The 115,343-nt window shown below is 45.3% G+C and carries 80 protein-coding genes, 1 tRNA gene and 2 pseudogenes (1 of these 83 running past the window's edge); 42 read left to right on the plus strand and 41 right to left on the minus strand.

Annotated elements, in window-relative coordinates; all coding sequences use genetic code 11:
• Positions 1–334: 334 nt before the first annotated feature.
• Positions 335–1,102: a hypothetical protein gene (locus QUA44_RS10465; protein ID WP_333255783.1), complete on the plus strand. Its 768-nt coding sequence runs from the start codon at positions 335–337 to the stop codon at positions 1,100–1,102.
• Positions 1,103–1,468: 366 nt separating this feature from the next.
• Positions 1,469–1,915, plus strand: a complete 447-nt coding sequence (locus tag QUA44_RS10470; RefSeq protein WP_333255781.1) for a hypothetical protein — start codon at positions 1,469–1,471, stop codon at positions 1,913–1,915.
• A 155-nt stretch (positions 1,916–2,070) separates the two neighbouring features.
• Here QUA44_RS10470 and QUA44_RS10475 read toward each other — a convergent pair whose 3' ends face one another.
• Positions 2,071–2,625, minus strand: a complete 555-nt coding sequence (locus QUA44_RS10475; RefSeq protein WP_333255780.1) for a cyclic nucleotide-binding domain-containing protein — start codon at positions 2,623–2,625, stop codon at positions 2,071–2,073.
• A gap of 329 nt (positions 2,626–2,954) precedes the next feature.
• The gene (locus tag QUA44_RS10480) at positions 2,955–3,938 is read right to left on the minus strand and encodes a DUF1517 domain-containing protein (protein ID WP_333255778.1); all 984 of its coding nucleotides are present in this window, start codon (positions 3,936–3,938) and stop codon (positions 2,955–2,957) included.
• Between the two features lie 531 nt (positions 3,939–4,469).
• On the opposite strand from QUA44_RS10480, the gene hemB reads away from it, so the two are divergent.
• Together hemB and QUA44_RS10490 are read left to right on the plus strand one after the other, a co-directional pair.
• Entirely contained in the window at positions 4,470–5,453 is a 984-nt protein-coding gene (gene hemB / locus QUA44_RS10485; RefSeq protein WP_333049296.1) for a porphobilinogen synthase, read from the plus strand.
• 609 nt (positions 5,454–6,062) lie between these two features.
• Positions 6,063–6,551, plus strand: coding sequence for a GNAT family N-acetyltransferase (locus QUA44_RS10490; RefSeq protein WP_333255776.1), 489 nt, complete (start codon positions 6,063–6,065; stop codon positions 6,549–6,551).
• 272 nt (positions 6,552–6,823) lie between these two features.
• Here the strand turns inward: QUA44_RS10490 and QUA44_RS10495 are convergent, their stop codons facing one another.
• The 6 genes from QUA44_RS10495 to QUA44_RS10520 form a co-directional block, all read right to left on the minus strand.
• Positions 6,824–7,759 carry a sensor histidine kinase gene (locus QUA44_RS10495; RefSeq protein ID WP_333255774.1) on the minus strand — a complete coding sequence of 312 codons (936 nt, stop codon included), beginning with the start codon at positions 7,757–7,759 and terminating at the stop codon, positions 6,824–6,826.
• 25 nt (positions 7,760–7,784) lie between these two features.
• On the minus strand, positions 7,785–8,378 hold the full coding sequence (locus tag QUA44_RS10500) for an L-threonylcarbamoyladenylate synthase (RefSeq protein ID WP_333255772.1): 594 nt from the start codon (positions 8,376–8,378) through the stop codon (positions 7,785–7,787).
• Between the two features lie 53 nt (positions 8,379–8,431).
• Positions 8,432–9,319, minus strand: coding sequence for a peptide chain release factor N(5)-glutamine methyltransferase (gene prmC / locus QUA44_RS10505; RefSeq protein ID WP_333255770.1), 888 nt, complete (start codon positions 9,317–9,319; stop codon positions 8,432–8,434).
• A 145-nt stretch (positions 9,320–9,464) separates the two neighbouring features.
• A complete protein-coding gene (locus tag QUA44_RS10510; protein ID WP_333255768.1) occupies positions 9,465–10,298 on the minus strand; it encodes a Tic22 family protein in 834 nt (277 codons plus the stop codon).
• Positions 10,299–10,449: 151 nt separating this feature from the next.
• Positions 10,450–10,523: transfer RNA gene (locus tag QUA44_RS10515), tRNA-Pro, on the minus strand.
• Positions 10,524–11,041: 518 nt separating this feature from the next.
• Positions 11,042–11,593, minus strand: a complete 552-nt coding sequence (locus QUA44_RS10520) for a GNAT family N-acetyltransferase (RefSeq protein ID WP_172187348.1) — start codon at positions 11,591–11,593, stop codon at positions 11,042–11,044.
• A gap of 245 nt (positions 11,594–11,838) precedes the next feature.
• On the opposite strand from QUA44_RS10520, the gene QUA44_RS10525 reads away from it, so the two are divergent.
• The 10 genes from QUA44_RS10525 (at position 11,839) to QUA44_RS10570 (ending at position 21,565) form a co-directional block, all read left to right on the plus strand.
• Positions 11,839–12,045, plus strand: a complete 207-nt coding sequence (locus tag QUA44_RS10525) for a hypothetical protein (protein WP_333255764.1) — start codon at positions 11,839–11,841, stop codon at positions 12,043–12,045.
• Positions 12,046–12,063: 18 nt separating this feature from the next.
• Entirely contained in the window at positions 12,064–13,155 is a 1,092-nt protein-coding gene (locus tag QUA44_RS10530) for an RNA-guided endonuclease TnpB family protein (RefSeq protein WP_333255762.1), read from the plus strand.
• Positions 13,156–13,369: 214 nt separating this feature from the next.
• Positions 13,370–14,095 (plus strand): hypothetical protein, encoded by a 726-nt coding sequence (locus tag QUA44_RS10535; RefSeq protein ID WP_006631881.1) that lies wholly within the window; start codon positions 13,370–13,372, stop codon positions 14,093–14,095.
• A gap of 126 nt (positions 14,096–14,221) precedes the next feature.
• A complete protein-coding gene (locus QUA44_RS10540) occupies positions 14,222–15,094 on the plus strand; it encodes an alpha/beta hydrolase (RefSeq protein WP_333255760.1) in 873 nt (290 codons plus the stop codon).
• Positions 15,095–15,393: 299 nt separating this feature from the next.
• Positions 15,394–16,536, plus strand: coding sequence for a heat-inducible transcriptional repressor HrcA (gene hrcA, locus QUA44_RS10545; protein WP_445243700.1), 1,143 nt, complete (start codon positions 15,394–15,396; stop codon positions 16,534–16,536).
• A gap of 179 nt (positions 16,537–16,715) precedes the next feature.
• Positions 16,716–16,844: a hypothetical protein gene (locus QUA44_RS10550; protein WP_333255756.1), complete on the plus strand. Its 129-nt coding sequence runs from the start codon at positions 16,716–16,718 to the stop codon at positions 16,842–16,844.
• A gap of 335 nt (positions 16,845–17,179) precedes the next feature.
• Complete coding sequence (metG, locus tag QUA44_RS10555; protein ID WP_333255754.1) at positions 17,180–18,787, plus strand: methionine--tRNA ligase; 1,608 nt, start codon at positions 17,180–17,182, stop codon at positions 18,785–18,787.
• A 91-nt stretch (positions 18,788–18,878) separates the two neighbouring features.
• A complete protein-coding gene (locus tag QUA44_RS10560; protein WP_006631885.1) occupies positions 18,879–19,484 on the plus strand; it encodes a LabA-like NYN domain-containing protein in 606 nt (201 codons plus the stop codon).
• A 217-nt stretch (positions 19,485–19,701) separates the two neighbouring features.
• The gene (gene lptC / locus QUA44_RS10565) at positions 19,702–20,898 is read left to right on the plus strand and encodes an LPS export ABC transporter periplasmic protein LptC (RefSeq protein WP_333255752.1); all 1,197 of its coding nucleotides are present in this window, start codon (positions 19,702–19,704) and stop codon (positions 20,896–20,898) included.
• Between the two features lie 85 nt (positions 20,899–20,983).
• Entirely contained in the window at positions 20,984–21,565 is a 582-nt protein-coding gene (locus QUA44_RS10570; RefSeq protein WP_333255751.1) for a Uma2 family endonuclease, read from the plus strand.
• A gap of 211 nt (positions 21,566–21,776) precedes the next feature.
• On the opposite strand, the gene QUA44_RS10575 is transcribed toward QUA44_RS10570, so the two are convergent.
• Positions 21,777–21,977: an ISAzo13-like element transposase-related protein gene (locus tag QUA44_RS10575; RefSeq protein ID WP_265239191.1), complete on the minus strand. Its 201-nt coding sequence runs from the start codon at positions 21,975–21,977 to the stop codon at positions 21,777–21,779.
• 121 nt (positions 21,978–22,098) lie between these two features.
• Between QUA44_RS10575 and QUA44_RS10580 the strand changes: the two genes are divergently transcribed.
• The 3 genes from QUA44_RS10580 to QUA44_RS10590 all read left to right on the plus strand — a co-directional run bounded on the left by QUA44_RS10580 (position 22,099) and on the right by QUA44_RS10590 (position 23,906).
• Positions 22,099–23,460 (plus strand): IS4 family transposase, encoded by a 1,362-nt coding sequence (locus QUA44_RS10580; RefSeq protein WP_333255747.1) that lies wholly within the window; start codon positions 22,099–22,101, stop codon positions 23,458–23,460.
• A gap of 89 nt (positions 23,461–23,549) precedes the next feature.
• Complete coding sequence (locus tag QUA44_RS10585; RefSeq protein ID WP_333309672.1) at positions 23,550–23,690, plus strand: hypothetical protein; 141 nt, start codon at positions 23,550–23,552, stop codon at positions 23,688–23,690.
• Between the two features lie 24 nt (positions 23,691–23,714).
• Positions 23,715–23,906, plus strand: a complete 192-nt coding sequence (locus QUA44_RS10590) for a hypothetical protein (protein ID WP_333255745.1) — start codon at positions 23,715–23,717, stop codon at positions 23,904–23,906.
• A 58-nt stretch (positions 23,907–23,964) separates the two neighbouring features.
• On the opposite strand, the gene QUA44_RS10595 is transcribed toward QUA44_RS10590, so the two are convergent.
• Entirely contained in the window at positions 23,965–25,869 is a 1,905-nt protein-coding gene (locus tag QUA44_RS10595) for an EAL domain-containing protein (protein ID WP_333255743.1), read from the minus strand.
• Between the two features lies 1 nt (position 25,870).
• Complete coding sequence (locus QUA44_RS10600; protein ID WP_333255741.1) at positions 25,871–28,669, minus strand: ATP-binding protein; 2,799 nt, start codon at positions 28,667–28,669, stop codon at positions 25,871–25,873.
• Positions 28,670–29,835: 1,166 nt separating this feature from the next.
• On the opposite strand from QUA44_RS10600, the gene QUA44_RS10605 reads away from it, so the two are divergent.
• Positions 29,836–31,041, plus strand: a complete 1,206-nt coding sequence (locus QUA44_RS10605; RefSeq protein ID WP_333309674.1) for an ISAzo13 family transposase — start codon at positions 29,836–29,838, stop codon at positions 31,039–31,041.
• Between the two features lie 313 nt (positions 31,042–31,354).
• On the opposite strand, the gene ffh is transcribed toward QUA44_RS10605, so the two are convergent.
• Positions 31,355–32,806, minus strand: coding sequence for a signal recognition particle protein (gene ffh, locus QUA44_RS10610; RefSeq protein ID WP_333250662.1), 1,452 nt, complete (start codon positions 32,804–32,806; stop codon positions 31,355–31,357).
• A gap of 161 nt (positions 32,807–32,967) precedes the next feature.
• On the minus strand, positions 32,968–34,374 hold the full coding sequence (locus QUA44_RS10615) for an NB-ARC domain-containing protein (RefSeq protein WP_333250660.1): 1,407 nt from the start codon (positions 34,372–34,374) through the stop codon (positions 32,968–32,970).
• A 692-nt stretch (positions 34,375–35,066) separates the two neighbouring features.
• Between QUA44_RS10615 and QUA44_RS10620 the strand changes: the two genes are divergently transcribed.
• Positions 35,067–35,846 (plus strand): Tat pathway signal protein, encoded by a 780-nt coding sequence (locus tag QUA44_RS10620; RefSeq protein ID WP_333250659.1) that lies wholly within the window; start codon positions 35,067–35,069, stop codon positions 35,844–35,846.
• Between the two features lie 126 nt (positions 35,847–35,972).
• On the opposite strand, the gene QUA44_RS10625 is transcribed toward QUA44_RS10620, so the two are convergent.
• From QUA44_RS10625 to QUA44_RS10650, 6 genes and pseudogenes are all read right to left on the minus strand, one after another.
• Entirely contained in the window at positions 35,973–37,466 is a 1,494-nt protein-coding gene (locus tag QUA44_RS10625; protein ID WP_333250657.1) for a tetratricopeptide repeat-containing serine protease family protein, read from the minus strand.
• Between the two features lie 311 nt (positions 37,467–37,777).
• Positions 37,778–37,906: pseudogene (locus QUA44_RS10630) on the minus strand (ISKra4-like element ISMiva1 family transposase); the annotation flags it as partial.
• Positions 37,907–38,271: 365 nt separating this feature from the next.
• Positions 38,272–39,444, minus strand: coding sequence for a TRC40/GET3/ArsA family transport-energizing ATPase (locus tag QUA44_RS10635; protein ID WP_333250655.1), 1,173 nt, complete (start codon positions 39,442–39,444; stop codon positions 38,272–38,274).
• 188 nt (positions 39,445–39,632) lie between these two features.
• Positions 39,633–41,441, minus strand: coding sequence for a mechanosensitive ion channel family protein (locus tag QUA44_RS10640; protein WP_333250653.1), 1,809 nt, complete (start codon positions 41,439–41,441; stop codon positions 39,633–39,635).
• 241 nt (positions 41,442–41,682) lie between these two features.
• The gene (locus tag QUA44_RS10645; RefSeq protein ID WP_333250652.1) at positions 41,683–41,877 is read right to left on the minus strand and encodes a hypothetical protein; all 195 of its coding nucleotides are present in this window, start codon (positions 41,875–41,877) and stop codon (positions 41,683–41,685) included.
• A gap of 77 nt (positions 41,878–41,954) precedes the next feature.
• Entirely contained in the window at positions 41,955–42,347 is a 393-nt protein-coding gene (locus QUA44_RS10650; RefSeq protein ID WP_333250650.1) for a DUF2358 domain-containing protein, read from the minus strand.
• Between the two features lie 69 nt (positions 42,348–42,416).
• On the opposite strand from QUA44_RS10650, the gene QUA44_RS10655 reads away from it, so the two are divergent.
• The gene (locus QUA44_RS10655) at positions 42,417–43,025 is read left to right on the plus strand and encodes a glutathione S-transferase N-terminal domain-containing protein (protein ID WP_333250648.1); all 609 of its coding nucleotides are present in this window, start codon (positions 42,417–42,419) and stop codon (positions 43,023–43,025) included.
• A 92-nt stretch (positions 43,026–43,117) separates the two neighbouring features.
• On the opposite strand, the gene QUA44_RS10660 is transcribed toward QUA44_RS10655, so the two are convergent.
• The 3 genes from QUA44_RS10660 to ahcY all read right to left on the minus strand — a co-directional run bounded on the left by QUA44_RS10660 (position 43,118) and on the right by ahcY (position 46,955).
• Positions 43,118–44,542: an NADP-dependent isocitrate dehydrogenase gene (locus tag QUA44_RS10660; RefSeq protein ID WP_333250646.1), complete on the minus strand. Its 1,425-nt coding sequence runs from the start codon at positions 44,540–44,542 to the stop codon at positions 43,118–43,120.
• Between the two features lie 366 nt (positions 44,543–44,908).
• Positions 44,909–45,523, minus strand: a complete 615-nt coding sequence (locus tag QUA44_RS10665) for a DedA family protein (protein ID WP_333250644.1) — start codon at positions 45,521–45,523, stop codon at positions 44,909–44,911.
• Between the two features lie 154 nt (positions 45,524–45,677).
• Positions 45,678–46,955: an adenosylhomocysteinase gene (gene ahcY / locus QUA44_RS10670; RefSeq protein WP_333250642.1), complete on the minus strand. Its 1,278-nt coding sequence runs from the start codon at positions 46,953–46,955 to the stop codon at positions 45,678–45,680.
• 278 nt (positions 46,956–47,233) lie between these two features.
• On the opposite strand from ahcY, the gene QUA44_RS10675 reads away from it, so the two are divergent.
• Entirely contained in the window at positions 47,234–47,542 is a 309-nt protein-coding gene (locus tag QUA44_RS10675) for a mechanosensitive ion channel domain-containing protein (protein ID WP_333250640.1), read from the plus strand.
• A 322-nt stretch (positions 47,543–47,864) separates the two neighbouring features.
• Here QUA44_RS10675 and QUA44_RS10680 read toward each other — a convergent pair whose 3' ends face one another.
• Positions 47,865–48,560: a PEP-CTERM sorting domain-containing protein gene (locus tag QUA44_RS10680; protein ID WP_333250639.1), complete on the minus strand. Its 696-nt coding sequence runs from the start codon at positions 48,558–48,560 to the stop codon at positions 47,865–47,867.
• Positions 48,561–49,186: 626 nt separating this feature from the next.
• Positions 49,187–49,786, minus strand: a complete 600-nt coding sequence (locus QUA44_RS10685) for a sulfite oxidase-like oxidoreductase (protein ID WP_333250637.1) — start codon at positions 49,784–49,786, stop codon at positions 49,187–49,189.
• A 311-nt stretch (positions 49,787–50,097) separates the two neighbouring features.
• Between QUA44_RS10685 and QUA44_RS10690 the strand changes: the two genes are divergently transcribed.
• On the plus strand, positions 50,098–50,331 hold the full coding sequence (locus QUA44_RS10690; protein WP_333250636.1) for a hypothetical protein: 234 nt from the start codon (positions 50,098–50,100) through the stop codon (positions 50,329–50,331).
• A 797-nt stretch (positions 50,332–51,128) separates the two neighbouring features.
• Here the strand turns inward: QUA44_RS10690 and QUA44_RS10695 are convergent.
• The 3 genes from QUA44_RS10695 to QUA44_RS10705 form a co-directional block, all read right to left on the minus strand.
• Complete coding sequence (locus QUA44_RS10695) at positions 51,129–51,824, minus strand: TrkA family potassium uptake protein (protein WP_333250634.1); 696 nt, start codon at positions 51,822–51,824, stop codon at positions 51,129–51,131.
• Between the two features lie 141 nt (positions 51,825–51,965).
• Positions 51,966–53,300, minus strand: coding sequence for a TrkH family potassium uptake protein (locus QUA44_RS10700; protein ID WP_333250632.1), 1,335 nt, complete (start codon positions 53,298–53,300; stop codon positions 51,966–51,968).
• A 113-nt stretch (positions 53,301–53,413) separates the two neighbouring features.
• Positions 53,414–53,551, minus strand: a complete 138-nt coding sequence (locus QUA44_RS10705) for a hypothetical protein (RefSeq protein ID WP_194065878.1) — start codon at positions 53,549–53,551, stop codon at positions 53,414–53,416.
• Here QUA44_RS10705 and QUA44_RS10710 point away from each other — a divergent pair.
• From QUA44_RS10710 to QUA44_RS10720, 3 genes are all read left to right on the plus strand, one after another.
• A complete protein-coding gene (locus QUA44_RS10710) occupies positions 53,545–54,498 on the plus strand; it encodes a methyltransferase domain-containing protein (RefSeq protein WP_333250630.1) in 954 nt (317 codons plus the stop codon). The two genes, QUA44_RS10705 and QUA44_RS10710, sit on opposite strands and share 7 nt — an antisense overlap.
• Positions 54,499–54,739: 241 nt before the next feature.
• The gene (locus QUA44_RS10715; protein WP_333250628.1) at positions 54,740–55,741 is read left to right on the plus strand and encodes a homogentisate phytyltransferase; all 1,002 of its coding nucleotides are present in this window, start codon (positions 54,740–54,742) and stop codon (positions 55,739–55,741) included.
• 203 nt (positions 55,742–55,944) lie between these two features.
• Positions 55,945–65,721, plus strand: a complete 9,777-nt coding sequence (locus tag QUA44_RS10720) for a tetratricopeptide repeat protein (RefSeq protein ID WP_333250626.1) — start codon at positions 55,945–55,947, stop codon at positions 65,719–65,721.
• An 87-nt stretch (positions 65,722–65,808) separates the two neighbouring features.
• On the opposite strand, the gene QUA44_RS10725 is transcribed toward QUA44_RS10720, so the two are convergent.
• The gene (locus QUA44_RS10725) at positions 65,809–69,108 is read right to left on the minus strand and encodes a glycosyltransferase (protein WP_333250624.1); all 3,300 of its coding nucleotides are present in this window, start codon (positions 69,106–69,108) and stop codon (positions 65,809–65,811) included.
• 176 nt (positions 69,109–69,284) lie between these two features.
• Here QUA44_RS10725 and cobA point away from each other — a divergent pair, with 176 nt between their 5' ends.
• The 6 genes and pseudogenes from cobA (at position 69,285) to QUA44_RS10755 (ending at position 74,440) form a co-directional block, all read left to right on the plus strand.
• Positions 69,285–70,883, plus strand: coding sequence for a uroporphyrinogen-III C-methyltransferase (cobA, locus tag QUA44_RS10730; protein WP_333250622.1), 1,599 nt, complete (start codon positions 69,285–69,287; stop codon positions 70,881–70,883).
• Positions 70,884–71,115: 232 nt separating this feature from the next.
• Positions 71,116–71,307 (plus strand): DUF2281 domain-containing protein, encoded by a 192-nt coding sequence (locus tag QUA44_RS10735; RefSeq protein WP_333250621.1) that lies wholly within the window; start codon positions 71,116–71,118, stop codon positions 71,305–71,307.
• The gene (locus QUA44_RS10740; protein WP_333250619.1) at positions 71,294–71,680 is read left to right on the plus strand and encodes a type II toxin-antitoxin system death-on-curing family toxin; all 387 of its coding nucleotides are present in this window, start codon (positions 71,294–71,296) and stop codon (positions 71,678–71,680) included. The genes QUA44_RS10735 and QUA44_RS10740 overlap by 14 nt, the downstream gene beginning before the upstream one ends.
• Before the next feature lie 226 nt (positions 71,681–71,906).
• The gene (locus QUA44_RS10745) at positions 71,907–73,097 is read left to right on the plus strand and encodes a tetratricopeptide repeat-containing serine protease family protein (RefSeq protein WP_333250617.1); all 1,191 of its coding nucleotides are present in this window, start codon (positions 71,907–71,909) and stop codon (positions 73,095–73,097) included.
• A 543-nt stretch (positions 73,098–73,640) separates the two neighbouring features.
• Positions 73,641–73,844 (plus strand): annotated as a pseudogene (locus QUA44_RS10750) (Uma2 family endonuclease); the annotation flags it as partial.
• Positions 73,845–73,915: 71 nt separating this feature from the next.
• On the plus strand, positions 73,916–74,440 hold the full coding sequence (locus QUA44_RS10755) for a restriction endonuclease subunit R (RefSeq protein ID WP_333250615.1): 525 nt from the start codon (positions 73,916–73,918) through the stop codon (positions 74,438–74,440).
• A 57-nt stretch (positions 74,441–74,497) separates the two neighbouring features.
• On the opposite strand, the gene QUA44_RS10760 is transcribed toward QUA44_RS10755, so the two are convergent.
• Both QUA44_RS10760 and QUA44_RS10765 read right to left on the minus strand, forming a co-directional pair.
• Positions 74,498–75,082, minus strand: a complete 585-nt coding sequence (locus tag QUA44_RS10760; protein WP_333250613.1) for a YdeI/OmpD-associated family protein — start codon at positions 75,080–75,082, stop codon at positions 74,498–74,500.
• 29 nt (positions 75,083–75,111) lie between these two features.
• The gene (locus QUA44_RS10765; RefSeq protein WP_333250611.1) at positions 75,112–80,259 is read right to left on the minus strand and encodes a CHAT domain-containing protein; all 5,148 of its coding nucleotides are present in this window, start codon (positions 80,257–80,259) and stop codon (positions 75,112–75,114) included.
• A gap of 205 nt (positions 80,260–80,464) precedes the next feature.
• On the opposite strand from QUA44_RS10765, the gene coaE reads away from it, so the two are divergent.
• On the plus strand, positions 80,465–81,202 hold the full coding sequence (gene coaE, locus QUA44_RS10770; RefSeq protein ID WP_333250610.1) for a dephospho-CoA kinase: 738 nt from the start codon (positions 80,465–80,467) through the stop codon (positions 81,200–81,202).
• A gap of 977 nt (positions 81,203–82,179) precedes the next feature.
• Positions 82,180–82,386: a heterocyst-inhibiting protein PatX gene (patX, locus tag QUA44_RS10775; RefSeq protein WP_333250608.1), complete on the plus strand. Its 207-nt coding sequence runs from the start codon at positions 82,180–82,182 to the stop codon at positions 82,384–82,386.
• Positions 82,387–82,697: 311 nt separating this feature from the next.
• Here the strand turns inward: patX and QUA44_RS10780 are convergent, their stop codons facing one another.
• Positions 82,698–84,104 carry a TldD/PmbA family protein gene (locus QUA44_RS10780; RefSeq protein WP_333250668.1) on the minus strand — a complete coding sequence of 469 codons (1,407 nt, stop codon included), beginning with the start codon at positions 84,102–84,104 and terminating at the stop codon, positions 82,698–82,700.
• Between the two features lie 271 nt (positions 84,105–84,375).
• Between QUA44_RS10780 and QUA44_RS10785 the strand changes: the two genes are divergently transcribed.
• Positions 84,376–85,944 (plus strand): HAMP domain-containing sensor histidine kinase, encoded by a 1,569-nt coding sequence (locus QUA44_RS10785; protein WP_333250606.1) that lies wholly within the window; start codon positions 84,376–84,378, stop codon positions 85,942–85,944.
• A gap of 380 nt (positions 85,945–86,324) precedes the next feature.
• Here QUA44_RS10785 and QUA44_RS10790 read toward each other — a convergent pair whose 3' ends face one another.
• The 5 genes from QUA44_RS10790 to QUA44_RS10810 all read right to left on the minus strand — a co-directional run bounded on the left by QUA44_RS10790 (position 86,325) and on the right by QUA44_RS10810 (position 98,446).
• Entirely contained in the window at positions 86,325–87,599 is a 1,275-nt protein-coding gene (locus tag QUA44_RS10790) for a response regulator (RefSeq protein ID WP_333250604.1), read from the minus strand.
• A gap of 18 nt (positions 87,600–87,617) precedes the next feature.
• Positions 87,618–90,365, minus strand: coding sequence for an ATP-binding protein (locus QUA44_RS10795; protein WP_333250602.1), 2,748 nt, complete (start codon positions 90,363–90,365; stop codon positions 87,618–87,620).
• Positions 90,366–90,978: 613 nt separating this feature from the next.
• Positions 90,979–96,462 (minus strand): AAA family ATPase, encoded by a 5,484-nt coding sequence (locus QUA44_RS10800; protein ID WP_333250601.1) that lies wholly within the window; start codon positions 96,460–96,462, stop codon positions 90,979–90,981.
• A 153-nt stretch (positions 96,463–96,615) separates the two neighbouring features.
• Positions 96,616–98,109 (minus strand): UDP-N-acetylmuramoyl-L-alanyl-D-glutamate--2,6-diaminopimelate ligase, encoded by a 1,494-nt coding sequence (locus QUA44_RS10805; protein ID WP_333250599.1) that lies wholly within the window; start codon positions 98,107–98,109, stop codon positions 96,616–96,618.
• 31 nt (positions 98,110–98,140) lie between these two features.
• Positions 98,141–98,446 (minus strand): glutaredoxin family protein, encoded by a 306-nt coding sequence (locus tag QUA44_RS10810; protein ID WP_332970331.1) that lies wholly within the window; start codon positions 98,444–98,446, stop codon positions 98,141–98,143.
• Positions 98,447–98,885: 439 nt separating this feature from the next.
• Between QUA44_RS10810 and QUA44_RS10815 the strand changes: the two genes are divergently transcribed.
• The 3 genes from QUA44_RS10815 to sbcD all read left to right on the plus strand — a co-directional run bounded on the left by QUA44_RS10815 (position 98,886) and on the right by sbcD (position 102,500).
• Complete coding sequence (locus QUA44_RS10815; RefSeq protein ID WP_333250597.1) at positions 98,886–100,160, plus strand: ATP-dependent DNA ligase; 1,275 nt, start codon at positions 98,886–98,888, stop codon at positions 100,158–100,160.
• A 374-nt stretch (positions 100,161–100,534) separates the two neighbouring features.
• The gene (locus QUA44_RS10820; protein WP_333250595.1) at positions 100,535–101,179 is read left to right on the plus strand and encodes an SMI1/KNR4 family protein; all 645 of its coding nucleotides are present in this window, start codon (positions 100,535–100,537) and stop codon (positions 101,177–101,179) included.
• 67 nt (positions 101,180–101,246) lie between these two features.
• Positions 101,247–102,500: an exonuclease subunit SbcD gene (gene sbcD, locus QUA44_RS10825; protein ID WP_333250593.1), complete on the plus strand. Its 1,254-nt coding sequence runs from the start codon at positions 101,247–101,249 to the stop codon at positions 102,498–102,500.
• 128 nt (positions 102,501–102,628) lie between these two features.
• Here the strand turns inward: sbcD and fmt are convergent, their stop codons facing one another.
• The 4 genes from fmt to QUA44_RS10845 form a co-directional block, all read right to left on the minus strand.
• Positions 102,629–103,639, minus strand: a complete 1,011-nt coding sequence (gene fmt / locus QUA44_RS10830) for a methionyl-tRNA formyltransferase (protein ID WP_333250591.1) — start codon at positions 103,637–103,639, stop codon at positions 102,629–102,631.
• Positions 103,640–103,747: 108 nt separating this feature from the next.
• Positions 103,748–104,032: a DUF2442 domain-containing protein gene (locus tag QUA44_RS10835; RefSeq protein WP_333250590.1), complete on the minus strand. Its 285-nt coding sequence runs from the start codon at positions 104,030–104,032 to the stop codon at positions 103,748–103,750.
• Between the two features lie 3 nt (positions 104,033–104,035).
• Positions 104,036–104,296: a DUF4160 domain-containing protein gene (locus QUA44_RS10840; RefSeq protein WP_333250588.1), complete on the minus strand. Its 261-nt coding sequence runs from the start codon at positions 104,294–104,296 to the stop codon at positions 104,036–104,038.
• A 181-nt stretch (positions 104,297–104,477) separates the two neighbouring features.
• The gene (locus QUA44_RS10845; RefSeq protein WP_333250586.1) at positions 104,478–107,666 is read right to left on the minus strand and encodes an SUMF1/EgtB/PvdO family nonheme iron enzyme; all 3,189 of its coding nucleotides are present in this window, start codon (positions 107,664–107,666) and stop codon (positions 104,478–104,480) included.
• Between the two features lie 50 nt (positions 107,667–107,716).
• Between QUA44_RS10845 and QUA44_RS10850 the strand changes: the two genes are divergently transcribed.
• Positions 107,717–107,854, plus strand: a complete 138-nt coding sequence (locus tag QUA44_RS10850; RefSeq protein ID WP_333250585.1) for a hypothetical protein — start codon at positions 107,717–107,719, stop codon at positions 107,852–107,854.
• A gap of 441 nt (positions 107,855–108,295) precedes the next feature.
• Here the strand turns inward: QUA44_RS10850 and QUA44_RS10855 are convergent, their stop codons facing one another.
• A complete protein-coding gene (locus QUA44_RS10855; protein WP_333250583.1) occupies positions 108,296–108,466 on the minus strand; it encodes a hypothetical protein in 171 nt (56 codons plus the stop codon).
• 109 nt (positions 108,467–108,575) lie between these two features.
• Between QUA44_RS10855 and QUA44_RS10860 the strand changes: the two genes are divergently transcribed.
• The 4 genes from QUA44_RS10860 to QUA44_RS10875 all read left to right on the plus strand — a co-directional run.
• Positions 108,576–109,031, plus strand: a complete 456-nt coding sequence (locus tag QUA44_RS10860; RefSeq protein WP_333309677.1) for a hypothetical protein — start codon at positions 108,576–108,578, stop codon at positions 109,029–109,031.
• A 170-nt stretch (positions 109,032–109,201) separates the two neighbouring features.
• Positions 109,202–110,542, plus strand: a complete 1,341-nt coding sequence (locus QUA44_RS10865; protein ID WP_445243655.1) for an ABC transporter substrate-binding protein — start codon at positions 109,202–109,204, stop codon at positions 110,540–110,542.
• Between the two features lie 721 nt (positions 110,543–111,263).
• The gene (locus tag QUA44_RS10870) at positions 111,264–113,777 is read left to right on the plus strand and encodes an MASE1 domain-containing protein (protein WP_333250579.1); all 2,514 of its coding nucleotides are present in this window, start codon (positions 111,264–111,266) and stop codon (positions 113,775–113,777) included.
• A 1,122-nt stretch (positions 113,778–114,899) separates the two neighbouring features.
• Positions 114,900–115,343: the beginning of a response regulator gene (locus QUA44_RS10875; RefSeq protein WP_333250577.1), read on the plus strand. The gene runs 3,276 nt beyond the window's last position; the window shows 444 of its 3,720 coding nt (coding positions 1–444); its start codon is at positions 114,900–114,902; its stop codon lies beyond the right edge, outside the window.

A 115,343-nucleotide genomic window follows, 5' to 3' on the forward strand; every position in this document is an offset into this window, starting at 1 on the left:
CTCGACTTTTTTTGACGCTTTTATTGATTTTAACTATTTTACACTTATTCGGATATTTACAAAACCGGGATGCTCCCTAGGACGCTTTCTCAACTGTCACAGCTTATTCTTCCACACCTCAAAAACCTACCCACAATCAAAATAACATTCCACGATTGAGATATAGCAAGTATTTCGCTGAAAAAGCCTGGTTGGTTGCAACCCTTCCCTCGCACTGTTACTCATAACTAATTAACCTGGATTAATAGGACGATTACTTAACTGTCACAGTTTCTGGCTCCAGACTAAAACAACCTACTCACAATCAAAATAACATTTCACAAAGGCTCTCTTTATGTACAGTTTTGCAGGTTTTGGTGCGGGTACTGGCTTATTTTTATTGTTGGTTTTTGCCATTCTGCAATGGCTGCACGTCCCCGCCGGCAGTTTTATTGATTGGGTAATTGCCATTGCTATTTTTGAATGGCTGTTGCTGATAGTTACTGTTCCTTGGAATGTCCATTTTGAAGCTAAAGAAGTTTTAGCGCAAGCGGCTGAATCTACTAAAAAAAATATTGCTGTCGATCATGAACAAGTCAAATACGTTAATGTATTAGTTCGCCGATCGCTCTTTGTGGCGATCGGCCTGCATCTCGGAAGCGCGATCGTACTTTACGCCCTAGCCGCCACTGGAATTAGTGCTGTGGGCTATCTCAGTTCCGGTGCTGCACTGCTGTTAACTGTAATGCGTCCAGCTATCCGAGGTTATCAATATTTAGCCCAGCGGCTGAGAACTATCCGCAGCCAATTTTTGTACCCCCGCGAAGATATTGTCGAACTCCGCAGCCGCTTTGCAAGCTTAGAATCTACAGTTAAAGATTTATCCAATCAATTCAGTTTAAATAATCCGAATTCGTGGGTGGCTGTCCAAGAGCGGGAGCAACAGGCCACCAAAATAGAATTAACTAATTTATCCGCATCTCTACAATCTTTGCAAGCGAAAAATCAGGCAGAACACACTAAACTGGCAAGAGATGCAGAAAGTGCGATCGCCCAGCTTACCGACGACGGACAATTTCTCAACCACGTCCGCGAAATCATCCGCTTCTATAAAGAAGCATAAAGTCAGACGATTTTAGATTAAAGAATTGAATAATTGGGAATGACTGATGACTATCTGGCTTGAGAACTGGCCTACCGTAAAACTCCGCCTCTAAACTGCTATCATTAGTCATTAGTCCAATTCCCAATCCTCAACCTGCAATTGCCAATTCCCTATCTTTAGATAGATGCCAAATATTCGCAGATAGTAAAATCTTACCTAAAAACATACTTGTATCAGTCTTCAGGAAGACTCAATCAAGGTATTTTCCCTAACAGCAATTTTTCGCAAACTATAACCAAAGATAGTTTGTTAATGAGTTAGCTTAAGCTTAATATTAAAGGATAAGCGAAAGACCTTTTTGAAAAAATAACTCAGGAAACAATCATGACTAATCGCCAACCAACACCGCCCGAGAGTGAAATTAGCAAATCAACACCAACCGACGAACAAATAGAAGCTAAGATGGAAGCCCCCCACTACGACAGGGGCATTACTCCTGCTGAGACAGCAGCGCGGCAAGAGCGCGAAGGCTCTAACTTCATGCACGCAACCACCGAAGCAAAGCAGAAAGGCGCCAAAACAGACGACCAAACTGATGACGAAAGCATTCATACCACAGATGGTTATACAGTAGACCAAGAAGGTCTGGTTAACAATTACGCGGTCGAACCGGAAATGTACATCAACGAACCGGGCGATTTGAGAGCAAAAGAAGAAGCCGAAGCCGCAGAACGCGCTCGAATTCTCGCAGAAATCAAAGATAAAAAAGGCGAGGAAGGAAAACTGACAATGGATTCAGACACCCGTAGCAAAGGGCCGGGAATTATCTAGATTGTGTGGTTGGTAGTTGCGTTTCAGCGCGCGAAATTGCAACTGCAAAGCAAAGGGGCGGGTTTTTATAGTTCCGGCAGTTATCGATCGATATTTCCGGTACAACCCGCCCCTATTTTGTTTTCACACCTAGCTCAAAAACGCCTTAAAATTCCTCAAGCTTTAACATTTTCCCTCAGCCAATTAAACTTAGCCTGAGCTAGCGCCAAATTTTCCAGGACGTTAGGATTGATATCCTCCCGTTCAAATTCGGGTTTATCTAATTCTATATTGCGCCCGTATTCTATATGTCTAATCGTACCGCGCATCCTGTCTGCCAGACACAGTGAAATTCCATAATAAAACCGGGAAGCAAAGCCCATATCGTTTTGAAGTTTGATTACTAACTGCCGCCTAGGAATTGCCAGCAAGTGAGTTTCTTCTATCGCCTTCACGGTTGCCAAAGGAGGGCGAGCGTCAATAAAAGAGACTTCTCCCACCAGTTCTCCGCTGGCTATTTTAGCAAGTTCTTTAGTCCCCTCAGCCTCGATCAAAACGCTCAAACTCCCATCCAAAATAATGTAGAGCGCATCTATCTGTCTCCCTTCATGGATCAAAATCCCGCCCGGATCTAGAACTTCCTTTTTGCCTTTTTGGACGATCCAGTTGATATCGTCATTATTTAACTGGCTCAAAATAAAAAGTGCTTTTTTTCTGCTGCTGTCGGCCATAAGTTTTCGCTCTCGATCGCTTCTTCTTTATATAAAATTTAGATGGCGCGCGATCGCAACTTCTTCCGAAGCAGTCCTCGCTCAATACAGTTTTTTTATCCTGCCCAACTTCTTCGCAAAACCCCTATGGGGCAGGCTTGACCCATAGCAGACGAATCACGCTGAATCATAATCTCTCAATACTAGCATTTGTTAAAGAATCTTTTTTAACTCGATCGACCTCCCCAACATCCCGCGAAATGCCCGTCTCAAAAACAATTGGGTTCACCCGCCCAGCTTTGCTGTGGCATGAGGCGCGGCAGACAATGCTCCGCGCCCAGTCTTGCTCACTAAATCGATCGTAAATCAGGATAGCCGGCCAACATATCGTCAGCAGTCAGAGTGTCCCCGTTCGCTTGAGGAGTCCACAGCACCTCAACCGCCAGCAACTGCTCGCTCGATACTCCCCCAATCTGACGCAAAGCTTGGCGCAAATCTTCAGAGTTTTTCACGGCTGGCAATTGCAATTTGCCTTGAGTACCCACAATCACCGTCACCACAATAAATTCCCCAGGATCTGAATTCAAATCAGAAGCAACCAGCGCCCCATTTTCCTGCAAACCTGGCAGGATATTGTTGCTCCCTGCTTGGCGGAGCTGATTGTTATAATTCGAGAGCGTTTCTTCAGTAAATTTACTGCGTTCTGCCAAAGAAAGTTGATTAAACTTAGCTTCGGCTGCTTCCAAGCGAGTTTGCACAGATTCAGCGCCCGCGTAAACCCAGTATTCAGGATGCCGCAGCAGCGCCAGAGTAGATTCTTGCAGCACTTGAGCGCGACCCGCGGCTGTGTCGGTATCCGCTTTTAGCGCTAGGGAGTCGAGCTCGGCTTGCAAACCGCGGGCCTCTGCTAGCAAACCAACTTGCAAGCGGGCCACAGATACAGTGGTAGTGGGGGCGCTGTTGCCGAGTTCGTCAGTTCCTCCCCCGGCGCGGCGGAAGCTTTGGACGAGGAAATTAGCAATCGAGATAAAAATCAAAATCGAGAACAGGCCGCCAAACCCGCCCCCAAAGCCAAAAAACGGCAGCAAGAACGGGAAACCGAAGCCACCTCCAAAGCCACCACCTGGGTAGTAGCCTCCTCCCGACGGCGCGTAAGTGCGACTAGGAGACGAGTAACTGCGCGCCGGAGCTCTAAAAGATCCGCCGCCGATACGTCCTCCACTGCGGGCGGCCAGAGCTCCATCAGCGTTACCGAGGGCTAGCGTCAGTACCAGACCGATCGCAAATAGTGATTTCAAAAGCGGTTTGATCTTTGAAATTAGTTGCTTGTACATAAGACCGTTACTATTCGATACATTTATAATTTACAGTCTATCCTCGCTTCTGGGCAGCCTGGTTATAGGTATGAAGCCAGCGAGATATCCGTACCAACCGATCCAACCACAGTTAGGCCTGAGTCTGCAAACGAGAAAAGCTAGAAAGGACTTGCATTCCTTACTACTTAATTCTTGCACCATTTTCAAGAGCCGGCTTTCCGGCCTGTTCCACAAAGACTGAATTTCTTTTGGGGAGTACGGGTTGGGAGCTTCTAGCCCACCCATAAAATGGTTATTGAGAATGGTGCAACATCTCAGTTACTAAGTAGTCGTGCAAAATTAATTACACAATATTTCGCGTGAAAGCCTTACCTAGCAAGAAGTCTTTATGTAATTAATTTTGTGTAGTTACTTACAAACAATCGACATCCTGGCTTTTACAGAACTTTACTTAAGTACAGGGCGATCGGCCAACAATAAGCTTTAGACTTTTAAAGAAACGCCGCGAGTCCTCAAAAACAGGGCTTTATCTACCGTAAAAAAAACATTATGTTTCCAACTCACCGCCCCCGCCGCCTCCGCAACCATCCCCAACTCCGCCGGATGGTACGCGAAAATATCTTGACAACCAGCGATTTAATTTACCCCCTATTTGCCGTACCGGGGGAAGCTTTTGCTAAAGAAGTCACATCCATGCCCGGAGTTTACCAGCTATCGGTAGACAAAATAGTAGAAGAAGCAAAAGAAGTCTACGACCTCGGCATTCCCGCGATTATTTTATTCGGCATTCCCGCAGATAAAGACACAGATGCTACAGGTGCTTGGCACGACTGCGGCATCGTCCAACAAGCGACGGAAGCAGTTAAAAAAGCCGTACCAGATTTAATCGTCATGGTCGATACTTGTCTGTGCGAATATACCAGTCACGGTCACTGCGGCTATTTGGAAGTCGGAGATTTAAGCGGCCGCGTCTTGAACGATCCCACACTAGAATTGCTGAAGAAAACCGCCGTTGCTCAAGCTAAAGCCGGTGCAGATATTATCGCCCCTTCGGGAATGATGGACGGTTTTGTCGGAGCAATTCGCGAAGGATTGGACTCCGCTGGATTTGAAGATATTCCCATCATGTCTTACGCGGCAAAATACGCCTCAGCTTATTATGGCCCGTTCCGGGATGCGGCAGATTCTGCTCCGCAATTTGGCGATCGACGCACCTATCAAATGGACCCCGGCAACGGCCGCGAAGCTCTCAAAGAAATAGCTCTCGACATTGCCGAAGGCGCAGATATGCTCATGGTTAAACCCGCTTTAGCTTATATGGACATCATCTGGCGGGTTAAGGAAGCAACTAACCTGCCAGTTGCTGCTTACAACGTTTCTGGGGAATATGCGATGGTGAAAGCCGCCGCCCTCAACGGTTGGATAGATGAAGAAAGAGTAGTGATGGAAACTTTGACAGGATTCAAGCGTGCTGGTTGTGATTTGATTTTGACTTATCACGCCAAAGACGCCGCGCGCTGGCTGCAAAACTGATTCACTTGATTAGAGATTAGAGATTAGAGATTTGACTCCACAGCACAATCTTCGGGTGTTTTCGTGGAGTCAATACCTCTCTCGATAGATGATTTTTGAGCGATTACGCACCATACAAGCCTCGCTTACCGATGGACGACCCTCTAAACCGGGTTTTTACCGTTTCGGTGGGCTGCAATATCAAATCCGTTGGCATCGGAATTATTCATCTCGATCTTCTCTGACTCTGTGTTCTCTGCGCCCTCTGCGGTTAAATCATTCCGATACAACCGCAATTGATCTAACGAAGTAGACGTAAGAAAAAACCCGGTTTCTCTGTAGACAAACTCCACACCCCTAAAAAATCAGTCATTCCCATCTAAAATCTCAAATCTAAAATCTCAAATGGTATGAGTTATCAGTTGGGAATTTTGACTCAAAGACTTTTTTACAAAATTTACCCCAAAAAGTATTAATAATCACCGAAATTAGTTAGAAAATATGTATGAATAAAAATAGTTTTGTAAATCGGGAATTCAACCATTGCTCGTTCCCAAGCAAAATCAATTTTCACCCCTGTAAAACAGTAAAAGTAACACAGTTTAGATACCACTTGAAGGCAGATTGAGCATGACATCAACGACTAGGGATTCCAGTCAGATTCAATTTTGTATAGGTCGCGATCGCGCAGACATCGTACAGATCCAAGAACTATTTAAAGCCGCCGCCTTTTGGGCGAGGGAACGCAAGATAGAAGATTGGGAAATTGCGATCGCCAACAGCGAACCAGTTGTTACAGTTTGGGACGGCTCACGGGCGATCGGCTTTGCCAGAGCCACCTCAGACGGCATCTATCGAGCCACCATCTGGGATGTCGCCATTCACCCAGATTACCAAGGTGCAGGACTCGGCCGCAAATTAGTCCAAACCGTCTTGAGTCACCCTCGAATGTGCCGAGTAGAGCGAGTTTACCTGATGACAACTTACAAACAAAGCTTCTACGAGCGCATCGGTTTTCAGCAAAACGCTAGCACGACAATGGTACTTGAAAATCAGCTCTTAGAAGAGAATGTCGAATTAGAAATTAGCAAGGGCGAATTGCTAACTGCTAATTGTTAAACAAGCACAAAACTTGCACCAAAATCAATATGTAGGGTGCTCTTCGGCGCACCTTACTACCTATCAATTACCCACAACCAGGACACGGCAGTGCCGTTTCCCTACAATTAATCGATCGATAGTTACATCTCTTGCGAGCATGATGGCAAGAGAGTCCTCGCCCGTTCTATGATTATTTTGGGGTAGGGAAACGGCATTGCCGTGTCCTCGGTTACTCGTGCAACCGGCATTGATATTAATCCGTTAAAAAGTCCGTGGCCGAACTTCCTTCATCACAAAGTTGCCAAAGGAATAGAACACTGAGTCCGGTTAAAATTGCACTCTTCAGACTCAGAAGGCACAGCCAGAACCTCCAACTTTCCGCTCATCAAACTTAAAAGAGTCTGATTCATCAATAACCTCATTCCAGAAGACACCTGAGAATTATCGCTGCTCTTAGTAGCATCACACTCCAAATCGTGCTTCAGCAAATCCCAAGACTCGCTCCAAGCACTCACTGAACGCTGATCGTCCACCCAAATGTGAACGTATCCAGATTCCGGCGAAGCATGGGCAGACACAGAAATACTCCCCTCCTCCATCTGAGCCACAGCAGTATCTACCAAATTGACTAAAACTTGCCTAAACCTCGGAAAATCGACCAATACATAAATCCCCGGATCTGGCGGCAATATCTCCAAACGAATGCCGCGATTAGCAGCTTGCAAGTAAGTTAAATCATCAACCTCGTCAAAAACCTTAGCTAACTGAATCGGCTCAATATCCATCCTGTCAGTGCCGTGTTCAGTTTTAGCAACAGAGATAATTTCATCTATCAACTTCACCAGCTTGAGTGCCGCGACGTGAGCTTGCTCGACAAACTCTCGTTCCTCAGCAGGATCGTCGCACAAATCCGAGAGAATTAATTGCAGGGTACCAATCATAGTGCTCAGGGGCGATCGCAACTCGTGAGAAGTTCGAGCCAAAAAACCCGCCTTAAATTGGCTCATCTCCGATGCCATCTGATAAGCCAATTGAGTTTGCTTAAGTTGCTCAGAAAGGGCATCAAACTTCTCTAAGTGAATTTCTTGAGGAGATGGGGCTACTTTGGGCGCCGGTTCGGGCTGTTGCGAGCTTTTTTGCCGCAGGCGCCAAATCAAACTGCTTCCCAAACCCAGCCCCAGTCCCATACCTAAATATATAAAGTTGCTCCAGCCGATCGGCGCCATATTGCTTTGCCTTGGAGTTTAGCTTTTAGCATTCTAACTCGATCGCGCCTTGTCGCAATATTTCCCACTCGCTGCCCGTCCATTTAGCCACAGTCGAAGGCAAACTCGAAGCTGTTGTCGCTGTTGCTAATTCCGAAGGAACTAATGTCAAGACTTCAGGAAACTGAGCCTCAATTTCTGCCACCGACTCCAGAGGCGCTTGGCCGGATAGATTAGCACTGGTAGTAGCCAAAGGGCCTGTCTGCTCTAGAATCTTTAGGGCAAGGGGAAAATTAGGCACTCGTACTCCGATTGTAGTGCGATCAATGGGATTGAGAGCCGCCGGGACTTTTGGCGAAGCCGGCAGCACCAAAGTTAGCGCCCCCGGCCAATAGGATTCGGCTACTTGCTGCCACAAGTTTAACTCTGCTGGACTTCCCTGCACGTAGGGCCATAAAGCCTGGGCGGATGCTGCCATCAAAATCAGCGGTTTGTCTTGACTGCGACGTTTAGCTGCAAAAATCAACTCCGAGCGATCGGGACGCGCAGCCAAAGCGGGTACAGTATCTGTAGGAAAACTGACGATATGATTGCCAGAAATTGCCCCTTGAACTAGGGCATCGATCGAAACTTGTGTCATACCATTTTAGATTTTAGATTTTAGATTTTTGAAGTACGACATATTCTTGAAACCTAACGTCGATACGCTAAGGCAAACCGATCGATTCCTGCTAAATCAGAAAATATCTGAACTTCACCGTAACTCCCGTGACTTTGCAGCATATCAGCTACCGCCGTTTCTTGTCCCGCCATCATCTCCACCAACCAAACTCCCCCGGATTCTAAATAATCGGGAGCCGTTTCTACCAAATGCCGGATGCAATCTAACCCGTCAAAACCACCGTCTAAGGCCAGATGAGGTTCGTGCTTCAAAACTTCCGGTTGTAGAGTCAGAACTGTGCTGCTGGGGATGTAAGGCGGGTTAGACACCATGCCGCTAACGCGACCTTTGAGAAATTCTAGCGGTTCCCACCACGAACCTTGATAAAAATTAATTCGCGATTCAAAGCCCAAATTCTCAGCATTTTGTTGAGCCACTGCCAAAGCTTCCCAACTGCAATCTACCGCATAAACTGTAGCATTTGTCAACTCAGAAGCCAAGCCGATCGCGATCGCCCCGCTGCCCGTTCCCAAATCCACCCAATGCGATTTGGGATTGACACCAGAGCTTTTAACAGCTTCCACAGCCAAATCGATCAGCAATTCCGTTTCAGGGCGCGGAATTAGCACCGCCGGCGTTACTTTGAGCGAAAAATGCCGCCAATGTGCAACTCCCGTTAAATACTGCACCGGCACCCGTTCCTGCAAGCGCCGCTGCCACAATTGAGCAAGTTCAGATAAAGACAACTTTAATTCAATTTTTGGCAAATCTTTAAACGACTCTAAACGCAGAGCCAACCTATCCAAACCAGCCAGCTCTTTCAGCAGCCAGTCGATTTCTGCTAGGGGAATGTCAGAGGCGATCGCCTCCGCCTTAGCTTGATTCACCCACTGCCAAAGCTCTAAACCAGAAATAAACATAGGACTTTTTAGTAACAGGTAATTTCTAATTACTAATTGGCAATTGGTAATTCTAATTGATAATTAGAATTGATAAATAGTAGGTTGAGTCAAGAAACCCAACCTACTAACTAATGACTGATGACTAATGACTGCTGACTAACTATTAGCGAGCCGGTTGAGGTTGACTCGGAGCTGGAGCCGATCGAGCTGGAGCCGGAGCCACCTGTGGATTTTGGCCAGCACCCGCAGGTTGGAGCGATCGCACAAATTCCAGCGACTCCCGCGACGGAATCAAAATCATTTGGGTCAAAAACGGGTCGTTCTCAGTACGCAAAGCTTCCAAAACGCTCTCCAAGTTCACCACCTCAATCTTAATTGTGGCGGTCACGTTCGGCTGCTGCTGCTTAAAACGATCGACCATGCCCTGTAAATCCTCCTTGTTAAAAAACAAAGGAATCACCTCTTGCTGGCCCCGCTGAATCGTCAAATAACCATTTTCCGCACCGCCTCTGGCCAAAAACAGAGGTACACCGTTGAACTCGTTAACTTGTTGACCAGTCTGCTGAAGTACAGTTTTAGCCGACTGCACCTGCTGCGGAGCCGGAACGAAAGCAAATTGCACTTCCTCCGGCTTGCCTTTATTTGCTTGAGTGAGCTGATAAATTTCGCCCAGGGATACTGGCATCACGCGCACCGAGGCCGCCAACTGAGGATTTCTGGTTTTCAGTTGATCTACAAAAGCTTGAGCATCTTTCTGGCTGATGAAAATTCCCGCCACGGAAGCATTACCAGTTTGACCCTGACCCTGCTTGGGAACAGAAGCGATCAGGGGCGCACCCTGAGCGTCTGTAACCGTAAATACCGGCACCGATCGCAATTTTTCCAAAATTTGTGGCTCCGGCAGTGCCAGTGCAGACATCTTGCCAATTGGGGAGGGGCCCAGCAGAGTGCTGCCGACAATTCCCAATATTGCGCCCAAACGAACTAATGATTTCATGTTTTTTCCATCAGGAGCGATCCTGAAACACATTAACGCAAAGACTCGCGCTTTCACACTATCGGCAAAAACTGCCTCCATTTGTTTTCATTTGACGAAATGTAAACATCAGAGACAGTTCTGCTTCAATCTATTATTTAACATTGTGCGATCGGGATGACAGGATTTGAACCTGCGACATCCTGCTCCCAAAGCAGGCGCGCTACCAAGCTGCGCTACATCCCGGTGTTATAGTTAGCTAACCTCTAACCATTAACACACAAAATTGCTTGCTTGTCAAGCTTTTTTAAATATTTAGCTCTCGATGCAGCTAAGGCGAAGTTTTTTTCAGGTTGTGGGGTTTGACCCCACCCAAAAACCGATACCAGCCCCTGACTCCTATCGTGATCTGCTCACAATTTTAGACCCTTCGACAAGCTCAGGGCAACGCCCTAGTTCAAGCTCCCAGATTCATCTGTTGAATAAATCTCAAATCTCAAATAGTTCCTTCGACTCAGGGCAACTCGACTGACGGGGACTTGACCCCTCGACTGAGCGCCGATCGTCTGAATCACTCGCCGAATGTCTCACCGAAGTGTCAAATCTCAAATCGACTGACAATACTTGCACAGCTTCATAACGGCGCTGATGCCGAGATACATCAAAGCCTAACTGACCACAGCGCACAGGTGCATTCAGTGTTGTCAGCGTCAATATTGTATTGTATATCCTCAACAAATCAACGCCGACCTGCACCTCGCTCGCTAATCTGGATACCAAAACATACCTTTAATCCCCTCTGGATCGGACATAAAGCCCAAATTGCGGTAAAAATCCACCACTTGAGGGTCAGCAAATAAGGTAATGTTGCTGATATCTTCACTGCGGAGTTTTTTAATGATGTATTTCATCAGCGCCTTGCCCATGCCTTTGCCCTGGTAGTCGGGATGAACTACCACATCCCAAAGCGTGGCATTAAAAGCATGGTCTGAAGTCGCTCTGGCGAAACCCACCAGCCGTCGCTGGCTGCCCCGCATCTCCCACATAGAGACGACTAGGAAGCTGTGCTGAATAGCTTTTTTGACTTTACGCAGGGGACGGCGGGACCAACCCACTGCATTACAAAGTTCTTCGAGTTCGTAGAGGTCAATGTCCCGATCGCAACTGAAAAAGATGCGAGCGTTGCCGCTGGCGGGTTTGCGAAACGTTGGGGAAAGCGGATCGCCTAACCCAACAGCCACATCTTCCTCAAAATCCGCTGTTTGGGGTACAGAGGCAGACTCAGAACTACTAAATAAGTTTTTCCAAAAACCCATGCAGGCGCGGTTAAGGTAGTAAAAGTTGGACGACGAGAAAGAGAACCAGACAGATAAACCCACTCCGATGGCGTAGGATCAATTGCCGGTAGCCTCTTGAGGAACAGTTTACGGTACACTCATCTTACGCCGAAAACAGCGATTTGTCGTCCAACATTGAGTCTGCGCTTTTTTGATTCTGTCAAGTTTGGTAGAACTGTTCTGCTAGCCAGTGCCCGGACAACCCGCTTTTAAGGTAAAATTTGTTGCCGAACCAGGACAGAGGCATTTTGGGAAATCCTTCTTTTGAGTGCCGCCGATCGCGCCGGAACTTATACCCTTGGTGGGAAATACCACTGGAATGGCGCAACCGCGACATTCGCGTGATACGTTCCAAAACAGATTTGGCTTCTGCTTTTACTGAGGAATACAAATTAATCCCGAAAAAACTAGCTAAACTTGTTCATAGTTAATCGCCCAAAGAGGTTTGTATGTTTTCTATCAAATTAGCCCTCAAATTGAATAATAGAGAAGCAACCTTGATGGCAAAACACGCAGGATTTCGGCGGGTTGTCTTTAACATGGGATTGAGTCTTCGGACTCAGATTTACAGTGAAGGTAAGTTTTCGGACTCAAAAGTAATTAACGAAGTCAAAAAAGTCTTGACCAATCGCGTCAAGAAAGAACCTGAATTTGCTTGGATGAATCAACTATCCAGCCGAGTTTATCAAAACGCATTAATTGATTTAAAAGATGCGTTTAGCAGATATCGCTCAGGAAAATATGGTCATCCCACATTTGCAAGTCGTCGAAATAAGCAATCATTTACTGTAGATTCGTCCAACGGAAAAGTTATACTCAGTCCTGGAAACACAATTAAAATTCCTACACTGGGGAAATTTCGACTTCATGAACCACTGGAATGTAGTTTTGTCTCTCAAACCTTTACCTTGTCAAAAGAAGGAAGCCATTGGTTTGTCTCTTTCTGTGTTGATGTAGAACGTTTGCCAATCCAGCAACTCCAAGATTCAATAGGCATCGATGTAGGGGTGAAAGTTTTTGCTACGTTGTCAAACAATCAAGTATTTGATGCGCCGAAACCGTTGAAGCGAGCGAAAACCAAGCTAGCAATATTGCAACGTCAGGCCTCAAAACAAGTAAATGGTTCTAACAATCAGCGGAAAACCTACAATAAAATTAGTCGAATTAATTCACGAATATCCGCCCGTCGCAAAGATTTCCTGCATAAGTTGACGACTTATTTGGCTAAGACTTTTAAGCTGATTAACATTGAAGACTTGAATGTAAAGGGGACGATGGCTAACCATAAGCTGGCGGCAGCTATATCCGACTTAGGGTTTTACGAATTCAACCGCCAACTGACTTACAAGTGTCAGATGTATGGAGCAAGTTTAGTGCTAATAGACCAATGGTTTCCTAGTTCTAAAACTTGCTCAAACTGTGAAAAAAAAGATATGCCACTGAATCTCAGAACTTATGATTGTCCTGTTTGTGGCCGCTCAATTGACCGCGACTTAAACGCCAGTTTGAATATTTTAAACTGGGAACAACCCTCGGCTTGAGGGGGATAGCCTACTTATCTTGGGATGGCCGACCACCCAACAGCGTGGGAAGTAAACACTAATTACTCAAAGAATAACTTTGGGTAAGTCTAGATAAGTTTTATGGAGCAGATATACTAGGTATTTACTCCCCCAAGCCTTATGGCGATGGGATTTTCGATTTGACGATTCGACTTAAGTTGTGCTCATCTGCTCCCGCACCTTCCCCTCAATTATGGCTTCGGGTTTAAAACCATCTACACTAGAACTTCTCAAGCGCTTTAACCGAGCGTTTCCGCAGTTTTATGAGCAATTTGTCAGCAGCGAAATCCAGTTGCAAAACCTCAAATTAGCTTACCAGCTTTACAAAACTCGGCAAGCAGTCATCGAAATCCGAGCCGAAGGTAACAAAAGTGCCCTGCATTTTGCTTACCGGAACCAGTCTTTTCTACTGAGCGATATTTTTGGAGTGCTCGCGGCCTACGGACTGACGATTCACAGTCTGAGTCTGTACGGTCAAATTTACCCGCCGATGCTGGTATTTATCAAATTGGTAGTATCTCGCGGTGGCAAGGTACTGGCAGATAAAACAGCAGAAAACGTCTGTAGGGCGGTTCGAGAGGCCTTGGCGGGGCATTTTGAGGTTGAAGAGATGTTGGCGGTGGAATTTAATTTGGACGCGGGTTTGGAGGATGTGGCAACTGAATTCTACGTCGATCCGGTTTTCCACTTGCCAGCTTTGCTGATTGAAGCAGATAATCAGCCTGGACTTTTTTACAAAGTTATGTATGCCATCTGGCAAGAGGATTTGTTGGTCGTAAATGCTAATTTGCTGGTTTGGCGGGGGCGAACTCGCCTGATTCTCTACTTGTTGGGGCCCAATGAAAGTTTAATTCCTGAGTATCTGGGGCAGAAAATCGCTGAGGGGGTGCGACAAAGATTGCTGGGCGAGCGATTTTAGGGATAGCACTGACTAGGCGTGAAACTGGGTTTTTGGTCAAGACTTTAGTTCTGAGAAAGTTCAACCAAGCCGATCGCTCCTGGAAATGCCACTCCCTCTGTGTTGATTTCGGGATAGGATAAATTTATGGCAACCATCGACATCCTAGGGGTTCGGCACGCTTACGATTTGACGGCTCCGACTGCAACTTCCCCGGTTCTGGTATTTGTCCACGGCTGGCTGTTAAGCCGCCGCTACTGGCAACCGTTGACCGATCGCTTGGCATCAAACTATCAGTGCCTGACATACGATTTGCGGGGCTTTGGCGATTCTCAAGCCGACGACGGCAGCGGTCATCGCGGGCGTTCCCAAACGCTTAACTCCTGCTACACTCCCGCAGCTTACGCTCGCGATTTGGAACTTTTACTCGAAAAACTCGATATATCTTCTGCTTGGCTGGTGGGACACTCTCTGGGAGGTACGATCGCCCTTTGGGGAGCCAGCCAATTGTCCGATCGCATTAAAGGTGTCGTCTGCATCAATGCAGGCGGCGGCATCTATCTTAAGGAAGAATTCGAGCGGTTTCGAGCCGTCGGCAAGCAGCTAGTGAAAATGCGTCCCGGCTGGCTGCCTCGCTTGCCGTTAGCAGATTACCTGTTTGCCCGCGATTCTGTAGCCTGCTCGATCGGCCGCTCTTGGGGACGGCAGCGCTTAATAGATTTTGTGGGAGCTGATCCAGAGGCAGCTTTGGGGGCTTTGTTGGACTCCACCACAGAAGCGGAGATTCACCTCTTGCCGCAAATAGTATCCCGACTCAAGCAGCCTGTTTATTTTATTGCCGGCACTAAAGACAAAATTATGGAACCCAAATACGTGCTGCATTTGGCTAGCTTTCACTGGATGTTCCAAGGTGGCGGCGAGAATGTCTTTCAGCTTCCCGATTGTGGCCATTTGGCAATGGTGGAACAGCCGGATGCAGTGGCTAGTTACCTGCAAAATATTCTGCAAGAACACACTTAAAGGGCATTGGGTAAAGCGAAACCGAGGAATGGGGCATTAGGCAGATCTCCGGTTCTCTGAAGCGAAGCTTCCCAAATAGAAAGTTACAAGTTAAAAGTTAAAACATTTTTCCCTGTTCATTCCCTTAACATCGATCCGTAAAATCGCTTACACAATCGGTTAAATCCCGTACACAATCAGTTGCCGAGCTTCCTTCGCCTAAATCTGTTATGTTAAATAGATAACTCTGCCCGATCGCCCTTAAGGACAGAGCTTCTGACTCGATAGTGGCAAATTGTCTCAATACTAATTCTGCTTAAATATCTGTGCGCGTTAACCTCACCGATCGGCAACAACACATCCTTTGGGCAACGGTTCGCCACTATATAGCTACAGCGGAACCCGTTGGCTCAAAAGCTTTGGCTGACGAATTCAACCTCAGCGTCAGCCCAGCTACAATTCGCAATGCGATGGGGACTCTCGAAAAAGCTGGGCTGCTCTATCAGCCTCACACTTCGGCCGGACGAGTCCCCTCTGACTCCGGCTACAGAATTTATGTAGACCAGTTGATTCAACCGTCTGATACGCTCGCCCGCAAGGTGGAACAGGTACTAGACCAGCTCAACTGGTCGGATGGTCGCATGGACGCGGCACTCCGTGGCGCTGCTCAAATCCTGGCAACTATCAGCGGTTACATAGCAATGATCACCATACCGCAAACCCATACGGCTTGCTTGCGCCACTTGCAACTGGTGCAGCTAGAGGCGGGAAAGGTGATGTTGATCGTGGTGACTGATGTTTACGAAACTCATTCGGTGCTGGTGCAGTTACCCAAGCACGCAGATGGTAGCTGGCCAGATGAGGAAATTGTCGATCGCCAATTGCAGATTTTGTCGAATTTTTTGAACAGCAAGCTGCGGGGGCGATCGCTTTCGGAACTCTCGACTGTAGACTGGAGCGAGTTAGACCGGGACTTTGAACTGTACGCTGAATGGATGGAAACCATGCTGGCTGCTTTAAGCCGCCGCCAAAGCAATCCCACCTACACGCGAATTCTGATCGGCGGTTTGGCAGAAGCGCTGCGCTTGCCTGAGTTTTCGCAGTTGCAGCAAGTTCAAACCCTGGTGCAATTGCTCGAACAAGAGCAGGAACTGCTTTGGCCTTTGATTTTTGAATCGCCTGAGTTGGAGAGGCCAGGGAAGCGGGTAACGGTGCGTATTGGCTCGGAAAATTCCTTGGAACCAATTCGCGGCTGTACTCTGATTTCTTCGATTTACCGCCGGGGATCGGTGCCGGTGGGTAGTGTTGGGGTTTTGGGGCCGACGCGGATGGTTTATGAAAATGCGATCGCGGTTGTGGAAGCTGCAGCCGATTATTTGTCAGAAGCTATTGGCGGAAATCGAGTTAGTTTTCCTGATGGCGATCGAGGGCGATCGGATCATCCCTTGTTAGATACACCCTAATTTGATAGCCCCAAGCTTAACTGGCTTGGGGTTTTATTGTCTGTGGACGTACTCGCAACCTTTAAAAACCGGGTTTTATGACAAAAAACCTAGGCTTTTATACTCTTTTTGGGGCAAGAAACTAAAGCTTCGCGGTTGACAAGAGAGTTTCGTAAACAACCAGGTTTCTGCGTCCCTGAGTGGCTCGGAAAGTGGCAGGAGTTGCGGGCGATCGACTTTCCAGCGATCGGGAGAAAGAGATTGCGATGGTGAGCGATCGCGCATTCACAGAAAGTGGTCGCGGAGCGTTAGTCGAACGGCGGGTTTAGCCACCCAACTGACGATTTTTTTTGGCAACCGGGTGGGCTGCTAAACCCGCTATAGGGATAGCGGCTACGACCAATGAATAGATGAGGCGCTTACCCTGGGAGCGTCGATTCCCAAGGCAGCAGAATGTCAAAATATTAAGACATTTTAGAGAGTTCGTCAAAAACAACTAAAAAAGATTAGTGTGGATAGGAAAGCAATATTTCTTTTGGAAATAGCCCGGGTTAGACAATTGCAAATAACTTGCAGTGAATTTGGCTTGATTGCCACTCCATAAAAAATTTAACCGCTGAGTTAAGATCGAAACGAAATTTAGGGAATTTTCTTTTAGCATTCAATGAAATCGACTGATACAACTAAGAATACCTTTGCGATAACAACGCCTCTGTATTATGTAAACGATTTACCTCACGTTGGCAGCGCTTATACGACTATGGCTGCGGATGCCCTAGCCCGATTTGAGCGGCTGCGGGGCAAATCTGTTTTGCTGGTTACGGGGACGGACGAACACGGGCAGAAAATTCAGCGGACAGCCGAGAGTTTGGGACGATCGCCCCAAGCTCACTGCGACTTAGTAGTTCCGGCGTTTGAAACGCTGTGGGAGCAACTCGACATCCAGTACGATCGCTTCATCCGCACAACTTCGCGGCGCCACGAGTACATTGTCAAAGAATTTTTCCAGCGCGTCTGGAACTCCGGCGACATTTACTTGAACCAGCAACAAGGCTGGTACTGCGTCTCCTGTGAAGAATTTAAGGATGAACGGGAATTGTTGCCGGGAAATCGGTGTTCTGTCCACACCAGCAAGGAAGTTGAGTGGCGCGACGAGGAAAATTACTTTTTCCGTCTGTCGCGGTATCAAGACCAACTGCTGGCCTTGTACGCAGAACGTCCCGACTTCATCGCGCCGGAAAGCCGACGGAACGAAGTGCTCAGTTTCGTCAACTCTGGACTGCAAGACTTTTCGATTTCTAGAGTGAATCTCGAATGGGGTCTGCCAATACCAGTTGACCCCAGTCACAGCATCTACGTCTGGTTTGACGCTTTGCTGGGATACGTCACCGCCTTGCTAGATCCGGACAGCGACCCGATGTTGGAGAATGCTTTATCTAAATGGTGGCCGATTGACTTGCACTTGATCGGCAAAGATATTCTTCGCTTCCACGCAGTTTACTGGCCGGCAATGCTGATGTCAGCGAATCTACTGGTGCCGGGTCGCGTTTTCGCACACGGGTTTTTGACCAAAGACGGCAAAAAAATGGGGAAAACGGAGGGTAATACTTTAAACCCTGTCGAATTGATCAACAAATACGGCGCTGATGCAGTGCGTTACTATTTTCTCAAAGAAATTGAATTCGGAGAGGATGGCGATTTTAACGAAACTCGGTTTATCAATATATTGAATGCTGAGCTAGCAAATGATTTGGGAAATTTGCTTAATCGTACCCTAAACATGGCTCGCAAATATTGCGGTGGCTGCGTACCAAATGTGTTGGGAGAAAACATTGACGGCGACAACCTTCTCAAGGCTATGAGCCGGGATTTGGGCGATCGCGTCGCGGGTTTTTACGAAGAATTGGCTTTTAGCAAGGCTTGCGAAGCGGTGCTTGCATTAGTTCGAGCCGGAAACAAGTTTATTGATGTGCAAGCACCTTGGAGTTTGTACAAGCAGGGACAGCTTGAAAGTGTCGAACAAGTGCTATATTCTGTTCTGGAATCTGTTAGACTAGCATCTTACCTTTTATCGCCGATTATTCCTAATATCAGCAACGCTATCTATCAGCAGCTAGGTTTTTCAATTGACTTTAACGATCGGGTTGCCGTTAACAGTTCAGCGACTTTTGCAGTTCATGCTGCCTGGGGCGCTTTGCCGGCCAACCAAACTCTGGGAGAACCCCAACCAGTTTTTAAGAGGCTCGAACTGTTGGAAACATTACCGTCATAGTTCGCAGCCAGCGATCGGGGTGCTATGACAGATTATGAATTAGCACTTTTTTCCTTAACCAATCTTTCATAAAAATTGAGGCATAACAATCATGTTGAATAGAATAGAAAGCAACGACCTTTTTACACCGGAACAGGTTCTCGAAAATCGGGGTCGAGTAGCAATTTTTATTGACGGCTCTAACCTTTTTTACGCGGCTTTACAGTTAGGCATAGAAATTGATTACACTAAGCTATTGTGCCGTTTAACAGCCGGTTCACGGCTGTTACGCTCTTTTTTCTACACTGGTGTCGATCGCACTAACGAGAAACAGCAGGGGTTTTTGCTGTGGATGCGTCGCAACGGCTACCGAGTGATTTCTAAGGATTTGGTGCAGTTACCAGATGGTTCTAAGAAAGCCAATTTGGATGTAGAAATTGCTGTGGACATGATGGCTTTAGTCGGGTCTTACGACACAGCGGTTTTGGTCAGCGGTGACGGCGATTTGGCCTATGCTGTGGATGCTGTGAGCTATCGCGGTGTGCGGGTGGAAGTCGTGAGTTTGCGATCGATGACCAGTGACAGTTTAATCAATGTAGCCGATCGCTACATCGATTTAGAAATGATTAAGGATGACATCCAAAAAACATCGCGCCCTAACTATGCTTACCGCCCGCTGTCGGGTCTAAGCTTGATGGAAGAACACGACGACAGATAGGGATTTGGTAAGAAGTCATAGGGAATTGGGAATAGGGAATGGGGGATAGGCATAGGTAATAGGTAAGGGGTGGAATCATTAAAAATAAGAAGTTAAAAATTTAGATAAAGTATAAAACATTTTTAATTTTTGATTTAGTGTTTTTAATTAGCCAACTACCAATTACCAATTACCAATTACCAATTCTCAATTACAAATTCCCAATTATCGATTACCAATGATTAATCTCCAATCCCAAAATTCCCATCTCAAATCCCCAAAATCCGTGCTGCTATTTTTAGCAGCATTGATTTTGGGGATTAGTGCTTGTGCTGCTCCCCAAGAAACTCAAAATAACAAATTAGCAGAGGATCTCAAAACTGCTCAGCAGTCAAACAGCTCTTTAACCTTAAACAAAGTAACCCTAGAACAAGCCAACGAAAAAGGCGAAATCTTCTGGAAAGTTAACTCACAAAGTGCCGTTTACAGCAAAGACCAAAAAACAGTTAACGTTCAGAAACCAGTGGGAAAATTGTTTCAGGACGGCAAAGAAATTTATGACATTCAGGGAGAAACTGGGCAGGTATTTCAGGAAGGAAATCAGGTTTTTCTCAAAGGTAACATAGTCGCTACTGACCTTAAAAATGGCGTGGTATTGCGGGGAAACGAGTTGGAGTGGCGACCAAAGGAGGATGTTTTAGTTGTCCGCAATAATTTGACTGGAGAGAACAAACAGGTGACGGCTTCAGCGAAGGAAGCGCGGGTTTTCAGTAGGGCTAAGAGGATGGAGTTATTCGGCTCTGTGGTGGCGAATGTTAAAGATCCGGCTTTGCAATTGCGAACAGAGCACTTAGTGTGGTTTGTCGAGCAACAAAAGATAAACAGCGACCAACCGACTCAAATTGACAGATATAAAGATAAAAAAGTAACAGACAGCGGTTTTGCTGACCAGGTAGATGTAGACTTAAAAACCAAGATTGCGACATTAACGAAAAACGCTCAATTAATGCCATCAGACCCACCGCTGCAAATAGAAAGCAGTTTGATGAGTTGGAATTTTCCGGCGCAATCGGTGGTATCGCCTGGGCCTGTGAAGGTTTTTCACCGCGTGGAAAAGGTGACGATGACTGGGGATACGGGGCGGGGAGATTTACAGAAAAAAGTTTTTTATTTGACGGGAAATGTGGTAGGAATTGGTGAAAAACGTCAAGCTCAATTAAATACCGATCGCGTAACGTGGTATTTAACTAACCAAACTTTTGATGCAGAAGGAAATGTGGTTTACAAGCAACTAAATCCGGTGTTTAATTTGACTGGGCCGAGGGCAGCGGGAGAGTTGAAAAATCAAACTGTGATTGTCAAAGGCGACGGCGGCGGTGGCCAAGTGGTTACGGAATTTGTACCGGACGAGTACAAGGGAAATTTGGGACAGTAGATGGGATTGCAACCGCAGATGCGGGCAGATGAGCGCTGATGAACGCAGATATAATGAAGATTAGATTGAGTAAGGAGGGGTTGGGATGACTACAACTTTAGAAAAGTTAGAACGGCTCGATGAACCTATCTTAATTGACGAGCTGAGTTGGAGAGAGTTTAAAGTGGTTGAACAGTTGCTCTCACGCCCAGGGGTGAGATTATCGTTTTTAGATGGGGTACTGGAGATTAGACGTATGCCGGGAGAAAAACATGAAACGATTAAAGAACGAATTGGTTCTCTACTAGATCTTTATCTGCTTCAAATGGGAATTGATTATCAGCCTACTGGTTCGATGACGCTGGAAAGTCCATCGGGGTTGGTGAAGCGAGAAGCTGATAAATCCTATAAATTGGGAGCTAACCGAGAATTTCCCGATTTGGCGGTGGAAGTGGTGGTGACTAGCGGAGGTATTAACAAGTTGGAAGTTTACAAACGCCTCGAAATTCCTGAAGTTTGGTTTTGGGAAAATGGTAGGCTGCGTTTGTATTCGTTGGGGGATGATGGATATGCAGAGGTCGATCGCTCTCAAGTTCTGCCAGACTTAGATATTGCATTATTGGCGCGGTGTATCAATATTGAAAATCACCTTCAGGCAATGCGGGAATTCAGGCAAGCTATTCAATAGAATTTGATTGTGCAATTAAGTTTGTAATAATGACTTCTGCCTTTTCTTAAAGCTTTTAGTTACTAAGGACTAAACTTCCTTACTACAACACATCCCAACGGGCAGCATACAGTGCAAGTGCAAGAGCGGATCGAAGTCGATCGTCCGAGACAGTAGTAAGGAATGAGAATTAAATAACTTAGGAATGAAAATTTAATAACTTTAGCGTTTGTTAAATAGTCGGCACTGCACGATAATTCCATTTAGGTAGATATTCATCAAAAATAATTTTCATTGTTTCTTTAAATCCATTAGCTACTTTTCGACCAGTTTCATAAATTTTATCAATCACATTTACTACGACAGAAAGCCCGGTTTTAGTATGCGTTTTTGCCATGAGTTTTTTCACTAACTCAAGAGAAGTAAAAATCACTCCTTGACCATTTGTGACAAGTTAAGAAAAAGTGCAAATTGTCAAGGGGGTAGACTTGCAAGAGGTAAAATAGGATGAAACCTTGACCGGGTAAGCAGTTGAGCCATAATTGAACCAGTTTATGAGTAGCAAAAAACGCATCAACCGAGATCATGCAAAGAAAAAAAATCGTCCTCAAGTAGAAAACGAAGCGGTAGCGAATTACCTGGAAGATTTATTAATTCCAGCAATGGCGGCCCAAAAAACTTTTTATCGCCAACTAAATTTAAGAGATAGAATTCTAACACTACCGTTAATGATGGCCTCCGTATTAAGTTTATTATGGCGAGACGTAGCAGGAGTAACAGAATTAACCAGATTATTAAAGAGAGAAGGCTTTTTATGGTGTCAGCCACAAGAAATTAGCCAACAAGCATTATCACTCAGATTTTTAACTTTTCCAGCTATTTTGTTTGAAAAAGTATTTAAAGAATTACTACCTCATTTTCGACAAAAATGGTTGATGAGAAAGTCGAGACTATTACCAGATAGCGTACAATTTGCCTTAAAAAACTTTGAAAATATCTGGATAGCAGACGGCTCAACATTAGAAGCATTATTTCGGAAACTAGAAAGTTTATCAGATGTTCCAATTGGTCAATTAGCCGGGAAAATGGGAGTAATAATAGACCTAGTAACTCATCTTCCCGAAGAAATTTGGTTTTGGACAAATCCGAAACAAGCAGATACCCATTGGGAAGAAGATTTACTAAAAACAGTTAAGCCAAAAATTTTGCTGTTACTGGATAGAGGCTTCTATCACTTCGCTTTTTGGTCAAAATTAATTGAGCAAGAAATTGGATTTATCACTCGAATTAAGAAAGGTGCATCTTATCAAGTAAAACGGGTATTAACCAATACCTATGATGTTAAAGACCAGATAATCCAGATAGGTGCAGGGACAAAAAAGACACCTAGTTTGACTATAAGATTAGTACAAATTCGCTCGAAAAATAGCTGGCGTTCTTATCTGACGAGTATCCGAGAACCCGAAATATTGCCCCCATATGTAGTGGCAGATTTATATCAAAGACGCTGGCGAATTGAAGACGCCTTTTGTATAGTAAAGAGACTCCTAAATTTAAGTGATTTATGGACAGGTTCTGTCAACGGAATCCAGCTCCAAATCTGGGCTACCTGGCTATTTTATGCGGTTATGGTAGACTTAGGGGATGCCGTTGCAGATGAATTAGGAGTGCCAATTGAACGTGTTTCATTAGAAATGATTTATCGGGGAATGTATCATTTTTCTGTGGCCTATCAAAAAGGATTAGCTTCTGACCTCGTTAAGTATTTTGCTGACGAAAAAAATCAAGATTTAGGGATTGTTAAGCGACAACGAAAACCTCAGATAAGGCTAATTATTTCTCCTTTCCCTGGAACTCAAAGAAGTCCCGAACAATTTTTTTTAAATAATAAAGGAACAAATGGAGTCATATTTTAATTGGTATCTCGGTAAAAAAATGAGTAAGATTACTCATTGACAACAGTGCTTTTAGCTTAACTTGTGAGTAATGGCCTGCGGTAGTGGCGATGCGTCACAATCCGTTACTCAAGGCCATGAGTGAGCGATTATTGGGTCGTGGCTGGCGTCAAAATGCAGGTGATTGGCGCTCTGATGAGGAAATTGGTGCATTTGGCTTTTGGGATTTTAAAGTCCCAAAAGCCTTTTGACCCTAATTATTTACTCGCTACCCCTTGACAGTTCAAGACAGTATCTACCTGATTTCGGGCGAAGCGAAGCGGAGGGAATCGACCGGACATGATATTATTCAACCAGAAACTATCTCTATAGAATTGCAAAATTCGATCGACCTCCTGGTCACCCCAGAACAATTCGAGGCCCTAGCATTGGCAAATCCCGACTTGAGATTAGAGAGAAATGTATAAGGAGAGTAGGCTTTTGAGCCTGTCCCACAAGAGTTTCATAAAATTTATTGAGGCCAAACTAAATGGGAGGCCAGCTTACTACCCCTACTTTTAAGCCTAATAGTTCGGTTGCCTTGAAGCTCTCTACAGGCTTAGAAAATAAATATCCTTGCCCCAACTCACACCCCAACTCTTGCAGTTTCTGTAGCTGTGTTGGCGTTTCTATCCCTTCTGCCACGATATCCATACCTCGGCTGCGAGCCAGCGTCACGATCGTCTGGATAATTTCTACGCCACTGTTGTCGGCCCCAATGCGGCTCACAAAAGAGCGGTCAATCTTTAAGGTATCAATGGGAAACTCGTGTAAGCGGCTTAAAGAAGAGTAGCCCGTGCCAAAGTCGTCGATACACAACTGAATGCCTAGAGCTTTTAGCTGCTTCAACATCTTTTCTTCCCTGGATACTGTTTCTAAAATGCAACTTTCAGTAATCTCTAGTTTTAGAGAGTAGCTTGGAATGCCAGTCTGCTGCAAAATCTCCTCAATTCGATTGAGTAGGTTTACTTGCTTGAGCTGCACGGGGGAAAGATTGACATTAATCGTCAAGGGAGGTGTTTGGGGAAACTGTTGCTGCCAAATACTGATCTGGTGACAAGCTTCCTGCAAAACCCACCACCCCAGTTCATTGATCAAACCAGTTTCTTCAGCCACAGGGATAAACTCAGCAGGCGGGTAGATCGTGCCAGATGCGTGATGCCAGCGCACCAAAGCTTCAAAGCCACTCAGTTGCCCCGTAGAAAGGGAGACAATTGGCTGGTAGTGAACGCAAAATTCTTGTAGCGCGATCGCCCTTCTCAAGTCGTTCTCCAACTGCAACCGCGTCATAGCCACAGTTTGCATAGCTGGAGCGAAAATTTCGTAACGCCCTCTGCCTTGAGCTTTAGCATAATACATTGCGATATCCGCATCTCTGAGTACGTCTTCTGGGCGATCGTAACCCATTGTGCTCAGGAGAATGCCAATGCTGATCTCGGTAAATACTTCATAATCATTCAAATTAAACGGCTGCCTTAATTGATTTTGGATGCGTTCAGCCACCCTGTTTGGTTCATCAATATGTTTAATATCTTCCAGCAATATCACAAATTCATCTCCTCCAAACCGCGCAACTGCATCTGTATGGCGTAAACAAACTTGCAGTTGACGAGCAACGCTTTTTAGTAATTGATCCCCAACCAAATGCCCGAGGCTATCATTCACTACTTTAAAGCGATCTAGGTCAATAAATAGCACCGCATATAAATAATCTTCATGTCTGTATGACAAGTCGATCGCCTGTTGCAGCCGATTCATAAACCAAGCGCGGTTAGGCAACTCCGTTAGCGCGTCGTGAAAAGCATCATGTCCTAATTTTTCTTCCCTTTCCAACAACTGAACTTGAGCCTGTTGAAGCTCGTTGTAGGCTTGTCTAAGTTCAGCCGTTTGAGAAGCCACCCGTTCCTCTAACTCAGAAGTGAGTTTCTGCAAGGCCACTTCCGCCTCTTTTCGCCTTTCAATTTCCTGTTTGAGAAGCACATTTTGCTCTTCCAGCGTCTTGGTCAAATTTCGCAGTCTCAGGTGTAGTTGCAAGCGGGCTAGGACTTCTTCTTGCTGAAAGGGTTTGGTGATATAATCTACTGCCCCAATTGACAAACCTTTAACCTTATCCACGCGATCGGTAAGAGCTGTCATAAAAATCACAGGGATATCTTTCGTTGCCACCGATGCTTTTAAACGGCAGCAGGTTTCAAACCCATCTATCCCCGGCATCATCACATCTAATAATATGATATTTGGCGAAACTTCTTGTAGCTTCTCAATAGCACTTTCCCCATCCTTAGCCACTAAAACCTTGAAGCCTGACTCCTTCAAAAAATCGAACAGAAGTTTGAGGTTATTCGGGTTATCGTCAACAATTAAAATCACATTTTCGTTGGGATTCAACATTTTATTCTCCAAAATGTTTTTTGACAAAGGCTAGTAGTTCTTTTTCTTCAAAGTTTTTGGCAAATTGCAACACTTTATTAGCAAACGGATGATAGTTCCCATCTATCTTCTTGAGTCTATTGGCTTCCTGCTCAACAACTTCAATATCGCCGATTCGAGCTGCATTAAACAGCGTTACAAGCTCTGTTGATGGCGGGATAGTAAGCTCACCACTTTGAACATTTAATAAATTAGTGAAACCTTCCTGCTGTTCGTTTGCCAAATCCGTAGGTTCGTCGTAAATCCATTCGATTTGCAAGTAATCCTTTAATACTTCTAGCAATTCTTCTACTTGGATCGGCTTGGACAGGAACTCGTTACAACCTGCTTCTTGGCTATTTTGGCGATCGAATTCAAACACGCTGGCGCTGGATGCTATCAATATTACATCTTTAAACTCTGATGACTTTCGGAAGCGCCGTGACATTTCAAATCCATCCATTACTGGCATCACTAAGTCTGTGATAATCAGATCGGGTTTAAAATCAATGGCTTTATTTAAACCCTCTTGTCCATTACAAGCTTCCATGATTTTAAAACCTAGTGGTTCTAAAAAAATTCTAATAAAACCTCGATTTTCTAATCGATCGTCTACTAACAAAATTTTATTTTTATTTCCTTTAAAACCCTTTAAATTGATTGAAGTATTTGGCGAAGGTTGCTCAATAAATTCACATGATCGAGTCAACTCTAATTCAAAGTAAAAAATGCTGCCTTGACCGAGTATACTTTCGACTTTTATTTCGCCTCCCATCATTTGAACAATTTTCTGTGCGATCGCTAATCCTAACCCAGTGCCTTCTGCCTTCTGCTGGCTATTTCCGACTTGTTCAAACGGTAAAAATATTTTTTCTAACTGTTCTGGTGCCATTCCAACCCCAGTATCTTGGATATGGAAACGAATTTTAGTAAGTTGTGATGGGTCAGAGTCTTCCCCCGTACCTATTACGCCTACCTTAAAAATAACCCCTCCTTTTTTTGTAAATTTAATAGCATTTCCCAACAGGTTAAGCAAAACTTGGCGCAGTCGTTTTTCATCAGCATTTACAGCGTTAGGAAGTTGATTTAATACTTGATAACTAAATGTAATTTCTTTTTGTTCAGCTCGGATACGGCAGATTTCCACCACCCCGATCAAAAAAGAAGAAAAATTAAAATTTGAACTGTAAAGTTCCATTTTACTGGCTTCAATTTTAGAAATGTCTAAAATATCGTTAATCAGCGTGAGTAAGTGGGAACCACACTGGTGAATAATGTGGATAGCATCTTTTTGTTTAGGAGTGGTAGTTTTATCGCGTTCCATAATTTGAGAGTATCCTAGAATTCCGTTCAGGGGTGTGCGGAGTTCATGGCTCATGTTGGCGAGGAATTCGCTCTTGGCATGGTTAGCAGTATCAGCGGCAATTTTTGCCTCTTTTAGCTCACTTGTCCGTTCTTCTACTCGATTTTCTAGCTCTGAGTTGGTCTTTTCTAAAGCAGCAAAAGACTCGCGCAATTGCTGTGCCATCTGGTTAAAAGATTGAGCGAGAATTCCCAGTTCATCTATGCCATTTACCTCTACTTTTTGGTCTAATTGACCGCTAGCGATCGCTCGACTCGCTTGACTTAACCGAAAAATCGGATGGGTAATCCAGCGGGAGGCGAGGATTCCTAAGAACGTCGCTAGCACTAACGCTAAAACGCAGAGTAGGATAGTGCTGCGGGTATTGGCATTGATTTGCTCCATAAAGTCGGCTTCTGGAACGACTACAACAATCAGCCAATCAAGACCTCTGCCATCTTGGAATCTGGATACTTGCACGAATTCCCGCTGACCGTTCAGCATGAATTCAAGTTGCTGGTTGCTGTCAATGTTGGTGAAGTTATCAAAGCGTTCTATTAAATGCTGTGCTGTACCTTTGATTAAAGGTACGCTGCTTTCAATCGCTTTTAATCTTTGCGTTTTTTTGCCATCTGTGCTGTCAAGAAATGGCTTCTCGGCGGTGGAAGAAGCCACTAGCAAGCCCGATCTTTCTACGATGAAAGTCTTTCCAGATATACCAATTTTTAAAGTTTGGAGAAAGTCGCCAATTTTTGAGAGAAACAGATCGGTACTTACAACTCCTAGAAAAGTGCCATTTTTATCGTAAACAGGTTGGCTAGCTGAGATTCCTAGGCTAGGTTGAATATAATATTGATAAATTTTATTCCATTGGGGTTTGCCTGCAACTTTTGCGGCCTTATACCAGGGTCGGATGCGGGGATCGTAGTCGGGGTGGGTTTCCTTAAACTGAGTCGGGTTGCCCTCTCTATCTACCTTGACGATCGTATTGAGAAAATTAGTAGAGCGATCGGTTATTTCAATAACCACACTGCCATCATCCTTATATCCAGCACCCGCATATTCTTTTCTTTCCCCTCCAAAACTGATGTAACTAACGGTGGGAAATTGCTTTAGTTGCCAGAAGAAGTAGCTTCTCATCGAACTCATATTGTCGGGATTCCACAACCCAAAGCGACGAATGGCATCGACGCCGATGGCATTGACCAAATGGGGCGTTTCCAAGTAAGTGTTTAATTGTTGATTGATGCGGGCGACTACCTCCGTTCGTAATTGGGTAGTAACGTTGTTGACGGCAGTTTTGCCGTTGCGTAGCGAGAGCCAACCTGTCAGCCCCACAGCGACAAAGATTTGCAGCACGAATGGTACGACTAATACGAGGCGCAGCGGGATTTTTTGAGGGCTTTTTGCAAGTTCATTCTCACTTGCGATTAGAGTCATGGCGGAGTCATTTTAGTATTTGGATTGTATCAATAACAACAGTCGCTCAGCTTTGATAATTTAAAGTCAGTTCTAGGGAAATTCTTGATTCTCTCTATTTTGAATGCCAATTGGTTTAATGATATCTTATTGTTGAATAACCGGGCTGAAATGAGCGGGTAATACTGATACAGTTTGCAAATTTATGAAAAAAAACAGCTCCCCATTTGAGACGGAATCTCCATAAATGTCAAATGCTATATTTTGCTTGGGGTTGCAGTGTGAGCCTACCTGCCGATTTCATGGATATTGAGTACACCTTCATTCACTTGTAGGTCTTGACCTCAATACTAATTGATCTAAGCATACAACTAACTATAGTCAGGACTTACGAACTATAGGGTCTGAAACCCAGCTTCCCCGTGCTGCCCTAAAAAGGGGGGGAACCGCTTCAAAAAACGGGGTACTTGAAAGCCCTCTTGGAAAAAGGGTTTGGGGGTTCTATGCGTAAGTCTTAAGCTTACGCCAGCTAAATTGCGCTTTTTTTTCAAGGGGCTCTCTGGCCCGTCTCACAAGGATTCTCAAATAAAGGAAATGGGAACCTAGATGCACAATAACTTAATAGTCGATCGTGCATAGTGCCTAAACCAACCATAAACTCAACACTTTGACGGGGTGACAAGCAGGTTAAAAGCAAAGCTGCGTCAAGATTTTGAGTTGATTAACCAAGCACAAAGATATTTGCGGGCGTGATTCAATAAAAGAGAGTGGCGAGATCCCTTGAATCAGGTTCAAGGCGAGCTTGGAGGATCGTATGAGTCAATAAGCCTGTGAATAATCCCCTATCTTTTTTGAGGTTCAGGGGCTTTAATGCTTTTACCATCAAGGTTTGACAGGCGTTGTCACCCCGCCAAGTATTTTAACTTAGGATCGCGAATTAAATAATTTACACAAGGAAAGTGGGGTGTCCCGCCCGCCCTTTCTGGACGGGCGGGACGCCCATCCCACAAGAACCATCACGCATTGTAAGGAAGGAAAATTTAATAACATCAGCGATGTATAATAAGTAAATGAGTGAATATAAATAGGTTCATGTTTCGGTAGGGATGTCAAATATTATACCTACTTGGTTCTTCTTGTATCGCCCATGATTTGTTGACTTGAATCATTTATTACTAACTTAATTTATGTATTACTCAGACGAAATTACTGCTTTAATGCTCAAACATCATCAGTCTTTATCTGAAAAAGACCAAAGAAAATATGCAGCGATAGAAGCCGTAAAACTTGGTCGTGGTGGAATTATTTACATAGCCCGAGTTTTGGGAGTAGACAGAAATACAATAGCCAACGGCATTAAGGAGTTAAAAAGTGAATCAGAACCCACCTTGAATCAAAAGAGAATTCGCCGACCTGGGGGAGGAAGAAAAACTAGGGATTCTCAGATACCTGATTTAAATGAGCGTTTTTTAGAAGTCTTAAAAAACCACACAGCCGGAGATCCAATGTCCGCTCAAATTAAATGGACAAATCTTACGCATCAACAAATCGTTGAAGGTCTGAAGGCTCAGGAAACAATAGTCAGTACCACAGTCGTTCAAAAACTGTTAAAAAAACATGGATATGTGAAACGCAAAGCTCAAAAACAACAAACAACCGGAGTCACAAAAAATCGTAATGAACAATTTGAAAATCTTGCCAGAATAACGGCTCAGTATGAGTTGCGGGGTAATCCAATTGTTAGTAGGGACACCAAAAAGAAGGAATTTATTGGAAATCTCTATCGAGCAGGCAGTCTATATACTACCGAAGTTGTTACGACATTTGACCATGACTTTTGGAGTCTAGCTGACGGAAAAGTAGTACCTCATGGAATTTATGATCGGCAACATAACCGAGGATATTTAAACCTGGGAATCAGTAAAGAAACGAGTGAATTTGCTTGTGAATCGATTAAATTATGGTGGCTCAATTACGGAAAATTTATCTATCCTCAAGCCGATTCAATTTTAATAAAATGCGATGGAGGTGGCAGTAATAATTCTAATCATCATATCTTTAAATCAGATTTACAAAAGTTAGTTGACGAGCTAGGGATAGAAATTAGAATCGCACACTATCCTCCCTATACATCGAAATATAATCCGATCGAACATCGTTTGTTTCCTCACGTAACTAGAGCCTGTCAAGGAGTGATTTTTACTTCTCTTGAGTTAGTGAAAAAACTCATGGCAAAAACGCATACTAAAACCGGGCTTTCTGTCGTAGTAAATGTGATTGAGAAAATTTATGAAACTGGTCGAAAAGTAGCTAATGGATTTAAAGAAACAATGAAAATTATTTTTGATGAATATCTACCTAAATGGAATTATCGTGCAGTGCCGACTATTTAACAAACGCTAAAGTTATTAAATTTTCATTCCTAAGATACAAGGGGCGGGTTCACCAACAATATCTGCCAATAATTGACAATCTCAAAAACCCGCCCGGCCGGGATATTATGGTCAATCGATCGGACATGATATAAATGTTTGTACCATATTCAATTCCAGGTTTTTTTAGATTGAACTCGGCAACAAGAAAAGAGTTAAATAAGAACTATCGCGGGGGTGGGGCGGGTTTACGAAATTATCGGTTTTAGGCAATTATTGTCGGTGAACTCGCCCCTACAGGTTGTTGACAATAGTGCAATATGTTTGATGCTTTTTACAACTGTCCGAAACCTTTTTTTGGCTTATCTTTTTTCTTTTTCTTCTTCTGCTGGGCACCCATATAGCCACGGGAACCGGGCTGCATTCCGCCCGGGCCGCCCATTCCCGGCATTCCCGGCATTCCGGGCAATCCTCCCATTCCTGTAAAGTTTCCTTGACTCATTTGCTGCATCATGGTACGCATTTTTTGGAAGTCGCTGACGAGTTTTGTTACGTCATTTTCGGCGTAGCCTGCGCCTTTGCCGATGCGGCGGCGGCGGGATGGAGAACTTGCTAAAAGTTCGGGATTGCGGCGTTCTTCAATTGTCATTGAATTAATCATGGCTTCGGTGCGTTTTAGCTGCACTTCTCCCTGCCGCATTTGTTCGTCTGAGAGTTTGTTCATCCCCGGAATCATTTTCATGATGCCGCCGAGGGAACCCATATTTTTTAACAATCTGGTTTGCTTGAGAAAGTCGGTAAAGTCAAACTTTGCCGTGAGCATTTTCTCTTGCATTTTCTCGGCGTCGGCGATGTCGAATTCTTCTTGGGCTTTTTCTACTAGCGTCAAGACATCGCCCATGCCAAGTATTCTCGATGCCATGCGTTCGGGATAAAATGGTTGCAATGCTTCCACTTTTTCGCCTACGCCGACAAATTTAATCGGCGCGCCGGATATTTGGCGCACGGATAAGGCTGCACCGCCGCGGCTGTCGCCGTCTAATTTGGTGAGGATTGCACCGGTAATCCCGATTTGTTCGTGAAAGGTGCGGGTTAAATTTGCTGCTTCTTGGCCGGTCATGGCATCAACAACTAACAGCGTTTCATGGGGTTGTACTGTTTGTTTGATGCGAACCAATTCTGCCATCATTTCTTGGTCGATTTGCAGGCGGCCTGCTGTATCGACGATGATGGTATCTACGCCTAGTTGTTTGCCGTGTTCGATGCCTTGGCGGGCAATTTCTACGGGGTCAATGTCTTTGCCTAGTTCAAATACTGGTACGTCGATTTGTTTGCCGAGGGTAAGCAATTGGTCGATCGCGGCTGGTCGATAAATGTCGGTGGCGACTAGCAGTGCGGTAAGATTTTGCTTGCGGAGGTGCAGGGCTAGTTTGGCGGTGGCCGTGGTTTTCCCGGTTCCTTGCAAACCGGCCATCAGGATGACGGTGGGCCCGGATTCGGCGGTGGCGAGGGGTACGTTGGTTTCCCCCATGACGCGGACGAGTTCGTCGTGGACGATTTTGATGAATTGTTGGTCGGGACGGACGCCTGAAACGACTTCTGCCCCTTGTGCTTTGGCCGTTACCTCTCCGACAAAGTTTTTGACGACTTGGAGGTTGACATCGGCTTCCAGGAGGGCGCGGCGGACTTCTTTGATGGCGTCTTGGATGTTGCTCTCGGAGATTTTATTCTGTCCGCGCAGTTTTTTCCAGGTGGATTCGAGTCGATCGGCAAGGGCTTCAAACATAGGGCTTTGTTGGCTAGTCAGTCTTTTTTATTTTAGGGCTAAACGGGGGTTTTTGGATGAATGTTTGCTAATTTTTCAATAATCCTTTCAGGGCGGGCTAGAAGCCCAACCCACAATAAAATTAATTCATAATATTGTGGAACAGGCCGGACAGCCTGTTCTTAAAACTGCTGCAAGCTGTGATTTTTCACGTATTCTGCGATCGCCCCTTGGACTGCAAACAGGGTGCGATCGCCCTTTTCGACTTTTTCGATTAATAATCTCCGTCTCAAGGATTCGACGGCTTTGAGGAATTCTGATGGGGATAATTCCAAGAGGGCTGGCTTTTTGGAGATTTCGACTGCTTTGTTTTGATTCGCCAACCAGGACATTACTTGTTTTTCAGTATCTGACAAGCGCTGAAAATGTTTGTGCAATAAATATTCTAAGTCTCCTAAAACTAAGCTGTCATAGGATAAAAAATCAGAAATATTGCCGTTAAATAAGTCTTGAATTGCAGCGGCTGCTGTATGCAGCCACAAGGGATTACCTTGGTAAAGATCGATCAATTCAGACCATTTTTCTGATTCTGCTAAGCCTTTTTCTGTGAAGATTTCTCGCGCTGCTTCTCCTAAACCATTGAGTGGCAATGTTTGACAAGTTTTCTGGCGGCTTTCTAAGGCTGCAATTTCTCTGGGTTTTTCCCAACTGAGGAGAATTAGGCAACTGTTGTGGGATGATTCTGCTATTTGTTTGAAGAATGCGCCGTAGTTTTCATAACCCGGTTGGTAGTTTCCTGCTAGTTGTTGGCTGCTGAAAATTGTTTGCACATCATCGAGGATGATGAGACAGCGGTGCGATCGCAAATAGTCTAGTAGGGGCAATCCCCCCGCGGTTGCCCTTTCTTCGGGCACCGAGGGGGCGGGCACGGGGGCACCGCCCCTACAGGATTGAATTATGTCGGTTTGGAGTGATGCGAGGGCTGGCGCGTTGTGGAGGCTTCGCCAGATGATGCGATCGAATTCGTGTTGAATTTGTGGGATTAGTTGGAGTGTCAGGGCGGTTTTGCCAATGCCGGATAAGCCGAGGATGGTGATGAGACGGGTGCGGCTTGAAATCCAGTTTTCGAGGGTGGTGAGTTCGGATGTGCGATCGTAAAATGTGGAGATTTCTGGTGCGTCGCCTAAGTCGATGCGGGGCTGTTTTGTTGTTGGTTGCGGGTTTGGGGGTGTTTTGGGCGATCGGGCTTTTTCAGGACAAACATTAAGGTTTTTATTAACTGTTATATTCTCACCTGTTATATTTTCAACAATAGTTGATCTATAGTTATAAACTATACCGTTTTCTAATACGGCCCTAAAATTGTTTTTAGTAATATTTTTTTTCAATCCTTTAGAAAGTGTTTTCCAAAGGTCCGATCCGACATTTCTAACATGACTTGGACTTGAGTAAACTTCTTGAGCAATTTGCGTGTAAGTTGTGTCTTGTAAAGTTCCCCGCAGAATAGCTTCTTGCACGTAATCCAAATGCTTTCCCGTCTTAGAAAAAATTAGCTCATCTGCCAGTGTCAAAACTTCGGCAATATCCATAGATTAGGGAGAAGCTGGAGTTGTACGCCATTAATTATACCTGACATTTCGTACAATCGTGACATTTTTGATTTGGTCATCTATCTAAAGTCAGGACTTTTCCTACACAGCTCATCCTTTATATTAATTGATTAAGGTATTAGCAGGATATTTTTATGAAGCGAGTGCGGTGGCTCAGCGGTTTGTTGTCGGCTGGGGTGTTGTCTTTTAGTTTAACGACAGTTGGCGCACAAGTGGCACAGGCCCAGCGCCCGATCCATATACTCGACCTGCAATGTCTCGTTACGCAGGGTACACTCTCACTTAGTAGTGGCGGGTTAGCTTATTTGTACAGGCGGCCTACAGACATTTCAATAGGCCGACAACTATACACCAGTATTATGAGTGTACGCGAGGCCAGTTGGACTTGTAAACTCCCAGGCGGTCGTGCTTCTCTCCGATTGGAGTATGGAGTTGCAGATCAAGATGAGATTTCACCACCCAAAATCGAGGTTTATGTAGATGGAAATCAAGTAGCTTCTCAGGTGGGGAAGCTTGGGAGGATCAATACAATGCTGGTAGATGTTAGTAATGGTAAAAGTTTATCTCTTGATATCTCTTGTTCCACAGCTAAAAATTGTAACCAAAGGTCTTATCACTTCTTCAAATTTAATCTAGAGCCGGGGGCAAGTTCTCCTGGGAGTCGATAAATTATGAGTATCAGCCGCCGTCAATTTAACCGGATCGTCATCTGGGGTGGCGCTTCTTTTGCTGCTTCCGCCACATCCGGCATCTTTTTCCCTAAACCTGCCGAGGCTTATTCCCTAGAATTTCCGATTAGTGCTTTATCAGCCGATCGCGTTTTTAACGGTATTCAAAAATATTGTGGAGCACAGCCCATCCCCGGTGTTCTATCACCGATCGTACAAGGCAATAGTAATGTTAGCAGTAAAGTAGAACCAGCGGCCGCCAACGCTATTCGCACCGCAGACAAAGAATTTGTCAACCGCAATTTTACCAGCAAAAGAACCGAATTAGCTGTAACTGGCAGCGGTTCTAATTTTGCATCAGATACCAGTCGGCTGTGGGGGCGGCAAAGACAGGATCAAGTCGGCCCGAATGTGGGCTTTGGCTTCGTACAAAAGTGGGAAGATCAATATAGCGATGCCAAAATTTCCGGGCCGACAATGTGCGCTATTCATAACGCTCAACAAGTCTTAGCCGATCAAAGATTGACACCTCCTGAAATCGCCGCTTCTATCTTACCAACTCGATCGCGATTGGATGATTGGGGCTCCTGGGGAGGTGATACCGATGCCTCTGCTGGGAGGAATCCTGGTGCTGTTTTTGCTCAATACGATACAGCCGCGGGTACGGTGACATCTCGCTACGATTTAGTTGAACCGGGGCCGAAAGGTTTTGGGCGGGTTGAGTATACTATTGAAGCCGAAGATCAGCCTCGGCGGGTGATTTTGGTGACGGTGAGGTTTTAGGGAAGTAATAGAGATATTCGGTAGGGACACAGGACTGCTGTGTCCTCTTTCTTTCTCTTTCTATATTTCTGCGGATACGGACATGGCAGTGCCGTTTCCCTACAAATATTCTGTATCAAATCAATCCTATTTTTGCAGTTGACCAATCAAATCTAATGCTTTCTGAGCATCTGCATTCATTCCTTGATCCCTAAATAAACGAGCAGCTTGTTGCAAATCTGCGATCGCCCCTGGCCTATCTCCCATTCTCACCAAGGTAATTCCTCGGTTAGCATAAGCCTTTGCATAACTGGGATTGAGTTGAATTGCTTGAGTGTAATCAGCTAAGGCAGAGCGATCGTTATTGATGCGAAATAAGGCCAATCCTCTGTTAAAATAAGTGTTGGCGCGACCGGGATTGATTTGCAGCGCTTGATTGAAATCGTCGATCGCCCCTTTTTGATCGCCCAAATCTGAAAGCGCCAATCCTCGGTTGTTGTAAGCCGCGGCAAAGTTTCTATCCAAACGGATGACTTGAGTATAATCGGCGATCGCCCCCGGTTTATCTCCCATCGCCGACAAAACCAGCCCCCGATTGTAGTAAGCATCGACATAACCGGCATTTAGGGCGATCGCCTTGCTATAATCAGCGAGACTTTTTGGCATTTGTCTCAAATCTGAATAAGCCAGTGCTCGATAAAAATAAGCTTCTGAATAATCTGATTGAGTTTGAATCGCTTGGTTGAAATCTGCCACAGCCCCTGACAAATCTCCCTTGTCAAACCGAGTTAAACCCCGAACGTAATAAGTTTTAGCATCTTGGGGATTGTTCAGTTTCAGAGGTGCATTGGCTGTGGGAGAGGTATTTATCAAAAGTGCCGATCGATTTAAGCCCGCATCCGACAATTTAGCGATAAAAGTGTTGATAGGAATTGCCGAATTAAACCCTGTTTTATCTGTAAATTTATCTACTGGTTTTCCTTCGTCATCCGTTATAAAATCGAGATCGCCCTCTCCATGAACCCCGACTACGCGCCCTTCTCCATCAAATACAGGCCCTCCACTCATTCCCCCTTTCGTGACAGCATTGTAACGCAAGGTATAACCCCGTGGATGATTCTGACGACGGCTGGTAACAAAGCCTGGTGAAAATTCAAAATTGCGTTTAACTGTGTACTTTTGTTCCAACATATTACCTGGATAGCCAAACACAAAAATTCCTGTACCAATTGCCGCTTGTTCGGAATCGCCTAAAGTTACAACAGGATAAGATTCTGGACTGTTAAATGTTACGACTGCTAAATCTGGAGCATTCTGGCCTTTCTGCAATAGTACACTTCTGGTTACTTGATAGTCTTTTCCAGCAGATGTGCGAATTGTATAAGTATCCTTAGTATTAGCAACAACATGGTTAGATGTCAAAACTGTGTAAGTTGTGCCTTGTTTGGCAATAATAAATCCAGACCCGCCACCATGAAGTGTTGCATTGATTTGAACCGTGACAGATTCAGCTAATTTGGCAATTTCTGGCGATGACATAGCGAAAATCGGTGCAGGCGCAAAAATGACTATTCCTGCTACCGTTACTGTTCCTGCTAGGATGCTGGTGAGGGAATCAAAGCGCGAATAATCCCTATTCATAGGTGATTGCTGAAGAGTAAGATTTTTTATACTCCGAATAGTATAGGCGAAAATAAAATTTATTAAAACCAGAAACCCTGATGTTTTCAGATGCTTTCGATTTTGATGACATTTCGTACATTTCGTACATTTCCACCATTGCCGACATTACTATGCCATATTTTACTTGTAGATGTTCCAGGGTAAACGCATCTAAATTAAGTTGACATAAAATCATGTTTGTGAATCACTAAAATTGGGTGCATCTCACTTTTGCAAATACATCAAGCGGAAAGTTGACCATTGAGATAAGCACAGCGAAGAGAAAGGAATTAGAAAACACTCTCGATATTCCACTGCGCTCCCGATAGTTTCACCCTGACTCCAATTCCTTTAATCGTTGATTCCACTGTTCCAGAACCGATAGAACTTAAAGATGCTTCTTTATAGTATCGGTAGTTACAGCACTTTCGTGACTAAGAGGTACAGTAACAGCAGTGATCAAAAGAATTTTCGATTTGCTTACTTGAACATAATTTCACTCCCAATTCCAATAGTTTTTCTACTATCTGTACACTTCGAGGTACATATCTCCTGACTATTGTACCTAATCATTAAGCAAAGTGCTGTAAGGTTCAGTCAGCGCAAAATGTAATGGGCATTTGAATACAACATTGTCATTCGCGAAAACGCCACATAACAACCCGCATTGCACCATTTTCAAGAACAGGCTTTCCGGCCTGTTCCACAAAGAGTATATTTCTCGTGGGGTGGTCAGGAGAGCGCGCCCATAAAAGGCTTCTTGAGAATGGTGCAACATCTCAGGTTAAGCAAACTTAATCTTCAAATAATCATCCTCCATCTTCGCCCCCGAAGGTTGCAGCGCGGCTAAAGCTTGCGGCAAAACCATATTGCGGCGGTGATTCCCAATCCGAACATTCAATTCATCTCCCGTTTTCGTCAACTGAATTTGATCCTTAGCAATTCCCGGCAAATACAGTTCGAGAACATATTGATTGTTGTCCTGCACAATTCTAATCGTATTTTCTGTGTAATAAACCTTGCTTGGGTCTTCATCTGCATAAAGCGTTTCTTTCAAACGTTCCAAAGCCGGCAAACCGCACATTTCCTCGGAATAAAGCGGCACTTCTTTTACAGGAAGCGGCCGAAAATTTTCGTGAATTTCCTGCTTGTACTGCTGCTGGTTCTCTTTCCAGCGCTTGAAAAATGGATCGGTTACTTCTTCAGGAATAATCCGGTTGGCGACAATTAAATCTGTGGCAACATTGTACAAACTCAAATAGGCGTGAGCTCGCAAAGATTCTTTGATTACCATTTTTTCAGGATTCGTAACTAACCTTACCGAAGTCACAGTATTGTCAGTTAAAATCTTTTCCAAAGCTTCAATTTGTTCGTAAAATTCATAAGGTGCATCCATCACCTCTTTGTCGGGCAAAGAAAAGCCCGCAAGTGGTCTAAAAAACGGTTCAACTAAAGGTCTGAGGGCAACAGATATACCTTGCAAAGGCTTGTAAAATTTTCTCATGTACCAGCCGCCAACTTCCGGCAAACTTAGCAGTCGCAATGCTGTACCTGTGGGGGCGGAATCGATAATTAAAACATCATATATGCCCTCGTCGTAATGGCGTTTCATCCGCACCAAACCAAAGATTTCGTCCATTCCCGGCAAAATGGCTAATTCTTCAGCTTGCACGCCCTCAAGTCCCTGCGCTTTCAAAACTTGAGTAATGTAGCGTTTGACTGCTCCCCAATTGCCTTCTAATTCCCTGAGAGCGTCCAATTCTGCTCCCCACAAATTGGGTTTGACCAGTCGAGCATCGTGTCCGAGTTCCATGTCGAAGCTGTCGGCCAAGGAGTGGGCGGGATCTGTGCTCAGCACTAGGGTTTTGTATCCCAATTCGGCGCATCGCAAGCCCGTAGCAGCGGCTACGGAGGTTTTGCCGACGCCGCCTTTTCCGGTCATTAATATTAAGCGCATTGATTGTTTAGCTCGCCTGAAAGTTCTTTACTTATATATTGTAACGGGATGTAACGGAGATTAATTTAGTGGGGTAATTAATTTGGTCGATCGCCCGCCGGACACAGCCAATTGTCAACACAGCACAAAATCGGTGCGATGTCAATAGCAATAAAAGTTAAATCGTGTCCGATGGATCGATCGCGAACTCATCGCATTTTTTGGTCATACCTTTCATCTAAAGCGTGCGATCCATTGGAATTACGATCGCCCTTTGAGACATCTTGCAGCGAATTTTTAAACCAGATGGACTGCTGGGGGAATGGCATAGAAATTTTTTCTTCATCAAATACCTGCTTCAATCGCCGGCGAAACTCGCGTCCGACTTCCCACTTTTTCAGGGGTTGAGTTTGAATCAAGAGGCGAATCGTAATGCTATTTTCACCAAACGCATCAACGCCAAGTACCTTGGGAGGTTCTAATATTAATTCTTGCCACTCAGAATCCAAACTCATTTGAGTCGCTGCTTTTTTAATTACGGCGATCGCACGGTCAATATCGGTATTATAAGCAACCTCAATACCTAAATTCACACGAGACCAACTGCTAGTATGGTTTTTCACCATCGTAATACTGCCATTTGGAATACTAATTAAATCGCCATCTTGGTTCCGTAATTGAGTTACCCGCAGGTTCATTGTTTCCACGGTTCCACTTTCATTGTTAGCAGTGATTATATCGCCAACCCCATACTGATCCTCCAAGAGAAAAAACAATCCGTTAATCATGTCTTTGACAAGACTTTGAGAGCCAAAGGAAATCGCCAACCCAAAAATACTCACACTTGCCAAAAGCGGCACAATATTAACACCCAAAATTGACAAAGCAGTCAATCCGCCAGCAGCAATACAACAGAAACCGCTAGCTCCCTTCATCACGCCAGAAAAAGTTTTTAGCCGCTGAATCCTTCGGACTGATACACTATCTTGAAGGAATTGTCCCTGACTGAGAGCTGCTACAAAATGGTCAATTACAACGAAGCTGATGCGAAGTATTAGGTAAGTTGCAGCCCCAATTAAGATTAAGTTGAGTAAGGTGACGCTCACACTTTTCAGCAATAGTGATTGCAGCCATCGAGTCTGCGGAAACAGGCTCAAACAAAATGAAATTCCGCCTCCCCACAGGCCAAGCTGGCCGAGTTGCAATAACCGCTGTCGCACTTCGTACCAAAATTTGAGCCGCTGCTTCCGAGCAATTTTTTGTTGCTGTTTGCAAGCAATCGCTGCAGCTTCATCCTGCTCCTGTTCAGACAAATCTTCTACTTGCTCTTGGGAAGCATTGAGTTGTTCGATCTGTGTTAAGACTGCTGCATAACGGGCTTTGATATAGCGCTGTCTGAGGCGCATTCCCAGACTGAGCAGGAGCATAAATAGGATGACTCCGCCCGCTCGCAATGCCTGCTTTGCTAAAAACTTTGGCTGATGCTCCCGTTGAGACGCAAGCAGGGCGTTTTTAATAATTTGAGTCAAGTTTTGAGCGTGAGTGGTTAGTTCGACTCCGTAGAGGCGAGCATCGTCAGTGGTAACGGTCATCAAATAGTTTTTATTAACAGAAATAATTGGAAGTTGACTTGTTTGGTCTACGCTGTAATCGACTTCTAATTTTCCCGGTTCAAAGTTGGTATTGGCAATTCCTTGAAGCTGATTTGTAACGGTTTTTACTCTTTGCTGAATGGGTGAAAGAGAAATTGCTTCTTGCTGCTTGGTGTTGAGTGCAGGAGCTGTCAAAGCAAATATCGGACGACCATCTAAATAAACATCACCGACAACAAAGTTAGTACCATCGTTACCGGAATAGATATTGAATAATCGCTGTGGTTCTGGAGATGAGGGTTGTCCGGCCACTGGCACTATCGACGCGCCCAAGAGGAAGATGAATGCACCAATTCCCAAGGCAATTTTGCGCCACAGGTAATTAGTTCGACGAGAATTAAGATTTATCCAGTTCAAGCAAGACATTTTTCTACACATTGCATATTTGTATCAAGGTCTCATATCAATTCCGTTAGCATCGGAATTATTCATTTCTCTCTGACCTCTCTGTGTTCTCTGTGTTCTCTGTGGTTAAATCATTCCGATGCAACCGGAAACGATATCACCTGGGTTTGATTGCTACAGAATGCAATTGATAACGCAATCTGCGCTGTCGCCATTAAGCCAAAAATGATGGCGCAACAGGGTGGCCTTTAGGTTCGATCGCTCAAAGCCAGAGGAATTGAGCAAATGATGGTGGTGAGGCCTGACTCGATCGACTAAAGTGTTGAGTTCGATCGCCGGTTTCGCCACCAAAGCTGCCATTATAACGCTGCACCCAAGACTGTTTGACTAGATGAGAAATTGAGGCGCTGTCATAGTAGTGGCTGGTAAATTCTGCGATCGCCCGATCGGCAATCATCTATCGCCTTTAATCGGGCAAATTAAAAAAGGTTTTACCTGGTGCATAGCAAGCCAAGGTAACGCAGCAAGCGACAGTTACTTTTGAGTAGCGACGGGAAATACAAGTTGTTTGAGCACATCAAAGCGCGAACAATTCCAGTAATCAATGTGGGAAACGATTAAACCGTCGCTGTTGACCTTCAGTTCGCTTCTCCCGCTAATCGCCATTTTTGGTTTCCAAGGTAGCGGTGCTATCCAACTCAGAGTCCAGCGAGTTTCGATGGCATCTCCCGACTGAGAAATATCGTGCAAATCGAGTTGAATTTGTTGAAAAAAAGTTCCCATAAACCCGAGCATTTTTTGGTAGCGATCGACTCCTGTAAATCGATGTAGAGGGTCTTCAAAATAAACATCTTTAGCATAAATGCTGTAAGTCTGATTTTCAGGAAATCTACGGTAGTCCTCGGTGATAATTTGAATAATATTCATGATGATTAGGGATTTGCCTAAAATGATTATAATATAGTTTATACCTGCTATAGAAAAGGCGGATAATTTATGATCGACCTCTACACTTTTACCACGCCCAACGGACGCAAAGTCTCGATTCTGCTCGAAGAAATAGGTTTACCCTACAACACGCACGTCATCGACATCACAAAAAACGACCAATTTAGCCCAGAGTTCATCGCCATCAACCCCAACAGCAAAATTCCGGCAATAGTCGATCGCGATAACGGCATCACCGTCTTCGAGTCCGGCGCCATCCTGATCTATCTAGCAGAAAAAAACGGCAAATTTCTCCCCACCGACAAAGAAAAATACTTTCAAGTTATCGAGTGGCTGATGTTTCAAATGGCCAGCGTCGGGCCAATGTTCGGTCAGCTAAACCACTTCAAACGCTATGCACCAGAACAAATTCCTTATGCAATTCAACGCTACGAAAAAGAAACATTGCGACTCTACGGAGTATTAGACACTCAACTAGAAAAATCCGAATACATCTGCGGCGAATATTCAATTGCCGATATGGCTACTTATCCCTGGGTTGCTATTTACGAATTTCAAGGATTAACCCTCGACAACCACCCCCACCTCAAACGCTGGGTAGAAACCTTGCAGAAGCGCCCAGCAGTTGAGCGCGGCATGGCTGTCCCCGCGATGTAAAAATCAAAAAAATTAACCGCAGACAAACAAAGATATCATTAATTAGATCTAAGTTTGTCCGCGTTCACCTGCGGTTAAAGAATATTTAAAACCTAATCAGCGAAATGCTTAATAATCGCATCCGCAAACTCAGAACACTTCAGTTCCGGCACAGGCGGCTCCATCAACCTCGCCAAATCGTAGGTAACTTCACCGTTAGAAATAGCCGCGCCCAAACCTTTTTTAATTAAATCTGCGGCTTCCTGCCATCCCATATATTCTAACATCATTACCCCCGACAAAATCAGGGAACCGGGATTGACTTTATCCAAACCGGCGTGTTTCGGTGCAGTGCCGTGAGTCGCCTCAAAAACTGCACATTCATCGCCAATATTCGCGCCGGGGCCCATTCCCAATCCGCCGACAATTGCAGCCGCCGCATCGGATAAGTAATCGCCGTTTAAATTCATGGTTGCCAAAATCGAATATTCGCCTGGCCTGGTTTGAATTTGCTGAAAAATACTATCAGCAATTCTGTCATTAACCATGATTTTTTCTTGCCACTTACCCTTACCGTGACTGTCCCAAATTGCAAACAGAACGTCGGCAACTTCTTGGCGGATTTTAGCTTGTTTTTCGGGAGTCAAGGCATCGTATCCCGGATCGATTTGGCGGGCATTGTCTTCTAAGCTAATCTCGGGATTGCGTTCTTTGTTGCCCAGAATCCAAGATTCTCTTTCTGTCACGCATTGGTTCCGAAATTCGGTGGTTGCTAGTTCGTAACCCCAATCTCGGAAAGCTCCTTCGGTGTATTTCATGATGTTGCCTTTGTGCACCAAGGTTACTTGTTGCTTGTCTTTTGGCAACCGCAAAGCGTGAGTCATAGCCCGCCGCACTAAACGCTGGGAACCGCTTTTGCTAATTGGTTTAATTCCGATTCCCGAATCGAGGCGAATTTGTTTTTTGCCGTGTTCTGGTGTTGCTGGAATTAACTCATTGTTGAGGTATTCAATCAACTTTTTGCCTATTTCGCTGCCTTTTGCCCATTCAATTCCGAGGTAAATATCTTCTGTATTTTCCCGGTAAATAATTACATCTAGGAGTTCGGGAGTTTTGTGCAGCGATGGGGTTCCATCGTAATATTTGCAGGGGCGCACGCAGGCGTAGAGGTCAAAGATTTGCCGCAATGCTACGTTTAGCGATCGAATTCCGCCACCGATTGGGGTTGTCAGCGGGCCTTTGATGGCGACTCCGTATTCTTTGATGGCGTCTAGGGAATCTTGGGGCAAATATTGGTATGTACCGTAGACATCGCAGGCTTCGTCGCCTACGTAAATCTTGAACCAGTTAATTTTTCGCTGGCCGCCGTAAGCCTGTTCTACTGCGGCATCCATGACTTTCTGGGATGCTGGCCACAAGTCCACGCCCGTACCGTCGCCGCGTATGAAGGGAATAATTGGGTCGTTGGGGACGATCGGCAAACCGTCTTTGAATGTAATTTTAGAACCAGTGGTCGGGGCTACAATCTTTTCGTACATATCTTAACAGTGCGGATACCAATGTTCCCTATTTTGCCACGATTATACCAGAAGGAAGAAGGAAGAAGGCCCTTCGGCTTCGCTCAGCGTGAAAAGAAGGAAGAAGGAAGAGGGAAGAAAAAACCATAAGCGAGCGGCTGCCGGTGACTGTGCTAATCTGGCGATCGCAAATTTAAAACTAAATTTAAAACTAAATTTAAAAAAAGTAGCAAAGATAGCAGAAGTTTCTCTCAAGTATGCCCATCTATCTTTCAGCGCTACTGTTCGGGACATCGTTGAAGCAAGTCACAATGGTGATTTTTTTTTGACCACAGATGACAGCAGATTTACGCAGGTTAACGCAGATTATTTTGAGGATATTTGGGTTTATTTGCGATATTTTTCCTTCTGCATATTCTTCTTGATAACCCACAAAATAAATCCGATGACAACAATCACCACAACTATTTTGGAAACAGGAGCAAGATATTCATCTACACGTTCATAATTTTCCGCTAGTTTATATCCGGCCAAGGTTAGAAAACTTACCCATAGAATAGTCCCGCCTGTTGAGTATGCCAGAAAGGGAATTAAAGGCATATTGTTGATGCCTGCGGGCAGGGAAATCAGGGTGCGAACTCCCGGTACGAGGCGACACAAAAATACGGCTTTGTTGCCGTGTCTGGTAAACCATCTATTTGCTTTGTTAATATCGGCGCCGGATACTGCGATCCATTTGCCGTATTTGTCGGCTAAATCCCTCAAGCGTTCTTCGCTCAATAATTTACCTGCATAGTACCAGGGAAGCGCTCCTAAAACTGTGCCGATTGTCCCTGCTGCGATCGCCGGTGCCAACTGCATATCGCCCTTGGATGCGGTGAATCCTGCCAGGGGCATAATCAATTCTGAGGGGATGGGCGGGAACAGGTTTTCTAAGAACATCAACAGTCCAATGCCCAGATAGCCCATTGACTGCATTGTGTTAGTTATCCATTCAACCATTTTGCTTTAATAATTGGTAATAGGTACAGAAGAAGTCATTAGTCATTAGTCATTAGTCATTAGTCATTCGACTGCGAACCAGGGAGGCAGAGCCTCCGTCTATTCATTCCTAGGCAGAGCCTAGGAACGATAAATGATCAACGAGAAGCTATGATTAAGTTCCCGAAGTCCAGGAGTTGGTGTACTCAATTTGCTCGGCTGTCAAGGTATCAATGTGAATTCCCATTGCTTCCAATTTGAGACGCGCAATTTCCTTGTCAACATCCACAGGAATTGAATGAATTCCTGCTTCTAACTTGCCTTTATTTTTGACTAGATATTCAGTGGCTAAGGCTTGGTTAGCAAAGCTCATATCCATGACAGCGCTGGGGTGTCCTTCGGCTGCTGCCAAGTTGATCAAACGGCCTTCGCCCAAGACAATAACCGACTTGCCGTTATTGAGGCGGTATTCTTGGGTGAAAGAGCGAACTGTTTTCACGCCGGTGCTTTTTGCGCCGAGGGATTTGAGGTCGATTTCAATGTCAAAGTGACCGGAATTACAAACAATTGCGCCGTCTTTCATGGTGTCGAAATGTTCGGCACGGATGACGTGTTTGTTGCCGGTAACGGTGATGAAGATATCGCCGACTTTGGCTGCTTCGTCCATTGGCATGACGCGGAAACCGTCCATCACTGCTTCGATCGCCCGAATCGGATCGATTTCGGTGACAATTACGTTAGCGCCCATGCCGCGAGCCCGTTGTGCCGTGCCTTTGCCGCACCAACCGTAACCTGCAACCACAATATTTTTGCCGGCTAACAAAATGTTGGTAGCGCGGATAATGCCGTCTAGGGTAGATTGACCGGTGCCGTAGCGGTTGTCAAAAAAGTGCTTGGTGTCTGCGTCGTTGACGTTCATGGCGGGGAAAGTCAGCACGCCGTCTTTCAACATTGCCCGCAGGCGCACGATGCCGGTGGTAGTTTCTTCGGTGGTTCCGATCAAGTCGGCAATTTGGTTCGGGCGGTGCTGGATCAGGGCTGCTACTACGTCGCTGCCGTCGTCGATGATAATGTTGGGGCGGTGGTCGAGGGCTGTGTTAACGTGCCGTTCGTAGGTAGCCGCGTCTTCTCCTCTGAGGGCGAAGACGGAAATGCCGTAGTCTTCAACTAAGCAAGCGGCTACGTCATCTTGGGTGCTTAAGGGGTTGCTAGCGATGAGTACAGCGTCTGCGCCGCCCATTTTCAGGGCGATCGCCAAATGGGCTGTTTCTGTGGTTACGTGGCAGCAAGCTGAAATACGGATGCCTGCGAAGGGCTTTTCTTTAGCGAAGCGTTCTTGAATTTGGCGCAATACTGGCATTTCGCGGCCGGCCCACTCGATGCGTTGCTTTCCCAACGGGGCGAGGGACAAGTCTTTGACTTCGTGTTTAATCTTGACGGATGTAGCAACCATGTATGTTATTTTCCAGAAATCATCAAACTTTGTTAGTTTTAGCAGATTAAGTCATCGGCGGGCAAGTGCTGTGATTTTACTCGATCGGGGTCGGCGCTGCTAATCTTAAATTTTGATTGTGTTTTAATGATTAGCGAACGAGTCGATGGAGTCACACCCACAGTAAGAGTCAAACATTCCTGTCGGCCGATGGAGCTCAATCTTTTGTGTTAGCGTAGCGTTCTGTTCTGGAATTATTTGACACTCTCACTGGGTCTGCTGACAGTTTAAGCGCCTGCTTGATTGCGTTCCCGGCTTTGCGTCCGGCAGATATCATCAGTTGGTTAGGACTTTGTTCAGTAGGGATTAGTTTCGCATTCCAAGACATCTTCAAATACTTTTTAGCGGAAATATTTTTGCTGTTGCACGAACCGTTGCAATTTGGCGATCGGATAATTGTAGAAGGCTTTGAAGGTACTGTTGAAAAGATTTTGCTGCGTTCAACTCAAATTATTAGTGATCTGGGAGAGCCAGTTATCGTGCCGAAGGCGATCGTATTTACCAGAAAGAATTGGTTTAAAGCCCAAAGCCCGATCGGGAGAAATTAAAAGAAGACTATTCATTACTCCAATCCTCTTCCTTCCAGGTAGAGGTCGCCCTCTTGCGGTCAACTGTCAACTGAACAATTCTGCTATTGGACGCTGCCGGAACCAGCACAGGTGCGGCGGACAAAAACCAAGGCTGAGAGTGGGAGAGGGGGAGAGTGGGAGAGTGGGAGAGTGGGAAAAATCTTTCTTCTGACTTCTTCCCTCTTCCTTGTGACTTTTCAAATCAAGCAAAAGGCGAGCCTATTTCTCATTAGCGCGCCTCCAAATAAAATTTTATTTTGTTGTCAAACGTAATTGAGGAGATTGTTCCGGTTGAAACAAATCATGAAGCCGTCTTGCTAGCGCGGCGACGGCGTGCTGCAACCAATCCGCCCAAGCCGAGAGCCAAACCAGTCATTGTCATCGGTTCGGGAACTGCTTCTGCGCTCACGGTGAAGTCTTGGAAGTCTGCGTCGTTGCCGCCGCCGCGATCGTCAAAGGAGATTGTTGTGCCTTTGCCTTTGTCAAACAGAGAACTTAATCCGTCTGTGAAACTTCCAGCCGTTCCGAATTTGTTCGTTTTTTCTAGGTTGAGGTCGCTCCAAAGTGGCGAGCCGCCAAACACGGCTTGCTGGCTGCCACTGTTCAAGGCTGAGGTTGAGTAGACACTACCACCCCAGCCGCTGTCGAGCCCCAAAGTGTAAATTTGATTGGCCAGGAATGTGAATACTACGGGACCCGAATCCAAGACTGTATTGCCCAGAGTTCCTTTCCATTCGTTCTCGTTCCAGTTGTCTGAGGATTTAGTTTCCGAAAACAGGGTCTTAACTAAAGAGACCGCCGAGTCCTTCACACTGTAGACTCCCACAGAGGATTGGTACATTCCGTGAGATTCTTTGAAGTTAAACTTGACGCTTGTATCTTGGCTGAATGTGATGCCGTTGGTACCAAAGGAGAAGGCCTGAGCTGGAGCTCCGGCGCCAAACAGAGCTGTGGCGGCTGCGGTAGCTGTGAGGGCGGATAAGAGTTTGGTATTCATAACCTGTTCCTTTTGTGCGAGGGTCTTAATAATTTCATTATGCGATACTTTGTTTGTATTTGGTTCACTTTAGGTAAAGTTTGACATATTCTTTATCAAGCCTTTACATGACCTTCACAAATGCTGTCGATCGCATCTACCTGCGGGCTATCGATCCCTAACAATACCCACTAAATAATTATAAAAATTGTGGCTTGAAACCTTGCAGTTGCGGGCATGGGAGCGCGGGTAAGCCCAAGTGATTTAGAGCGGGATTATGCTAATTTTTTATGAGATTATCAAGTCTAAATCATCAACAGCAAACACTTAAGTATAAATACGGTCATATTCCTGTGTACTGACAGTTAAAGGAGTTTTCTATTAACCGCAAACTGGGAATATTTGTTTTTTGGGACTTGTATAGGGGAGTTAAAGTAGTTTATCTATCGGGTAAATTACCTACAAAATGCGATCGTTGGGTCTACGTATTTTGGTTAAATTAAATAGATCCCGTGGCGTGAGATATCCCAAAGACGCGATCGAGGAGATGCAATTTCTACAGACTGAAGCGGTAAAAGAGCGAATTGCCCCTCAACAAAGATTGTGTAGAGAAGCTCTGGCCCGGTCCTTGCTCCCGATCGCCCGCATCAAAAAAGACCGCTGTAGCGTTCCTCTGCCCAAGGTTCGCCCCGCTGGTGGTAGCCGTTGCGTTCCCAAAAACCGAGTTCTTCGGTTTCTGTAAACTCCAGGCCGTTAATCCATTTAGCGCTTTTCCAAGCGTACAAGTGGGGAACTACGAGCCGCATTGGGCCACCGTGGTCTGGGGATAGTGGTTCGCCGAAGACCGTGTGGGCGAAAAAGTTTTCTTCTCGGAGGAAGTCGGCGATCGCAATGTTGGTAGTGTAGCCACCGTAGCAGTGTTCCATGACGTGCAGAGCTTTCGGATCGACTTCTACATACTTCAAAAAATCTGTGACTTTGACTCCCGTCCACTGCACATCGAGTTTCGACCACCGAGTGACGCAGTGAAAATCCGCAGTAAAGTTAGTTTGGGGCATTGCCTGGAAGTCCGACCAAGTGAAGGTTTGTGGTTTGGCCAATCCCCAGACTTTAAATTCCCAACTCTCAATACTAACGGAGGGTGTATCTCCGTAGGTCAGCACAGGAAAACCGTTGGCGAGGTATTGACCAGGGGGGACGCGATCGCTATTTTCTGATTCTGGCTTACGAAAAAATTTGCCCAGCATTGATTCACGCTCTACAGTAACTGACTGCAATCCTGAGTATAACTTGCAGAGATGAGCGCATCGCAATTCATCTCAAGGTAGAAAGCTTTCATCACTTCTGCCGAAATAAAAATCCCCAAATCATGCTTTATGCCCGCCTAATTCTGCCTTTGGAGAGAGCCGAAGCTAAAAATTTTTAAAATTTATCACCCCAGCGTATGAATTACCTAACCTTAAATTGTATCGTAATTAATGGTGCATTTCCGAATCTTTGATGTATTGTTACAATATGCTCAGACGCCATATGTAAAAAAATTGATGGGGTAAAAATCATGATCACAAGTTGCTTGATTCCGTTGACGGTATGCTTGATTGCTTGGTGGGTGACTGCCGGGACTGACAACAGAACGCTAGACGGAATTCCGGCTCCCATAGCTGCAATTATTGGAATGTGTTCGTTAATTTGGTTGGTGGCGGTGTGTCCTTGGCCTGTTGAACTCGCTCTAGTGTTGGCGGTGCTGGTTTTCGGCAAAGCTTATTTGGAAGATCTCTTGAAAGTCGGCTGAATTTTCAGTGCTAGCGCTCCTAGATTTGCGGGAGCGCGATCAGGTAATGCTACTTTGTGGAAATTTTCGCTATTTGTCTCGCTATGTTCTCATAGGAGGTCGCAAAGGTGGAATCAACCCCAGCATTGGTGAAATTAAATTTAGATATTTCGGTTAAAAATTAGAACATAAAGATCGACAGAGAAACCCGGTTTATCTAAGATAAACCGGGTTTGTGGGGGGCTGAAATTTTCACAGATCCCGCAAGACTTGTTTAGAACTTAGGCACTCGGAACCCAAGAAACCGGGTTTATCAAAAATTTGGGTTTAAAACCCTGTCCTTCGCTTGACGGCTTTAATTTCTTAAATCTATTCCAAAAAATCCGGTAATTGCTGGTTTTGTAGTAGATTAGAAAAGTCAAGGTTAAACTCCTTCGCCCGAAGTGAAACAGAGACTCAGACACACTTTTAGGCGTAAACCGGGGGACAAAGAGCGGCGAAAACTCTATAAACAGTCAGGGACTAAACAAAACAGCCCCAACTCCAGTAAACAAAATAATTTTCTTTTTGTTAAGTAGGGTAGGGCATACCCGAACTAATGATCAATATTATAGTGCGCTTTTGGAGACAGACCCGCGCTTGGTGGCTGCGAATCAGGCTCGTTAATTGGTAGGTTTCTACCGTTAAAAGGTCGGAGTATTGCCTTTCATGACGCAACACTTAAATGTTATTCGCTGAATTAAGAATCCCCTCGCCTTTAGGCAGGGGAGTGTCAAGAGTCCAAGACTGTTGTTGTATGTGCGTCAAATGGCGAGCTGTTAAATTGGCAAGCGATTGATATCTTTATTAGAACCAATTACTACCATCACCTCGCCCTTGCTCAAGCGTTGGTTCGGCTGCGGATTGATCTCGAACTTGTCGGTGCGACCGACTGCTAGCAAGTTCAAACCATACCTGCGCCGGAGCTCCAAATCCGAAATTGTTTTACCGTCAAATTTTTCAGGAACGAGTAACTCAACTATGCTGTGATCTGGGTCGAGGTCAAAGCGTTCTAAAATGCTGGGTTTTGTAAGAATTCGGGCCAAAGAATGGCCCATTTCTCGTTCTGGAAAAACCACATGATCTGCGCCGACTTTTTGCAAGATTTTCAAGTGAGTTTCCGAGGAAGCTTTGGCTATTACGTGACTTACCCCGCCTTCCTTAAGATTTAGGGTGGTGGTAATGCTTTCTGCTAGGTAATTGCCGATCGCCACAATCACCGTTTCAAATTCAAATATACCCGCTCCCCTAAGAGCGCTAGGCTCCGTAGAATCTAACTGTAAAACGTGAGCAGCTATACGATCGTTCAAAGCTTGAGCTACTTTTTTTTCGTCGGTGTCAACCCCGAGGACTTCGTAACCCAAGTCATGCAGGGTCGAACACACAGCTTTGCCGAAGCGTCCCAAACCAATAACTGCAAACTGCTTGTTTTCGACGCGCAAACCGCTAAAAAAATTCAAAGATGACAGGTTCACTCAATATCCAGCGCTGAAAGTCTTGCTTTTTAAATTGTAGCAAAGACAGCGCCGCCTCCTTTTGATTTGTGACTAAATAGTAAAAGTTGATTTGGGTTGTCACCCATTGTTTAGATTATCAGCAACGAGGCAGGATTTTTTTTATCCCACTAACAAACTTTCCTCAGCATACTTAAAAGACCTGGGTTTGGGATCGCCGAAGGCAGCACTCATCAGCAGCAACACGCCAACCCGACCTATGTACATTGTAGCAATCAAAACCAGCTTACCGATCGCTGAAATCTTGGCTGTAATCCCTGTGGAAAGACCGACCGTGGCAAAAGCTGAAACTGCTTCATACAGCGCTGCGATAAATTCTACTTCGGGATTGGTCAGCTCAATTAAAATTGCAGATGTGAACGCGACCAACATGGAACCGAAGACTACACTAATGGTTTTTAGAATCATTGCTGGCGGGATTTGACGCTGATAGCACTCCACATCTTCCTGGCCTTCGAGAACTGCTGTGGTACAGCAAAACAATATTCTAAAAGTTGTGGTTTTGATTCCGCCGCCGGTGCTGCCAGGACTGGCGCCGATAAACATCAGCGCGATAGTCAGAAATAGCGAGGCTTCGCTCATTTTGCCAATGTCAATTGTATTGAATCCCGCCGTGCGGGGAGTAAGAGATTGAAACCAAGCTGCCATCACTTTTTGAGGAAAATTTAGAGAGCCGAAAGTTCCTGGGTTGTTGTATTCCAGCACCAAAAAGGCTAGCGTTCCTAAAATTAAAAGGACAGCCGTTGTAGTGGTAACAACTTTGAAGTTCAGGGAAAAAACTGTGCAGATAGGGCTTTTCTTCAAGCGATCGCGCAGCCACAGGTACATTTCCATAATTACTTCATAGCCGATTCCGCCAAATATGATTAAACCACCGACAGTGAAGTTAACCATAGGCGAATTGATGTAGCCGATCAAATTATCTGAATAGATGCTAAAACCCGCGTTGTTAAAGGAATTAACGCTGTGAAATATAGCAGACCACACACCCTCTTTAAATCCGTATTGGGGGACGAAAACCGTCATCAGCAAAAACACTCCTGTTAATTCAAACAAAAGTGTTGTTGCTAGAATTGACTGCACCAGTTGTACTACGCCGGCTAGCCCGGATTTGTCGAGAGATTGTTGCAGGGCAATTTTGTCTTTCAAGCCAAAGCGGCGGCCCAATAACAGCAGCAAGAAAGTCGTGGCTGTCATGTAGCCCAAGCCTCCTATTTGCACCAGTAAAACGAGGCACAGTTGCCCCCAAAAAGAGTAATATTTTCCGACATCCACAACCGACAAGCCGGTGACGCAGACAGCGGAAGTAGAGGTAAACAGTGCTGTTATTGGATCGCTCCAAGTTCCATCAATTGTGGAAAAGGGCATCATCAGTAGTAGAGCACCTGCGGTGATGACGGCGAGAAAGCCCAAGCAAATGGTTCGCGAGACAGTCATTCGATTTTAGATTTGAGATTTTAGATTTGAGATTTTAGATTTTAGATTTGAGAGGGAACCGACAAATCGATTTTAGATTTGAGATTTTTCGATTTGAGAGGAAACCGACAAATCTATCCAGGGGTATAAATAAGGATATCTCGGTCTGGGGAATGCCGATCGACCGATCGCACCAAATCGCCACATTCCATGACAACATCGGGAAAATAACGGTAGAATTCCTTTAATAACTTGCGATCTGGCGATGACATCAACACTTTACCAGCAAATTCAGGAACTCTACGACGCTTCTAGCGGTTTGTGGGAACAGGTGTGGGGCGAACATATGCACCACGGTTACTACGGCGCGGATGGGAATTTGAAAAAAGAGCGCCGACAGGCTCAGATAGATTTGATCGAAGAATTGCTCGGCGAGGCTGGAGTACCGTCAGAGAAGGCACTCTGCGAACCTTACCGCATTTTAGATGTCGGTTGCGGAATCGGCGGTAGCACGCTTTATTTGACTCAAAAGTTTAGTTCGATCGCCCAAAATAATTTAAAGTCGGATGGTGAGGTCGATCGAGATTTTGGGCGATCGACCGAACAAAACAAAACGGGCGCTAGCGTGACGGCCACCGGCATCACCCTGAGTCCGGTACAGGCCAACAGAGCGACTGAACGCGCTAAAATTGCAGGACTCGAAAGCAATGTTAACTTTTTAGTAGCAGATGCTTTGAATATGCCTTTTCCTGACGAGTCCTTCGACTTAGTTTGGTCCCTCGAAAGCGGCGAACATATGCCCGACAAAATTAAGTTTTTGCAGGAATGCTGTCGCGTGCTCAAGCCGGGAGGAACTTTGATGTTAGCAACTTGGTGTCACCGCCCGGTGGGAGAAACGGCGGGAGAATTAACTGATGCAGAAAGAAAGGAGTTGGCAGAAATTTACCGGGTTTATGCTTTGCCTTACGTGATTTCTTTGCCGGAATATGAGGAAATTGTCCGCAGTTTGCCTTTTACAAGTATTCGCAGTGCTGATTGGTCAAAAGCAGTTGCTCCGTTTTGGGATGTGGTGATCGATTCTGCATTGACTCCGAGCGCAATTTGGGGTTTGCTGACGAGCGGTTGGACAACTGTTCAAGCTGCACTTGCTCTCGGATTGATGAGCCGGGGATATGCGAGCGGCTTGATTCGTTTCGGACTGATTTGTGCTGTAAAATAAATCAGAAGGAAGAAGGAAGAAGGAAGAGGGAAGTTCGGCAACGGATTATGTAACGGATGTAACGGATGTAACGGATGTAACGGATGTAAGTCCGTCGGAAGAGGGAAGAAGGAAGAGGGAAGAAGGAAGAGGGAAGAAGGAAGAGGGTTCGGTCGATGATATTTATGGCGACAAGTTCAATTAAGTAAGGTGGATAATTTCCACTTTACTTAATATTATTTCTGGTGCGTTTGTAGGATTTATGGGCAACGATTCGATTGATAAGTCTTGGATTGATAAAGATCAAGATGGCTCGGCTCCGCAAAGTTGGGTGATGGCATTTTGGGAGTTTTCTCGGCCGCATACGATTGTGGGGACTACGTTGAGCGTGCTGGCTTTGTACGCGATCGCCCAAAGCGCACAAATGTTTGTGAATCCGATATTTTTGCCCCTTGTTTGTGCTTGGTTGGCTTGCATTTGCGGCAATATTTATATTGTGGGATTGAACCAGTTAGAAGATGTTGAAATTGATAAAATCAATAAGCCGTATTTGCCGATCGCCTCTGGAGCATTTTCTCAAAAAACTGGGGAATCAATTGTAGCTGTAACTGGAATTTTGGCAATTTTGATAGCTGTTTTGCAAGGGCCGTTTTTGCTGGCTACTGTTGGTGTTAGTTTGGCGATCGGGACTGCTTATTCTCTGCCGCCAATTCGGCTGAAACGGTTTCCTTTTTGGGCGGCGCTGTGCATTTTTACGGTGCGGGGGGCGATCGTCAATTTAGGGCTGTTTTTACACTTTAATTGGGTTTTGGGTTTGGGAAGGGCGAAAAGCGCTTTTTCGGGCTGGAGTTTGGAGAGTGTGTCTTTTGCGATTCCTGCGGAAGTTTGGGTGCTGACGGTGTTTGTGGTGGTGTTTACTTTTGCGATCGCCATTTTCAAAGATATCCCCGATATGGAAGGCGACAAGCAATACAATATTACTACGTTTACGATTGAGCTGGGCAAGCCGGCCGTCTTTAATTTGTCTCGCTGGGTGTTGACAGTTTGTTATTTGGGCGCGACTGTGGCGGGAGTCATTGTCTTGTCTAATGTTAATTTAGTGTTTCTGGCAGTTTCTCATTTGGCGGCTTTGGGTTTGATGTGGTTTTGGAGCGCGAAAGTTGATTTGGATGAGCAAAAAGAAATTGCGGATTTTTATCAGTTTATCTGGAAGTTGTTTTTCTTAGAATATCTGATTTTTCCAGCAGCTTGTTTGTTAGGGTAAATGAAGGAAGTTCGGCAGCGGATTTTGTAGCGGATGTAACGGATGTAACGGATTTAAGGGAGGTCATTTCAGAACCGATTTTGTAATCACTTTAATAAATTTAAAGGATTTAACAATGTTGAGGGAAGAAGGAAGGAAGAGTTAACAGATTAGAATAAGTTGCCAATTACAAGTTAGCGAACTCCCAAACAACAAAGATAACTATGGCTTCTAAGAAAAAACTGCAAAAATCTGCCGTTAAACAGAGTGCTGAAGACTGTTTGAAAAGAGCTTGGGAACATCACCAAGCGGGGCGTTTGTTAGAAGCTGAAAATTTGTACCGGCAAATCGTAGAAGTCGAGCCGGATTCAGCAAACGTGCTTTGTTTGTTGGGAATAGCGCTGAGACAGCAGGGAAAAGTTGCTGAGGCGATCGACTTTTACGAACAGGCGATCGCCCAAAACCCCGATTTTGTAGAAGCACATTTAAATAAAGCTCATGTTTTGATGGATGTAGGCGAATATCAAAGGGCGATCGTTAGTTACGAACAAGTTATCAAAATACAGCCAAATTCCGCACTCGCCTGCAATAAATTGGGCTGGCTCAAACAGCAATTAGGCGAAACAGACGCGGCAATTGTATATTACCAAGCAGCGCTAAAAATCGACCCAAACCTGGTTGAAGTCGCCCACAATTTAGGTAAAATATTTACAGAAAAAAATTTCTTAAACGATGCAGCAGCCTGTTACCTGCAAGCTTTACAAATAAATCCTAAATTGATATGTTCTCTGCTAGGTTTGGGAAGGGTTTTGCAGCAGCAAGGCAAATTAGCCGAAGCTTTTAACTGCTACCAGCAAGCTGTAGAAATAGAACCAAACAATCCCGACGCTCAGAACAATCTGGGAGCATTTTATCACGAACAAGGCAATACAAAAGCAGCCATAGACCACTACAGACAAGCATTAAACTTAAAGCCTGACTTCGTGGATGCTATTAACAACCTTGGACACGCTTTGGTGGATTTAGGAAATTTTCAAGAAGCTTTTTCTTGTCACCGTCGAGCCTTGGAATTACAGCCAGACAACGCCACCGCACACCTCGAATTTAGTTTAACTTTGCTGTTGTTCGGAGATTATCAGCGCGGTTTTGCTGAATACGAGTGGCGGTGGCGCACTCCGACACTACAACCGAGGCAATTTATACAGCCGCTTTGGGATGGTTCGGATTTGCAGGGAAAAACTATTTTACTGCACGTCGAACAAGGCTTGGGCGATTCGATTCAGTTTATTCGCTACGCGCCGATTCTTCGCAGCCGAGGCGCTAAAATTATGGTGGCTTGCTATCCAGAACTGATGCGGTTGTTTGCGACTGTTGCCGGGATTGAATATTTATCAGTTAGTTTTGAGGGTTTACCAGTATTTGACTTTCACGCACCGCTGATGAGTTTACCCAGAATTTTGGGGACAACTCTGGAAACAATACCCGCAAATGTTCCTTATTTGACTCCGCCTGCTGAGTGCAAATTTGCGCTAGCTTCTGATGCCAAATTTAAGGTGGGAATTGTGTGGGCGGGGAATCCAACCAGGCGGAAAGACAATCAGCGATCTTGCAGTTTGAGCGATTTTATTCCGTTGTTTGAAGTGGCGGGAATTGCTTTTTATAGTTTACAAAAAAACTTGTCCGAGAGCGATCGCACTTTGCTCAATCACCACTTGGTGCCGGATTTAAGCCCGCACCTGAATGACTTGGCTGATACGGCTTCTGCTATATCTCAACTGGATTTAGTGATTAGTGTCGATACTTCTGTCGCGCACTTGGCTGGTGCTTTGGGAAAACCGGTTTGGGTGCTGCTTTCTTTTGCTCCTGACTGGCGCTGGCTGCTGGATCGCGAAGACAATCCTTGGTATCCAACTGCTAGGCTTTTCCGTCAAAGTCAGCCGGAAAGTTGGGGAGAATTGTTTCAGGATGTGCAGGCGGCTTTGAGTTTGTTGGCGATCGCCAATTCTACTACTTATTCCGAGGATAATACTAAAAATTTGTCCCTCGCAAAGACAGTCGATGCTGCGGCGCTGGAAATCACAAATGTTAGCTTGGTTGAGGATAGCCAAAAAATATTTTTGACAGCGGGCGAAGCGCTGGCCAACCGCGTAGCAATCGAGCAAATGCCGCCAATTGAAACATCTATTACTAGGGCGGCTAATGGGGAAAATTCGGTTGTTTTAGAGGATATGTTGCAGCAAGCCGAAAAGTTGATGGAAACAGGCGACAAGCAAGAGGCGATCGCCCTTTACGAACAAATCATATTTCTCGATCCAAATTGCGTGCAAGCCCGGATTAATTTTGGTTTTCTCAAACAAGAAAATGGCGAATTGGACGCAGCTATCCCGCATTACCGAGAAGCTTTAGCACTCGATCCAAATATTCCTCAAACAGCTTACAATTTGGCAAAGATTTTTGAGGAACAAGGTCAAGTCGCAGAGGCGATCGCACATTACGAACAAGCCCTTGTCGCCGATCCTGATTTCGTACCCGCACTGATAAATTTAGCGGTGGCGCTGCAAGAAAAAGGCAAACTTTTAGAGGCTGTAAACCTCTACAGGCGAGCGCTGGAAATTCAGCCGCATAGCTGGGAAGCTTACAACAATCTGGCAACTGTTTTGCAAGAACAAGGCAATTTAGAAGATGCCCTAGAATATTATCACAAAGCTCTAGAATTGCTGCCGGATTTTGTGGAAGCTATTAACAATTTAGGCAGGACTTTTCTGGAAAAAGGCGCGGTAGAAGAGGCGATCGCCTGCTACAAACGGGCGATTGTTTTGAATCCAGATCATGCTAGCGCTCACCTCAATTTGTCCTTGGCTTTGCTGTTGGCGGGAGATTTGGAAAATGGTCTGGCGGAGTACGAGTGGCGCTGGAAAATTAATGAATTTAAAATCGGTCATTCCTGTTTTTTGGCTGGGCCGGGAAATACAGTGGCGGCGAGAGAATACCGGCCGCTGTGGGATGGTTCCGATTTGCAGGGAAAGACTATTTTGCTGCACGCCGAACAAGGTTTGGGCGATTCGATTCAGTTTGTGCGCTACGCTGCGATCGTCAAAAATAAAGGCGGTAGGGTCATTGTTGGTTGTTACCCGCAATTGCAACGTTTGTTTGCAACGGTTGACGGGATTGATTTGCTAATAGTTAGAGGCGAGCCACTGCCGGAATTTGACGTGCAAGTGCCGATGTTGAGTTTGCCCTATGTTCTGGGTACAACGGTGGAAACAATCCCGGCAAATACTGCTTATTTATCTGGGAATGCGGGTGCTAAATTTGGGCTTTTGCCCGATCGCAATTTGAAAGTTGGGATTGTCTGGGCGGGGAATCCCAAACACCGCAAAAATATGCAGCGTTCTTGCAGTTTAAGTCAGTTTCTGCCGCTTTTGGACGTTTCGGGGGTAAGTTTTTACAGCTTGCAGAAAGAGGTTTCTGAGGCCGATCGCGCGCTGTTGAATCAAACTCCAATCGTCGATTTGAGCCCGCATTTTGGGGATTTGGCCGATACTGCTGCTGCGATCGCCGAATTGGATTTAGTGATAGCCGTCGATACCGCTGTCGCCCATTTGGCGGGCGCTTTGGGCAAACCGGTGTGGATTTTGCTGGCGTTTTCGCCGGATTGGCGGTGGCTGCTGGAGCGCGAAGACAGTCCTTGGTATCCGACGGCGCGGCTGTTTCGCCAGCCCAGCAGGGGCGATTGGGCGTCGGTTTTCACTCTGGTGGCGCAATCTCTGGGCCGCCTGGTTTCCCCAGCCTACGTGCCTTTGGCGGCGGCGGATGCAGAGTTTCGCTCTGGCCGAAATTTGCAGATGCAGCGCAATTTTGGCGGTGCGATCGAATGTTACGAGCGGGCGATCGCGATCGATCCAAATTACGCCGCCGCCCACAGCAATTTAGGCGTTGTCAAACAGTACGTCGGGCGCTTGACAGAGGCGATCGCGCACTACCAACAAGCGCTAGAAATCGACGGAAATTTGGCGGAAACTGCGAGCAATTTGGGCAGCGCCCTGGCGGAAGCAGGGGAAAATGCAGAGGCGATCGCACAATACCAGCGGGCGCTGTCTTTGAACCCGAATTGCGCCGAAGCGATGATTAATTTGGGGCTGCTGCGGGAAGAAGAAGGGAATGTGAATGAGGCTGTAAAGCTTTACCAGCAAGCAATTCAAGTAAATCCTGATTGCGCGGCGGCTTATTTAAATTTGGGAATTGCTTTGGAGAAACAAGGGGAGGAAGCGGGCGCGGATTACGATCGCGCGATCGCAAATTACGAACGGGCGATCGAGCTCGATCCCAATTATTTCGACGCTTTGCACAACTTAGCATACGCCTCGATCCGGCAGGGCCGAGTTGCAGATGCGATCGCCTATTACGAACGAGCTCTGGCGCTGCAGCCGGATTTGGCAGCAACCGATCTGGCTTTTGGGAATTGGCTGTCAAACCAAGATAAGTTAGATGAGGCTCTAGCCTTTTGCCAGCAAGCGATTCAAAAATATCCAGCCAGTGCCGCCGCTCGCTGCAATCTGGCAATTGTCCTGCACAAACAAGGTAAAATTCAAGATGCGATCGCCTGCTACCACCAAGCTTTGAGCCTGAAATCCGACTTTCCCGAAGCTTTGAACAATCTCGCTAAAGCTTTTGAGGAAGCGGGAAAAACGGCGGAGGCGATGGATTGTTACAATCGGGCGATCGAACTCAAACCCGGTTATGTCAATTCTCTCAACGGTTTGGGAAACATTCTGCACCAAAGCGGACAATTTGCAGATGCTGTCAGCTATTACGATCGAGCAGTTGAATTCAATATTGCCAACCCCGAATCTCACCTAAATTTAGCTTTAGCATTACTGCTGGCGGGAGATTTTGGGCGCGGTTTTACAGAGTACGAATCGCGGCTAGTAGTTGAAAAAAAACAGTTCCCGCAATACAACTTTCTCCAGCCGATTTGGGACGGCAAAGATTTGGATGGAAAAACAATTTTGCTTTGCCCGGAACAGGGTTTAGGCGATGCAATTCAATTTATTCGCTACGCAGAATTAGTCAAGCAAAAAGGCGGCCGGGTAATTGTTTGGTGTTTGCCGCACTTGCAGCGATTGTTTGCAGGAGTTGCGGGAATCGATCAGTTGATAATTAGTCCAGAAGCAGCGCCGGATTTTCAAGTTCGCGCGCACCTCATGAGTTTGCCGCACCTCCTGGGAACAACCTTAGAAAGTATACCCGCCCAGGTTCCTTATTTAGCTCCGCCTCCCGGCTTGGAATTTACTTTGAGACAAACTGCTAATTTGAAAGTAGGGATTGTCTGGTGCGGCAATACTAACAATTCACAAAATAAAGTGCGATCGTTGCCGCTCAATTTGTTCGCCAAAATTTTAGATATTCCCGGAGCAGATTTTTACAGTTTGCAAAAGGAAATGACAGCAGAAGAACGCGCTTTATTAGAGCAAATGCCCGTCACAGATTTAAGCTCTTATTTGCACGACTTTGCCGATACAGCGGCCGCAATATCGGCTCTGGATTTAGTGATTTCTGTAGATACTTCTGTGGCGCACTTGGCCGGTGCTTTGGGTAAACCGGTGTGGATTTTGCTGTGTTTTGTGCCAGATTGGCGGTGGATGTTGGAACGGGAAGATAGCCCTTGGTATCCGACGGCGCGCTTGTTTCGTCAGTCAACAGCACAAGATTGGGAAGGAGTTTTAGAAGTAGTTGGTTTGGCGCTCCGAGAAAGAGTTACTCAGCATCAGGAATCTCAACCAATAATACAAACTCAGCTTAATTTTGACTTGGCTAAGCAACAGTTCGATCTGGGAAATCTGCTGAAGTCGCAAGGAAAATTTATTGAGGCGATTTCGTGTTTTGAAAATGCTTTAGGTTTGCAGCCAAATTCGGTAGAGGTAGCCACCAATTTAGCGGTGACGCTGCACCAAATAGGCAATTTAACAGGGGCTGTAACATATTATCAGCGCGCAATCGAAATCGACCCAAACTGCGCTCTATCCCAAAATAACTTTGGTATTTTGCTGCAAACTCAGGGCCGTATAGACGATGCTATATCTTGTTTCCAAAAGGCGATCGCCCTAAATCCCCTTTACGTCAAAGCTCTCAACAATCTCGGCGCGATACTCCAGCAGCAGGGCAATTTGTCAAAGGCGATCGCCTGTTTTAATCAAGCACTTTCCATCAATGCCAATTACGTGCCGGTCATCGTAAATTTGGGCGCGGCCATGCAAGCAACAAATCAGCTAGAAGAAGCTAAACGCCTTTATTGTCACTCAATTGAAATAGAACCTGACAGCGCGGCAGGGCATTATCACCTGGGAAATTGGTTCTTAGAAAGGCACAAATTCGATCGAGCTTCGGTTAGCTTAGAAAAAGCCATAGCCTTACAGCCAAATTATGTAGAAGCGCTGAATAATTTAGGCACAGTATTAGAAGCAAATCACGAAGTAGACCGGGCAATTTTCTGTTACAATCGAGCTATTAGTTTCGATGAAAATTGTGCTAAAGCTCACTTCAATTTATCCTTGGCGCTGCTGTTAACAGGTGACTTGCTTCGCGGTTTTGCAGAGTACGAATGGCGCTGGCAAACCGATCAAGCAAAAAACATACAGTGGTTGAATTTCGATCGGCCGATTTGGGACGGTTCAGATTTGCACGGACAAACTATTTTGCTGCGCTGCGAACAAGGTTTGGGTGACGCAATTCAGTTTGTGCGCTACGCGGCAATCGTGCAGCAAAAAGGCGGCAAAGTAATCATTTCTTGCTATCAAGAACTCAAGCGTTTGTTCAAGCAGATTCCTGGCATCGAACAAGTGGCGGTGCGGATGGACGAATTGTCCGATTTTCAAGTGCAAGCACCGCTGATGAGCTTGCCGCACATTCTGGGAACAACTTTAGAAAATATACCGGCAAATGTTCCTTATTTAGCACCGCCGCCGAATTGGCAATTTTCCCTAAATTCCGTGAAGCGCAGCTATCCCGTAGGGAATCGCAATTTCAAAGTGGGGATTGTATGGGCGGGAAGTTCGGAACATTTGAAGGATTTTGTGCGATCGAGTTATTTAAGCTATTTTCTGAAATTGTTCGATATTCCGGGCGTAAGTTTTTACAGTCTTCAGAAAGAATTATCTGCGGGCGATCGTACTTTGTTAAGTCAAACTTCCGTAATAGATTTGAGCGAAAATTTGAACGATTTTGCTGATACTGCGGCGGTGATATCGCAACTAGATTTAGTAATTTCTGTTGATACTGCTGTGGCGCATTTAGCCGGTGCTTTGGGCAAACCGGTATGGATTTTGCTGTGTTTTGTGCCGGATTGGCGGTGGATGTTGCAGCGCGAAGATAGCCCTTGGTATCCGACGGCGCGGTTGTTTCGCCAGCACAAACCGGGGGATTGGGATGGAGTGTGCGATCGGGTAAAAATAGCTTTGCAAGAGTTAACAAAATCCTTGATTGCGAGTGAAACATCGCCATCGCCCAGTCTCGTCTCTGCCCAAAAACTGACAGCAGTTGATGTGGATTTTCACATAGCAAATGCTTTACGAAAACAAGGGAAACAAGCCGAAGCAGCCACTCGCTACGAGCAAGTAATTGTCGCCTCGCCAAACCACGCAGTAGCCCACAGTTATTTAGGTTATTTTAAGCAGGAAAACGGGCAAATAGCCGAGGCTATTTTCCACTACAACAAAGCCCTAGAAACAAATCCCAATCTCAGCGAAACCAACTTATACTTGGGTTCCGCCCTCGAAGAACAGGGAAAAGTCGCAGAGGCGATCGAATTCTATAATAAAGCAATTCAACTATGTCCCGAATCACCAAATTGGCGTTTGAGACGAGCGTTAGCTTTGCTTTTAACTGGAAATTTTGAGCGCGGTTTTGCGGATTACGAATCGCGCTGGCAAACTCAAGAATTGGAACCCAGATATTTCGAGCAACCGCTTTGGGACGGTTCCGATTTGCAGGGAAAAACAATATTGTTGCACCCCGAACAAGGTTTGGGCGACACCATTCATTTTATCCGCTACGCATCTTTAGTTAAGCAAAAAGGTGGCAAAGTTATTGTGGCTTGTCATCTGTCGCTGAAGCGTTTGTTTGAAAAAGTTGCCGGGATCGATATTTTAGCAACAAAGCCGCAAGATTTGGTGGATTTTCAAGTACAAGCGCCGCTGATGAGTTTGCCCCTAATTCTGGGAACAACTTTGGAAAATATGCCTGTAAATATTCCTTATTTAGCTGCGCCAGAGGATTGTAAAATTTCTTTAGAACCAAACAATCAGCTAAAAGTAGGTATTGTGTGGGCTGGTGGGCCGCTGCACCGCAATAACAATGAGCGATCGTGTAAGTTGAGCGATTTTGTGAAGTTTTTAGATGTTCCGGGAGCGAGTTTTTACAGCTTGCAAAAAGATTTGCCAGCGAGGGATTACGCTTTATTAAATCAAGAGCAAGTTCCAGATTTGAGCAAACATTTAGGAGATTTTGCTGACACTGCAGCGATTATTTCCCAACTGGATTTAGTAATTTGCGTCGATACTGCTGTGGCGCATTTAGCCGGGGCGTTGGGGAAACCGGTGTGGATTTTGCTGTCTTTTATGCCGGATTGGCGGTGGATGCTCGATCGCGAAGACAGCCCTTGGTATCCCACTGTGCGGTTGTTTCGCCAGGAAAAACCGGGTGATTGGGATGGTGTGGGCGATCGTATAAAAGCAGCCCTAGAACAGCTAATTATCTGTTCCCAAGGGGTGGGCACGCACCATCCACCGCCCCTACAGATTCTCCCAGAAACCCCGCCAAAAACAACAGGAATCGGCATCAGTTGGCCGCTCAGCATCACCAGCGGCTGGGGAATTTACGGCATGAATTTAACACTGCAACTGCTGCGAAATCCTGCCTGGGAAGTAGCACTTTTAGCACCGCCATCCATCACATCAGAATCAATCAATCCGCTGCACAAATCGCTGTTATTACCTGCAATAGAAAAGCAGAAAGATTTTCAGGAATTAGTAACCACAAATCCAGACAAACAGATTTCCTGCAACTTTCCCGTACTTTATGGTTTGGGAAATAATTTAGTTTCGTCTGGAGTTGAGAATCAAATTACCAGCGCTTGTCAAGTAGGAGTCATCTTTTTTGAAGACACGCGCATCACAGCAGAATCACTAGAAAAAGCCAAACAATACAGTGCGATTGTCACCGGTTCTAACTGGAATGCCGATGTTTTGCGAAGCTGCGGCTTGACTAATGTGGCGATGGTAAATCAAGGAATTGACCCGACAATTTTCCATCCTGCACCCAAATCTAATCTATTTGGCGATCGCTTCGTGATTTTCTCCGGCGGCAAACTAGAATATCGCAAAGGCCAAGACATAGTAATTGCCGCTTTCAAACAATTTCGCGCCAAACATCCAGAAGCGCTGTTACTAACAGCGTGGCACAACTTTTGGCCTCAATATATGCTGGGAATGGAACAAACCGGAAACGTTGCGGGATTTCCTAATATCAACCGCGACGGAAGTTTAGGAATTTCCCAATGGTTAGCAGCCAACGGTTTACCAGTTGAATCTTTTATCGACATCGGCTTAATTCCCAATCACCTCTCAGGACAAATTTTGCGAGAAGCCGACTGCGCTGTTTTTACTAACCGTTGCGAAGGCGGCACTAATTTAGTCGCAATGGAAAGTATGGCCTGCGGAATTCCGACTATTTTATCAGCAAATACTGGCCATTTAGACTTGATTTACAGCAATATTTGCTATCCTTTATCGCATCAGGGACGAGTTAAACCGACTGCTCATTTTCCCGGTGTAGAAGGTTGGGGAGAGTCGGATGTTGCAGAAGTTGTTGAGGCTTTGGATCAAGTTTATACTAATCGCGAAGTGGCAAAAAATCGGGGTTTAGCTGCGGCTAATTTTATGCTCGATTGGACTTGGGAAAAACAAGTTAATCGGTTTCTTGATGTTATACTAAATCTGAGATAAAACCTGTTGATAAGTGTCGGCGGTTGAAAGCGCATACAAACGAAGATAAAACCGGGCATACACAAACAAAATTCGCGCAACACGAGACTAAGAAATTGCAATTTCTGCCAATATTTTTTCAGCACTATTCACGCTGTCAATATCGTAAATCTCCCGGTTATAACAAACAATTTGTGCTACCAATTTATCATGGTATTGTTGAGCTTTTTCTAACATAGAACCATGAGTACGACGATAGTTGACAACTACTTCTCTCGTTCCCAAAAATGGAACATTGTGTCTATGACAATTCACCCAAAATTCCCAATCTTCGTAACCTTCTTTCATTTCAGTCTTGTACCCGCTGACCAAATTCAAAACAGATTTGTGATACAGTGAAGACGGGTGAATCATGTTAGATTGTTTGATGTTTTCGGGAGAATACAACTCGTAACTTGGTACTGTGCGATTTTCAGTGCCAAACATTTGATAAGAACCAAATGCTACGCAAGGTACATTTGATTTTAAACATATTCCTAAAAGGTCAGTTAAGGCGTTTTCAGCTAGGATATCATCAGCATCTAAAGGCATGATGTATTCACCGTTTGCTGCTGCTATGCCAGCATTTCTAGCACTTGAAAGCCCTTGATTAGCTTGTTCTATTAGCCTAATTTGATACTGGGGATTTGCTGCTATCAATTGTTTGGCGACTGTGCTAGTAGTATCTAAACTGCCATCATTGATAATGATTATTTCCCAATTTTTGTAAGTTTGGTTGATAACGCTAGTTACTGCTTGCGGTAAAAAATGAGATTGATTGTAACAGGGAATAATCACAGATATCAAAGGTTGACTTGCAAGCTGCGGCGAAGCTGCGACTTGCTTTACACTTTGTGGATGGTTTGAGTGTGAATTTTCGCTAGAAGTTCTAGCCACTTGTAAGCTGTAAAAATAAATCTTTGGATGGACGATCGCTAATTGATTCAGATCGGTATTTTGATACTCCTTCACTAACCTCGGATATCTCGACAAGTGTTCTTCTTTGACAAAAATCAAGATATTTTGAGCGTACCAAGGCTCGACTTTTTCATTGTTCCATATTTTTTTTCTCAAGCAGTCAATGACTACAAAACCGTTTTGTTGAAAGTAATAAGCCCAATATTGTGGCCACTGTTCGTTAAGGTGTTCGACACCGCCTTGAAATGGTATTGCTGCTGAAAACAAAATTACTGGTGCTAGTTTAGTTAGAGAATTAACAAAGTTTTCCGCACAGGTACTGGGTAAATGTTCCGCAACTTCCAGAGAAATTGCCAAATCAAACTTTCTTTCTACTTGCAGCGGTTGCTTTAAGTCGTAAGACTTGAACTGATTTAAAGGAATTTCTAAAAGAGTGCGATCGACATAATCGCCATCTATTCCCAAACAGTCAGCAATTCCCAACTTGTGAAACGCAGCTAACCAACCTCCCGTACCGCAGCCCACATCCACCACACTTTTAGGTAAAATGGGTTGCAGCAAGTCTAACAGCAGGGGAATAATTTCTCCAGCAGAAATGCGAGTTCCTTCTCCGATTAATTGGTAAAAATTTCTTGTATAAGATGACGGTGGGTTGTGAGTTTTTTTGCTGCTTGTTTGAGAATTAATTTTATCTAAACTGCTAATATTGTAACCGTGCAAATGTGCTGGCAAATTCCAGGAAATCTTGGGATCGGGTTGATGTTTTACCGGTTCGACATTCCCCCGCCAAGCTGCACCCATAATTTGCATTGTTTGATAAATTACAGTATGCCATCCCCTTTGTTTTAAATAATCTAAACCTTGAGCAACAGCGGGAGCAGCTAAGTCGTGAAATAAAATTATTGCATTTTTTTCTGCCAATTGTTCGCAGACAATAGCATCATTTAACGGGCCTGGCGCTCCGTGTTCTCCGTCAATAAAAATTAACGACCATTTGCGGTTAAATTGATTAGCTAATTCCTCTACTTTTTGGGGGCTGTAGCCGGGTACTAGCTTCACGGAAGTTTGCACGCCAGAGGCATTGAGAGCGCCTTGAATTGAATCGATGACGCTTTGTCGAATGTCTTCTCTTTCTAACAGCGGATCGATTACATCTAATTCAACTCCTGCGAGGGCTAAATGACAGGCAGACCATCCCAGCCAGCAGCCGATTTCTAAGGCTTTTTTTCCGGCAAATTGCAGGGCTGTATTGTACAAAATGTGTGCTTCGTCGCGGCTGAGAAATCCGACTGAACTAGCGCGGCGATCGACATACCAATTGTGCTGAATTTCCCGGCGTAGGTAGGGCCACGAACAAGTTTGAGTATCGCCGACAATCATGTTGGGAAAATAGGCATCTGGGAGAATAATTTTTAATCCGGGCGAGACGTAATCTCCGGCGGGTAACAAAGTATTGTTGTTCATTTCAGATTGTGGCGGTAATGTAATTTGTGTTGGTTTTAACTGTGGAGATAGTGGCTGTTGTATCGGTTGATAGCGGAGACTAATTTCTATTTGACTTCCGTCGGTTGTTGCTAATGTTACCAAGTCGTGCTTGTGACCGGTGATGTGCAGAATGCCGATCGCCCCGTGCGGCAAATACGGCTCCACAAAACAGGCTCGCTGCTTGTCCCAGACGGGCAAACCAAAGTTGCAGCTCCAGTTGCACCGAGCCGGCAGCATCTCTGTTTTGTCAAACATTTTAGTGCCGTAAACCAACCGATTTAAAGCTATTTGGTCAGTCATTAAAGAAACGTGCCGCTGCAATCCCTCTCCCAGATATTCCGCCCATAATTCCCAGTGCGGGGCATCTTTTTGCAGTGCGAAAACACCTGCATTGATGGTGGGATAGCTGTGCAACTGTTGGGCAACTTCTTCGCCAAAAGCTGCTTGATAATCACGGGAAACAAATTCCCAATACCAAGGCAGTTTGCCGTAAGCTAAATAATAGCCTCTGTCTAATTCTGGAACAACTGCTAAACCGCGTTTTGCCGCGCCTTTAACTAATAGTTCAACAGCTTGCCAATCTTGCACCCAAGCATCGGCATCTATCCACAGGTAGATGTCAAAGTCTGGGAAGTAGCGGCGCAGAAACGGACGTGCTAGAAGTCCTTTGAGATAGTGAGGGGATTCATTTCTGCCGGGAAAGTCAAAGTTCCAATCGGGTTTTTTAATGAAATTAACTTGTGTTTCCAGCCACTGCAATTGTTCGGGAGTGCAGCCGAGATCGAAAAAGCCGATCGCCACATTTGCACCCTCTGATTTTTCCCGCACTGATAATATAGTGCCTCGCACCAGTTCAAAGTAATTTGCATCGGCGGCCGTGATGATGATAATCTGCATAAATATAGGATTTTTGGTTAGGAATTGGGCATTGGGAATTGGGCGGAGCGAAGCGGAGGGATTGGGCATTGGGCATTAATTATTTGTTATTTGTTATTTTTTATTTCATGATTGCTCCTTCTTCCTTCTTCCTTCTTCCTTCTTCCTTCTTCCGACGGACTTACATCCGTTACATCCGTTACATCCGTTACATAATCCGTTGCCGAACTTCCTTCTTCCTTAAATTATACTATCGAGGATGACTTATGAAAAACCCAAAAGGAAAAGTTTATCTAGTCGGTGCGGGGCCCGGAGATTGTGACTTGATGACAGTGCGATCGCACAAACTGCTATCCCAAGCCGAAGTTTTAATTTACGACGCTCTCATCGACATCCCACAACTCGAATTAATCCCAGTAACTTGTCGAAAAATAGAAGTCGGGAAACGCGGTGGCAAACCTTCCACCCAGCAGCAAGAAATCAACCGCTTGCTGGTAGAACAGTGTAATTTAGGCAAACAAGTAGTGCGCCTCAAAAGCGGCGATCCGTTTATTTTTGGCCGCTCCAGTTCCGAAATTCAAGCATTGATAACAGCAGGCTGCGAGTTTGAAGTAGTACCCGGAATTTCATCCGCATTAGCCGCACCAATGCTAGCAGGAATTCCCCTCACAGATGCGGTGATGAGCCGCTGTTTTGCAGTGATGAGCGCCCACGAAACAGATGCTTTAGAATGGGAAGCATTAGTGCGGATTGAAACTTTGGTAATATTGATGGGAGGGCGCAATTTAAGCGAGATAATTTGGCAATTGCAAAAACACGGGCGATCGCCCGAAACACCGATCGCCATTATCCGAGATTGCAGCCGCCCCGAACAGAAAATCTGGATCGGAACTCTGTTCAACATCGTACAGCAAACAGCAGGTCAATCTCTATCGCCTTGCGCGATCGTCATTGGAGAAGTAGTCAGATTGCGCGAATATTTAATCGGATCGGAAAACCCAAACATGAGCGTTACACCAGTCATTTCTAACAACAGCCAGCCGCTAGCCGGAAAAACGATTTTAGTCACCCGCGCAGCTTCCCAGTCCAATCAATTTAGCGATCGACTCCAGCAACTAGGAGCTCGCGCGATCGAAATGCCCGCCTTGGTAATTGGTGCGCCGTCCACTTGGGAACCATTAGACAGGGCGATCGCACAATTGTCAAGCTTTCATTGGTTAATTCTCACATCCCACAACGCTGTAGACTGGTTTTTTGAAAGATTGCAAGCAAAAGGCAAAGACGCGCGCAGCTTGTCTGGCATTAAAATCGCAGTAGTAGGCAAAAAAACAGCAGAAAGTTTGCGATCGCACTCTCTACAACCAGACTTTATTCCCCCCAACTTCGTCGCCGACTCCCTAATCGAAAACTTCCCCTGGCAGGGCGGGCACGGGGGCACCGCCCCTACAAACTGCAAGATTCTATTTCCCAGAGTAGAAAGCGGCGGGAGAGAAGTTTTAGTCAAAGAATTCACCGCCAAAGGAGCGCAAGTAATCGAAGTACCAGCTTACCAATCTTGCTGTCCCGAAACTATCGCTCCGATCGCCCTAGCCGCACTCCAAAATCAAGCAGTAAATATCATAACCTTTGCCAGTTCCAAAACCGTGCATAACTTTTGCAATCTCATAGAAAAAACCCCAGAATTGTCTTTGTCTGAGGATTGGTTAGAAAATATTTGCATCGCCTCGATCGGCCCGGAAACTTCCAAAAGCTGCTATAATTTATTGGGCAAGTTAGATGTGGAAGCTCAGGAATATACGTTGGACGGGCTGACAGAGGCGATCGTGGAATGGGCTGCAGCACATCAAAAATCACCCGGCGGTTGAAACCGCGGCTACACACACAAAGTCCGCCTCCGCGGACTAAGAAGGCGATATAAGTTGTAAACTGGTTGTAAGGTAATCGCGACTACATAGACAAACCAGAATATCAAAAATCACCTGCAGTCGGCGGAGGCCGACTTCGTTTGTATAGACGCGGTTTCAACCGCCGAGTTTTACTCAGCCATTGATTATCTAATCTGCGGGATGTAAAACAATAAAATAACTAGGAGGAAACATGAGCGCAAAAGACCAACTTCTTCAAGAACTCGATCGAGTACCAGAACCTTTGCTGCTGAAAGTGCTGGAATTTGTTCGTTCCTTAAAAACTGAAGAAGAACAACAACAATTAGAAGCCAAAGCATGGCAAGCATATCTAGATTCTGAACGCGAAAGAAAGGAGGTTTATCATCGCCTTGCCAACTCCTAACTTTATCACCAAAAATACGGTTCTCAGCATTCATGCCAGACAGATAGAGAGATTTGGTGGCACTTCCGGGGTTAGAGATGAAGGCTTGTTAGAGTCAGCTTTGGCTCAACCGCAAGCAACTTTTGGCGGTCAATTGTTGCATCCGACAATTGCCGAACAAGCTGCTGCTTATCTCTATCACATAGCGATGAATCATCCGTTTATTGACGGCAATAAACGATCGGCTTTTGCGGTGGCGGATACCTTTTTGCGTTTGAATGGTTGCGCTCTAAATTTAACGGACGATCGAGCATATAATTTAGTCATGCGAGTCGCACGGGGAACCGTGACAAAGGAAGAATTAAGCACCGAGTTCGAGTCATATATTGTTTAGTTTTAATAAGTAAGTTGGGCCGCCTAAGTTGAAATCGAGTAAAGTGCGCCCGGGTACACCCTACATTGAAATAGACAATCGCGGAACAAAATAGCAAGTAAAATTATCACTAAATAACAAAGCCGACCAGGTTTGGGTCAACCCATAAAATCAAACTAAAAACAAAAAAAGCACAAACCGCCGCCATCAGCCAACTCGCGCTACCCAACTACCAATTCCCACTACCATGAATATAAATTTTTCTCGTTTCGACACCTTAAGCAGCGTGCTAGCAGGAACTACCGCAGCCTTAACCATAGTCATCAGCCAGCCCGCGATCGCCAAAACGCCCCAAGAAGTCGCCAGCATTGCCGGGCCGCTGACAGTACAAATTAACAGTTCCATCGGAGACGGTTCTGGGGTAATTATTGCCAAAAACGGCAAAACTTACACAGTTTTAACAGTCAATCACGTCGTAGAAAAAGCAGACGTGAAATACACCGTTCGCACGTCGATCGGCAAAAACTATCAAGCAACTGCAGTCACTCGCTTGCAAACAGCCACAACAGATCCGGATTTAGCCGTAGTCAAATTTGAAAGCCCCGAAGAATATCCAGTCGCGACGATCGCAGATTCCGATCAAGCCGTCATCGGCACTCAAATCTTCGTTTACGGCTATCCCGCTACGGGCGGACTTTTCGGCGCCGAACGAGAACCCGAACTCTCTCCCGGACTCGTTACCAGCCGCCCACGCAACCGCCCAGAAGGTTACACTTTGCGGTATCAAGCCGTAACTTGGAGTGGCATGAGTGGCGGCCCAGTTTTTGACTCCGAAGGCCGAGTCATCGGTTTACACGGACAAGGCGAATTCGGTTTCGCGCAAACGAGTTCCGGCGAAGTCGCCCCGATTAAAACCGGATTTAATGCAGCAGTTCCAATCAATACATTTATCGCGAAGTTAGTGGCGGCGGGAATCAACAAATCCGAGTTGAAAGTAGACAATACTCCCTCAACAAGCGGCCCGGTATCCACCGCCAATCCGCAAGATGCTCAAGCCTATTATTTTCGAGGACTTTCGCTGTTAGATCAAGGAGATGCTTGGGAGGCGATCGCCGATTTCAACAGAGCACTGGCTTTCAAGCCCAAATATACCCCAGAATTGTATTTTAATATCGGTAATGCCCGCACTTTCATGACCGCCGGCTTGCCTCAAACCGAACCCACTCGCGGTTCCACTGCTATTCAAGCATACACGCGGGCGATCGCAAGCAATCCCGGTTTTGCCGACGCCTACTACAACCGAGCTTTAGCTTACCTGGCAACAGAAGACAAACCAAAAGCAATTGCCGACTTTGAAAAAGCAGCAGAACTTTACAAGCAAGGCGGAAGAACCAGCGCCTATCAAGACGCGCTCAACAGAATCAAACAATTGCAGTAACAGTTGACAGTTGACAGTTGACAGTTGACAGCTTGCCCTGAGCTTGTCGAAGGGTTGACAGCGAAGTTTTTAGGCAGGGTATTTAAGCCCCTGCCTAAAAACAATCCACCTAAAGGTGGGGGCTTAAATCCCCTGTGCAGCAAAATTAGAAGTTAAGGATTAAGAATTAAAAATGGGATAATTCATTTTGAATTTTGTAAGGATTCAGGTAACATAACTCCTTGCTGGGTAAAGACTTTAGATCTGTAGCTTGATGCTAAATTAATCTCTATTGTCAAGCTTATGAGGAAAAAATGTGATTTATCGTCATAAGAGTGACAGTGAACAGATCAAGACAAAAGCCCTTACTTTGCCCTGAAAACCTTGCCAGACAAGGGTTGCATCTGCAACTCTTTTGACCTGAATCCTTAGTGAATTTTTAATCTAGTTGATACAAACAGCAGGTAAATAAGAATGACTGCTATCACATTAAACCTCAATTCCATTATCAAACTAACTTCCGAACAGTTCTAACAACTGTGCGAATAACACCGCGATCTACAATTAGAACGCAACGCCAATGGACAATTGATCGTCATGCCACCAACCGGAGGAAAAACAGGAAAAAGCAACTCAAGATTTAACTTACAGATTGGACTTTGGAACGAACAAGCCGAACTCGGTGAAGCCTTTGATTCCTCTTACAAAAGATTTGGAATTAGTTTAAAATTATGGTTCAAACAATCCAAGCTAAAAATGTCACATTAGCAGAATTAAAAACACTTTTTGACCTGCAACTTGTCACAGACGACTAATTTTTCAGAGAATGGCAAGACGAGTTGCCAGAAATCACTGAATTTCAACAACGACAGCTAGATCAGATCAAAGCGGGTTACTTCAATTTGCTGAAATATCCGCCGATGCTGGAAAAACCCATCAGTTTGTCGATCGTCTCTCCGCTGTTATTTACCGGGGAGTTTTACCTGCATCCTTTTTACATTAAACCGGAAAAATCCGTCGAGATTTCTGAAGAAGAGGAAGGAGTTATCATCAAAGGCAGCATCGACACTTTAGTTTTAAAAGATCAGTTTTGGCTGATGGTAATTGAATCTAAACGAGTTTCATTTTCCATCAAAGCGGGATTGGCGCAAATCTTAGCTTATATGCTGGCAAATCCCAATTCCGACAAACCCAGTTACGGCATGATTGCGACAGGCGGCAGTTTCATCTTTGTTAAATTAGTGCCAGGAGAATCACCTCGATATGCCACATCCGATCTATTTGGAATTAGCAATCGCACCAATAATTTACATGATGTACTCCGCATCCTCAAACGCTTGAGTCAGATAGCAGCTAGCAATTAGTCATTAGTCAGTAGTCATTAGTCAGTAGTGATACCGCACTCGCGACACCAGAAATTATCAGCGAATCAAGGGATTTTTGTTTTGTGCGACCGAATATATAGTTTTCTCGATTCTGCTCAATCTTGTCTCTGGGCGTTTAGCACTTTGAATCCAAAATAGAATATTTTTTTGAGTTGTTTTGTTGAATGCTGCAAAGTTGCTGTTTGCAGCATCGTCTGTTTCTAAAGCTGCTTTTAAGTCTGCTGGAATTACTAATGCTTCAATCAAATCTAAGCTCGTCCACGAGCCATCTTGTTTAGCTGCTATAATTTTTTCTAACCCAGCTTCCGTCATCTTCCCTTCGGCGATTAATTCTTCGATATATTGCTTGTTCAATTTTGACCAAACACTTTTGGGTTTTCGAGGCGTGAAGATTTGTCGATAACTCTCTGCATCCAAGGATTTGACTTTGCTGTCAATCCAACCAAAGCAAAGTGCTTCTTTGACAGCTTCGCTGTACTGCACGCTTGGTTTGCCACTTTTGACCTTGTAGTAAACCAGCCAAACTCCGATCGCATTTCCATAGTTTTGCTCCAACCATTGCCGCCAGCAGGCGCGATCGCTAGCATAAACTACATCGAGTTGGTCTTCAAATTTCGGCATAACAGGAAAGAGATTTAACCACAACTATCTTACCAAGGCGAACCAATCATCGTAAAAGCAGCCCAATAATAAGGATGCGACAAATTACGATCGCCCCTGGCGGCCAACTCCGCCGGCAAAGGTAGAGCTTGATTGTTGCCCGATCGCACCAAATAACCATCCTGCAACCGCACTTCACCCCGCAGCATCGCCAACTGCGCTTGCCGCAAAGCCTCAGCCTTAATCGGCGCAGTACGCAACTGCTGGTAAAACTCAGTCATCAGCCCCAAAGTACCCGCATCACTGACGTACCACAAACTCGCCAAAGCCGATTTTACCCCAGCGTGCACCGCCAACCCCGCAAACCCCAACTCAGCTTGTTCGTCACCCACCGCCGTAGTACACGCACTCAAAACCAACAACTCCACCTGCGGGTTAGATAACTTCAACTCACCCAACTGATTTAACCGCAACTTAGTATCCCAAAACTGAATGTAAGAATTTTCCGATCCCCCTGGCTGAAAATCGCCGTGAGTAGCCAAGTGAATAATTTTGTATTGCGGTTGATTGCGCTTATTCTTCAAATTTGCCAAGGTAAAAGCTTCATTGAGAAAAGACGCACCAGGCCAAATCTTGCCCACAATTGTCGATATTTCCAACGGCACCGCAGGCAAAGGATTTTGATCGTATTTGGCAGGAAAATTCGACGCACCCATCGCCAAAACTTCCGAACCCCTAACATCGGCATAGCGAGTATCAGTCAAACTCAAACTGGGAATCAGCCCCAAACTGTACTTTTCTACCAAAAACTGTTTGCCGTCAAAAAGAGCAGCCAAAGGCAAAGTTCGCAAACCGGCATCCATCGAAAACACCAAAGTGTCAATCTTGTTAGCCTCCAATTCCGGTTGCAGCGGTGCAATTAACCACTGGTAAAGTTCCTGGGCAGGTTCCTTATAATCAGTAGCATTCAATCTCCTGGGGCTTCTCACAGCATTAGTGAATTCTTTAGCAACTTGCAGCACAGTCTCGCGGCTTGCAGGCACGCTTTTAAAAACACTTTTGCCGTCTGGCAATAACAACACAAGTTCTAAATGTTTCTCTTTCGCCCACACGTAAAGGATAGCGGGTTTAACCCCAGTCAACCGATTGACGCTGCTGAGAGTCTCTCGAATACTTTGCTGCGTGACAGACTTTTGATCGAGATTGCCCCCAAAGTAACGTTCAAATTCCCGCCCCTGAGTTATATCCCTTTGCTGCACTGCGTCGATCGGACTTAGTTGCGCGATCGAAGTGGAGCGAGAAATCTCAGGAACCCTCCCATTCCCGATACTTTCTACACTCACCGCACTCACGGGCTTTTGTGCAGTTGGCACTGCGCTGCCGTTTTCTGTCGTTGCAGGCGTACCCAAATTGTCTTTTAACACCGACGGCGACAGCAGTACCGGGCCGGCTGCAGTCTCGTTCGGCCGCGCCTCAACAGACGCAGCAGCAGGTTCTGGCGAGACATTTGCGTTACTGCTCTTTGGCAGCGACGCTGCGGGGCCGAGACTCACCTGAGTCACAATTTGTTGAGAATTGTCTGTAGTTTGCAGTTCCACGCTGGTAGTTGGTGCCGGACTCGGCACGATCGCCAGCGGCCCGATCGCAGTTGAGGAGGTTGCAGTGTTCGACTTCGAGTTTCCCGTCCCAACAGTCGCCGCCGTGCAGGTTCCCGACGGGCAAGTGCTTTGCAGCAGCGTCTGTGAACCCGATTGAGCCAGCCCGTCTGTAGAAATGCTGACCTGGGCGCGCTCAGCAGCCGTTCCTGTTCCCGCAGCCCGAAACGCTCCCCCAGCCTCGATTGCCACATCGCCGCCGGTATTGCCACGAGCTTTGATCGAAACAACTTCAATATCTTTCTGCCCGGTAATTTGGCTCGAACCGGCACTTCCCGATTGCGAACTAGAGTTGATCACCCCTGTAACGATCCGGCCCGACGCCGCAATCGAAATATCTCCCCCGCTTCTGGCACCAAAAGCATCGATGTTGCCGGTTTCTACCGCACCGGCGCTGCGGATATTGATAGGGCCCGCCTCCCCGGAAGTTGAGCGAGATGAAACCGTACCAGCAGTCAATTTGCCTTGACTGCTAGTGATGTTAATCCCCGCATTCGAGGTAACATCTCCGACGGCTACAGTACCGCCCATCAGAGCGATCGTGGCGTTATCAGTGCCGAAGATCGCACCCGTTCCCACGATCGCGCCGCTGCCCGACGGCGATCGAATCGTCGTCGGATCTTGAAATGTCACCGCCACTGGCGTTGAATTGAGCGTTGAATCTGTCGTTCCAGAACCAATCGAGATCACACCGCTACCGTCAGAACGGCCGATCGTGATCGAAGCAAACCCATTCCGAAAAGTGTTCAATTCCGCAGCCGTCAATTTCAAAGCTTCTGTATCGCCAGAACCTTGAATTATAATATTTTGACTGGGATCAGCCGGTTGCAGCACCAGATTGCCATTGCTGGCGATCGAATTTTTGTCACCCGTCAAGTCAATTTCGTTGCCGGTCAAAGTAATATTTCCCGGTGTTTTCGAGCCACCAGCTTTGATCGCACCTGCTGTGACTCCATTGCGTCCCATCAGCGTCACATTCCCCGCGCGATCGCCCCTTGTGTCGATCGCCCCGGCAGTCACCGTGCCCTGTGCGGTAACACTAACATCTCCCGCCGAATTGCCTATATCTTCGGAAGAATTGACAGAAGTGTTGATGGTGCGGGCAGTTCCAGTAAGTAGCTGACCGGTTGTGACATTGCCTGCGTTGCTGACGATGCGAATTTCCTGATTGTTGGTAGTGATATTTCCGGTACGGATATTGCCATCACCTTTGATAGTAATTGAGGCATTGTCTGCCCCTGTCAGGGAATTTGTGGTAGTGATTGTTCCCAAACCCGCTGGCGATTGAATAATTAGCGGATCATAAAATGTGAAATCGTTGGCAATCAGAATTGAACCGATACCGTTGCTGCGGCCGATCGTAATTCCAGCAAACCCATTTTCCAAACTTCCGAGGTCGTTTGCCGTCAGATTCAAATAAATATTAGTGCCGACATCTCCAGAACCGCCGATCGCAATATTTTGACCGGGGCTCCAAGGTTGCATTACCAAAAAGCCAGTGCCGCTGACTGAATTTTTGTCACCTTTAAAATTAATTTCATTACCAGTCAAAGTAATGTTTCCCGAACCAAGAGCGACGAAGCTCACTCCCAGAACATTCCGAGCCGTCAAAGTTACATTTCCCGTCGCTTCCCGGCCGCTGGCATCAAGTTTTTCTGCCGTTACGTTCATGCCTTCGAGTAAAATATTCCCGCTGGTTCCGGTGCTGGGATTGGATGAACTAATATTGTTAGCAACAGTCGAACCCTGACTAATCAAACTAATATTTCCGCCGTTGCTCGACAAATTACCCGCAGTAATTTGACTTCCCGAAATTGCGATCGCACCGCCAGCCGTGCTAATTGTATCTCCAGAATTCATCGAAAAAACGCCCGCACCGCTGCGATCGGCATCTGCTCTCAATGTCACCGAACCAGTAGTTGCTTTCAAGCTCAACTGATTGTCCGCCAAATCAGCAATTGTAATATCGTTGAGCGCTTCGAGAACCACATTTGCAGTCGCCGACATACTTTCCAAAGCTGTAGCCGAAATTGTCAGCGAAGGCTCAGAATTCTTTTCCTGTCCTGGTAGCGTTCCTGTTGCCAAAATATTATTGTTGGCAATAATTGCCGCATCGCCGGTACCTTCTGCAGAATCTGTAATTAAGATATTCTCTGGATCTAACAGCAAAGTCCCCAAACCGTTTGTCCCGGAAGTATCGACAGTACCGTTAAAAATCAATCTTTGCTTGCCCGAAACTTCCACAAACCCGCCCACACCTGCGGTGCCAGTTGTAGAAACGCCATTCGCGCTGATGCTGCCTAAAAATGCTGTTGTGTTGTCAGCCCAGACAAAAACTCTGCCACCGTTGCCTGATTCAGTTGCGTTGGCGGCGATCGAACTTTTGCCATCCACGTAAGTCATCGTCGCATTCGGCACAGTTCCCTCGCCTCGGTAATCTCCCCCGATCCGCACCGTTCCGCCACCGTCCGGCCCCGAAGCCTCAATCTTCGCTCCCAACAGCCCTACCTTGTCGCCCAACACATTGACGCTTCCTCCCGCGCCCCCCCTGGCAGACACGTCCGCAGCACCCGCTAACAGCGCAGTTCCAGCACCTGTAGGCCCTGTTTCGCCGCCTGTCAGTACGACTTCACCTTGAGCGTTCGTAATTATACCCGTAGCGTTAGCCACGCCGGGCCCCGAAAGCAGCCGAGGTAAAGTCAGGGGAGAGAAGGGAAGAGCTTCCGAACCCGACACTCCGGCTGCTGGAGAAACTTCTAAACTCAGCAAAAGTCCGTTTTGACTCAACCGCACCAGATTTTCGCCCCGGACAGCCGCCACAGTAATTTGACCGCCTGGGGCGGAAAGTTGCCCCGTACTGATGACCGTGCCGCCCAGCAAAGTCAAATTTTGCCCCGTGCCGACAGCCAAGTTACCGGCATTGACAATACTCCCTGGCTGTGGGTCAAAAACAAAAGCATTCGGCGTTCCGACTAGGGCTGCGTAGTCGATCGCCCCTGTAGCGTTGAACCAACGGTCGTCAAAACCGATACCGCTAGCGGTGGTAGCAAAAAAAGACCCGGACACATCGAGTCGGGCATTTGTTCCGAAGATAATGCCTGCGGGGTTCATGAGGAACAAGTTAGAATTGCCGCCGCTAACTTGAATTAGACCGTTAATTAACGAAGCGTCGCCCCCGACAACGCGGCCGAGGATATTTTTAACGCTGGGGTTCGAGATGAAATTGGCAGTTTCGCCAGAATTCAGATTGAACCGAGTAAAACTGTGGAACAAATTTGCTCCGTCTCTGGAGGTAGTGCCACCTTTAATGTCGTAGCGAGGAGGCGACACTGTACCTGGGGCGGTGACAGTGGTTCCGGTGCCGTCTGGGGCTGGAGTAATAGATTGTGCCGCAGCAATTTGAGATTGGGGATAAATTGCCAGGAGTACCCATCCGCTGCTGTTTTCTTTGAGGAAAACCAGGTTGGGGGAAAAATCTAATATCCAAAATCCGGCAATGGGAATTGCTGCCAGAATCGATCGCAGAGCACGTTGAGCATTCATAAGTTTGCCTCGATCTAGACCTTAATTCGAGTTTAAAATTGAGATTTTAGGTAAAAAAGAGTCGATCGCACCCCAATGCTGACATTTCCTAACGCGAACTCTCGATCGCAAATCTTAAATTTTCAGTCTAAATTTAATTGTGTCACCAACATAGCAAAGACAGACAGTAAGTGTCGAAACCCAGGAAATTTAAACAGCGAAAATTATGAGCGATCGAATTGTGCGTCTGATCGGTTTAACTGGGGGCATCGCCACCGGTAAAACCGCTATATCTAATTATCTGGCAGATGCCTGTGGATTTCCGATTTTAGATGCCGATATTTACGCCCGCGAAGCTGTGAACCCCGGTTCGCCAATACTTGACTCTATTGTAAAACGATACGGCGCGGGTATTTTGCTCCCCGACGGCAATTTAAATCGGCCCGAGTTGGGAAGTATTATTTTTTGTAACGCAGACGAGCGGCAGTGGTTGGAACAACAGATTCACCCTTATGTCCGCCGCCGATTTGTTGAGGAAACTCAAAGCTGCATTGCTGCATTGAGTCCGGTATCCCAGGACACACAGAATTTAGGTACAAAAACTCAAGAAACCAGGTTTTTTCACCGCGATCAAAAGCTAGAACGAAGTATTGTTGAAAAAAACTCCGGTTTCTGCGCCCCCACTGACACGTTGACTTTGGTTTTGGTAGTGCCACTGCTGTTTGAAGCTAACATGACTGACTTGTGTACCGAAATTTGGGTGGTGTACTGTTCACCCGAAGTGCAGTTAGAACGACTAATGCAGCGAGACGGCTTGAGTTACGATCGAGCTAATGCCCGCATTAACGCCCAGTTGCCGCTAGCTCAAAAGTGTCAACAAGCTGATGTTATTTTGGACAACTCGTCAACCCTCGACTCGCTGTTATTACAGGTAGATGTGCAAGTCAGTCGATTTGAGATTTGAGATTTGAGATTTGAGATTGACTCCACGATTTTGTGAACGGGCTTTTTTTTCCGAACAGCTTTCGACTCGTCCTACGGAGCGGCGCGCTAGCCATCTTAACACCAAGGAAGAGAAGAAAAAAAAGAAAAAAAAGAAAAATCGTTCACAATTCATTGAAAAATATCATAGCAACCATTTCTGAAGTTAATCTGAAGGATTAGACATCAAACAAAATTTCATTCATTCGATCTCAATTCCTTCAATTATCTGCGTTTATCTGTGTTTATCTCCCTTGCAAAAAAAAAATGGTTTAAAGCCGGAACCTATAAGCGGGAGAAATTAAAAGAAGACTATTCATTACTCCAATCCTCTTCCTTCCAGGTAGAGGTCGCTATCCCAGGTCAACAGTCAACAGTCAACTGAAATCTGCGGTTTCTGTATCAATCTAAGACTTATGCAAACTTGTCTATTGCTTGCTTTCAGGAATCTAATGCACCAAAATCTTTATATGTAAGGTGCTGATGACGGGCCTCTATACTCTGCGGTTTTGTCTTTAATCCGAGGGTTGCATCCTCATAGCAATAAATTATGAAATTAATCTGAAGAGTAGTAAAAAAATACAATTTGCGTTTTTGTTTCCTTGTTTGAAGAGTATTTAAAAACGATTTTAGGGGTGATACCATTTTAAATTTTAGATTTTAGATGAAAAAATTGGGAATGACTTATGAGTTAAGGGTTTGGATCACGGGCCTAAAGTTGCATTCTTTTGGGAAAACTGGTGTTGAATTCTGCTGATTGCCCGCAAGCAGCAGAGAACTAGAAATTACCAGCGAACAAGCGAGCTAGATGATGGATTTCACCCGCTTTTAACCAAAACTCACAAAAATTGCAGGTGCCGTCACTTACTAATTGATGATTTCGCCACAATTATTTTTTTTATCCTGATAGCAGAGTACAGACTGCGTATCAAGAAGGGGAAAATACAAATACCAAAATTTATGATCGGCGTTTACTCTTCCATCCTGATGTCAAGCCTGTTACTGAGCGGCACCGCAGTTAACGCTCAAAGCTTAGAAACTCGATCGACCTTTTTTGCTCCACACAACTCTGCTCCCGAAATTTTAACCGCTCTAGCCGACACTCAGACCTTTTACGCAGATAACGACGATAAAGATACGCCGCCAGAACGAGGAAGCGGGAGATAAAGCCGAAAAAAGCGATAATTGTCTGTTGGGAATTAGGGAATTACGGGGAGAATCGAAAATTGGGAAAAGAAGAGAAAACTTGAAGATTTCAATTCATGAATTCAGGACTTACGTACTGCGTACCAAAAAACCGATTTTTTAGCCGTATTTGACGATTCAAGGCATAATGTTTGGCTATTCCGGTTTTTTTGCCCAATATCGTCAAAATATCCGACACCACAAACGGGCGCGAAATGTGGCACTCTAAAAATAAAGGTAAAGCGCGAGTAGGAATCTGGCGCTTTACCTTTATTTTTTAAACTTTTGCAGCTTTAATCTTTTTCCGCAGCTTCGCCACCGACAACGACATCGCGAATCCGCAAACTTGGGCCGCCGCAGCCCACGGGCAAACCGCTTTGTCCTGCCTTGCCGCAGCCGCCGGATTCATCCCAGTAGAAATCGTCGCCGATCGCCTCAATATCGGCTAAAGTGCTGAAAACATTACCCGAAAGAGTCACATCCCGCACCGGATTGTCGAGCTTTCCATCGCGGATCATCCAAGCTTCCCCAGCACTGAAAGTAAACATTTCGCCGTTAGTCATCCCGCCTTGCCAATTGCGCGCATAAACTCCTTCTTCGATCCCAGAAAATAAGTCCGGCACCGGCGTATCGCCTCTTTCGATCCAAGTATTAGTCATGCGGACGATCGGCGGATAATGATAATTCAAACACCGAGCATTACCGGTAGGTGTTTCTCCCAACTTACCCGCTGTTTCCCGCGAGTGCAGCCGCCCGACTAATGCGCCGTCTTTAATTAACTGAGTAGTAGTCGCCGGAGTGCCTTCATCGTCGTAGTAATAGCTGCCTCGGTGTCCCTCCGGCGCGGCACCGTCGAAAATTTGCAAGTTTTCTGGGCCGAACTGGCGGCCGAGGGTCATAATTTCCAAAATATCGGGATTTTCGTAGGCCATGTCAGCTTCGGAAAGGTGTCCGAAGGCTTCGTGGACGAACAATCCGGTCAGAATTGGGTCGATGACGACGGTGTAAGTGTTGCCTTGGACGGGGGGTAAGGCTAGGGAGTCTACGGCGCGCTGGGCGGCGCTGCGGACTTGGGTTTCAAGTTCGGTTAGGTCTTCGTAAGCTTTGCGGGAACCGGTGGTTTCCCGGCCTGTTTGTACGGTTTCCCCGCTGCGGGCTGTGGCGGCAAAGCGCATTTCCATGTCTGCCCAACCTTGTTCGAGCATGGTGCCTTCGGAGGTGGCGAGGATGATGCGCTGGGTGCTGTCGCCGTAGCGCACGGAGATGGTGGCGATGCGGGGGTCTATGCTGCGGAGAATTGCGGCGTAGCGATCGCACAATTGTTTTTTGTCAATTAAGGGCACCAGACGGGGGTCTGTTCCTGTCAGTGGCAGGAAGCAAATGTCCTGTACGGGCGTTACTGGCGCGAGAATTGTTTCTTCTTCGCCGATCAGTTTGGCCGCGGCGATGGCTTCTTCGATTCTTTCGGCGAGGGTGGAAAGTCGGTTAAAACTGGCAAAGCCCCAGCCGCCTTTGTGACAAGCTCGGACTTGCCCTCCTATTGAGATTCCTTCGCTGAGGGTTTCAATTTTTTCGCCCCGCAGCAGGATGTCTGTGCCTTCGGCTTCTTCGAGCCGAATTGCTAGATAATCTACTTGGTTGCGGTAGCGTGCCATTAAGTCTGACAGCAGATTTTTGGAGTCGGCGATCGAGGTGGGCATAAGGAAAGCAGGGTGTTTGACTGCATCCATTTTGCACTTTTGTTAGGGCGATCGTCCAAAATATCGCCGGAAGCGCGGAGATTGCGACTTATTGGTACGGTTCTGCCAATATCGTTAGTTGACAAATATAGATATCCTGTGGGTTAGGGGCAAGACGCAAGAAATTAGGCTGGTTGTTTCCGTCCTACTGCTGCTTAAATTCTCGCTCCTAAACATTCCTATAAATAAATACTTCATTCTTCACGTCTGTGAAGGTGGGCTTATAACTACTGTGAATACTTACTTTCTACCAACAATCAGCGAAATTTTAGCCTCCTCTGGCTCTGAAAATGACCTCAGTCCCGATCCGAGGTCGATCGCCCAAAACGGCCGCCAGAAGTGTCCTGGGAGTCGTGCGGCTGCTAGACAGAAGGCTGAACGGGAATGGTACGGGGCGATCGCAACTTTGAATCAAATGCTCGCCCAACAACAAAAACACTGTCTCTCCCCAAATCCCAATTCTTGTCAGGGATTGGTTTTGTCCGGGCCGTCTTCGGTTTTGACAGAGCCCGCTGTCATTTCCGGTTTTGCTAATTGGATTTTTACGAGTATTCCCGACAACGATGCAGGTTTGTGGTCTTTTCGTGCTAGACAAACTTTAGCTTTGCTACCGGCGGCGGAGGAGCAAATATCTGTACCGGAGGCGGCCCCGGCTTTAGCTTTGGCGATCGGCGATCCTTTAGCAAACGAGCAGTTTTGTTTGGTTTTAACTGCTACTTTTAGTCTGGTGATGGTTTTGGGTGAAAATTCGGCGGGAATTCCGGCTTTTCTATTTTCTTTCGACCCGCAAATAGCCGCCAAAGCTTGGGAAGTTTTGCGGCGCAGGGTGACTGAAAGCGATTGTTTGCTTGCCAATTCTGACGGCAGTATCAATTTGCCAGTCAGCCAATTAACTCATAATTCTACAAAATTAGACGCGCAATTCCAGCAGTTTTTGCCTATAGCTCCAAACTATCAAATAGTCGCGCAGTTCACCCGCTTGCTGCTGCATCATTTGCCCCTCGGGAAAGACGAAGTGGCGAGGGGAAAAAACGAAAGAGTTGATGATAGCTTCAAAGGGCGGGAAAATATCAATTGTAAGTCTCATTTGCCTCATGCTACCAAAGAAGTGGAATTGCTACAGGCGATCGCCCACGAAGTCCGCACTCCTTTGGCCACCATTCGCACCCTGACTCGCCTGCTGCTGAAACGTCCCAAACTCGAACCGGTGGTGGTGAAGCGTTTGGAAATGATTGATGCTGAGTGTACCACTCAGATCGATCGCTTCGGTTTAATTTTCCGCGCCGTGGAATTGGAAATGTCCCAAGCTAAAAATTCTGGGATGCAGCTAACCGCGATGTCCCTCGGTGAAGTGCTGCAAAACAGCATTCCGCGCTGGCAAAAACAGGCAAGTCAGCGCAATCACACTTTAGATGTGATTATACCGAAAAAATTGCCAGCGGTAGTCAGCGATCCGACGATGTTGGATCAGGTTTTAACTAATTTGATTGAGAATTTTACTCGAACTTTGCCATCGGGGAGTCGCATTCAGGTAGAAGTAACATTGGCGGGCGATCAGTTAAAATTGCAGTTAGAATCGGAACACCTACCTGAAGGTAATGGCACCTCGACTTTTGCAGCTTCAGCGAATGCTCCTTTGCGATCGATCGGGCCTTTGTTGATGGTGCAGCCGGAGACGGGAAGTTTGAGTTTAAATTTGAGCGTCACTAAGAATTTATTTCGAGCAGCGGGCGGGAAATTAGTAATTCGCCAGCGGCCGCAAAAAGGCGACGTAATGACCATATTTTTGCCGCTGCAATAGTCATTAGTCATATCATTTCCGGTTGCATCGGAATTATATATTTGGATGTCAGTACGAGCTTCTCGCTCGCGATCCATGTCGCGAGTGAGAAGCTCGCACTAATGATATCAGGAATGAAAAATAAATAACTTGCACAATTAAACCCCAGAAGCCTTAATCTAATGTAAACTATTGCTCTATTAGTCACCTTATTTATTTTTCATTCCTCAATTCCGGTTGCACCAAAATGATAGGTAGGACGCGGCACCGTGTCCTGAATGTGGGTAATATTAATTCCGATGCTACCGGATTTGATATCATTGGTTAGTTGTTAGTTGTGATTGGTTAACAAATAACAAATAACCAATAACAACTAACAACTAACCAATAACCAATAATATTCACTCAATTAAAAGCTCAATCACAAACTTAGTTCCTTCTCCCAGTGCCGAAATACAACTCAGTTTACCCCCATGTTTTTCTTCCACAATCTGACGGGCGATCGCCAATCCCAATCCCGTTCCTTTCCCAGCCTCTTTTGTAGTAAACAGGTAGTCGAATATCCGCAATTTTACTGAATCCGACATACCCTGGCCGTTATCTTCGATCCGAATGACTACGGTTGAAAGGTCGATCGACATTTCAGTAAAAATCATAATTCGCCTAGGTTCGGTTTCTAATTCCGCAAAGGTTTGTCCAACGCACCCTGCATCCAAATCATCGATCGCGTTAGCGATAATATTCATAAACACTTGATTTAATTGATCGGAAAAACAATTAATCGCTGGCACATCACCGTAGTTAGTAATCACTTCAATGGCTGGACGCAGATTATTTGCCTTGAGGCGATGGCGCAGAATTAGAATAGTGCTATCAATCCCTTCATGGATGTTGAAAATCTGCTTTTGGTCGCTGTGGGCGCGGGAGAAAGTGCAGAGGCTTTTACTAATAGATACAATGCGATCGCCCCCATCCTTCATGGCTCGGATTAAATTCGGTAAATCTTCCCTCAAATATTCTAGCTCTATCTTCTCTAGTTCTGCAGTAATTTCTGCACCTGGTTGGGGAAATTGACGGCGATACAAATCAATTAAACTAAATAAATCATTGATGCTATCTTCCACAGCATTGACATTACCCACCACACAAGCAATGGGATTGTTGATTTCGTGGGCAACCCCCGCCACCAGTTGTCCCAGAGTGGAGAGTTTTTCTTGCTGCACCAATTGCAATTGAGCATTCTGCAAGTCATGAGTACGTTCTGCCACTCGTTGTTCTAAGGTGCCGGTGAGTTGCTTTAAGCGCCAGTGAATTTTCACCCTTGCTAATACTTCCTGGGCTTCAAAAGGTTTGGTGATGTAGTCTACCGCCCCCAAGGACAAGCCTTCGATTTTATTCTCCGTATCTGTTAAAGCCGTCATGAAAATTACTGGGATACCTTTAGTGGCGGGGTTTGCTTGGAGGCGGCGGCAGGCTTCAAAACCATCCATTTTGGGCATTTGCACATCGAGTAAAATTAGTTCTGGATGAGCATAGGCCACCATAGCTAGGGCATCTTCGCCATCCACTGCCATGCGAACTTTGTAATTTGCTGATTTTAAGGTTTTGGAGAGGACAGACAAGTTAGTTGCATTGTCATCTACAATCAAAATAAAGGGATCGGTTGAGTTAACCATAGTTAATATTCCTTTTAATTAAGTGAGATATTGCTGAATAAATGCCCGCAGTTTTTTGATCTCGAACGCTTCAGTAATCTGGATGACTTCTCGGACAAAAGCGACATTATCCCCATCTGGGATTTGCTGGGCGACTTCTATTACTCCATCTAGATCGCCGGCTTTGGCCAGTTCCGAAAGTTGGGTCAAGATGGCGTGAGACGGTGGCTTAATTTCTTGATCGACACCATGTTCATTTAGCCGATCGCCTTTTTGATCCTTGTATAGCCAATCCAACTTTAAATATTTTTGTATTTGTTCTAGCAACGTTTCAGCTTGGATGGGTTTGGGCAAGAAATCATTGCCGCCTGCCTTAATACTATTGTGGCGATCGATCTCAAAGACACTAGCGGAAGAAACCAGCACGATGTGATGTTGTAGTTCTGGTTGCGATCGCAACTTCTTCACAAATTCAAACCCATCCATTACGGGCATTGCCAAATCGGTAATAATCAAATCCGGCGCTGTCTGTAAAACTTGTTCTAGTCCTTCGAGTCCGTTGCTAGCTTCAATAATTTTAAAACCAATCGGTTCTAAAAGATTGAGCAACACCGAACGATTTTCCCAGCGGTCATCGATCAATAAAATTTTACGCCGTTCTCCTGCATAGCCGACAATCGCCGCTTGTTGCACCACCAGCAAAGACTCCGCCCAATCCTTAGCTTCGGGCAATTTCAGCTCAAAGGAAAAGGTGCTACCTTCGCCTGCAATGCTCTGTACCTGAATTTCACTATCCATCAAGGAGACAATTTTATGGCTAATTGCTAGTCCTAATCCAGTACCTTCTGATTGTTTATTGATATTACCTACCTGTTCAAATGGTAGGAAGATTTTTTCGACTTGTTTGGGGGTCATGCCTACGCCGGTATCTGCGATCGTAAAGCGAATATGTGTCTTCTTCCCCTCATCTATTATATCGAGGATCTCTACTCTGAATGTCACTTTACCCTGTTCTGTGAATTTAATGGCATTGCCCAACAAGTTAACTAATACCTGACGCAAACACTTTTCATCGGCAATGACTCCGATAGGCAAGTTGGCATCTGGAAGGAAGTCGAAGCTAATTCCTTTTTGTTCTGCCCGAATAGAGTTGATTTCTACAACGCTTTGGAGAAAGGAAGGGAAGTAGAATGACGCGGGATAGAGTTCTAATTTGCGGGCTTCGATTTTAGATAGGTCAAGGATATCGTTAATCAGGGTGAGAAGGTGGGAGCCGCACTGGTAAATGATGTCAACGCCGTTATTCTCTTTGGAGGTGAGGGATTCGCTGCGTTGCAAGATCTGAGCATAGCCGAGGATGCCGTTGAGGGGGGTGCGGAGTTCGTGGCTCATGTTGGCGAGAAATTCGCTTTTGGCTTGGTTGGCGTTATCGGCAGATTCCTTAGCCATTTGTAACTCAGTTGTGCGCTTTTCTACTCGATATTCGAGTTCTTGATTGGTGTTTTCAAGGGCTGTAAATGAATCACGCAACTGTTGAGACATACGATTAAATGACTTAGCTAATATTCTTAATTCTCTTACATTCGAGAGTTGAACTGTTTGTTCTAAGTTGCCTTCTGCAATTGCTTTTGATGCTTGACTAAAACGGAAAATGGGAAGCGAAATCCAGCGAGAAGTGTAAATTCCTAAAGCTATAGCTAATAGTAAGGCGGCAATACACAGCAAGATGGTAGTACGAGTATTGGCATTGATTTGTGCCATGAATTCTGATTCAGGGATTGCCACCACAGTCAGCCAGTCAAGCCCAGGTTTTTCTTGAAATGGAGAAACTTGCACAAACTGCCTAGCACCTTTGAGATCGAAGTCCAAGATTTGAGAGGAGTTGATTTGACTCAGATTACCAAATTTACGAATTAAATACTGGGTGGCAGCTTTTGTAAGCAAGTCATTGCTATCGGCTGCGGCAACTCGTTCTAGTTTACCTTGCCGATCGCGAAACAGCGATTCATTAGTTGAGGTCGCAAGCAATTTACCAGTTCGTTCAATGATGAAGATTCTCCCCTGTTGACCAACATCGAGCTTTTGCAGAAAATCTCCGACAGTCGATAGGGTTAGTCTAGCGATCAGGATTCCTTGAAATTGTTTAGTTTGATTATATATAGGATGCACATTCAGAAAGATCAGCTTTGGCTGATCTTTATGTTTAATCACATTTGTCCAGTAAGGTTTATCTGTGCTTTTAGCTTGCCGATACCAAGGCTCAGGGCGGAAGTCAACATTTTCGGTGCGCTTCAACAAAGTGATGCGATCGCCTTTTTCGTCCAAGCTATAGGTCGAAAATGCAAAATCAGTCGATCGATCGTAAATAAATAAAGTGGGGCGATCGCCTTCGTGTCGAGATACCGTAATAAATTCTCGTTCCTCGTTGAGAATTCCAATGGAATCAATTGAATCAAATACCTGAGTTTGAGCGAAGAGGTGTCGCTGCCAGTCTTTTAAGGAAGTTGTTTTGAGCCATCCAGCATTAATGGCATCTTGGTTAATTTGGTTTGCCTGCTGTGGAGCTTTTAGATAAGTTTGTAAATTTTGATTAACACGTAACGTAATTTCGTTGCGTAACTGCGTTGCTACGTCATTAACCGCCCGTTGTCCATTTCGCAGCGACAGATAGCCAGTCAGTCCCACTGCGCCAAAGATTTGCAACACGAACGGAACTATTAGTAACGCTTGTAGGGGTAAACGATGGATAAAGGCGCGATCGTTATGTGTTTTTGCGTCGGCGGACATATCGGCATTCCTTCCCAAAAGTTAAATTAGATAAAAAATAGTCTATTTAGTATTTTTTAATACAGATTTTGATGGCGACGCTGTAATTTAGGTCACAAGCCAACCTGTGCGATCGTCTATTTCCAGATTCTTGACACTTTTGCTAGGAGAGAACTACCCAGAACAGGGCTAACACCTAGGTTTGACTCTTAGGCGGTCTCAACCCTAGTCTTATCTAGGGCTTACTGAAAAAGTCCACAAATCGAATCTAGGTGCCAAACAGCTTGAAAAATGGGAGATTCGGAGATGGGTTCCCAAATTTACTCCACAATTTTCCACCGAAATCCAAGGATTTTGAGCCGACAAAGGTCATAACCTTACACTTTTTTATCTTTAAAAATCTTGAAATCCTTGGCAGTCATAGCTTCTAATTCTATTCATCAAGCCCTAAAGTAGGAATACGAATGATGACTGCGGACTAAAGTCCGCACTACGAACCTGAATTAAATCGGTCAATCGACCGGACACGAGCTCAAAAGTAACCGTACAAAAATTCGGGATTTTTGTAAATAATAGTTTTGGGCTTTGTATATTTAGCTGTTCATATTCTAACTCAGCAACGCCAAATTATTTACTAACTTTTTTTGTAAATAGGAATGACTATTGTAAATTCTGTTCCCTCTCCAAGCGTTGAATTAACTTCGATCTTACCTCCATGCTTCTCGACAATAATCGCATAGCTGACTGAGAGCCCTAAGCCCGTACCCTTGCCCACAGGTTTTGTGGTAAAAAACGGTTCAAATATCTTATTGAGCGCCGACGGTTCTATCCCTATACCATTGTCTGCGATACGAATCACTGCATTGCGATCGCGATCGACCGAAGTCTGAAGCATCAGAGTCAGTTTTTTCTTATTTTTCTTAAAATTAACTTTGTTCTCCTGTTGTCGCAAAGCATCTATGCCATTACTCAGAATATTCATAAACACCTGATTGAGTGCCGATGCGTAACAGTTGACTAAAGGCATTTTACCGTAGTCTTTAATTAGTTGGATTTCCTGATGTTTTTCACTAACTTTGAGTCGATGCTGCAAAATTAATAAAGTGCTATCAATTCCTGAATGAATGTCGATCGGTTTAATTTCAGATTCATCAAGGCGAGAGAAGTTCCGCAGAGATTCGACTATTTGGCGAATGCGCTCGGTTCCTGTGGTCATCGAAGCTAGGATCATCGGTAAATCTTCAATGATAAACTCTAGGTCGATTTCATCAATTTTAGCTTGAATTTTGGGTTGGGGTTGAGGAGAAAGTTCTTCATATAACCCAATTAACTTAATTAAAGATGTAATATATCCATGAGCATAGGTAAGATTGCCGTGAATGAAGTTAACAGGATTGTTGATTTCGTGAGCAACTCCGGCAACCAACTGTCCTAAACTTGACATCTTTTCTGTTTGAATGAGTTGGGATTGAGTGGCGTAAAGTTTTTGGAGGCTGGCTTCGAGTTGAGTGGCTTTTTCTTGTAACTGCTGGGTGCGTTCTTCCACCTTTTGTTCTAGGGTGTAGGAATAATCCTCTAATTGGCTGTAGAGTTGAGCGTTTTCTAAGGCGATCGCCGCTTGGGCCATCAGCAGTTCGATCACTTGCAGGCGATCGCGATTAAATACCGCTTGGGTTAAGCGATTTTCTAAATAAAGAATTCCAATTAATTTGCCTTTATTGACGATCGGAGTACACAATAAGCTTTTGGGCTTGTGCTTTTGAATATAAGCATCGGAGGCTAGATAACTCTGAGTAGCATCATCAATGACTAAAGTTTCCTGAGTGCGAGAGACATAGTTAATGAGAGAATGAGGGATATTTTTACTTGATTGAACAGGAATTTCTCGCCTTACAGAAAAATTATTATCTGTCGTTCGATCGCCTAAATCAGCCGTGGCTTCTATAACTAAATTCTCCTCCTTTAGTAAAATTAAATCGCATTTATCTGCTCCGGCATTTTCCATGACTATTTTCACTAAGGTAGAAATCAATTGCTCCAGTTGAATTTCACGAGATAAAGCTTGGGAAGCTTTGAGGATGCTGGCAAAATCTAGACACTCAGAAATGCTACTGCTGCTAGAATGAGTGCTTGGGATAGTTTGATGAGAAATAGACGAGCGATTGCTGTTTGAAATCAGAGTTTCCTGGAGGATCAATTGATTTTGTGGGTTCTGCAAGATAGCAGTCAAAAGCTGGGGATAGCGTTTTTTTAAGTCATCTGTTTTGGATTTTGCTCCCCAATGGGCATAGCAATAGTAGGCTTCTTGTAGATAGCCTGTTGCAAATTTTTCTTTACCCCAGCCGAGGTAGAACTCGGCCGCTAGTTCGTTGGCGAGGGCTTCTTCTTGAAGATATCCCGTATCTTTTGCACCTTGAATTGCTTGGTCATAATACTCTATTGCCTCAAGCACATTCCCAAATACTCGTGCTTGTTCTGCCTTAATCAACAAATACTTATGGAGAAAATTATGCGGAGCACAATCAGACCATTCTCCGAGGTTTACTTGATTCTGCTCGATCGCCAGCATATATTGTTTCTGCTGGCTCGGTTCAGCTTGAGGGTAGACGGCGAGCAGAATCAATGAGTGATAAAAATTATAAACACCGCTCGCGAGCGATCCGATCGCAGCTTGTATGTATTTGCCAGCCAGCACAGTACAATCTAAAGCACTCGCATATTCCTTAAATAAATATAAAATATTTGCTTTGGCAACACATAGCGCAAATAAGGACATATAATTGTTCGTATTTTGCCAAAGTGGCAGGAAGTGCAATTCATCAAAATGCTCTCCAATCAATAGCAGCTTGTCAGCCGATTTGCCTTGTAAGTTCAAGGTAGCTTGCGCCCAGATTTTCGCGTAAGACAAGGCAAAATCATGCTTGTTTTTGAGTAGTAATTCGAGGTAAGGAGCTTGTTTAGACTCGACTATTTCTAGTCTCTCTCCAGTTAAAAAGAGATTCTTACAATAGTGCATGGAGTTATAACTAGCCCACTCCAAATCCCCAGTCTCTAAACCACTTTGGCATCCTTCTATATAAGCGGGTAGTGTAGCTTGGGCTGGTTCTTTCCACGATCGAATCAGAGCATTAAATAAATTATAAACTCTAGCTTTAAGTGCGGTTTCCTGAAATTGTTCTAACAACTTCAATGCTAATTTTCCGGCATGATATCCTTGATCGATGCCTCCAGGTTCGACGCAGAGAATCGTGCCATAGAGCACATAAGCATAAGCTGATAATGCAGAATGTCCACCTTCAATGGTAAAATTTACTATCGTTAAGATCAGGGGACGAGTCATATCGGGTCTGGCGATATAAATGGAAGGAAAAAGTGCCATGAGAATCCGCAACGTGGCGAGTTTCTGCGGATCGGTCATTTCTGGAATCTTGTCTAAATCTTCAAATCGTGGTAATTCTGGCATCGCGCGATCGCCGATACTGGCATCGATGTTAATTCCCAACTTTTGCAATGCTTCCAAACCTGTATCAATCGCTTTTATCATCATACTTTGTGACTGAAGAGATTGAATTTGCAACTCATATATTTTGAGACTATCTAGTAAATTTAGAGCTTGGGATAAAATCATTTGACCCAATTTTTCCACCCGATTAAAGTTACCATTCAGATATTCTACTTCTGCTGTTTCGAGACAAACAGCCAGGGTCAAATCGTACTGATTTTGCCAACTATCAGATTCTAGTAATGCCCAACTAATATTTAAATATCTAGCAGCATCTGCATAGGCTGTAGCAGCTTTGGCTTTCTTTCCTGCCAGTAGATTTAGTGAGATGAGATGATTTAATTGCTCTGAATCTGTTATTATTTCAACACCCATATTGAGTTGATTAACAATATCAAAAATATGGTCTTTCTGGGTTGATTGAGGTGTTTTTGTCAACAAAAGCTGACCAATTTTTAAATGTGTGGCTTTTTTATGTGATTCTGGAATCAGGGAATAGGCAGCTTGCTGAATCCGATCGTGTAAAAATCGATATACTACGGATTCATGAGTAGTATCGGTGGTCTGAACTGTTCCTAAATAAAACTTATAAACTTCATTTTGGGGTAGAATCAGCCCTTCTTGCAAGGCTTTCCATAGGTGAGTGGCAGCCTCGGCTTCTGTTTGCTCTGAAACGATCGCCAAAGTAGACAAATCAAAAGAGTTGCCAATACAAGCTGCTAGTTGGAGGATAGTTTGGGTCGCTGTTGGTAGTTTCTGTAACTGCAATGCCATGAATTCCACGACATCATCGGTCAATGCGGCCGATCGCACTTTGGCGATATCGCATTCCCAATGCCCTAATTGAGCATCAAAGTTAATGAGGCAATCTTGATGCAGAGCTTTCAGAAATTGGGTAGCAAAAAAGGGATTACCTTGGGTTTTTTGAAATACCAAATCCGTGAGTGGTTGCGCTAATGCACTCGAACAATTCAGCGTATTGGCTACCAACTGATTCAGGCTGGCATGACTCAGGGGTTGTAACGTAATTGTATTAACTATCGAGTCGCTTTGGGCGATCGCTTCCAAAGTCAGCATCAACGGGTGCGCTGCAAACACTTCGTTATCCCGATAAGCACCTATCACTAACAAGTAGCCTGCTGTAGATTCAACCATCAAAAGTTGCAGCAACTTAAGAGATGCCGCATCGGCCCATTGTAAATCGTCCAAAAATATTACCAGAGGATGCTCTTGGGTTGTAAAAACTTGGATAAACTTTTGAAATAGTAAATTGAAGCGATTCTTAGCAGATGTTCCCGACAGTTCCACCGCTGGCGGCTGAGGACTAATAATCCGTTCTAATTCGGGAATGACTTCAATAATGACTTGTCCATTTTCACCAATAGCTTGCAGAATCTGCGTTTTCCAAACCTGCAACTGAGCATCACTTTCGCTCAGCAATTGTCCCATTAAATCTCGAAATGCTTGGACAAAAGCGGAGAAGGGAATATTGCGGTTAAATTGGTCGAATTTGCCTTTGATGAAATAGCCGTGCGCTCCGACAATTGGTTTGTGGACTTCGTTGACAACGGCGGTTTTTCCAATGCCGGAAAACCCGGCGACTAGCATCATTTCGCCCCCCCTGTGTACCCCCTTGGTAAGGGGAGATGAAAGGGGGTACGCTATGCGATTAAAGGCCTTGAGTAGGGTTTCTACTTCCGTTTGGCGACCGTATAATTTTTCAGGAATGGTAAAGCGATCGCTTAAATCTCGTTCTCCCAATTCAAATAAAACAATGTTTCCTATTTTTTGCCACTGAGACAGACATCTTTCGAGGTCATGCTTTAATCCTAATGCGCTCTGATAGCGGTCTTCAGCATTCTTCGCCATCAATTTGCTGACAAGTGCCGAAAGTACCACCGGAATTTCTGGATTAATTTCATGCAGTGATGGCGGTTGTTTTGCAAGATGAGAGTGTACCAATTCCATCGCATCGTGAGATTGAAACGGCAATTCTCCTGCTAGCAATTCGTAAAAAGTCACGCCCAAAGAATAAAAATCTGTACGGTAGTCTACGCCGCGATTCATCCTGCCCGTTTGTTCGGGAGACAAATAGCCGAGTGTGCCTTCTAATAAGTTGGGACTCATCAGAGTTTGAGTGTCTCGCGGCAGCAAAGATGCGATGCTAAAGTCAATTAGTTTGACTTGTTTTGTTTGGGGATTAATTAAAATATTGGCTGGTTTAATGTCTTTGTGAATTATCCGGTGATGGTAAAGTAAATTTAATGTATTGCTAATGTCGATCGCAATTTGGAAAAACTCAATCAAAGATGGCACGGTTTTCCCTTTCCCCGTCCATTCTTTCAGAGAAATTCCCCCGAAGTCTTCGACTATCAGCGCATAGCCGTTGCGGTAGGGTTCCAAGCTGTAAGTTTGGATGATTCCGGGCAAATCCAGGTTTTTAGCAATGGTATACTGATTGCGGAATTGCAACAGTTCGCTGAAGCTGGGATACTCGTTCCGCAAGACTTTGATGATGACTGGTTTTCGATCGCAGAGGCGAGTTCCGCGATAAACTAGGGTGCGAGTGCCGGAATAAATGCGATCTAGAATTTGATACCCTGTTAGTTCGATCATAGCGATAGCTATTTTTTTAGTAAATTATTTAGCGTTACTATTATAGTAGTGCAAATCAGATTTTGCCATCGTATAAATACTCAAAAATATAACAAATTTGCTACCCAACGAACAGGTAACGGTTAACGGTTAACCGTTAACCGTTAAGCGAAATTAATTCATTCGGGCTTTTAAGGCATCTCGCGCTTGTTCTCGATCGTCAAAATGGACTTTTTCGGTGCCCAAAATCTGATAATCTTCGTGTCCCTTTCCGGCAATCAGCACGCCATCTCCGGGTTTAGCGTCCATAATAGCAGTACGAATTGCTGCGGCGCGATCGCACATCACGACGGGCTTTACGGTGGCGGGGATACCTGCTAGAACGTCTTCTAAAATGCGATCGGGATTTTCGGTACGCGGATTGTCGGAAGTAACAACGGCTAAATCGGCTAATTCTGCCACGATTTTACCCATGATCGGGCGTTTCGTGCGATCGCGATCGCCACCGCAACCAAACACACAAATCATTTTACCGGGAATAAACGGCCGCGAAGCCTTCAACAAGTTCTCCAAACTATCAGGAGTGTGCGCGTAATCAACAATAACGCTAATATCTTGATCGGGACTAATTTGCACCCGTTCCATCCGTCCCGGTACTCCCGAAAACTGAGATAAATTCTCCACAATTGCGGACAAATCTAAACCCAATTCCAAAACAGCACCGACAGCAGCCAACATATTTGATAAATTGAATTGACCGACTAAAGGCAAAACAAAAGCAATTTCGCCCTTGGGAGTGTGCAGCATTCCCTTAACTCCGTCTGGCTGATATTGTAAATTTGAAGCATACAAATCAGCAGTTTTATCGGTTGTGCTGTAACTCCAAATTTTCTCCGATTTTAAGCTTTCAACAATCCGCCGTCCGTAGGCATCATCAATATTAATCACCGCGCGATTCTTGAGATAATCGGAACCGAATAACAGAGATTTCGCCTCAAAGTAATCCTCCATATCGCGGTGATAATCGAGATGGTCTTGAGTCAAGTTTGTAAACACAGCAACTTCAAAAGTACAGCCCAAAACTCGCTGCTGCGCTAAAGCGTGGGAACTGACTTCCATCACGCCGTATTTGCATCCGGCGGCGACAGATTCTGCTAGTTGTTTTTGCAGGTCAACCGCAAAAGGTGTGGTGTAAAGTGCAGTTTGTTGGAAACCGGGCCAGCGAGTGTAAAGCGTGCCAAAAATCGCGGTTGGCAACTGCATTTGATTGAGCAAAAATTCGATTAAATGAGTTGTGGTAGTTTTGCCGTTGGTACCGGTAACGCCGACAAGTTTTAATTTGTTAGCTGGATTGCCATAAAATGCGGTTGCTATTTGACCGCAAACTTGAGACATATCGGCTGCTGCGATGACGCAGGTACTCCCGTCTTTGGGTGGTGTTTTCTCGGCTGCTTGGGTGGAAATTATGGCGGCAATTGCACCACTGGCGATCGCGCTTTGCCAAAAATCTCCCCCATCGACGCGAGTTCCCGGCATTCCCAAAAACAAATCTCCCGCCCCACAAGCGTGGGAATTAGTCGATAAACCCTTGACTTCTGCATCGAGGGCGGGATGTTGGGTGTCAAAGGAAATGCCGGGAATTGCTGCTAATAATTCTCTCAAATTCATGTCGATCACTCCTGGCAAAACTGGGTTGAATCTATTTTGACTGATCGGTTTGCAAATATTTCTGTAACATTTGCTCCAATTGTCGGACTGTGCAGCGGGGAGAAGGACGAGGTAATTGTTCTTCTGGGGAGAATGCAGCATCGCCAGCAGAATTTATTGGCTGAGGCTGCACTTTAAACAAAACTGGCACTTCGTACTGATAAGCTTGAAACCAGTCATCGCGTTCGGTAATGTCTCGTACTTCCAATTGAAACTTGATGCTTTCAATCAGTTCGAGTTTTTCTTGCAACCCTTCGCACAAGTGGCATCCGGGTTTGCTGTACAAAATTAATCGCATCATAACAGTACAATTAGACTTGATCTTAAATGCTCGATCGTGCGATCCTCTTCGAGGGCTTCGCTAACGGAAGTTGGCGAACCAGACTTCGCAAGCAGCAAGCCCCGGCATGATTGGCATGAATGCGCGATCGACGTTATCTTAGCATTGGCGGCGAACCGATTACTGCAATTTGCCATCTCAATGTAAATACCAGCCGATGGATCTCTTGCTTCTCTTCCTCTGTGCCCTCTGCGCCCTCTGCGGTGAAAAACTAAATCTAGTTCACAAATCAAATAGTTAGGTTTATTTCTTAATAGTGCTGCATAATTAAGAGAAATCACCGAATCTCTGCGATTGCTTCACTCCACTTCGTTTCATTCGCAATGACATCTATTTACTTGACTCATGAATCAAGCTTGATTATAGTGTACAAATAGCCCTACCAAAAGGAGGCATTATGGACTGCACCGAATACGCAGAAGCCAAGCGAAAAGCAGCCAAAAAAATTAGCGCCGATATTCGAGAACGTTGGAACAATCGCATCGTCACGCGGGAATTGCACCTGATGGGTGAAGCGGGGGCGGTGCAGTATTTGGCTGATTACGGGCGCGGCATCGGTACGGCAAAAGTTATTGGTTTTGCGCTGTGTGCGGAGTCGGAAGGATACCCGGAAATGGCGGTGGGATTTTGGCAAAGAGCGTTTGAGTTGGAAACTGGAGAAAAGCCGACTAACAACACTCAAAGCAAGTCTAGCACCAATGGTACTCCGGCGGCAAAATCAAAGGCTGCTGCCAAAATAGAGACTGCAAACAATCCGATTGTTCCCGAATTACCTGCGAATTTGCAGCCGGGAAGGATTGTGACGATGCAGCCGGTTGATGCGCCGGTGGAACGTTCTTATTACATCGAAAATCCCGATTATTGGGGACAGCCAAAGCGGGACGGCAACCGAGTTGTGGTTGTGGCGACGCCAGATAAAGTATACTATCAATCGCGATCGACTAACCTGCGACAACAAGCATCAATTGCGATCGATCGCGCCTTAACAGACACAGCCGCTCAAATTGGCACCTTTGTTTTAGACGGCGAACTGTATTACAAAAGCTGTACCGGTAGCGAACACCGCACGGGCGCGCAAGCTGCTACAGTTAATATTGAAATGGGTTTCCCGACGACCCAACCAACCGCCGTTTATGCGATTTTCAAATGTTTGTTTTCCCACGGCAAAGACTTGACTGGGTTGGCAGAATCGGAACGAATTGCCGCCGGGGTTGCAGTTGGTGAATTGCTGGTAAGTTTATCTTCAGAATTTGAAATTGTACCGACTTATCGCACCGCCGCTGAAAAACTTTTATTAGCAAATCAGCAGGAATCTGAAAACAGAGAAGGCGAAGTTTGGATTTTGCACAACTGCTGTTATGTCGGCGGGAAAGATGTGAAGAAGTTTCCGATGGTGCGGACTAAATACTGTCAGGAATACGAGTTGTTGATTGTCGGGTTGACACCGACTAAAGTTGCGGGGCGGCCCTTTAGTGCGATCGAAGTCGCGCAAGAAGTTGGGGGCAAATTACTGCGGGTAGGAACAGTGGGAACGGGCTTTAGCAGCGGGGAAATGCAGGAAATTGCCCGACTCTACGAGGCTAACCCTCGCGGAGTTAAAATTAAAGTGCGATCGCAGGGATTGACGGAAAGTGGCAAATTGTGGCACGCGCGATTCTTGGAAATTTGTTAAAATAGGACGGCGGTTGAAACCGCGTCTACATAAACGATGTCTGCCTCCGCAGACTGAAGAAAATAAGACGAATCAATGTTTTTCAGCAAAAACAATTTCTACATCCTTATCAATCTGAAATCCAAATTGAATGTTTTCGACTCAATGCTGAGGAAAATTGGGTTTCTCAAACTTACGGGCAAGGAGATGAGTTATATCGTTTCCGGTTGCATCGGAATGATTTAACCTTACTAGAACACAGAGAACACAGAGAGGTCAGAGAGAAATGAATAATTTCGATGCTAACGGAATTGATATCAGAGTTGATAAGTATAGATTTTCGCTGCCAGATCGCCCAAATTTATCAAAAAGTCCCCGGCATGATATTATGATGTATGAAACAACTTTTTCAGCCCCGCAACCCTCTGGTTCGTACCTTCGCCCAAAGCTTAAAGCGCTACTGTCCCGACGCGCAAAATTTGCTAAATTCCGGTGCAATCGAAACGGAAATCGACTTGTTTAAAAAACGTTACCAACAATCGCTTCCCGAAACTTTTTATGATTTTTATCGCTGGTATAACGGTTCGGCTTATGAGAGTTCAGAAAATAAGTGGCTGTTGCCTTTTGAACATGGCAGGAGTATTTTATCTTTGGCATCTATTGTGAAGGAGAAAAAATCTTGGGACACCCAGAGTCAAGTTAATTTTCAAGAATGGCAGCCCGGAGAATATTGGAACAAAGCATGGATTCCGTTTATGAAAGTAGATGATTTGTGGCTGCGGGTTGTGGATACAAAAGGCTGTTTTGACGGCACTCCTGGACAAATTATCAGTTTTGAGTGCAAAAACGAACCTTTGAGAAGCATTGAATGCGATTCTTTTGATAAGTGGCTGGAAACTGTTATTGCAAAAATTGAGTTAGAATGTTTGTTTAAAGAGTTTCACGAAATCGGGTTGGAGGAAGAAAAGGCAATTTTTGCGATCGATAAACGCATCAATCCCAATCGACACAGCGTCGAATTAGCACCTATAAAAACATAAAATACTTTGCAAGCTGAGGACTGAAGTCCGAACGATAGAACCTCAATTACAACTCACAAAGAAAACAATGATTAAAATTCTTCACCTTTCAGATATCCACATGGGAAGTGGCTTTTCTCACGGCCGCGTTAATCCAGAAACTGGCTTAAATACGCGGCTGGAAGACTTCGCAGCTACCTTGAGTAAATGTATGGACAGGGCAATTTCTGAACCCGTAGATTTAGTTATATTCGGGGGCGATGCTTTCCCGGATTCAACGCCGCCACCGTTTGTAAAAGAAGCTTTTGCGCGGCAATTCAGCCGCTTAGTTGACGCGCAAATTCCCACGGTTTTGCTAGTAGGAAATCACGACCAACATTCCCAGGGACAGGGCGGCGCGAGTTTGGGGATTTACCGGACTTTGGGAATACCTAAGTTTATTGTAGGCGATCGCCTGGAAACTCACCTCATACAGACCCGTAATGGCCCCGTACAGGTGGTTACACTGCCTTGGTTGACGCGATCGACCTTAATGACGCGATCGGAGACTGAAAGCCTTTCTATGGGCGATGTTAACCAATTATTAACCGAAAAACTGACGATCGCCCTAGAAGGAGAAATTCGCCGTCTCAACCCCGAAATCCCCACCGTACTATTAGCGCACTTAATGGCAGATAAAGCAAGCTTGGGCGCGGAACGTTTTTTAGCAGTTGGTAAAGGTTTTAACATACCCGTTTCCATGCTAACACGCCCTTGTTTTGACTACGTAGCCCTCGGTCACGTTCACAAACACCAAAATCTGAATTTATCCAACAATCCGCCCGTAATTTATCCGGGAAGCATCGAACGAGTTGATTTTAGCGAAGAGAAAGAAGACAAAGGTTTTGTGTTAATTAATTTAGAACGAGGGAAAGCTGAGTGGGAATTTTGCGCCTTACCCGTGCGAGTGTTTCTGACGATTAAGGTAAAGGTGTCTGAATCGGAAAACCCGCAAGCTGACTTGGTTAAAGCCATTGGGAAGAAGCAAATCCAAGATGCTGTGGTGAGATTAGTTTACCAATTGCGATCGGAACAATTAGACTTAATAGATAACGCAGAATTGCACGCACTTCTAGGCGAAGCCCACAGCTACACAATCCAGCCGGAATTAGTCAGTCAGCTAGCGAGGCCGAGGTTGCCAGAATTGAATGCTAATAATAGTATAGAACCTTTAGAAGCTTTGAAAACTTATTTAGCAAGTCGGGAAGATTTGAAAGATTTTTCTGAGAGTATGTTAGAAGCCGCGCAGGGTTTGTTGGGCGGGAAAGAGGAAGTTTTGGAGGAACTTTTGGTCGAATTTTAGGTAATATCCGGTAATATTCGGTAGGTAAATTATCCTTATTACACAATCTCAGAAACCGGGTTTCTTCCTATATTTTTCGTACTCAACCCAAATGATTCGCAGAAACCCGGTTTCTCCCTACCACTCATTTATTTAACTTCAACCATCCCAAAAACCTCGCCCGCCACCAACCGAGTTCCATTGGCAAAATCCACCCCAGACTGCACCTTTTTCCCCGCCAACTGTACCTCTCGCAATAATAGCAAACCATCACCGGTTTGGACGATCGCCCCAAAGCCCTTCACAACCCTGACAACCTCCCCATTTACGCCCGATAACTGGGCTAAAAGCGGCCAATCGCGTTCCAAAACCCTCAACTCCGGCGGCATTTGCAGCCAATATTCCGGCCCGAGTGGCACAGTAGCAATCACCTTCAAAGAATTACCGCGAAAAGTCGTAGTACAATCCGGGTAAAAGCCCCTAACTTGATTGTGAAGCGCGATCGCACTTTGCGACCAATCCAGCACATAATCTGCACTCTTAATCATCGGTGCGTAAGTCGCCTCAGCATCATTTTGAACAACAGCTTCAATTTGGTCGTCCCTCAATTTCACCAAAGTTTCCACCAACAAATCCGCCCCAACTTCCGCCAACCTATCCGCCAAAGAATCAGCATTATCCAACAGTGAAATACCAGCAAAAGCCTTCAACAGCATCGCCCCAGTATCCATCCCAGCATCCATCAGCATAGTAGTAATTCCTGTTGTCTTTTCCCCGTCAAAAAGACAGCGCTGAATCGGCGCGGCACCGCGATACTTCGGCAAAATTGAACCGTGAACGTTAACGCAAGCCAAACTAGGGATATCCAGTATTTCTTGAGAAAGAATCTGCCCGTAAGCCACCACCACAAAAACATCCGCCTCCGCTTCCCGCAACATAGCAATAGTTTCCGTATCCTTCTTAATGCGGCGCGGCCCGAAAACCGGGAGACTGTGATTTAAAGCCACATCTTTAATAGGTGAAGGCATCAATTTATTGCCCCTTCCCCGGCGTTTATCCGGCTGAGTCACCACAGCCACCACCTCAAATTCGGGATGACTCAGTAAACTGGACAAAGTAGGAACAGCAAAGTCGGGAGTACCAAAAAAAACAATTTTCATAGATTTTTAGTTAAGTACATAGGTTTTTTGAATGATTAGTAATTCATTCATGGTATCATTTTAAGCTGCCGCGGTTGTGACAGCAAGATTTTTATCTGTATACTAAATCTAAAATCTACTGACAGATTCTTTTTTATACGTACCGATTGGCTGATTGGTAATAATTGAGTAGAGAACATCCGGGTCTAAATCGGCTCCATTTTCCCAATAAATAGTTCCCATATCTGGATTAACTTTGACTTTAACAAAGTAACTAAGGTCTTCTAAAGGGGAAAAAATTCCCGTAAATTCAATCAGTTGACTGATATCAACAACTCCCTCTATATCGTCTTCAAACTTGAGATGTAGTTGATATAATTCAAACGGCTTAACCGAGATAATATCTTTAAGCATTTTCTACTCCAACGGTGTGATAGGCTCTAAAGGAGATTGAACTCTAGCTAGTTGCCAGTTTTGCATTAGTTCTGTCTGATGAATAGCCGCCCATTCTATAACTAGACCTAAGATGCGGGGGGAAAGTTTACCTTCTAAAATCGAAAGAGTTTCGATATCAATGATAGCTTTTTGTTGATTGTAGCGGACGTGAAAATTTGGAGGCGGGTGGTCTTTGTAGTACATGGTGATGATGATACCTAAAAAACGGCTAATTTCTGGCATTATCTCGCCTTCTCCATTATCGGTTGGAAAATGATTCCTGAATTGTTCATTATATACCGAATGAAATCTATTGACGGTTGTTTAGCGAATCTGTTGGCTGTAACGAAGTATTTTCCTAGAAAAACCCGGTTTCTACCCACTCATCGCCACTTCCCCGAAATAAAAATTGAGCGCTAACGCACTACCGGAAAATGAAATAGAGCAAAAAAGCAAAGAAGATTACACACAGGCAAGACCCCCCTCCGCTATCTTCTTCCTCCCGGTGCAAAGGTTCCGCTGCGGCTGCTTGACGTTGAGGTGCTATTGCTACTGCTTCCCGGCGCAAACGTTCGGCTTCCGCTTCCCGCTGTTGACGTTCCCTTTCTTCTGCTTCCCGGCGCAAATGCTCGACTTCGGCTACCGGCTGGAGAGCCAAAGCCTCCACTATACGAAAACCCCTGTGCAAGTTCGAGTAGCCCACAGAGAGGTACTTGCGGTTGGCAGCACGGCAAAAGACCGCATAGTCGAACCACGAACCCCCACGGTGCACCCGGTTATTATCTCCGCCAGTTCCCCAGGAACTACCATCGGATGGTGCGCCGTTATAATTGCCATGCCAAGGATCAGCACACCATTCCCAAACATTCCCGTGCATATCGTATAAACCAAAGGCATTGGGCGGAAAACTCCCCACTGGCGTTGTTTCTTGGCGATAAAGTCCTTTGGGCGCCCAACCGTAGGGAACATTGCCATCATAATTAACTAAATCTGGGGTAATTGTTGGACCAAAGTGAAAAGGTGTTGTTGTATTTGCGCGACAAGCATATTCCCATTGGGCCTCACTCGGCAAACGATAGATTTTCCCTGTTTTCTCCCATAGCTTCTGGCAAAAAATTACAGCATCATTCCACGATACATTTTCTACAGGCCGCTTTGCACCCTTAAAATTAGAAGGGTTGTTTCCCATCACCGCTTGCCATTGTTCTTGGGTAATGGGATATTTTCCGATATAAAATGGTTGGGCAAAAGTGACCTGATGTTGCGGGTGTTCATTATCATTACCTTCTCCAGACGGTGAACCCATCATAAAACTACCCGCTGGGATCTGCACCATTTCCAGCTTAATTCCATTGCCTAAATCTTCGTTTTTTTGATAACCTTTCCCCGACTGCTTGTTATTTTGTTTCCCATTCTTGTCCACCGTAATGATTTCAAAAGTAAATTCTTTACCTTTACTCGCTTTTTCCTCCCGGCGCAAACGTTCGGCTTCGGCTTCGCGCTGTTGACGTTCGCTTTCTTCTGCTTCCCGGCGTTGAATCTTTACTTCCGCTTCCCATTTTCTATCCTTTAATACACTTAAAGCAACATCGCGAGTGTGCGAAACACCTGGTAAACTCGGATCAATTTGCAAAGCGCGATTAAAATCTTCAATGGCCTTTTCTAACTGTCCTAATTTATGATAAACTAGCCCGCGATGATGGTAAGTATGAGCATCATTAGGATTTAATCGCAGTACCAGGTCAAAATCTGCGATAGCGCCCTCATAATCGCCAACTTGATAATAAGCCAAACCGCGCTGAATATTCGCGTCTAAGCGAGAACTATCTAACTGTAAAACTTGATAAAAATCTGTAATTGCCGAGGAATATTCCCCATTGTTTGCCCGTTGTAAACCCCGTTGCCAACAAGACTCAATGACGCTTAGTTGTAAATTCGCGCCCAAACCTTGCAAACATTGATTTAGCTTGGTTAAATAGGGCAAATCATCAATGGTTAAAGCCGCAGCCAAAGCATTTAATAACTGACTTTGTTCTGGAATCGGCAAACCATGCAGTTTTAACCAATCTTGGACAGACAAATATAACTGTGCTGCGGCCCACTGCTTATCAGCAAAACTCAACAGAGATACAGCTAAATCCAAACGCAAATCAGGAATTAATGCCGACTGTTCTTCAGCCAAGTTGTCATATAATGCCTGATAATAACCCACTGCAATTTCTATGACAGTCTCCTGTTCCTCTGCGGGCATTTTTGCCAACATTTCCGGGATTAACTGCGGCAGTAAAGGTGTTTTCCGCTCATCTGGAGGCAGAAACATCAGACAATATTCATCAACAATTAACCCGGCGATTAAAGCATGGAATATCCCGATAAATTCGGCCAAATCATTGTAATCATTTTTGTGCAAATGATAAGGGCGATGAATTTCGCTTAAATCTTCTCCTTCCTCTAGAGCACGGCGTTCAATTTCCGAAATTCGTAAATTTTGCTGATAGCCTTGAACTGTTTCCTCACCATAACGGCTATCAAAATCAGCCACAGGCTTACCAGAGTCAATATACGCTTGTCGTTTCCCTTGCCAATTCACAGCCCGTTGTTTGGCACAATCATACAATACCTCAACCCAAGGTAACTTATTAATTGGGGTTTGGTAGCGATATTTTTTAAAGTTAATATGCCAAAAGCCAAAGCGCAAATAAAAGTCATCGGGCGTGGCGGATGAGTCTAAAATGAGTGTGGGAATTACCCGCAAACCTGCAAATAAGTTTTCCGCCGCCGCTTCTTCCCGAAAAACATTACTCCGCCAATAACCGCCCATAAATTGTACTGGCCGGCCGTCGGTGATATACTTGTCTAGGAAGTTTCGCAGATAATTGCTTAAAAATTCCTCAGATACCGGAAAGTTTTGATTTGGTCTAGCCGCATCGTGAGTCAAGACTGGCGGTGATAAGAAAACTCGTAAAATGGGTGTATCTTCGGGGTTGATGTTGGCAATAAGGTTTTCGGCGGTGACGAAAATTGGGGAATTTTCTAAGTTTTTTTGTTTGACAATGATGGCCATTGCTGTTTCGCGATTTGCCTGAGCAATCTCTCGTGCTAATAGAGCATCTAACTGTTTTAATTCTAGTTGGAGTTGACGCTGTTCGGCGATGCAGAATTTTTGCAATTCGGCGCGCAATACTTCTAGTTGGGCGCTGTGTTCGCGGTTGAGTTGGCCTTCATTGGCTTGAAAAGCCCAATTTAAATCCGCTAATTTATATTGTAACTCGCGGTTTAGCATACCTTCATTGCGTTGACAAGCACTATTCATTTCTGCGAGGTATTGCTGTAAATCTCGGTTTAATTCGCCTTCTTCCCTTGTGACATCAAGGGTGGCTTGATGTTGCAAGGCTTGGAGAATAGAAATATTTTCTTGTAGTTTTATTTGTTGGTTAGCGTTTTCTGAATTAATCTTGGCAATAGAGAGCGCAGTGTCTGCATTAATATTAGCAATAGAGAGGGCGGTTTCAGCTTGGATATCTGCTTGATATTTCGTCGAAAAAAATTTCGTATTAGCATCATCTCTAATCTGAACCAAAACACTTTTTTTCCCTGGTAATACTTTCGTCATAAAAAATTGCTCCTATTTTGTATGGTTAAGGTTTGATCAACCAGATATTGATGGAATCTAAGCGTTATTTGGGGCTGTTGCTGGGGTGGGGGCGGGTTTATTCAGATGATTGGTGGGCGGCAAAATTGAGCGGTGAACCCGTCCCTACGGATTTTATTGAAGATTATACCCATAATTTTACCATTTAGAGGCGGGTTCATCCACATATTTGCTACCCATCGACAAACGATCAAAACCCCCTCCCCCCTCTTTGGGATTTTTAATGGCGACGCACCCTAGGACTGCTTTATTAAACTGAGAGAGGGGTGTTCCGAAGGACGATCGCCTACAATCTATAGGTGGTAAAGTTGTCAAAAGTGTGATCATATCTCCTCGAACATGGAAAAGCCGTCTAATCTCCTGCTTAAACTCAGCCGCAGCTTATTTGGAGACACCGCCGCACAATAAAAGTTTATTCATTCTGTCACAAATCCCCAAGCTTTTAATCCTGCTATCTTGTGGATGCAACCCAAACCCACAGAAAACCCATTTACTGTCGAAATTCCAGTTTTTAGGCAACCGCAATTTGTAGATAGACTAGCCTGAGAATCCCAGCCGGGAAAACATTCCTTACCTCAAGGACGACATTACTACTGTCTCGACTTTTCCTCAATCTTCGCCGCCTCCACCTTATTAACAATACCCCAACCAATCAAACTAATATTAGATATGTGAGCCGCCCCCGGAGGCAAAAGTGTATTTGCCTGGAAAACATTAAACCCAGAATTGCTCTTGTGCAACGAAGCCATAGGCAAACGCATGGGAATGCTTATCTCTAATTTAAAACGCTGTTAAATTCAACCATCCGCCACCGCGAACCTCGATTAAAAAATATTTGCCGAAAAGATACCAAAAACTGCTAATTTAGTAATAGTAGACGCTCCTTGTACAGGTCAATCACTCTTAGCAAAAGGAGACAAAGCACCCGGATGCTTTCATCATGTCACCATCAACAGCAATGCCAACCGCCAAAAAAGAATCTTAGCCAATTATGCTAAAATTGTAGCGCCGCAAGGTTATCTTACATACATGACCTGCACTTATTTAACCGCAGAAAACGAACAAGTCAACGAATGGCTGTTAAGCAGGTTCCCCGAATTTCAGCCTGTCACAGTTCCTCATTTAGCAAAATATCGATCGCACCTGACAGAAATTCCTTGCTATCGGATGTGGCCGCAGGATAAACTAGGAGCCGGAGATTTCACAGTTTTGTTTCAAAATACCTCAGAAGGAGAGACAAATCAGCTACCCGCCGATTTTCTAGATTTAGCCAGTTTTACCAGAAAAAATTGGTTTAAAGCCTCTCCCTTAAAGGCGAGAAATTAAAAGAAGACGATTCATTACTTCAATCCTCTTCCTTCTAGGTAGAGGTAGCTGTCAATTGTCAACTGTCAACTGTCAACTGTCAACTGTCAATTGAACAACCTCTAACTATCCGCGTGCATCCGTGTTCATCTGCGGTTAAAAAAATCTTCTTCCCTAAATAAAACTAAAAAATGATTTTATCTAAATTATCCAAAACAATAAATATGAAACTAAAACTAGCTGTCGGCATTTTACTTATCTTAAATTTGCTAATATTAAACGGCTGTCAAAACAGCACAACCCCAGCATCCAAAAACGGCGAACCCATCGAACTCACACTGTGGCACGGCATAAATCCCCCGCCAAATCGCGACGTATTTAAAACTCTCACAGATCAATTCAATAAAACACATCCCAACATCCAGATAAAACCAATTTACATCGGTCAGCCCGACCAACAACTGCCAAAAATACTAACAGCAATAGTTGGAAATGCACCGCCAGATTTGCTTTGGAATGCTGCTACAATTTCAGGAAAACTAGCAGAACTCAACGCAATTGAACCCTTAGAAAACTGGCTCGATAAATCACCCCGGAAAGCGGAAATCTACCCGGCACTCTTCGAGTCAATGGAACTCGGCGGACACACTTGGTCAGTTCCCCTAGCGACAAACAACGTCGCCATCTTTTACCGTCCCAGCTTATTTGCAGCGGCAGGAATCAAAGAAGTGCCGCAGAATTGGGCGCAATTAAAGCAAGTAGCCCGATCGCTCACGCGAGACACCAACGGAGACGGCCGCACAGACCAACACGGCATAGTGCTCCCCCTAGGCAAAGGAGAATGGACAGTATTTACCTGGCTGCCATTCATGTTCAGCGCAGGCGGCGAACTCAAAGGCAAAACACCTCAAAGTCCTGTACCCCAAATAGATAATCCCGGTTCTCACGCCGCCTTAGAATTGTGGAGCGACTTGTTAAAAGAAGGTTCAGCAATATTGTCAGCACCCGAACGCGGTTACGAACTCGACAACTTCATCGCCGGGAAAGTCGCCATGCAAATCACCGGGCCGTGGACGCTAGCACAGTTGCAGCAAAGTGCGATCGACTACGCAGCAATGCCTTTACCGATTCTCAAACGCCCCGCAGCCGTCGTAGGGGGTGAAAACCTATTTTTAATGAAAACCTCGCCAGAACGAGAGCGAGCAGCCCTAGTATTCTTAGAATACGTTATAGGTGAAGAATTCCAAACAGCATGGGCATTGGGAACAGGTTACTTGCCCATTAACTTAAAATCGAGACAGAGCCAAGCTTATCAAAGCTTTGTGGAAAAAAACCCTGTTTTGCAAGTATTTTTAGAGCAAATGAACTCAGCCAGAGCGCGACCGATTATATCAGGTTACTCTCGCCTATCAGAAAACCTCGGTCGCGCCATAGAGGCAACCCTTCTCGGCCGCAACCCCCAAGACGCCCTTAAAGAATCTCAAGAGCGTTTGACACTAACCTTAGATATTGCAATAGCCAAGGACAAATAGACAAGAAAAAATATTTTTCTTAGCTGTAAATTATCCGCTTTCACTGTATTCGAGCGAAAGACTTAAAGCCTCGATTGATTGGTTAAAAATAAGCGTGAAAATCACTCCAGCCTGCACTTCTAATCAGAAACCGTGTTGCTGGCCCCAAACAGACCTAAAAGCAGAGATTTTACCAAAAATAATTGGTTTAAAACCTCTCCCTTGTAGGGAGAAATTAAAAGAAGACTATTCATTACTCCAATCCTCTTCCTTCCATGTAGAGGTCGCTATCAACTGTCAACCCTTCGACTTCGCTCAGGGCAAGCTGTCAACTGTCAACGGTCAACTGAAGTCGCTATTATTGGTATTTTAGGTATTTTAGGTATTATTGAGCATGATGCAAGATGTTAGGGTGAATAGAGTTACGATCGCCCGACACAAAAAGACACCCGCTGTCGCTCGGTAATAAAATTTTAACAAAAACCAAAAAATTACAAACCAATTGCTTAGCCATTAGAGATATATTTACAAAAAAGCGATACTCCCGAAATTCATGGGCAGATTTGATCGAACAAAAAAACCGCTCCCTCAACGGCACCACAAAAAGTGAGATCAAAAGCTTCTCCCAGTACCTACCACCCATGACCTACCATCACCTAATAGAAACATTTTCTCTACCCTCTGCCTGTCCCGTGCCACCTACTGAGACCCCAACAACCGTCCACCTTTTCCCCAAACGACCATGCAGACAAAGTTCCTTAATGCAATCAAAGGACATTCCTGGCGGTACTTCCTCGCAGTAGGCGCGATCGCCCTAATCTACTATTTGGCATCGCAATTCGCAATTTCCACCCTCACCCTGAGTTCCGAAATCTACCCCATGTGGCCAGCAGCAGGAATTGCCCAAGTCGCCCTGCTGCTGTTCGGGCGGCAACTGTGGCCGGGAATTGCGATCGGAGGCTTCCTGTTCAGCATGAGCGTACCGTCGGCCAACATCGGCACGGCATTGATCTCGGCTGGCGCCAGAACCCTGCAAGCCTGGACGGGAACTTATCTACTCCAGGGCATTAACTTTAACCCCGGGCTCGATCGGCTCAAAGACGTTTTAGGAATAGTCGGACTAGCAGCCTTGGGCTCTACCCTGATCAACTCCACCATCGGCAGCATCCTCGTATGCCTGACCGGTTTATCTAGCTGGAGCAATTTTGGCACGATTTGGGGGACTTGGTGGGTAGGAGACGCTATGGGAATTGTGCTCGTCGCCCCGCTGCTGCTGACGTGGCAACAATTGCCCAAAGTCCCCATCCATCGCAAACAGATAGCTGAACGAGCGATTTGGCTGCTGCTGCTACTAGCAGTCGGGTGGCTCGTCTTTTGCTCCCGCACCCGCGCCGCCTACGCCCGCTATCCCCTCGAATACTTACCATTTCCCCTAGTAGTTTGGGCTGCCTTTCGATTCGGTCAGCGCTACACCGCCCTCTCCAACCTCATCCTCTGCGGCTTCGCCATCTGGGGCATCGCCCGAGGCAGCGGCCCCTTTCTCAAACACGCCAGCAGCATCCCCCAAGCACTGTTATCCCTGCAAGCCTTCATCGCCGTCATCGCCGTCACCGGCTTAGTCTTAGCTGCCACCGTCGCCGAACGCCACCAAGCAGAAGCCTCCCTGCGCGCCAGCGAAGCCAGCCTCGCTAACGCCCAGCGCATCGCCCAGCTAGGCAACTGGGACTTAGACCGCAACGCCCAGCAATTGCGGTGGTCAGAGGAAATTTACCGCATCCTGGGACAGCAACCGGGAAGTTTTGAACCCAGCCTGGAAGCCTTCTTGGAATACGTGCACCCTGAAGACAGAGAATTAGTCAAAACATCGATCGAAGCCGCTTTATTTCAGCAACAGCCTTACAGCATCGACTACAGGCTCATACTCCCCGACGGCAGCAACCGCACAGTCTACGAACAAGCCGCCATCACCTCCCTCTACATCACCAGCACCGTCCAAGACATCACAGACAGAAAGCAAGCCGAAGCCGCCCTGCGTTCTTCAGAAGAAAGATTTTCCAAGGCCTTTCACGCCTCCCCAGTCGGGATCAGCATCTGCACCCTCACAGACGGATGCTTCCTCGATGCCAACGAAAGCTTTTTGCGCTCATTAGGCTGGCTGCAGCACGAATTTATCGGCCGCACTGCCAGCGACTTAGGAATATTTGTCAATTCAGAAGACGGGAGGCGGCTCGCCCAGATTTTGCAAGCACAAAATTCAATCAGCAACCAAGAAATCAAAATTCGCACCAAAGCCGGCGAAGTGCGCGACTGGCTGCTGTCAGTGGAACTCATCGACCTTGGCAGCACTCAGTGCGTTTTAATCATGACCACCGACATCACCGAACGCTTGCGTTCCGAAGAATTCCGCCGCGCCGCATTAGCCGCCGAAGCTGCCAATAGATCCAAAAGCATTTTTCTCGCCAACATGAGTCACGAACTCAGAACCCCCCTCAATGCCATCATCGGCTACAGCGAGATCCTGCAAGAAGACGCCCGAGACCTTGGTGCCGAAGAGTTCATCGACGACCTCCAGAGAATTAACACGGCCGGCAAGCACCTACTAGACCTGATTAAAGATATTCTCGACTTGACCAAAATTGAAGCAGGCCACACCGACTTGCACGTCGAAACCTTCACCATTTCAACTCTGGTTGAGGAAGTAGTTGCCACGATCGCGCCGATGGCAGACAAAAATAGCAATATCCTAGAAATACAATGCCCCGAGAATATTGGCTCGATGCAGACCGACTTGACTAAACTCCGGCAGTCTCTGCTCAACCTCCTCAGCAATGCCGCGAAATTTACTTGCTCCGGCGCGATTACCTTCGCCGTTACCCGATCCGTCGAAACCCCCGCCGACGCTGCAAAGAAAGGCAAAAAAATTGGAGCATACAGAGAAGGTGGCCAAGCTGAAAATAGCTTGTCTCTCTTATCTTCCGCTCAAGATTGGATCATTTTTACGGTCAAAGATACCGGCATTGGCATGAGTCCAGAACAGTTAGCCAAAATCTTTGAGCCTTTCACCCAAGCCGATTCCTCAACTACTAAAAAGTACGGCGGCACTGGTTTGGGGCTGACGATTACTAAGAAATTTTGCGAAATGATGGGCGGAGACATTACCGCATTCAGCGAGGTGGACAAAGGTTCTACCTTTACCATTCGGCTGCCAGCTATTTTCACAGACCTTTCGATCTCAACCGAAAAGTCTGACAACTAATATTTTTTTGACAGTTATTTTCGATGCCTGCAACTTTTATTTATAGCAACCGCCACATCGGTGAGGACATAAATAACTTCATGAATAGAGCCGATACCCGTACTGCATCAATGGTTTGATTCCCGTTATGCAACTGTCAACTGTCAACTGTCAACTGTCCACTGCTATACCTCCGCAATTGGCCGATCATTTTGCTGGCAGTTAGAGAGATTTGACACATAATTTATCACATTATTAACTCAGCTTTTTTCCTAGGTTTTTTTAATATAGAGTAATCTTAAATGAGTCGTAAAAATTTTACCCCACCTCAACCATCCCCTTGGTAAGGGGAGGGAGTAATAAGTTCACAAATGATGCGAAGATTGCTATAGAGCAATACGGTTTACTTAAGGCTTTTTGACGAATTTCTTAAGTCAACCATATTGCGGTAGGGGCAGGTTCAGCTCAGAATTTATGAAATAATCGACTGTATCAAGGCAAAACCCGCCCTCTTAAGTAAACCGTATTGTGCTATAGAGGTAGAAGATTAGGGCGGGTTAGAGCACCCTAATTAATTTATGAGTAAAGACGAAAAGTGCTGAAATCATTTCCGCTGGCATGGGAATAATAAATTTTCCTGTCCAGTACCCGCGTCCGCGATCGTTTTTTGGCGGCCACCTAGTTTTTGAGGCTAAGTTCACTTGATTAATATTCCGAACAGTTTTTCTATAGCCCAATGGCGGATTCTCGCTTGACTTTGATCGACTGTGGATAATTAAATCAATGTCAGATCCACCCCGGGATTGAATTTAATTCGATTTTTTTATGCTCCTTGCCCTGTAAAGCTTGTAGTATCGTTACCCAAACTTTCCTGAGTATTGACTTGATAAGATGATATTATTATTTTTGAGCGTGCTGCCGACATTCAGAGGATTGGTTGGTTGACAACCCTTAAAAGTTCTGAGAATTAATATAATTAGTGCAGTTTGAAAGATTTTGGAGAGGAGAGATGATCCCTCGGCTTCTCAATAAAACCTGTGATAGACTTTGATCGCGTACTTGTCCCCTACTGTATACCTACGTATATATACTATTAATTAAAAAGATATACTGTAGAAAGTTGCCTACAAAGCGCCAGAAAATATGCACCCCCACCTCCAGCGCCAACTCGAACAGCTCGGTTTAGTCGGCGAGTCACCCCTTCCCACTGCTGAGCAGTGGCAGCTTTTATTAGAGCAGGTAAGTTGTAGCTATGACCGAGTTCAGAGTCAGCAAGAACTTCAGCAGGAAGATTGTTTTAACTTGGAGACGGTGGCATTAAAGGATTTAACTGACTCGCCCCAGTCCACTCAAGACTCTCCAACAGCTTCAGAATTCGATCGACTGCGGGCGAGTGTCAACAGTTTGGGGGCGGGATTGTGTATCCTTGACGCGAAGGGCTGTGTAATCTCGGTGAATCCAGAGGCAGAACGCTTGCTGGGATGGCGAGAGTCGGAACTTGCAGGCGTTTCCCTGCTAGAGCGCATCGGGAAGCAAAACAAAGGCAACAAATCCCAAGTTTTGACGGCTCCGAAACAGTCGCCAAGC

Origin of the sequence: Microcoleus sp. N9_A2, from assembly GCF_036701775.1 — a bacterium.
Classification (GTDB): domain Bacteria; phylum Cyanobacteriota; class Cyanobacteriia; order Cyanobacteriales; family Microcoleaceae; genus Microcoleus.

Excerpts from the sequence above, each read along its gene's own strand:
- ahcY (WP_333250642.1), bottom strand. The coding sequence starts at position 46,955 with ATGGTTGCTACATCCGTCAAGATTAAACACGAAGTCAAAGACTTGTCC.
- QUA44_RS10650 (WP_333250650.1), bottom strand. The coding sequence starts at position 42,347 with ATGAATATTATTCAAATTATCACCGAGGACTACCGTAGATTTCCTGAA.
- coaE (WP_333250610.1), top strand. The coding sequence starts at position 80,465 with ATGAGCGATCGAATTGTGCGTCTGATCGGTTTAACTGGGGGCATCGCC.
- QUA44_RS10855 (WP_333250583.1), bottom strand. The coding sequence starts at position 108,466 with ATGCGTTTGCCTATGGCTTCGTTGCACAAGAGCAATTCTGGGTTTAAT.
- QUA44_RS10480 (WP_333255778.1), bottom strand. The coding sequence starts at position 3,938 with ATGTACAAGCAACTAATTTCAAAGATCAAACCGCTTTTGAAATCACTA.
- QUA44_RS10540 (WP_333255760.1), top strand. The coding sequence starts at position 14,222 with ATGGCAACCATCGACATCCTAGGGGTTCGGCACGCTTACGATTTGACG.
- sbcD (WP_333250593.1), top strand. The coding sequence starts at position 101,247 with ATGATTAAAATTCTTCACCTTTCAGATATCCACATGGGAAGTGGCTTT.
- QUA44_RS10495 (WP_333255774.1), bottom strand. The coding sequence starts at position 7,759 with ATGGCGCCGATCGGCTGGAGCAACTTTATATATTTAGGTATGGGACTG.
- QUA44_RS10655 (WP_333250648.1), top strand. The coding sequence starts at position 42,417 with ATGATCGACCTCTACACTTTTACCACGCCCAACGGACGCAAAGTCTCG.
- QUA44_RS10700 (WP_333250632.1), bottom strand. The coding sequence starts at position 53,300 with ATGACTGTCTCGCGAACCATTTGCTTGGGCTTTCTCGCCGTCATCACC.
- QUA44_RS10710 (WP_333250630.1), top strand. The coding sequence starts at position 53,545 with ATGACATCAACACTTTACCAGCAAATTCAGGAACTCTACGACGCTTCT.
- QUA44_RS10645 (WP_333250652.1), bottom strand. The coding sequence starts at position 41,877 with ATGATTGCCGATCGGGCGATCGCAGAATTTACCAGCCACTACTATGAC.
- QUA44_RS10605 (WP_333309674.1), top strand. The coding sequence starts at position 29,836 with ATGTATTACTCAGACGAAATTACTGCTTTAATGCTCAAACATCATCAG.
- QUA44_RS10665 (WP_333250644.1), bottom strand. The coding sequence starts at position 45,523 with ATGGTTGAATGGATAACTAACACAATGCAGTCAATGGGCTATCTGGGC.
- QUA44_RS10595 (WP_333255743.1), bottom strand. The coding sequence starts at position 25,869 with ATGTTGAATCCCAACGAAAATGTGATTTTAATTGTTGACGATAACCCG.
- QUA44_RS10560 (WP_006631885.1), top strand. The coding sequence starts at position 18,879 with ATGTTGAATAGAATAGAAAGCAACGACCTTTTTACACCGGAACAGGTT.
- QUA44_RS10690 (WP_333250636.1), top strand. The coding sequence starts at position 50,098 with ATGATCACAAGTTGCTTGATTCCGTTGACGGTATGCTTGATTGCTTGG.
- QUA44_RS10620 (WP_333250659.1), top strand. The coding sequence starts at position 35,067 with ATGAGTATCAGCCGCCGTCAATTTAACCGGATCGTCATCTGGGGTGGC.
- QUA44_RS10815 (WP_333250597.1), top strand. The coding sequence starts at position 98,886 with ATGGACTGCACCGAATACGCAGAAGCCAAGCGAAAAGCAGCCAAAAAA.
- QUA44_RS10475 (WP_333255780.1), bottom strand. The coding sequence starts at position 2,625 with ATGGCCGACAGCAGCAGAAAAAAAGCACTTTTTATTTTGAGCCAGTTA.
- QUA44_RS10790 (WP_333250604.1), bottom strand. The coding sequence starts at position 87,599 with ATGGTTAACTCAACCGATCCCTTTATTTTGATTGTAGATGACAATGCA.
- QUA44_RS10745 (WP_333250617.1), top strand. The coding sequence starts at position 71,907 with ATGAATATAAATTTTTCTCGTTTCGACACCTTAAGCAGCGTGCTAGCA.
- QUA44_RS10535 (WP_006631881.1), top strand. The coding sequence starts at position 13,370 with ATGGCTTCGGGTTTAAAACCATCTACACTAGAACTTCTCAAGCGCTTT.
- QUA44_RS10490 (WP_333255776.1), top strand. The coding sequence starts at position 6,063 with ATGACATCAACGACTAGGGATTCCAGTCAGATTCAATTTTGTATAGGT.
- QUA44_RS10640 (WP_333250653.1), bottom strand. The coding sequence starts at position 41,441 with ATGTCTTGCTTGAACTGGATAAATCTTAATTCTCGTCGAACTAATTAC.
- QUA44_RS10795 (WP_333250602.1), bottom strand. The coding sequence starts at position 90,365 with ATGTCCGCCGACGCAAAAACACATAACGATCGCGCCTTTATCCATCGT.
- QUA44_RS10735 (WP_333250621.1), top strand. The coding sequence starts at position 71,116 with ATGAGCGCAAAAGACCAACTTCTTCAAGAACTCGATCGAGTACCAGAA.
- QUA44_RS10680 (WP_333250639.1), bottom strand. The coding sequence starts at position 48,560 with ATGAATACCAAACTCTTATCCGCCCTCACAGCTACCGCAGCCGCCACA.
- QUA44_RS10520 (WP_172187348.1), bottom strand. The coding sequence starts at position 11,593 with ATGGGTTTTTGGAAAAACTTATTTAGTAGTTCTGAGTCTGCCTCTGTA.
- QUA44_RS10850 (WP_333250585.1), top strand. The coding sequence starts at position 107,717 with ATGGAATCTAAGCGTTATTTGGGGCTGTTGCTGGGGTGGGGGCGGGTT.
- QUA44_RS10800 (WP_333250601.1), bottom strand. The coding sequence starts at position 96,462 with ATGATCGAACTAACAGGGTATCAAATTCTAGATCGCATTTATTCCGGC.
- QUA44_RS10510 (WP_333255768.1), bottom strand. The coding sequence starts at position 10,298 with ATGAAATCATTAGTTCGTTTGGGCGCAATATTGGGAATTGTCGGCAGC.
- QUA44_RS10760 (WP_333250613.1), bottom strand. The coding sequence starts at position 75,082 with ATGCCGAAATTTGAAGACCAACTCGATGTAGTTTATGCTAGCGATCGC.
- QUA44_RS10570 (WP_333255751.1), top strand. The coding sequence starts at position 20,984 with ATGACTACAACTTTAGAAAAGTTAGAACGGCTCGATGAACCTATCTTA.
- metG (WP_333255754.1), top strand. The coding sequence starts at position 17,180 with ATGAAATCGACTGATACAACTAAGAATACCTTTGCGATAACAACGCCT.
- QUA44_RS10705 (WP_194065878.1), bottom strand. The coding sequence starts at position 53,551 with ATGTCATCGCCAGATCGCAAGTTATTAAAGGAATTCTACCGTTATTTT.
- QUA44_RS10870 (WP_333250579.1), top strand. The coding sequence starts at position 111,264 with ATGCAGACAAAGTTCCTTAATGCAATCAAAGGACATTCCTGGCGGTAC.
- QUA44_RS10625 (WP_333250657.1), bottom strand. The coding sequence starts at position 37,466 with ATGAATAGGGATTATTCGCGCTTTGATTCCCTCACCAGCATCCTAGCA.
- QUA44_RS10615 (WP_333250660.1), bottom strand. The coding sequence starts at position 34,374 with ATGGATATTGCCGAAGTTTTGACACTGGCAGATGAGCTAATTTTTTCT.
- QUA44_RS10600 (WP_333255741.1), bottom strand. The coding sequence starts at position 28,669 with ATGACTCTAATCGCAAGTGAGAATGAACTTGCAAAAAGCCCTCAAAAA.
- QUA44_RS10810 (WP_332970331.1), bottom strand. The coding sequence starts at position 98,446 with ATGCGATTAATTTTGTACAGCAAACCCGGATGCCACTTGTGCGAAGGG.
- QUA44_RS10845 (WP_333250586.1), bottom strand. The coding sequence starts at position 107,666 with ATGACGAAAGTATTACCAGGGAAAAAAAGTGTTTTGGTTCAGATTAGA.
- QUA44_RS10530 (WP_333255762.1), top strand. The coding sequence starts at position 12,064 with ATGTTTTCTATCAAATTAGCCCTCAAATTGAATAATAGAGAAGCAACC.
- QUA44_RS10835 (WP_333250590.1), bottom strand. The coding sequence starts at position 104,032 with ATGCTTAAAGATATTATCTCGGTTAAGCCGTTTGAATTATATCAACTA.
- patX (WP_333250608.1), top strand. The coding sequence starts at position 82,180 with ATGATCGGCGTTTACTCTTCCATCCTGATGTCAAGCCTGTTACTGAGC.
- QUA44_RS10635 (WP_333250655.1), bottom strand. The coding sequence starts at position 39,444 with ATGCGCTTAATATTAATGACCGGAAAAGGCGGCGTCGGCAAAACCTCC.
- hemB (WP_333049296.1), top strand. The coding sequence starts at position 4,470 with ATGTTTCCAACTCACCGCCCCCGCCGCCTCCGCAACCATCCCCAACTC.
- fmt (WP_333250591.1), bottom strand. The coding sequence starts at position 103,639 with ATGAAAATTGTTTTTTTTGGTACTCCCGACTTTGCTGTTCCTACTTTG.
- QUA44_RS10720 (WP_333250626.1), top strand. The coding sequence starts at position 55,945 with ATGGCTTCTAAGAAAAAACTGCAAAAATCTGCCGTTAAACAGAGTGCT.
- QUA44_RS10765 (WP_333250611.1), bottom strand. The coding sequence starts at position 80,259 with ATGAATGCTCAACGTGCTCTGCGATCGATTCTGGCAGCAATTCCCATT.
- QUA44_RS10685 (WP_333250637.1), bottom strand. The coding sequence starts at position 49,786 with ATGCTGGGCAAATTTTTTCGTAAGCCAGAATCAGAAAATAGCGATCGC.
- cobA (WP_333250622.1), top strand. The coding sequence starts at position 69,285 with ATGAAAAACCCAAAAGGAAAAGTTTATCTAGTCGGTGCGGGGCCCGGA.
- ffh (WP_333250662.1), bottom strand. The coding sequence starts at position 32,806 with ATGTTTGAAGCCCTTGCCGATCGACTCGAATCCACCTGGAAAAAACTG.
- QUA44_RS10500 (WP_333255772.1), bottom strand. The coding sequence starts at position 8,378 with ATGACACAAGTTTCGATCGATGCCCTAGTTCAAGGGGCAATTTCTGGC.
- QUA44_RS10660 (WP_333250646.1), bottom strand. The coding sequence starts at position 44,542 with ATGTACGAAAAGATTGTAGCCCCGACCACTGGTTCTAAAATTACATTC.
- QUA44_RS10805 (WP_333250599.1), bottom strand. The coding sequence starts at position 98,109 with ATGAATTTGAGAGAATTATTAGCAGCAATTCCCGGCATTTCCTTTGAC.
- QUA44_RS10725 (WP_333250624.1), bottom strand. The coding sequence starts at position 69,108 with ATGCCCAATCCCTCCGCTTCGCTCCGCCCAATTCCCAATGCCCAATTC.
- QUA44_RS10580 (WP_333255747.1), top strand. The coding sequence starts at position 22,099 with ATGAGTAGCAAAAAACGCATCAACCGAGATCATGCAAAGAAAAAAAAT.
- QUA44_RS10585 (WP_333309672.1), top strand. The coding sequence starts at position 23,550 with ATGCGTCACAATCCGTTACTCAAGGCCATGAGTGAGCGATTATTGGGT.
- lptC (WP_333255752.1), top strand. The coding sequence starts at position 19,702 with ATGATTAATCTCCAATCCCAAAATTCCCATCTCAAATCCCCAAAATCC.
- QUA44_RS10465 (WP_333255783.1), top strand. The coding sequence starts at position 335 with ATGTACAGTTTTGCAGGTTTTGGTGCGGGTACTGGCTTATTTTTATTG.
- QUA44_RS10840 (WP_333250588.1), bottom strand. The coding sequence starts at position 104,296 with ATGCCAGAAATTAGCCGTTTTTTAGGTATCATCATCACCATGTACTAC.
- prmC (WP_333255770.1), bottom strand. The coding sequence starts at position 9,319 with ATGTTTATTTCTGGTTTAGAGCTTTGGCAGTGGGTGAATCAAGCTAAG.
- QUA44_RS10780 (WP_333250668.1), bottom strand. The coding sequence starts at position 84,104 with ATGCCCACCTCGATCGCCGACTCCAAAAATCTGCTGTCAGACTTAATG.
- QUA44_RS10470 (WP_333255781.1), top strand. The coding sequence starts at position 1,469 with ATGACTAATCGCCAACCAACACCGCCCGAGAGTGAAATTAGCAAATCA.
- QUA44_RS10865 (WP_445243655.1), top strand. The coding sequence starts at position 109,202 with ATGATTTTATCTAAATTATCCAAAACAATAAATATGAAACTAAAACTA.
- QUA44_RS10820 (WP_333250595.1), top strand. The coding sequence starts at position 100,535 with ATGAAACAACTTTTTCAGCCCCGCAACCCTCTGGTTCGTACCTTCGCC.
- QUA44_RS10715 (WP_333250628.1), top strand. The coding sequence starts at position 54,740 with ATGGGCAACGATTCGATTGATAAGTCTTGGATTGATAAAGATCAAGAT.